The sequence below is a fragment of the Pseudomonas mandelii genome (genome assembly GCF_006438925.1).
Classification (GTDB): domain Bacteria; phylum Pseudomonadota; class Gammaproteobacteria; order Pseudomonadales; family Pseudomonadaceae; genus Aquipseudomonas; species Aquipseudomonas mandelii_C.
Genome location: NZ_RCZA01000008.1, coordinates 115,343 through 226,961, shown reverse-complemented (window position 1 = coordinate 226,961; position 111,619 = coordinate 115,343). Strand labels below are relative to the sequence as shown.

Sequence of the window (111,619 nt, the reverse complement as noted above, 5' to 3'; positions counted from 1 at the left end):
GGTAACACCGATCCTGGCCAACGGCGCCACGATGCTGCTGCTGGAAGTTCACCCCCGTGACCGCTTGCTGCGGATCACCAAGGAAGAGGCGCAACTGTCGAAACAGGAAACCAGCAAGATGCTGGTGCGCGGCCTCGCTCACGAGATCAAGAATCCTCTCGGCGGGATACGCGGCGCGGCGCAATTGCTCGCCCGCGAATTGCCGGAAGAAAGCCTGCGCGACTACACCAACGTGATCATTGAAGAGGCCGACCGCCTGCGCAATCTGGTCGATCGCATGCTCGGCTCCAACAAACTGCCGTCGCTGGCGATGTGCAACGTCCACGAAGTTCTGGAACGCGTTTGTCATCTGGTGGAGGCCGAAAGCCAGGGCTGCATCACTTTGGTGCGCGACTACGACCCAAGCATTCCCGACGTGTTGATCGACCGCGAACAGATGATTCAGGCTGTGCTGAACATCGTGCGCAATGCGATGCAGGCCATCAGCAGCCAGAACGAGCTGCGCCTTGGCCGCATCAGCCTGCGCACCCGCGCCATGCGCCAGTTCACCATCGGCCACGTGCGCCATCGTCTGGTGACCAAGATCGAAATCATCGACAACGGCCCGGGCATTCCCGCGGAGTTGCAGGAAACCATCTTCTTTCCCATGGTCAGTGGCCGCCCGGACGGTACCGGGCTGGGCCTGGCCATTACCCAGAACATCATCAGCCAGCACCAGGGCCTGATCGAATGTGACAGCCATCCAGGCCACACCACCTTCTCGATCTTTCTGCCACTGGAACAAGGAGCCACATCGACATGAGCCGTAGTGAAACCGTGTGGATCGTCGATGACGACCGTTCTATCCGTTGGGTCCTGGAAAAAGCCTTGCAGCAAGAAGGCATGACCACGCAAAGCTTCGACAGCGCCGATGGCGTGATGAGCCGCCTGGCGCGCCAGCAGCCGGACGTGATCATCTCCGACATTCGCATGCCGGGTGCCAGCGGTCTGGACCTTCTGGCGCGGATTCGCGAACAACACCCACGGCTGCCGGTCATCATCATGACCGCTCACTCCGATCTGGACAGCGCTGTCGCGTCCTATCAGGGCGGCGCGTTTGAATACCTGCCAAAACCGTTCGACGTTGACGAGGCGGTGTCGCTGGTCAAACGCGCGAACCAGCACGCCCAGGAACAGCAAGGCCTGGAAGTCCCAGTCGCCTTGACCCGCACCCCGGAAATCATCGGTGAAGCGCCGGCGATGCAGGAAGTGTTTCGCGCCATCGGGCGCTTGAGCCACTCCAACATCACCGTGCTGATCAACGGCGAATCGGGTACCGGTAAAGAGTTGGTGGCGCACGCGCTGCACCGTCACAGTCCGCGTGCGGCTTCGCCGTTCATTGCGCTGAACATGGCGGCGATCCCGAAAGACCTGATGGAATCCGAGCTGTTCGGCCATGAAAAAGGCGCGTTCACCGGCGCGGCCAACCTGCGTCGCGGGCGTTTTGAGCAGGCTGACGGCGGCACGCTGTTCCTCGATGAAATCGGCGACATGCCGGCAGACACTCAGACTCGTTTGCTGCGGGTGTTGGCGGACGGTGAGTTCTACCGCGTCGGCGGCCATGTGCCGGTGAAGGTCGATGTGCGAATCATCGCCGCGACTCACCAAAATCTGGAAACCCTGGTGCACGCCGGGAAATTCCGTGAGGACTTGTTCCACCGCCTCAACGTGATTCGCATCCACATTCCACGGCTGTCGGACCGTCGCGAAGACATCCCGACCCTGGCCAAGCACTTCCTCAGCCGCGCCGCGCAAGAACTGGCGGTGGAGCCCAAGCTGCTGAAAAGCGAAACCGAGGAATACCTGAAGAACCTGCCGTGGGGCGGCAACGTGCGTCAGCTGGAGAACACCTGCCGCTGGATCACGGTGATGGCTTCGGGTCGCGAAGTGCACATCAGCGACCTGCCGCCGGAGCTGCTGAACCTGCCGCAGGATTCGGCACCGGTGACCAACTGGGAGCAAGCGCTGCGCCAGTGGGCCGATCAGGCGTTGGCTCGTGGCCAGTCGAGCCTGCTGGACAGCGCTGTACCGGCGTTCGAACGGATCATGATCGAAACCGCCCTCAAACACACCGCCGGCCGCCGCCGCGATGCCGCCGTTTTGCTGGGCTGGGGGCGTAATACCCTGACGCGCAAGATCAAGGAATTGGGGATGAAGGTTGATGGTGGGGATGATGATGAGGGGGATGAGGGTTAACTTTTAACCCTGTGGGAGCGAGCCTGCTCGCGAAGGGGCCATCAAATTCGACATTGATGTTGACTGAGCCACCGCTTTCGCGAGCAGGCTCGCTCCCACATTTAGAGTTCAGTGCACCGCCGCAATGCATCGTGAACCGCAATCGCGCACGGCAACAGATCCGAAATCCCGCCTGCGTTCGCAACCGAACCCCTATCGAAAAAACACGAAAGCCCCGGAATACGGGGCTTTCGACGCTTCAGCGCGACACTCTGTTTCAACTTGTTAAAACCTGGCACGCCCCCTGCAATAGTCCATTCAGTGATTCGATTCACTACCCAGTTTCGGGGACCTTGGTACAGGCAGGCCGGGGATTCCCCTCTTTACACCGGGCTCACACCGCACAAGCGACGAGCCCAAGCAGTTTTGGGGCCCTTGATACAGGCAGGTCAGGGGTTCCTTCTTTACACCGGGCTCACGGCGCAATGCGCGAGCCCTGCCGTTTTGGGGACCTTGGTACAGGCAGGCCGGGGATTCCCTCTTTTATTGCTCTCGGAGATGGATCTCCAGCCGCCAGCGGTCATCGACCTCGCTACCGGCCCACTCGCCCTGCAGTGGCCGGGCCGCCACCACCGTCAGCAACAACCCCCCATCACTCAAACGCACACGCCAGTTCACGCTCTTGTCGTTGATTTTTAGCTGACCTTTCTGTGCCTTTCCTTCAGCCTCGAACAGCAACGCGAGGCTACCGTCGACGAACTCGCCGTGAGCCTTGGGTTCGTTGTTGAACCACACCACCAGCCCATCGTTCGTGACCTCGACCTGCTGCAATTCGCTGGGGTCGGGAGTGGTCAGGCGACCGATCATCAGCCCCACCATCACCCCGACAATCGCCAGCGAAGCCATCACTCGCGGGAATAGCTTCGAACGTGGGTCAGCTTCAGGCGTAGAATGCCGCTCATCTTTACCTTCGGAGCCGTGCATGTTTCACGTCATCCTTTTCCAACCAGAAATTCCGCCGAATACCGGCAACGTTATCAGGCTGTGCGCCAACAGTGGCTGCCACCTGCATTTGATCGAACCGCTGGGCTTCGAGATGGACGACAAGCGCCTGCGCCGGGCCGGCCTCGATTACCACGAGTATGCCACCCTGCAACGCCACGCAGACCTCGCCAGCTGCCTGGAAAGCCTCGGTCATCCTCGGCTGTTCGCTTTCACCACCAAGGGCTCGCGGCCGTTCCACGACGCCAGCTTCGCCGAGGGCGATGCGTTCCTGTTCGGCCCGGAAAGTCGCGGCTTACCGGCGGAAGTGCTCGATGCACTGCCCGGCGAACAACGTTTGCGCCTGCCGATGCGTGAAGGCTGCCGCAGTCTGAACCTGTCGAACACCGTGGCGGTTGCCGTGTACGAAGGCTGGCGCCAGCTCGGTTTTAAATAACACCGCAATTCAATGTAGGAGCTGCCGAAGGCTGCGATCTTTTGATCTTCAAAACAAAATCAAAAGATCGCAGCCTTCGGCAGCTCCTACAGAGGTCGGCGAGTCAGCGCACATCCAGCCGTTTCGTTTGCCCCATGAAAAAAGCGCCTGTTACGGCGCTTTTTTCGTTACTGCATCGAAAGCTTATTGAACGGTCGGAGTCTCGCCAGCCGCCTGCATGCGTTGCAGTTCTTGTGCGTACAGCGCGTCGAAGTTCACCGGGGCCAGCATCAGCGCCGGGAACGAACCGCGGGTGACCAGGCTGTCCAGGGTTTCGCGAGCGTACGGGAACAGGATATTCGGGCAGAACGCGCCGAGGGTGTGGCTCATCGAAGCGTCGTCGAGGTTCTTGATCAGGAAGATCCCGGCCTGTTGCACTTCAGCAATGAACGCCACTTCGTCGCCGTTCTTCACGGTAACGGACAGGGTCAGTACGACTTCGTGGAAGTCGCCTTCCAGAGCCTTTTGACGGGTGTTCAGATCCAGACCGACGCTCGGTTCCCACTGCTGGCGGAAGATTGCCGGGCTTTTCGGGGCTTCGAAGGACAAGTCACGTACGTAGATGCGCTGCAAGGAGAATTGCGGTGCGGTTTCTTCTTCGCTAGCTGCAGTGTTCTGTTGGTCAGTCATCTCAGATCCTTTCTGATCTTGGGGTCTTATAGGGAAGGCATTCAGGCCTTGAGCATGGCGTCGAGCTTGCCGGCGCGCTCAAGGGCAAACAAATCATCACAACCACCCACGTGGGTGCTGCCGATCCAGATCTGCGGCACGGACGTACGTCCGGCCTTCTGAGCCATGGCGGCACGCACCTGCGGCTTGCCATCGACCTTGATCTCTTCGAAGGCCACGCCTTTGTTCTCGAGCAGGTACTTGGCTCGCGAACAGTAAGGGCAGTAATCGCTGGAATAGACGACGACGTTGCTCATATCACTTCACCAACGGCAGGTTGTCGCCTTTCCAGCTGGAAATACCGCCGGAGAGCTTGGCGGCGGTGAAGCCGGACTTCATCAGTTCGCGGGCATGAGTACCGGCAGTCTGGCCCATGGCGTCGACCAGGATGATGGTCTTGGCCTTGTGCTTATCCAGTTCGCCGACGCGAGCGGTCAGTTTGTCGTGAGGAATGTTCACCGCGCCAACAATGTGACCGGCGGCGAAATCCTTGGTCGAACGAATGTCGATCACAACGCCCGCGTCCTTGTTGACCAGCCCGGTCAGTTCACCGGTGCTCAGGCTGCGGCCGCCGCCTTGCATCTGATAGGCCAATAGCAGGGCCGCCAGTACAACGAAGATACCCACGAGAATGTAGTGGTTGGTGGCGAATTGAATCAGATGATCAACCATCGAAGGAGGTTCCAGGGCGTTAAAATGTCGGCCAGTATACACAGCCACTATGGTGGGCCAAACCCCGTCCGGCGGTGACGCCGTCGGAACTTAGCTTTAAACTGCCACTCCCTTTTCCATCGCCCTCTTTTTAACTCAGCCACGAGTGGAATCCATGACTACCACGCCTAAACCTTTGGTCCTGATTATTCTCGACGGCTTCGGTCACAGTGAGAGCCCTGAATCCAATGCCGTGTTTGCGGCGAAGAAGCCCGTACTGGACCGTCTGTGGGCCACCGTGCCGAACGGTCTGATCTCGGGCAGCGGCATGGACGTCGGCCTGCCGGATGGCCAGATGGGCAACTCCGAAGTCGGTCACATGAACCTCGGCGCCGGCCGCGTGGTGTATCAGGACTTCACACGCGTGACCAAATCGATCCGCGACGGCGAGTTCTTCGAGAACCCGACCATCTGCGCCGCTGTCGATAAAGCCGTCGCTGCCGGCAAAGCCGTGCACTTCATGGGCCTGCTGTCCGATGGCGGTGTTCACAGCCACCAGGATCACCTGGTTGCCATGGCCGAACTGGCTTTCAAGCGCGGCGCCGAAAAAATCTATCTGCACGCCTTCCTTGATGGTCGCGACACGCCGCCGAAAAGCGCTCAGTCGTCCATCGAACTGCTGGATGCGGCCTTCCAGGCCCTCGGCAAAGGCCGGATCGCCAGCATTGTCGGCCGTTACTTCGCCATGGACCGCGACAACCGTTGGGATCGCGTGTCCCAGGCTTACAACCTGATTGTCGATGGCAACGGCGAATTCAACGCCGCCACCGCTCAGGAAGGCCTGCAAGCCGCGTACGAACGTGGCGAAAGCGACGAATTCGTCAAAGCCACCAGCATCGGTGAGCCGGTGAAAGTCGAAGACGGCGACGCCGTGGTGTTCATGAACTTCCGCGCTGACCGCGCCCGCGAACTGACCCGCGTGTTCGTCGAAGACGATTTCAAGGAATTTGAACGTGCCCGCCAGCCAAAACTGGCCGGCTTCGTCATGCTGACCCAGTACGCCGCCAGCATTCCCGCCCCATCGGCCTTCGCCGCGGGCAGCCTGGAGAACGTGCTGGGCGACTACCTGGCGAAAAACGGCAAGACCCAGTTGCGCATTGCCGAAACCGAGAAGTATGCCCACGTAACCTTCTTCTTCTCCGGCGGCCGCGAAGAACCGTTCCCGGGTGAAGAGCGCATCCTGATCCCGTCGCCAAAAGTCGCCACCTATGACTTGCAGCCCGAGATGAGCGCCCCGGAAGTCACCGACCGCATCGTCGACGCCATCGAAAACCAGCGTTACGACGTGATCGTGGTCAACTACGCCAACGGCGACATGGTCGGCCACAGCGGCGTGTTCGACGCAGCCGTAAAAGCCGTTGAATGCCTCGACCTGTGCGTCGGCCGCATCGTTGACGCGCTGGAAAAAGTCGGCGGCGAAGCGCTGATCACCGCCGACCATGGCAACGTCGAGCAAATGTCCGACGCATCCACCGGCCAGGCGCATACCGCGCACACCACCGAACCGGTGCCGTTCATCTATGTCGGCAAGCGTGACTTCAAGGTTCGCGACGGCGGCGTGCTGGCGGATGTGGCACCGACCATGCTGATGTTGATGGGCCTGGAAAAACCTGCGGAAATGACCGGGACTTCGATACTGGTCTGATTAGGTCCTTCAAACGCCACCAAACCCTGTGGGAGCGAGCCTGCTCGCGATAGCAATCTGACAGCCAACATCACGGTTGAATGTTCAGGCGCCATCGCGAGCAGGCTCGCTCCCACATTGGTTTTCGGTGTTTTTCAGCCCGGTTATCACACAACCCCAATTGGGCGTTTTTTTTGCAGCGCTTGGCGGGCATACTAGGCCCGTCCCTTTCCCTGGTGTCGCCCGCCTCTATGCTTCGCGTCCTGATAGCCCTTGCTCTGACATGCCTGCTCCAACCGGCCTTTGCTGACGAGCGCGCGCAAACCCAACAACAGTTGGACGCCACGCGTCAGGACATTGCCGAGCTGAAAAAACTGCTGGGCAAACTCCAGGAAGAAAAATCCGGTGTGCAGAAAGACCTCAAAGGCACCGAGACCGAGATGGGCAAGCTCGAGAAGCAGGTCGAAGCCCTGCAAAAAGAGCTGAAGAAAAGCGAAGCCGAGCTGCAGCGACTCGATGCCGAGAAAAAAAAACTCCAGAGCGCGCGCATTGAACAGCAGCGACTGATCGCCATTCAGGCCCGCGCGGCCTATCAGAACGGCCGTCAGGAGTACTTGAAGCTGCTGCTCAACCAGCAGAACCCGGAAAAATTCGCCCGCACCCTCACCTATTACGACTACCTGAGCCAGGCCCGCCTGGAGCAGCTGAAGAATTTCAACGAAACCCTGCGCCAACTGGCCAATGTCGAAAAAGACATCGCCATGCAACAGGCGCAATTGCTGGTGCAGAAAAGCAGCCTCGACAGCCAGCGTGATGAACTCGACAAAGTCCGCAAGGAACGTCAGCAAGTCCTGGCCAAGCTCAGCGACGACGTGAAAGCCCGCGATCAGAAGCTGGCAGCCCGCGAGCAAGATCAGGCAGACCTGTCTAAAGTCCTTAAAACCATTGAAGAAACCTTGGCCCGTCAGGCCCGAGAGGCAGAAGAAGCGCGGCAAAAAGCGCTGATCGCCCAGCAGGAAGCCGAAAAAAAGCGTTTACGTGAGGCTCAGGCTGCAGCAGATGCAGACGCCACTGATGCCCCACGCAAACCCGTTAAATCGACACCCGGCGCCCTGGTATCAAGTTCAGGTGAGACCTTTGGCGGCCCCTTTGCTTCAAGCCGGGGAAAACTTCCCTGGCCCGTTGATGGTCGACTGCTTGCACGCTTTGGCGAAACCCGTGGCGACGACGCCCGCACCAAATGGGACGGCGTGATGATCAGCGCCTCCGCCGGCAGCCAGGTGCACGCCGTGCATGGCGGTCGCGTGGTGTTCGCCGACTGGTTGCGCGGCGCCGGGCTGCTGGTGATTCTCGACCACGGCAACGGTTTTTTGAGTCTTTATGGTCACAACCAGACGCTGCTCAAGTCTGCGGGTGACGTGGTAAAAGCCGGTGAGTCCATCTCCACTGTGGGTAGCAGCGGCGGGCAGGACACACCAGCGCTGTATTTCGCTATTCGTCAGCAGGGTCACCCGAGTGATCCGGCGCAATGGTGCCGCGCGCAAGGATAGGCGTTGAGTCACCTACATTAGGAGTTCGTTCGACATGCTGCATTTGTCCCGCCTTACCTCGCTGGCCCTGACGATCGCCCTGGTGATCGGCGCGCCTCTGGCGTTCGCCGCTCAACCGGCCCCGGCGGTCGCGCCTGCGGGCACGGCTGCGACCACCAAGGCGCCGTTGCCTCTGGAAGAGTTGCGCACCTTTGCCGAGGTCATGGATCGGATCAAGGCCGCGTATGTCGAACCGGTGGACGACAAGACCCTGCTGGAAAACGCCATCAAAGGCATGCTCAGCAACCTCGACCCGCACTCTGCCTATCTGGGCCCGGAAGACTTCGCTGAGTTGCAGGAAAGCACCAGCGGCGAATTCGGCGGCCTGGGCATCGAAGTTGGCGCCGAAGACGGTTTCATCAAGGTCGTTTCACCGATCGATGACACTCCGGCCTCCAAGGCTGGCATTCAGGCCGGCGACTTCATCGTCAAGATCAACGGCCAACCGACCCGCGGCCAGAGCATGACCGAAGCCGTGGACAAGATGCGCGGCAAGATCGGCCAGAAAATCACCCTGACCCTGGTGCGCGACGGCGGTACACCGTTTGACGTGACCCTGGCCCGCGCCATCATTCAAGTGAAGAGCGTGAAGAGCCAGCTGCTGGAATCCGGCTACGGCTACATCCGCATCACCCAGTTCCAGGTCAAGACCGGCGAAGAAGTCTCTAAAGCCCTGGCCAAGCTGCGCAAGGACAACGGCAAGAAGCTCAAAGGCATCGTCCTCGACCTGCGTAACAACCCGGGCGGCGTGCTGCAAGCGGCGGTGGAAGTGGTCGACCACTTCATTACCAAGGGCCTGATCGTTTACACCAAGGGCCGTATTGCCAACTCCGAACTGCGCTTCTCCGCCACCGGCAAGGACGAAAGCGAAGCCGTGCCAATGGTCGCGCTGATCAACGGCGGCAGTGCCTCGGCCTCGGAAATTGTCGCCGGTGCCTTGCAGGATCAGAAACGCGCGGTGGTCATGGGCACCACCAGTTTCGGCAAAGGTTCGGTACAAACCGTGCTGCCGCTGAACAACGAACGCGCACTGAAGATCACCACGGCGCTGTATTACACGCCGAACGGCCGCTCGATCCAGGCTCAGGGCATCGTCCCGGACATCGAAGTGCGCAAGGCCAAGATCACCAACGAGCAGGACGGGGAGTACTTCAAGGAAGCCGATTTGCAAGGTCACCTGGGGAATGGCAACGGCGGCGCCGACAAACCGACCAGCGCCAGCGGCAAAGCCAAGGCGATGCCGCAGGATGACGACTACCAATTGGCCCAGGCCCTGAGCCTGCTCAAAGGGTTGAGCATCACCTCCGGCCGCTGAGATGCGCCTGCGGTTGCTCCTCGGCCTGCTGTGCTGTCTGGTGGGTGTCGCTCACGCGGCGCCTGCCCCTCAAAAGGCTTACATCACTCTGATCATCGATGACCTGGGGCAGAACCTGCCCCGGGATCGTCGCGTGTTGGCCCTGCCCGGCCCGGTCACCACGGCGATCATGCCCGACACCCCCCACGCCACCGAATTCGCCCGCGAGGCTCACCGCGCCGGCAAGATCGTCATCCTGCACATGCCCATGGACCCGGCCACCGGGCCGTTCGCCTGGCATCCCGAGTTACCCATCGAAGAACTCGAAAAGCGTCTGAACGCGGCGTTCCAGGCTGTGCCGTATACCGCAGGCATCAACAACCATATGGGCAGCCGCATGACCGTTCAGCAACCGGCCATGGCCTGGCTGATGGCGGACTTGCAGCGTCGGCACAAGCTCTTCGTCGACAGCCGCACCAGTGCGCAAACCGTGGCGGCCGCCGAGGCGCAGAAGATTGGTCTGGCGAGCGTTTCGCGGGATGTATTCCTGGATGACGAGCCCACTGAAGCCGCGATTTTTACTCAGCTACAGACGGCTATCAGCCTGGCGCGCAAGCAGGGTTCTGCGGTGATGATCGGGCATCCGTATCCGCAGACATTAGCGGTGCTTGAACGTGAATTGCCCAAGCTCAAGGCTCAGGGCATTGACTGGATCGATATCAAACAGATGATCAGTGTGCGCGGCAATCGTGCAACGGCAGCGCACGGCAAGGATGGCCAGTACCGTCTCCCGACCGCACGGTAATTCCTCGCAGCCCACTCCATTTCGCGATAACTATTTATACCTGCCGGTACACCGCCGCGTGCCACGATAGCGCTCACCCTGAATTTCATCACCAAGGAATGGACATGAAATACCTCAGCTTCTTGTGCTTCGCCGGCCTGATTGGCCTGCTGGCTATTTCCGCAGTGCAGGCCCGCGACCTAGGCGAAGGCGCTGTCAACGACTCACCGTCAAGGGCACTGCAAAACAGCGAACATTTTTATGAAATCTGGAGCGGCGTGGGACGACTCAGTCTCCAATCGGGCGAGACTTGCAGCGCCGTTCTGCTGGACACGCGAAACAGACACGGCCAAGCCACTGGCCCTGCTTACCTGCTCACCAGCGGTCATTGCGTGCTCTTTCAGTACGGTTCGGCGCGGACCAATCTGCCTTTGGAAGCCAGCGTCACCTTCCACTACTTTCATGACATGCCACAGCGTAAGCGCCGATACGCCATCCGAACTGCCCGATGGAGCAGTCTGGTCGGGACCGATCTTGCAGTACTGGAGGTCGACGCGACATTGGCGTCGCTGATACAGGCCGGGGTCAACCCGCTCAAGCTGGCGTCCCATCAAACCTACGAGAGTCAGGATGCGCTTAACGTTGGCGCGCCGGGTGGCTTTACCGAACAAGGGCTTCGATTGAGCGCCTGCGCTGAACAAACCGCCGGAACATTCATCGATCATCCTGGGGTGTTCCCTTTAGCCATGAAAAACAGCTGCGACCTTTACGCTGGCAGCTCCGGTAGCCCGATGCTGAACCGCCGCACCAATGAAATCACCGGCATCGTCAGTAAAGTCGCTATCTCGCGCAATACCCCAGCGCCGCCCGATTGTGAGCACTCGACGTCTTGCAAGGCCGCCCGTTTCAACTACAGCTACTCCGCCAACTTTCTTCACAAGTGCTTTATTGATGGGGTCTTTACCAGTGATGGGGCGGACTGTTCATTGGAGCCGGTCGAGCTGACTGTCACGGAGCCCTGGAAGCTCAAGTCATACGTGCATAGAACGCAAAACGCAGATGGGCAGATCGTATTGCCTACGTGGGATTTCAGGTTCTCCCTCGAGGCGCCCTTCTATCGCTACAAAACGGTCCATAACGCCAGGGACTGCAAAGCTTCCGACAATTACAGCGCCGCCATCAGCGCTGAAGAGGCTTACATCAATAGTGAAATCGGGCCACAAAGCGGCGCACATGCGCTCTGTATTATCGGCGTCGCCTCAGGGGAACAGCAGCTGACAAGGGCGAGGTTGAATAACGTGTTTACAAGTGCCGTGTACTTGAGCGCGACGCCGGCCGCTCCGTCTCAGGTTGTATCGAAGTGATGGCTACAGATACTTCGCCATGATGTCGTCCACCACGCCTTCCTTGCGTAGCTGATCCAGCGCGGCTTGCAGCTTGGCGACGGTTTCATCCGGAACGTCTTTATTCAACGCCAGGTACAACTCGGCACTATTGAAGCGCAGCACGGTCTTGAGCCCTGTCACCCCGTCCTGACGCGCCAGATAGCGGCCTGCCGGGTCACCAGTGGCCCACAGGTCGATCTGGCCGTTGACCAGTTTTTTTGCGTTGTCCTGATCCCGCAGCACAACGATCGGCTTCAGTCCTTGCTTGGCTAGCGTCTCGGCAATCGCATCGCCCTTGTAGGCGCCGATCTTGTACTTGCGCGCCTGATCCAGCGTCTCGAGTGTGATCTTGCTGTCAGCCTTGGCCAGCATGATCCAGTCGTCCGGACCAATCGGGCCAACCCACTTGAACAGTTTCTCGCGGTCCGGCAACCGCGCCATCACAAATACGCCGTAACCGGGTTTCTCCAGGGCGAGCTTATAGATTCGCTCCCAAGGGAAACGCAGCGTCAGGCTATAGGTGACTTCGGCGCGCTTGAATATCTCGCGGACGATGTCCACGGCGATGCCATTGATGTTCTCGTCCTGAGCGAAGTTCTTGCCGTTCTTCGCCATGTTGTAGGGGGGGAAATTTTCAGTCAGCAACACCAGACCGGTGTCGGGATTTTCTGCGGCATGCGCTCCATTGATGAGCAATAGAGAAGCGCTGGCGAGGACAAGAAGAAGGCGTTTAAGCATGTCTGGCTACCTGAATCCATGGCGTACCCAAGAGTGCCTTGAGCCCGCCATGATGTCCACTGGCCTGTATCGGTTTGTTTACCGCATCACGATGCCGCGATGGGCCATGTAGGCCTTGGCTTCCTGCACGGTGTATTCGCCGAAGTGGAAAATACTCGCCGCCAATACCGCGCTGGCGTGGCCTTCGATAATGCCGTCGGCCAAGTGCTGCAGGTTGCCGACACCGCCGGACGCGATTACCGGAATGCCCAAGGCATCGCTGATAGCGCGAGTCACGCCCAGGTCGAAGCCGTTTTTCATGCCGTCCTGGTCCATGCTGGTCAGCAGGATTTCACCGGCACCAAGGCCTTCCATCTTCTTTGCCCACTCAACGGCGTCGAGACCGGTTGGTTTGCGACCACCGTGGGTGAAGATTTCCCAGCGTGGGGTTTCGCCCGGACCGGAAACTTTCTTCGCGTCGATGGCGACGACAATGCACTGCGAGCCGAAATGCTGAGCCGCTTCGCCGACGAATTCCGGGTTGAACACCGCAGCGGTGTTGATCGAAACCTTGTCCGCGCCGGCATTGAGCAAGTTGCGAATGTCCTGCACGGTACGCACACCGCCACCCACGGTCAGCGGGATGAACACCTGGCTGGCCATGCGTTCGACGGTATGCAGCGTGGTGTCGCGACCGTCGACGCTGGCGGTGATGTCGAGAAAGGTAATCTCGTCGGCACCTTGCTCGTCGTAGCGACGGGCGATTTCCACCGGGTCGCCGGCGTCGCGAATGTTCTCGAACTTGACGCCCTTGACCACCCGGCCGTTATCCACGTCCAGGCAAGGGATGATGCGTTTGGCCAGCGCCATGGTGAGTCCTCAGCCTTTGTACGAATCGCAGAAAGCTTGCGCTTCAGCGACATCGAGGGTGCCTTCGTAGATCGCCCGGCCGGTGATGGCGCCGATGATGCCTGGCGCCTTCGCGTCGAGCAGCGACTTGATGTCACCCAGATTGTGGATACCGCCGGAAGCGATCACCGGAATCTTCGTCGCAGCGGCCAGAGCGGCGGTGTACGAAACGTTGCAGCCCTGCATCATGCCGTCTTTGGCGATGTCGGTATAAACGATCGCGGACACGCCGTCGGCTTCGAATTGCTTGGCCAGGTCGATCACCTGAATGGTGCTGATTTCAGCCCAACCGTCAGTGGCGACAAAACCGTCTTTGGCATCCAGACCGACGATAACCTTGCCCGGGAACGCGCGGCAGGCTTCAGCAACGAAAGCTGGATCTTTCACAGCTTTGGTGCCGATGATCACGTAGCTCACGCCCGCCTTCACGTAGTGTTCGATGGTTTCCAGGGAGCGGATACCGCCGCCGATCTGAATCGGCAGGTTCGGGTAGCGCTTGGCGATGGCGGTGACCACTTCGCCGTTGACCGGCTGGCCTTCGAAGGCGCCGTTCAGGTCGACCAGATGCAGACGGCGGCAACCGCCTTCCACCCACTTGGCAGCCATGCTCACCGGGTCATCGGAGAACACCGTGGAATCTTCCATGCGGCCCTGGCGCAGACGAACACAGGCACCGTCTTTAAGATCGATAGCGGGAATAATCAGCATCTGGCAAACCTTCAAATTCGATTGTTCAGCTTCGCTCGAAAATCAGTTTTTCTCGAGCGCCCACAGGTCGCTTTCGATGCTTTCGAACCTTTCTTTAAGGTGCGTCTGCACATCGAAAATCGCCCTGTTGTAATAGTGCGGCGCAATTTCGCGGGTAAACAGCTCAAGAATTTCAGCCGCTTCGAACGAACCCAGGTCCAGTTCGAAGCGATCTTCCATAAAGCGTTTGATCTTGTGATTGGCCTCGTTCTCCTGTTCGGGAGTGAGGGTCAGGATCGGCGGCTTCTTCTTGACGGCCATTTACCAGCGACCATCCCACGCGGCGAAGTTCTGCAGCAATTGCAGGCCATGGGTATGGCTCTTCTCCGGGTGGAACTGCACGGCGAAACGCGAGCCATCGGCCAGCGCTGCGGCGAAATCGACACCGTAGTGACCGCCGCCCACCACTTGCCGCGGGTTGCCGGCAGCGATGTAGTAGCTGTGCACGAAGTAGAAACGCGCCAGGTCCGGAATGTTGTGCCACAGCGGGTGACTTACCGTCTGCTTCACTTCGTTCCAGCCCATGTGCGGGACTTTCAGGTGTTCGCCGTCTTCGTGCAGGTCTTTGCCGAAGAACTTCACCGCGCCCGGGAACAGGCCGATGCAGTCGACGCCGTCGTTCTCTTCACTGCTGTCGAGCAAGGCTTGCATGCCGACGCAGATGCCGAGGAACGGGCGGTCCTGGCTGACTTCGCGCACCAGCGAATCGAAGCCCAGGCGACGGATCTCCGCCATGCAGTCGCGAATCGCGCCGACGCCGGGGAAAACCACCCGGTCGGCTTCGCGAATCACGTCGGCATCGCTGGTGATCAAGACCTTGCCGGCACCGACGTGCTCGAGGGCCTTGGCCACCGAGTGCAGGTTGCCCATGCCGTAATCGATAACCGCGACCGTCTGCATTACAGAACGCCTTTGGTCGACGGCATCTGACCGGCCATGCGGTCATCCAGCTCTACCGCCATGCGCAGTGCGCGGCCGAATGCCTTGAACACGGTTTCGATCTGGTGGTGGGTGTTGGTGCCGCGCAGGTTGTCGATGTGCAGGCTGACAAGCGCGTGGTTGACGAAGCCCTGGAAGAATTCCTGGAACAGGTCAACGTCGAAGCCGCCAACGGTGGCGCGGGTGTAGGGAACGTGCATCTGCAGGCCAGGGCGGCCGGAGAAGTCGATCACCACACGCGACAACGCTTCATCGAGCGGCACGTAGGCGTGGCCGTAGCGACGGATGCCTTTCTTGTCGCCGATGGCTTTGGCGAAGGCCTGACCCAAAGTGATACCGACGTCTTCCACCGTGTGGTGGTCGTCGATATGCAGGTCGCCCTTGCTGACAATATCCAGGTCGATCAGCCCGTGACGGGCGATCTGGTCCAGCATGTGCTCAAGAAAAGGTACACCGATATCAAATCGGGCCTTTCCGGTGCCATCCAGGTTGATCGAGGCTTTGATCTGGGTTTCCAGAGTATCGCGCTCGACTGACGCCTTACGTTCGGCCATCACCAGCTCCGCAAAATCATTGGGCGAAAAAGGCAACCATTATAGGGGCGCGGGCGCCAAACAGAAACACGGGAGGTGATATGACTGACGGAGTGAATCCCGTGTTGTCGGGGATAGACATGTCCATACAAGCCATTTTGGGCACTGCAAAACAACTGTGGGAGCGAGCCTGCTCGCGAAAGCGGTGGTTCAGCCAACACTGATGTCGACTGACACTCCGTCTTCGCGAGCAGGCTCGCTCCCACAGGGTCGGTGTTTATTCAGGGCTGGATGTTGTCAGCCCATGAACACCTTAGTGGAACAAGACTGCCGTTTTCTGCAGGGTCACCCAAACACCCCACGCCAACGGAATACCCACCACCAGCCACGCCGCAATCGCCAGCGGCTTGCTGCCCGGCGCCGCTTTCCATTCCAGCACGGTGCTGCTGTCAGCACCTTTGTCATGGCCCAGCGCCTGTTCGGCGGCCAGTTCAGCGTCGGTCATGAAGTACTTGTCAGCCACCGGACGCACCAGCAGGTTGCAGATGAAACCCAGCACCAGCAGGCCCGCGAGGATGTACAGGGTGATGTCGTAAGCCGCGGCGCGTTCAACGCCGATGCTCAGCTGATACTCACGCAGGTAGTTCACCAACACCGGACCCAACACACCCGCCGCCGCCCAGGCCGTCAGCAGACGACCGTGGATCGCGCCGACCATTTGCGTGCCGAACAGGTCCGCGAGATACGCAGGGACAGTCGCAAAACCACCGCCGTACATCGACAGGATGATGCAGAAGGCCGCCACGAACAGCGCAACGTTGCCCAGGTGACCGAGGTTCGGGATCAGCGCGTACAGCGCAAAACCGAGAGCGAAGAACACGAAATAAGTGTTTTTGCGGCCCAGGTAATCCGAGAACGAGGCCCAGAAGAACCGGCCACCGATGTTGAACAGGCTCAGCAAACCGGTAAAACCGGCAGCAATTGCAGCGATCGAGGCCAGTTGCGAAGCGTCGAGCTGACCGAAAGTCAGACCGTTACCCAGCAATTTACCGGCAAACACTTCCTGCAACAGCGGTGAAGCCATGCCGAGGATGCCGATACCCGCCGAAACGTTCAGGCACAGCACCAGCCACACCAGACGGAATTGCGGGGTTTTCCACGCCACATTCACGTGGACGTGACGGTGGGTGATCATCGCGTTGGAAGCTTTCTTCGCCGGGGCGGTCCAGCCTTCAGGCTTCCAGCCGGTTGGCGGAACGCGGTAGGACAGTGCGCCACCGATCATGAACACGAAGTAGATCGCGGCCATCACCAGGAAGCTCTGCCACACGCCGACGCTGGTTGGCGAAGCGAAGTGGCCCATCAAGGCTGCGGCCAGCGGAGCACCGACCATCGCGCCACCACCGAAACCCATGATTGCCATGCCGGTCGCCATGCCGCGCTTGTCCGGGAACCACTTGATCAGGGTCGATACGGGCGAGATGTAACCCAGGCCCAGGCCGATACCGCCAATGACCCCGGAGCCGATCCACATCAGCCATATCTGGTGGGTATAGACCCCCAGCGCTGAAATCAGCAGACCGCCACACCAGCACAGTGCCGATACAACGCCAGCCTTGCGTGGCCCGGCGTGTTCCAGCCAGCCGCCCCAAATGGCGGCCGAGCAACCGAGGAAAATGAAGAACAGGGTGTAGATCCAGCCGAGCATCGAGATCGGCCAGTCACATTGGGACGAGAAGACTTGCGAGATGAAGCTCATGTCCGGCGCGCAGGCCACTGCCTTGGTCACGCCCAGCGCTTTGGACAATGGCAACCAGAACACCGAAAAGCCGTAGGCCATGCCGATGCACAGGTGGATGGCCAGGGCGGCCGGTGGTACCAGCCAACGGTTGAAACCGGGCTTGGCGATGATGCGTTCCTTGGACAGGAACGCGGGCTGGTCGGCTTTGAGGCCGTCCGCCGTGATGCTCGTGGTCATTGTGTATCCCCCAATTATTAGTATGGTTCGCCAGCCACTCCTCACCCCCAGCCTTTATGCGCACGCATGACTGTTTTTTCAGGCTGAAGCTCCGTTTTGGTGCGACTTCACGTCGCAGAAGGACGGACGAACCGGCAGAGGTTACCATCTGTACGTGACAGAAAAATCAAAGTGATATCACCTTTTGTATGTCATCAGTTCTCGTACCACTGAAGGAGCCCTCATGCCGATCATTGTCGAGCCGCTAAACGAAGCCACTTATCAGGATCAGCAAGATCTGCAGAAGATCTACCGCGATGCACCGGACTGGCTGTTTGCCCCGTTTGCCGGAGATTTGCAGCTGATCGAAGCCTGCCTGCTGGACGGCTCGCTGATCGCTGGCCGCTTCAACGATCGACTGTTAGGCGCGGCACGCCTGCAACGACACCAGGATGTCTGGCACCTGTCCCAACTATGTGTACGAAAAATTACCCGTCGTCGTGGCGTGGCCGAGCGGCTGGTGAACGAAGCGCAGAAAATGGCGTCGCAAGCGGGTGCGACATTGCGTCTGTTGGCGCCTGCCGGGCATCTGGAGGCACAAGCGCTGGCGGCCAAACTGAAAATGCCGCTGGATGAGTTGCCGACGTGATCGCTGACCGGTCGTCCGCTGCGGAGCGCTATACTCCCCGGCTAAATTTCGAATTCGACTAACTACAAGGACTCGCCCATGAAAGCGTTCGGCAAAATCCTGGGTCTGGTACTTCTCGGGCTGTTGCTGATCATTGTGGCGCTGGGCTTTGCCCTGACCCACCTCTTTGATCCCAACGACTATAAAGACGAGATTCGCCAGATAGCCCGCGACAAGGCCCACATCGAGCTGACGCTCAATGGCGATATCGGCTGGAGCCTGTTCCCGTGGCTGGGCCTGGAATTGCACGAAGCCAGCGTCGCGACCCTGGCCAAACCCACCGAGCCGTTCGCTGACTTGCAGATGCTCGGCCTGTCGGTTCGCGTGCTGCCGCTGCTGCGCCGTGAAGTGCAGATGAGCGATGTACGCGTCGAGGGCCTGAACCTGCGCCTGACCCGCGACAAGGACGGCCACGGCAACTGGCAAGACATCGGCAAGACACCGGCGCCAGCCACCCCCGCTACACCGCCCGCGACCACTGGCGAACCCGCGACTGAGACCACCGTCCAAGCGGAAAAACCGGCCCAGCCGATTCGCCTGGACATCGACAGCCTGACCGTCAACAACGCCCGCGTTGAATACAGCGACGAGAAAACCGGCAAGCAATTCAGCGCCGAAAGCATCCAGCTGAGTACCGGGCCGGTGCATGACTCCACCAACATCCCGATCAAACTCACCGCGTTCCTGGGCACCAACCAGCCGGTCTTGCGTGTCCGTACCGAGCTCAACGGCGAGCTGCGTTTCGAACGCGCACTGCAGCGCTACAAATTCGAAGACATGAAACTCTCTGGCGAAGTGGCTGGCGATCCGCTGCAAGGCAAAACCATGACCTTCGCCGCCCAAGGCCAGTTGCTGCTGGATAAAGCGGCGAATGTCGCCGAATGGACCGGCATCAAGATCTCCGCCAACCAACTGCGTGCATTGGGTGAACTGAAGGTCAACGACCTCGATAAAACTCCGCAAATCAGCGGCGGCCTGTCGATCGCCCAGTTCGATCTGGCGAAATTCATCGACAGCATCGGCCAGAAGCTTCCGGCGATGGCTGAAGGCAGCCTGAGCAAAGTCGAACTGGTCAGCCGTCTTGCCGGCACACCGACCAGCGTGATCCTGGACAACATCAACCTCAAAGTCGACGACAGCACCTTCAGCGGGCGCATCGCCGTCGAGGACTTCGCCAAGCAATCGCTGCGGGCGACCCTCAAGGCCGACACCTTCAACGTCGACCGATATCTGCCACCAAAATCCGCCGAAGCCAACAGTGCGACGCAGGTGCGTCAGGCCGAAGTGGCCAGCACCGAAGCCGACGCCATGGCTGGCCCGGGCAACACCCCGCTGCCGAACGCACCCACCAAAGATGCCTGGAGCAACGAGCGCCTGCTGCCGGTGGAACGCCTGAGCAAACTCGATGTGGACGCTGACCTGACCTTCGGCCAACTGACCCTCGATAAATTGCCGATCCAGAACGCTGCGCTCAAGGCCACAGGCCAGGGCGGTCTGCTGACGCTGGAGAATCTGCGCGGCGACCTGTACGACGGCAACTTCGACGCCAAAGGTACGCTCGACGTGCGCCAACAGGTGCCAGCGCTGAACATGCAGACGAGCATCACCAAAGTACCGGTGGAAAAAATCCTTGAAAGCCAGGGAAAAAACCCACCGGTCAAAGGTCTGGTGACACTCAACAGCAACCTGACCGGCAGCGGCAACAGCCAGAAAGCGCTGATCGAAACCCTCAACGGCAACGCCAGTTTCATCATCAACAACGGCGTGCTGCTCAATGCCAACCTGGAACAACAGCTGTGCAAAGGCATCGCCACCCTGAACCGTAAATCCCTCAGCGGCGAGCCACGGGGCAAGGACACACCCTTCCAGGAGCTCAAGGGCAACCTGACCTTCCGTAACGGCGTGGCCAGCAACCCGGACCTGAAAGTGCGCATCCCGGGCATGACCGTCAACGGCGACGGCGATGTCGATCTGCGGGTGCTGGGCATGGATTACCGCGTGGGCGTTATCGTCGAAGGCGACAAGAGCGACATGCCGGACCCGGCCTGCCAGGTCGGCGAGAAGTTCGTCGGCATCGAGTGGCCGCTGCGCTGCCGTGGCCCGCTGGAACTGGGCGCCAAGGCTTGCCGTCTCGATAACGAACGCATGGGTCAGGTCGCGAGCAAACTGGCTGGCGAAAAAATCAGCGAAAAAATCGACGAGAAGCTTGGCGACAAAGTCAGCCCGGAACTGAAAAATGCTTTGAAGGGGCTGTTCAAGCGATGAGAGCCGAGCAGTTTTCATCGGCGGTGCTGGACTGGTACGACCGCCACGGCCGCCACGACTTGCCTTGGCAACAGGGCATCACACCGTATCGGGTGTGGGTTTCGGAAATCATGCTGCAACAAACCCAGGTCAGCACCGTGCTGAACTACTTCGACCGCTTCATGGCCTCGTTGCCGACGGTCGAAGCCCTGGCCGCTGCGCCGGAAGACGAAGTCCTGCACCTGTGGACCGGCCTCGGTTACTACACCCGCGCACGCAATCTGCAGAAGACCGCGAAGATTGTTGTCGCCGAATACGGCGGCGAGTTTCCGCGGGATGTCGAAAAACTCACGGAGCTGCCGGGTATCGGTTTGTCCACGGCGGGCGCCATCGCCAGCCTGAGCATGGGCCTGCGGGCGCCGATCCTCGACGGCAACGTCAAACGGGTGCTGGCGCGCTTTACTGCGCAAGAGGGTTATCCGGGCGAGCCAAAGGTCGCCAAACAGCTGTGGGCGAACGCTGAGCGCTTTACGCCGCATGATCGGGTCAACGCCTACACCCAGGCGATGATGGATCTGGGCGCCACGCTTTGCACCCGTAGCAAGCCGAGTTGCCTGCTCTGCCCGCTCGAAAAGGGCTGCGAAGCGCACATGCTTGGCCTGGAGACGCGCTACCCGATCCCCAAACCGCGCAAAGCCGTGCCACAGAAGCGCACGCTGATGCCGATGCTCGCCAACGGTGACGGCGCGATTCTGCTTTACCGTCGCCCTTCCACGGGCTTGTGGGGCGGTCTATGGAGCCTGCCGGAACTCGACGACCTCGACGACCTGCAACATCTGGCTTCGCAGCATTCGCTGGAGCTTGGCAGCCAACAGGCGCTGCCGAGCCTGGTACACACCTTCAGTCATTTTCAGTTGTCCATCGAACCCTGGCTGGTTCAGGTCCAGGAGGCCGGCCATCACGTGGCCGAGGCCGACTGGCTCTGGTATAACCTCGCCACCCCGCCGCGCCTGGGCCTTGCCGCCCCGGTCAAAACCTTGCTCGAACGCGCGGCCGCCGTATTGAACGCAGGAGAGTCGTCATGACCCGCACCATCATGTGCCGCAAGTACAAAGAAGAATTGCCCGCCCTGGAGCGCGCTCCATTTCCAGGCGCAAAAGGTCAGGACATTTTTGACCACGTCTCGGCCAAAGCCTGGGCAGACTGGCAAAAGCACCAGACTCTGCTGATCAACGAAAAACGCCTGAACATGATGAACGCCGAAGACCGCAAATATCTTCAGGGCGAGATGGACAAGTTCTTTTCCGGCGAGGAATACGCCAAGGCTGACGGCTACGTTCCGCCGGCTGAATAATCCCGCTTTTTCGAGGGTCGGAACGTAAGCGACGGTAATAATTAAAATTTTTTTGAAAACTTTCTTGACGACCCCCTGAAAAACCAGTTTAATGCGCCCCGTTGCCCAGATAGCTCAGTCGGTAGAGCAGGGGATTGAAAATCCCCGTGTCGGCGGTTCGATTCCGTCTCTGGGCACCAAATACCGAAAACCCTGAATCGCAAGATTCAGGGTTTTTTTATGTCTGCGATTTGATGAGGCACTGTTCCAGCATTATCGAAGCGCCGGACGAAGCATCAATTCCCCACCACCTGTCGACGCCAGCACGCGCCTGTAACGCTTGCCGAGACCGAATCCCGACAAGCATTACAGGCATTGGTGATCGGCCCTTCTTGATAGTCTCTCGGGCCTGTCGGAACGCTCCGTATGCTTTAACGGAAATGGATGACATACGCTGATCATCGGATTGGGCAGAATCGGAACAGGAGCTGCCGCATAACCGGGAGCAGATACATAACAGGATGTTGACAATGATTGACGCTATTAAACCGGACGTCGAAACCGCTGAGCTTACTGAACAGGAAATCAGAACGTTCAGCTTTGATCATCGGCAGTCAACATTGCTTCACTACTTCGCTGAAGCGCTGGCCGCCATCGGCGGGCCGCAGGCACCAGGAGCCAAGTCCAAAGCCTCTCTGGCAGCCACCGAATTAAAGCGCTCGTTTTCGAAAGACCAATGCGAACTGCTGGGTGCCTACTCCGATGGCCTTGTTTGCGTGTTGATCTTTGAAGGGCTGCAAAAAATCACCGATGTCAGCCCTCCAAATGAACTACCCGACCTGACATCCCTGGAAAATCGATACGACGTCCTTTGCCTGGCCGCCCGTAATCAGATCTTGTTGAAACTGGTGGATAACAGTGCCTTTGCCTATGACATGGACAACGAAGGAAAACTGGTTCGATTGGTGGCCAACTTCAAGGGTGGCGGGCTCATCAAAATCAATGCCGAGCCGGAAATCAACGAACTGAGTTCCCATTCCGGCCTCGCTCTTGGTCCGCATACCGAGGCGCCTTACTGGTGCGCCGTGAGCGCGAAAGACGGGCACTCGCCCTCTCCGTCGTCGCTCATACTTTCCGCCTTGTGGAACCCGAGCCTGGAACCTACGCGGGTCATTCCACTACCTCCCATACTCGAAAAAATTGGCGTCACCCACTGCCTCGCACTGACCACGGATAGCTTCCAGTTCACTCGTAGTGACTCCTTTGTCAGTGGCAAAGGGGAAGATGGGCGCAACGTTTCGATTCTGGAGTTCGACGACAAGGTCGGGTTCGCAGCCCGCTTTAACTCGTATCGCTTTTCGGTCAATGACAACGTCTCGACCTTTGTCAAAACGGCTTACACCGCCCTTTGCCTGGGCGTGGGCGAGGCAACCCCGATTGAATACACGCTGACCCAGGAGTCGGCCATGGCCATCAATAACATCCGGGCCTTGCACTGTCGCGATGTCATCAAAGACAACAGACGAGTCCTTGTTCGCATTTTCGGACTTTCAAAATTTTCTTCCCCTCTCGTTATTTCAGAGGACCCGTTACTGCTGCAGGGCTGATTTTTCAAGTATTCAGGCCGTTGAACGACCCGTCATTTGATGACTGGCCAATAACGAAAAAGAGGGAATGTAATGTCTTGGGATGTCATTGGCATGTTGGCGCTCGTCGCTTTTTGCGCCGGTTTTTTTGATGCGATTGCCGGTGGTGGCGGCTTGATCACCTTGCCGGCCTTGTTTCTGGCGGGCGTAGATCCGATCAGTGCAATTGCAACGAACAAATTCCAGGCCGCGTCGGCAACTATTTCGGCAACTGTAACCTTTGCTCGCAAAGGAATGATTGAGTGGCGCGAAGGCCGCTTCCTGGTTATCTGCGGATTTATTGGCGGTGCCAGTGGTGCATTGCTGGTCAGCTCTATTGATAAGCGCTATCTGGAAGTTTGCGTGCCTATCATGCTGATTCTGGTAGCCATCTATTTTTCGTTTTCTCCAAAACTGGCCAATGAAGATCGACGCAAGAGAATCGGTATTCTGCTTTTTTCGTTTACCGTGGCGCCGATCCTGGGCTTTTACGACGGCATATTTGGCCCCGGTGTGGGCTCTTTTTTTATTGTCGCGTTTGTACTTCTCTGCGGCTTGGGCATGATGCGGGCCATGAGTTTCACCAAACTTGCCAACGCCTCATGCAACCTGGGCTCTCTGGCGGTCTTCATTACCAAGGGTGTGATTATCTGGCCGATTGCCATAGCCATGGCTTTGGCGGCCTTCATCGGTGCTCAATTGGGTGCACGAGCCGCTGTCCGGGTCGGTCCACGGTTGATTAAACCCATGTTGATCGTGGTCTGCTGCGCCTTAGCCATCAAGTTGCTGAGCGTAGAGACCAATCCTTTGCGCGTTGCGGTCATCAACTCATTGGCTTCGTTATGATTACCGGTCGGCGCTGATCAGCGCTTATTGCCTTCAATTTTGATTGCAGCCGACCGGCCCCGCCCAAATACCGAAAACCCTGAATCGCAAGATTCAGGGTTTTTTTATGTCTGGGATTTAGTTGATGACGCTACGCAGTCGTCGCTAGTTCTCAGTCCCCCAGTGGAAGACCAGGTTGCGAGCGGCGCCGCTGCCTACATCCGCCGTTTCACGCCGCACCTCACCTTTATGCGTGGCGACAACTGTGTACTTGCCGGGAGGCAGCTGAACGTAGACCAGCGGACCCGCCTCACTCAGTGTCAGCACGGGCTGCCCCTCGACTTTCTGGATGATTACATCCACGTCGGGAATGTATTGGCTCGCAGGCCCGGTGGAGAAGGTCATGTGCAGGTTGTACCCAGTGGCTTGCTGGATGGCCTTTGACTCATCCTCGCCAACACCGCCGGACAAGTAAGCGATCCCGTTTTGCTCTTGCCTCTGGACTTGCACGCCCGAGCTGTCGATAGGCTCCAGGCTGGCGGTCGGTGAAATGGCTGGAAACATCAACACGCCGACTGCGGCGATGGGCAACATGAGTGAATGGACGTACTTCATGATGGCGACTCCCGGGCTCCACAGAGCCCTATCGTTACTCCTTTTAGATTTCTCGCTGAATGCTCAAGTTTTAGATTGATTAGTACTTGGGTTCACTGCGAATCGGACTACACGTTGTATTCTTCAAGCGCGGATTGCCGTCGCCGTGATCCCGCAAAACCAGTCGGACTTTCCTTCCGGTTTACCAGCCGCGCCCGGCATCGCCGACCGACCCACACCTGCAATCCTCTTCTGCCTGTTCATCCAGCCGCGGAAGATTTCATGAGCGCACTCAAACCCGATAACACCCAAGACCCGCAACTCGCCTCACTGCTTGGCAATCTTGGCGAATTGATCCGTCAGGCGCGGCAGAAGGTGCTACGTGCGGTCGATACCGTCCAGGTGCAAACCTGCTGGCAGATCGGACGGCATATTGTGGAGTTCGAGCAGGAGGGGGCCCGGCGGGGGGGCTATGGAAAGCAGCTACTGTCGACGCTGGCGAAAGTACTGACGTCGGGGTTCTGGAAAGGTTTTGACGAACGCAACCTCCGATACATGCGGGACTTTTATCAGACCTTTCCAATTTGGAACGCAGTGCGTTCCGAATTGAGCTGGACCCACTACCGCAGACTGCTACGAGTCGACAACGACAATGCTCGCCATTGGTACATGAACGAATCAGCCCTGCAGAACTGGTCAAGTCGCGCCCTCGAGCGCCAGATCAATACCCTCTATTACGAACGCTTGCTGGCGAGCCGCGACCGGGCCGCCGTCAAACAGGAAGCCGCCACCAATATCCAGCAAATGAACGCCAGCCCTCGGGATTTCATCCGGGACCCAGTGCTACTGGAGTTTCTCGGCCTGCCCAATGCGGGCTTGATCCAGGAAAGCGAACTTGAACAAGCCTTGATCAATCAACTCCAGGGCTTCCTGCTCGAACTGGGCAAAGGCTTCGCCTTCATCGCTCGCCAGCAACGTATCAGTACCGAGAGTAAAGACTTCTACATCGATCTGGTGTTCTACAACTACCTGCTCAAGTGCTTCGTCATCTTCGACCTCAAGCGCGGCGTACTGACCCACCAGGATGTCGGCCAGATGGACATGTACGTGCGCATGTACGACGACCTCAAGCGCGGACCGGAGGATGGTCCCACCGTCGGCCTCATTCTCTGCGCGCAAAAAGATGAATCGGTGGTTCGCTATTCAGTGCTGCAAGGCAACGAACAACTGTTCGCCAGTACCTACAGACTGGTACTGCCGAGCGAGGAGGAACTTCGCACAGAACTGGATCGGGAATGGGCGGTGCTTGAGGAGCGATTACTCAAGCAGATGCCCCGATAAGCACGGGTGGATTGTTCATAAACGACGTGAAGACTATGGTGATTGGCTAACCGTAAAGGTCCAAAGCCGATGAATTTGCAGGACATGCCTTCACTGGCCCCGACACAACTTGAACTGCCGTTACCCACCGGCACACCCGGTGACTCTTTCAAGGAGCCCGCCGCAGACGGCTTCATCCTTGGCGGCTTTACCTGGAGGCACCCCCGTCAGGACGCTACCCGCCCGGTCGTCATCATCAACGCCGCCACCTCAGTCCGCTGTCGCCACTACTCACGCTTCGCCGATTACCTGTACGCCAACGGCTTCGACGTGATCACTTACGACTACCGTGGCATCGGCGAATCGCGACCCGCGTCGCTGAAAGGGCTTCGGGCTTCATGGTCAGATTGGGGCGCGCTGGACTTTGAGGCGATGCTCAAGCGCGCTCAGCGTGAATTTCCCGGGCAACCCATCGATGTTGTAGGCCACAGCTTTGGAGGCTGTGCAGCGGGCCTGGGAGCTTCCGGGCATATGATTCGACGTCTGGTGACCGTCGGTGCGCAATTCGCTTACTGGCGCGATTACGCGCCCGCCCATCGCTGGCGGATGTTCGGCAAGTGGCATCTGGTGATGCCGTTGATGACATTGCTTTGCGGTTACTTCCCCGGCAAACGTCTCGGCTGGCTAGAAGACACCCCCGCTGGCGTGGTTCGCGACTGGAGCATGCCCACCGCGCACTACGAGAAACGCCCCAGCGGTCGCGTCCTTCACGCAAAATCCGGGCGACTGCCCTTCTCATCCGTCACCGCACAAAACCTGGCCATCAGCATCAGCGACGATCCTTACGGCACGATTCCAGCCATCGAACGGCTGCTGGGTTACTTCACCAACAGCACGAACGCCCACTTGCGGATCACCCCCGAAGACATCGGCGAAAAAGAAGTCGGACATTTCGCCTTTTTTCGTAGCCCATACCAAGCCACACTATGGCCCATTGCATTGTCCTGGTTGCAGACCGGCAAACTGGCCCCCGACACACCTGGGCGGCTAGTGCCACGCAACTGACTGATGCGCCCACTCAACGGAATACGGAACGACGCCCATGGCATCCGCCAACAAGCAGAACAAACGCGCCACACGCGCTAAAGCCAAGGCCAAGCAAAACCGCACCCAACGGGCCGCCGCGCCGGTCGAGCTGGACCCGAACGACGACCGCATCGACTTCGAATCGGTGGACCTTACCGACCTGTTCAAAGAAATGATCGACGCGCAAAAGATCAGCCAACAAGCCATGTGCGCGGCGTTTCTTGAACACCCGCTGCTCGCGCTGGTGCTGGAGCAGGAAGGCGAAGAAACAGCGACAGACTTTATCGTCGCAGCGCTGATCGAATATCGCCAATGGTCCACCGAAGTCGACGAAGCCGGCGCATTGGCGTGGATCGAATCACCGGCCTTCCAGGCCGACTACGTGGCGGCGTCCGACGCCATCGCGGCTCAAACCCAACAGAAAGCAAACTGAGTTCCCATGGCCTCCCTGAACAAGCAACAGAAACGCGCCAAACGCGCCAAGATCAAAGCCAAGCAAATCAATATCCACGGTAGAAAACCCGTCGCACTGGACGATGATCTGGGTGAAATCGGCGAGCAGGTCCCGGAATACACCCTGGCAATGTTCAGCAAAATGCGCGACGCAGAAGCCACCAGCCGCAACGACATGTTGCTGACCTTGCTGTCGAACCTCGCCAGCATCATCAGCGACCATCCAGAACTGCTGGACATGGAAAACGCCGACAACGAAGCCATGGCCGCCACTCACCTGGCCGCCGACATGCTGATCGATTACCGCATGTGGGCCGACGGCATGGACCGCGACACCGCCCAGGCCTGGCTGACGGATCCGCAGTTCATCACTGACTTCGGCACGGCGCTCGACAGCTATCGCGAGTCGCTGGATGCTCTGGAAGAAAAGGCTGAGTAAACACCGGTCAAGCCATAACGCAATCTGTAGCAGCTGGCGAAGCCTGCGTTCGGCTGCGAAGCAGTCGTGAAGTCAGACAATGCGGTCCTTCAGAATTACCTCGTGCGCAGGTTTTACGACTGCTTCGCAGCCGAACGCAGGCTTCGCCAGCTGCTACAAGGTGTGCGCTACCAGGAAGAAACAAAAACGGCCGCTTGTCATCACTGACAGCGGCCGTTTTGCGTTATGCGGTACGAATTAGTTCAGCACCACCGCACCCATCTTCTGCAGCTTGCGACGACGAGCCACAAACAAACCGGCAGCCACCACCAGCAAACTCAGCAAACCGGTCGCGAGGATCTCCACGCGATGCGCTTCCTGGAACAGCATGATGGTCAGGGCCGCAACGATGAAGATGATCACCGCGTAGGTCAGGACCGGGAACAGCCACATGCTGAAGGCGATTTTTTCACCGCGTGCCACGCGCTGCTTGCGCATACGCAATTGCGAGATGGCGATCACCAGGTACACCAGCAGCGCGATAGCGCCGGAGCTGGCCAGCAGGAATTCGAACACGGCGGCCGGGGCCACGTAGTTGGCGAAAACCGCGATGAACGCAGCACCAGTGGACAGCATGACGGCCCAGTACGGCGTGCCGCTCTTGTTGGTGCGCTGGGAAACGGCCGGTGCATCACCGCGCTTGCCCAGGGAGAACATCATGCGTGAGGCCGTGTACAGCGCCGAGTTCAGGCAGCTGGTCACAGCAACCAGCACCACGATGTCGACGATCAGCTTGGCATTCGGGATGCCCATGCGTTCAAGCACGGTCTGGTAGGAGCCGACGGCGGCCAGTACCGGGTCGTTCCATGGCACCAGGGCCACAACGATGAAGATCGATACGAGGTAGAACAAGCCAATCCGCCAGATCACCGAGTTGGTGGCCTTGGAGATTTGCTGGCCAGGGTTCTTCGATTCCGCGGCTGCGATGGTCACGATCTCGGTGCCCATGAAGGAAAACATGGTGGTCAGGATCGCGCCCAACACTGCGCCCATGCCGTTTGGCAGGAAGCCCTGGGTATCAAACAGGTGCGAAACGCCGCTGACCTGGCTGTTCGGCAGGAAGCCGAAGATCGCCAGAATGCCGAGACCGATGAAACCGATAATTGCGATGACTTTGACCAGGGCGAACCAGAATTCGAACTCACCGTAGTTCTTCACGCTGAACAGGTTGGTCACCGTCAGCAGCAAGGTGATGATCAAGGTGAAGGCCCAGATCGCCACATTCGGGAACCAGGCGTGCAGGATGGTCGCGGCGGCGTTGGCTTCCAGCGGAATCACCAACACCCAGAACCACCAGTAGAGCCAACCGATGGTGAAACCGGCCCAGTGACCGATCGCGCGATCGGCGTACGTCGAGAAGGAGCCTGTGTCCGGCGAAGCCACGGCCATTTCGCCGAGCATGCGCATCACCAGCACCACCAGCATACCGGCGGCAGCGTAGGCCAACAGCACGGCCGGGCCTGCAGCGGCGATGGCGTGGCCGGAGCCCACGAACAGGCCGGCGCCGATAACCCCGGCGATCGACAACATGGTCACATGACGCGGTTTGAGCCCCTGTTCGAGGCCATTGGAGCTTGGGGTACTGCTCATTGAAACTACCTTTGTAAGGGAAAGCGATTTGCATCCATCCCGTCTGGCGTTCCTTCTCGTAAAAAGAAACCAACGGGGCGTTCCGGATTCTGCACGCAATAATTGCGCCAAAATGTTTCAAAACGCCCAAGCATGGGGCTCTCCGCTTGACCGGACAGTCATCGCAACTCATTGAGATTAATGGCAATTCGCCAGAGCGTTACCCTGCGACCCACTTTAAGAACGAAACAGCGCACCAGAAACACGGCCAAAAATATAGCGACGCACAATAAAAGTGCGGTTCAGGAACGTTTGGCCGGTTAGCGCTTCCAACCCCCCGTCAAAGCTGGCAACATCGCGCCCTTTTTTACGGGACAGCCGCGGGGCGTCTGGTTCAAACGGCTGTTCGGTTGATAGCAGCGCGACAGTCTGCTGTACCGATGCGACAACCTGCCACAGGTCACCCGTTTACCGCCCGTAGCGCTGTTGGCTGGCATTCAGACGCTATGCTAGCTTGGCCGCCTCGCCAGGAAGGCCGCCAACAGCAGGAGCGAAATACTTATGAGGAACGCACATGGCTGAGGCCACGCCCGCGCTTGAAATCCGCAACTTGCACAAACGCTACGGACAGCTTGAGGTGCTCAAAGGCATCTCGCTGACCGCCCGCGACGGCGACGTGATCTCGATCCTGGGTTCTTCCGGTTCCGGCAAGTCCACCTTCCTTCGTTGCATCAACCTGTTGGAAAACCCGCATCAGGGACAAATCCTGGTGGCCGGCGAAGAACTCAAGCTCAAAGCCGCCAAGAACGGCGAATTGGTTGCTGCCGATGGCAAGCAGATCAATCGCCTGCGCAGCGAGATCGGTTTTGTGTTTCAAAACTTTAACCTCTGGCCGCACATGAGCGTGCTCGACAACATCATCGAAGCGCCGCGCCGCGTCCTCGGTCAGAGCAAGGCTGAAGCCATCGAAGTCGCCGAAGCCTTGCTGGCCAAGGTCGGCATCGCTGACAAACGCCACGCCTACCCGGCGCAACTCTCCGGCGGCCAGCAACAACGCGCGGCCATCGCCCGCACGCTGGCCATGCAGCCCAAGGTGATCCTGTTCGACGAGCCCACCTCTGCCCTTGACCCGGAAATGGTCCAGGAAGTACTTAATGTCATCCGCGCATTGGCCGAAGAAGGCCGCACCATGCTGCTGGTCACCCATGAAATGGGCTTCGCCCGTCAGGTGTCCAGCGAGGTGGTGTTCCTCCACCAGGGCCTGGTAGAAGAGCAAGGATCGCCACAGCAGGTGTTCGAAAACCCGCTTTCGGCGCGCTGCAAACAATTCATGTCCAGCAACCGCTAACGGAGCTACCCGCATGCAGAACTACAAAAAAATCTTCCTGGCTGCTGCCGTCACTCTGGCCTTCAGCGCCGGTGCTGCCGCCGAGACCTTGAAGATGGGCATCGAAGCGGCCTACCCGCCGTTCAACAACAAAGATGCCAGTGGCAATGTCGTCGGCTTCGACAAAGAAATCGGCGACGCTCTGTGCGCCAAGATGAAAGTCGAATGCACCGTGGTCACGTCTGACTGGGACGGCATCATTCCGGCCCTGAACGCCAAGAAATTCGATTTCCTGATCTCCTCGATGTCGATCACCGACGAGCGCAAGCAAGCGGTGGACTTCACCGACCCGTACTACTCCAACAAGCTGCAGTTCATCGCCAAAAAAGACGTCGACTTCAAAACCGACAAGGATTCCCTGCAAGGCAAAGTGATCGGCGCACAACGTGCGACCCTCGCCGGCACCTGGATGGAAGACAACATGGAAGGCGTTGAAGTCAAACTCTACGACACCCAGGAAAACGCCTACCTCGACCTGACCTCAGGTCGTCTGGACGGCATCCTGGCGGACAAGTACGTCAACTACGAGTGGCTGAAAAGCGACGCCGGCCGACCTTACGAATTCAAAGGCGACCCGGTGGAAGAAAGCGACAAGATCGGTATCGCTGTACGTAAAGGCGATGAGATTCGTACGAAGCTGAACACCGCACTGAAAGAAATCGTCGCTGATGGCACCTACAAAAAGATCAACGACAAGTACTTCCCGTTCAGCATCTATTGATTCTGACCTGCCGGGCCGGCGCCGTTATTTGACGGCGCCAGTCCCTGGCATTGCCTGCCGCGATTTGAAAAGAAATCCATGACTATCGATCTCTACGGATTCGGCCCGGCGCTTGCCGCTGGCGCGCTGATGACTGTGAAACTGGCACTCTCGGCCTTGTGCCTGGGGCTGGTGCTCGGTCTGCTCGGCGCCTTGGCCAAGACTTCCCCGTACAAGCCGCTGCAATGGCTTGGCGGCACTTATTCAACCCTGGTTCGCGGCATCCCTGAATTGCTCTGGGTGCTGTTGATCTACTTCGGCACGGTCAACTTGATGCGTGCCCTGGGCGAGTTCTTCGGCAACCCCGACCTCGAACTCAATGCCTTCGCCGCTGGCGTGATTGCGCTGGGACTGTGCTTCGGCGCCTACGCCACGGAAGTATTTCGTGGTGCGATTCTGGCTATCCCCAAAGGTCACCGCGAAGCGGGTGTGGCGTTGGGTCTGTCGAAATTCCGTATCTTCACCAAACTGATCATGCCGCAGATGTGGCGCATCGCCCTGCCCGGGCTGGGCAACCTGTTCATGATCCTGATGAAAGACACCGCGCTGGTGTCGGTCATCGGCCTGGAAGAAATCATGCGCCATGCACAAATCGGCGTGACCGTGTCCAAACAGCCGTTCACCTTTTATATGGTGGCCGCGTTCATGTACCTGGGCCTGACGATTCTCGCCATGACCGGCATGTACTTCATGGAAAAACGCGCCGCTCGCGGCTTCGCGAGGAGCACCCAATGAACTGGGAAGTCATCATCAAGTGGCTGCCGAAACTGGCTCAGGGCGCGACGCTGACCCTGGAACTGGTGGCCATCGCCGTGATCGCCGGTTTGCTGCTGGCAATTCCGCTGGGCATCGCCCGCTCATCACGACTTTGGTACGTGCGGGCCATTCCCTACGGCTACATCTTCTTTTTCCGTGGTACGCCGTTGCTGGTTCAACTGTTCCTGGTCTACTACGGGCTGGCGCAGTTCGACGCGATCCGTAACAGCTCGATGTGGCCGTACCTGCGCGATCCGTTCTGGTGCGCCACGGCGACCATGACATTACACACCGCGGCCTACATCGCCGAGATCCTGCGTGGCGCGATTCAGGCGATTCCGCCAGGCGAGATCGAAGCGGCGCGCGCCTTGGGCATGTCCCGGGCAAAAGCGCTGGTCTACATCATCCTGCCCCGTGCCACACGCATCGGTCTGCCAGCCTACAGCAACGAAGTCATCCTGATGCTCAAGGCCAGCGCCTTGGCCAGCACCGTGACCCTGCTGGAACTGACCGGCATGGCCCGCACCATCATTGCCCGGACCTACCTGCCGGTGGAGATCTTCTTCGCCGCTGGCATGTTCTATCTGCTGATGGCTTACGTGCTGGTACGCGGCTTCAAGCTGCTGGAGCGCTGGCTGCGCGTCGATGCCTGCCAAGGGCGTTGATTGCTGCGTGCTGACGGGCGAGGCGTTACTCGCCCGCTTCACGGCGCTGGATGCTTTTCTGATTGAGCATGAGGCGCTGTGGAAGCCTCGGCCGTTTACTCATCTGCAGCTTCCCTGGGAGGCGTCCTACCCCGAGTTGTCTGTATGGCTACGCGGCAGGTCGTTGGAGGATGCGGAAAATGCTCATAACCAACCTGCTCTTCTGGATGCGCCGGAGCCCTTCGCTTCACTGGCGGCGTTTTCCCTTGAACTGAGCGCTGTAGGTGGATTGCCGGCTCATGCACTCGAAGCAGCTGGCCATCGGCTGAATGTCGATGTGCCGGGGCGCAAGTGGCAGCAGATCGAGGCGTTTGCCAGTCGGCTGAAATTTTCTGACGCGCCGAAGCATTGGCTGGATTGGTGTTCGGGCAAGGGCCATTTGGGGCGACGACTGTTGCAAACCGGTCAGCAGCTCACTTGCGTGGAATACGACCCGGCGCTGGTCGTCAGCGGCCAGGCCCTCAGCCAGCGTCATCATTTGCATGCGCTTCATGTCGAGCAAGACGTGCTCGCGCCCGGTGCTGCCTCTTTATTGAATGCTGACCACACACCAGTAGCGCTGCACGCCTGCGGTGATCTTCATGTGCGGCTAATGCAACTCGCGAGCGCCACCGGTTGCAAGCAGCTGGCCATCGCCCCTTGCTGCTACAACCGGATCAGTGTGAGCGAGTATCAGACGCTTTACGCTGCGGGCATGCGATCCAACCTACAACTGTCGCTCGAAGATCTCTCGCTGCCGATGAGCGAAACCGTCACCGCTGGCGCTCGCGTCCGACGCCAACGCGATACTTCCATGGCCCGGCGCCTGGGTTTCGACCTGCTGCAACGGCAACTGCGCGGCGTTGACGAATACCTGCCCACCCCTTCCCTACCGAGCGCCTGGCTGGATAAATCCTTCGCCGATTACTGCCATCATTTTGCCTCGCTAAAGGAGTTATCCACAATCGGACCGCAAGATTGGCCAGCGCTCGAAGCTACCGGTTGGCAGCGACTGGCCGAAGTGCGCAATCTCGAGCTGCTGCGCGGACTTTTCCGACGCCCGCTGGAGCTGTGGCTGGTACTCGATCGAGCCCTTTTCCTCTCCGAGCAAGGGTATGCGGTTCGCCTCGGCACCTTCTGCGAAAGCGCGCTCACCCCGCGTAACTTCCTGATCCTCGCTGAGCGCCCTAAAAGCGCCTCAACCTGTGGATAACTCTGTTGATGAAATTATCGTGGATCCAATATATACGGCTGTTTAGGGGCTGAAACACAACTGTTCAATTTTCGTACACCTGTAAAAAAAGCGGAAAAACAGGCATTTGCGAGCAAATGAGAACGGGTCCGCAAATTTGCCTCTAAGTAGATGCGGAACAGATCCCGTTGTGCATAAGCATTCAGCCAAAACAACATAACAACCTGCGAAACCTCAACTATCTTTGCCAAACGCCAGAATTGCCTGGCGTTCAAACAGCAAGGAGCTGGGAAAAACATGAGCACATTGAACAGTGCGCAGGAAGCCGTAGATGCCGTCGCCAACCAAGCCATTGATGCTGCGCTGCAGCAAACTTTCGCGGTGGGTGGTGCCATCATCAACAACGCAACTGGCGAAGTCATCGCCGCGCTGCACAACAACGTGCTGATGCCTTTCCCCGGCAGTGGCACCACGTACTTCCTACCTCATGACCCGACCGCCCACGGCGAGCGGCAATTGGTGGACTGGTACTACGAAAACGTCGCGCCATTGAACCTGCCACCGCCCAATCAGTTGACTGTCGTTACCACGCTTGACCCGTGCGCCATGTGCGCCGGTTCACTGCTGACTGCAGGATTTAACGTCGCCGTCAGTGCGATCGATGACTACGCAGGCATCAACTACAACAGCCAGTTCACCTTTCCATCGCTGCCGCCGCAGATCCGCCAACAGGCGCAGGACACTTGGGGTTATTACGCGATTGCGGCACCTGTCAGCCGGACCTATCAGGGCTCGACCAGTCCGGTGTTTGCTGGCCAGACCATCGACTCAGCGGCTTACTTCCTCACCAGCTCGATCTTCTCCGCCAGCGTCAACACCGTGCGCGAGGCCAGCAATAACAGCGGTCTGCCGCCGGATCAACTGCAAAACCCGGCAAACCTACCGGCCAACAGCAAAGTCCGCCAAGCGCTGACTGCGCTCAGCCCGTTTGCGTTGACCGTGCAATCGGCGAACCCGCGCGACCCCGGCGCAGAACTCGCCCCGCCACTGTTACAAACCGCACAGCACAGCCCGGTGTTCAACTCGGTGGCCCTCATCGATCCATTCGGCAACCTGCTGGTGTGTCTGGGAGGCGTCGAGAACCAGTCGCCCATTCGTACAGCGTTCATGGAAACCACCCGCAACTACGCGGTCATGCGCTGGACCCTGATGAACGACCCCGACCCGGCGGTTCGCGCCCAGGCCGAGCAATACCTGACGCATCCGAAGTACGGCACCTTCGTCTTCCTCTACGCCCCCGACCCCACCACCCCGCAGGCCGTGATGACCTTCGGCGCATACGGTTCGACCATGGAAGGCCCGGTGCCGCAGAGCTATCCGTCCAACCTTCAATACGTGCTGCTGCCGGGCAACACCACCGCCCAAGCGTTGTCGACACTGGCCCAAAACCTGCCGCCGTTTTACACGCAAAGCGTGCAAGTAGCGCCCGCGCAGGTGCTGAGTCAGGACTTGATTCAAGCGGTTAAAAACGGCGTGTAATGCTTTAAAGCAATCGCATTGGCCGGCCCCGCAGAAGCCTCCGCGGGGCCGGCCTGACGCCTATGCAAAAATAGTCTGAATTCAGGGGTTTACAGAACCAACCCAATCGCTATAATCGTCGCCCAACACGCCGGTATAGCTCAGTTGGTAGAGCAACTGACTTGTAATCAGTAGGTCCCGGGTTCGACTCCTGGTGCCGGCACCATACAAAACAAAGCCCTCGTAGAAATACGAGGGCTTTGTTGTTTCCGGGGTTTGAGTTTCTATGCCCCAAGGGTTTCGATCAGTCGAACTCCGTCGACTCCGAAAGGTGCTCCCAAGCGTCAATTTCCGCCTGAAGCTGCGCAATCTTTTCGCGCACCAGCCTCACTGCATCCTTACCCAGTAACAAATGAACCGGCGGCTTTTCAGCAGCCACCAGGGTCAACAACGCCTGCGCCGCTTTGTGCGGATCGCCGGCCTGCTTGCCGCTCTTTTCTTCACGCGCCTTGCGGACCGGATCGAACACCGCGTCGTACTCACTCAATGTGCGACCCGAACGGATCATCGAGCGGCCTGCCCATTCGGTACGAAACGAGCCGGGCGCCATGGCGGTCACGTGGATGCCCAGACTTTCCACTTCTTTGGCCAACGCTTCACTCACGCCTTCGAGGGCGAATTTACTACCGCTGTAATAGGCGATGCCCGGCAACGTGATGAAGCCGGCCATGGAGGTAATGTTGACGATATGCCCGCTGCGCCGCTCACGCATACCGGGCAGAACTGCCTTGATCATTGCCACCGCGCCAAACACATTGACGTCGAACTGGCGCTGCATCTCCGTCAGCGGTGACTCCTCGAGGATGCCCTCATGACCATAACCGGCGTTGTTCACCAACACGTCGATCTGGCCCACCTCGCGCAGGATGTCGGCCACCAGCGGCTCGATCGCCGGAAAATCGGTGACATCGAGCACGAACGCTTTGGCGCGATGGGCGTCCAGTGCTTCGAACGCCGCACGCTCGGATTCGCGCCGCACCGTACCCACCACCGTGTGCCCCGCCGCCAGCGCTGCTTGCGAAAAAGCCAGGCCGAAGCCTGAACTGACCCCAGTGATCAGGAAAACCTTGTGAACATGGGTGGTCATCGTGCGCTCTCCAATGAAAACGCCGTCGACATTGATCGACGGCGCTGTGGACAGATCAGGTCAGGTCTTAGTGACCCGCGCTCTGACCACCATCAACGTGCAGGATCTCGCCGGTGACAAAGTTGGCGCCGTCCAGATACACAACCGCCTGAGCAATGTCGCTGATCTCGCCCATGTGCCCGACCGGGTGCAGATTGCCCAGCGCTTCATGGGTTTCTTCGCCGTGCATTGGCGTCTTGATGATGCCGGGGCTGACCGCGTTCACACGAATACCGCGTTTGGCGTATTCAATGGCCAGGGATTTGGTCGCCGAGTTCAAGCCACCTTTGGTCAGCGAAGCCAGTACCGATGGCACACCGTCAATTGCGTGGTCCGTCAGGCTGGTGGTGATGTTGACGACGTGGCCTTTGCCCTGTTTTTCCATCTCGGTGATCGCGAGTTGGGTGATGTAGAAGAAACCGTTCAGGTTCACCGACAGCACGGTGGCGTAGTCTTCAGCGGTGTACGCGGTGAACGGCTTGGCAACGAAGATCCCGGCGTTGTTGACCAGGGTGTCGATGCGGCCAAAGCGTGCGATGGCTTCACGGATGACTTGCTGGGCGACTTCCGGGTTGCCGATGTCGCCCGCCACGGTGAGGATGTCCGGGTCGGTGGACGGTTTGATCGAGCGCGAAGTGGCGACAACCTTGTAATCCAGATCACGGAACGCCTTGACCATGCCTGCGCCGAGACCTTGGGAGGCGCCAGTAATAACGATGACTTTCTTCGAATTGCTCATGATGAACCTCTACTAATAAATGATGGTTTGAAAAAGTAAGTAATCAGGCTTCGGCGGGGGCCTTCGCCATTTGTCTCAACATCTGTTCGTAGTACTCGACCGACTGCGAACCGGACACCAGGTGACGACCGTTCAGCACCATGGCCGGAACCGAATTGATGCCGCGCTGGCGGTAAAACTCTTCCAGCTCACGCACTTCTTTGGCGAACGCACCGGACGCCAACACCTCTTGAGCAGCCGCCGCATCCAGTCCCGCTTCAGCAGCCAGACCCACCAGCGTCTCGCGATCGCTCGGGTTCCGGCCGTCGGTGAAATAAGCGCGCAGCAGGATCTTCTTCAGTGCGACCTGCCGCCCTTCCTGCAACGCCCACATCAACAACCGGTGAGCATCAAACGTGTTGTAGAAGTGGCTGCGCTTCTCCAGATCGAACTTGAAACCGATGGCCGCGCCACGTTCGATCTGCATCGCCTTGCCGGCGGCGACGTCTTCGGCGGTTCGTCCATATTTGCGCATCAAATGCTCAACCGCTTTTTCGCCGACTGCCGGCATGTCCGGGTTCAACTCGAAGGGCTTGTAGGTCAGTTCCACCGAAACCTCACCGGCCACGTTCTCGATCGCCTGCTCCAGCGCCGTCGCACCCAAGGCGCACCACGGGCACACCACGTCGGAGATGAAATCGATGGAGACGGACGCGGTCATGACTTGTCCTCCGCCTCTGCCAGCTGCCTGCGGTACTGGGTGGTGGTGATCCCGGCATAGCCCCAGTTATCGGTGTCGACTTCTTCGATCACGATGTGGGTCAGGTGCGGATCCTTCTTGAGAACGCGTTCCAGGGTTTCAGTGATTTCGGCGATCACCTGAGCTTTCTGCTCAGAGGTAACGCCATCGCGGGTGATGCGAACGCTTACGAAAGGCATGAGGAATCTCCAGTGACCTTCCCTTCGGAATGAATGGGTAGGCGTTGGAGTTCAATGTAGGGAGTTAGCTGGAGGGGATAAAGGTGGGGGCGGGAACATCATTAGTTACTTGGTGTAATGAGTTATGTCTCGCAGACACAATACGTTTTCATCAAAAACGATCAATCGACTAGCCTGCGTTTATCGCAAATTTTAGATAACTCAAAGGAGGGAGGCATTCATGGCAGTTCAATTTTTCGACAGCCCATTCCATGTCACGCATGACAGCGAAGTCGCTAGCAAAAAAGCGTTGAAGATGGAGCTATCGATATTCATCACTGACTACATCAAAACCCTGGGCCTCAAACAAAGTGAGGCTGCAGCCAGGTTGAACGTGACCCAATCACGCGTTTCAGAGCTCACCACTGGCAAGATCGAGAAATTTACGATCGATGCAATGATGGACATGCTGGATAAACTCGGCTTTCGAACGACTTTTACGTTGCCATCCAACGATGCCGGGGCTTTGCCTCAGATCGTCATTTCACAAGCTAACGCCTGCTAGACGTTGTGCGATTTTGCAGTAGGACTCAGTCCCTTCTGATGTAGTCCGTCTTGTTACGTGTCGCTTTTTTTCACTTTCAGCGACACGTTATTAGAACGTGTCGCTGGAGACGACATAGGCGAGTCGATGCGTTTCTTCGTTAACGGCCTCCCATCAACGATTGGAAGCGTTTGGCTCTCATTCATTTCGCGTACAGATTCCAGCAAATCCTTTTGAAACTTATCCAATTCGATATCCATTCCTGATGCCTTCTTCAGCAAGTCGACAAGGCCTCAACAAGCCTTTTTCAAATTATGAAAATTATGGCTGGGCAATAATTATTGCCCAGCCATAAAAACCACTAAAACCTTCAACCCACGCCACCACCTAGCCACGATTGTGCATTCTTTCCCCTCCAGCTACCTTCAACCCGTCGCTGCCAATTCAGCGACCGGGCCTGAGAACTCGAATTCGATGCAGGAACCAACCGGAGTTCTCCTTATGCATGCCCGCAATCCATTCAAAATTTTCGCTACTGCCACACTGGGTCACCCGCCACCACCGCCCAAAAACCGGAGGTGCCCAATGACCAACCCCCAAGATCTGAAAACCATCGGCCTCACCCCTTTCTCCTTCCACGGCAACCAACCACTGTTCCGCATCAACGCCGGTGTCCCGGTGATCAAAGCCCTCTCCCACGCTTCCGATCTGCTCCACATCGCCAAACTTCTCGCATCTGACGCCGCCATGGTTCGTGACACTGACCGGCATGCCTGGGCGTCGCACTTTTTGCAGGATATGAGTAAGGCGATCATCGATGACGTAGCGAAGGTGCTCGATGCACCGGGTAACAACCGAGCCAGTAACGTCGCGCCATAAACAAATCGCACACAAGAAAAAGCCCCGAATCAATCGGGGCTTTTTAGTTTCCGGCTCACACCTCGCTGACTTCAAACACAAACGAAATCTTCCGACTGCTCGCACTCCACACATAACGAATGTGCTTGCCTTGCTTCGGAATAGACACGGCCGGCGGACGAAACGCAGCGACACATTCATGCCCAGGCAGCCGGACGCTGTTGTATAGCAGCCCCCACGACAAGGTTTCACGCAGTTGCCGGGCAAAGGCTTGTGACGGCCCGTAAGCGTCAGGATTCGGGTGGTGCAGGTCCGGATAGTTTTGGCGGATGTCGTGCATCGGTTTGACGACTTTGTTGACGTAGGTGCGCAGGGTCAACTCGATGTCGGGTTCGTTGGTCGCGGCGAGGAAGCGTTCCTGGTGATAGCTCGTTTCGGCGATGGCGGCGGCCTGGCTGCTGGCGGCGTAGTAGACGCCATAGGTGCCGTCGGTGAAGCGGCTGGTTTTGCCGATGTGGGTGAACGCGGCCATGACCGGTGATGAGCCGGGGCCGGAGATTCGGTCTTCGGGCAGCACGCGGGAGAGCACGCCGGCTTCTTGCACCAACCGGTCGTTGGTCAGGGCTTCCAGGGCGTAGGCGGTTTGCAGGTCTTCGGGGTCGAGTACGTCCTCAAACAGGGTGATCGGGGGGAACGCGCTATTGATCATCCGGTAGGCACGGTTCCACTCGGGGAGCACGACTTCCGGGGCCATCAGCCGCGGACGCCATCGAGGTAGCGACGCACGTCAGCGATGTCCACCACCCGGCCGGCCAGCATATAGCTCAACGCGGATTGACCATTGAACGGCGCAGCGGTGTTCGGACTGCTGACCCATTTGTAGGCGCGGTCGCGGTTGTTGCTGAAGATGATGCTCAGGGCTTTGTGGATGCCCATCAAGTAGGAGATGCGCTCCAGGGTGTCGTGAGGGAGACGCACATTGGGCGGCAAGTGTTTGTATTTATAGAAGGTGGTGTTGCCGACCTTGCCCAGTAGCGTGCGCTGTTCTTCGGCGGTGCAGCCCCAACGCTCCATCAGGTTGAAGAAGAACTTGAGCGCCACACGGCCGGCTTCCGGGGTGTCGAGCTCTTGGGGAGCGGTGCGGACGGAGGATGAAGTGGCCATTGGAAGGACTCCTTCGGGCAAAGGGATGTGCCTTCAGAGTAGTACAGATCCGAACATGTTTTAAATTTTTGTTCGTTTACGGATTTTCTAAGGCTTTTCGACGATCACGGTTTCCACGGTGATTTGCTTATTTGTGCGTACTTTGGGCAGCTCAGCGCGCTTTTGCTTTTTTTCCGATTTCACCATCAGCGTCCCTCAGCATGTCGTCTATCGAGTCGAACCGCTGGCGAATATCTCGTGCTTCCATCATGGCGCGGGCCGTCTTCTCCGAAGGGACGTGTACCTCAAACGGGAGGCCCTGAGTTGCTACAACCTGACGAAGAAAAAGACGCATGGCATCACTGATGCTCAGGCCGCAAGTACCCAAGACCTCAGTAGCCCGCGCCTTCAAATCCTCATCAATGCGGCAACGCACTGTAGTTTTCAGCAATATGCCCATGGTAGTAACCAAAGTCAGCTGGATTTCTCGCCCAATATTTCAACCGTTTGAGCGCGCGATGAATATCAGCCTGATCCCTTTCCTACTCAAGAACCGTCCCGGTTCAACGCAGGAAATAGCTGAGCGCGTTGAGCTCTAAATCGCGCCCACAAAAAAGCCCCGAACCAGTCGGGGCTTTTCCTTTCTCAGCCTTGCATCAGGCCTCGATAGCGCAACCGATCATCAGAAAATGTTGATCGGGTAATCCACGAACACACGCACTTCATTACCGCTGGAGTTGTACTCACTCGATTTCTGCGACACACGCAGGATCGAGCTGCGCAGTTTCACGCTCAGGTCTTTGGCCGGGCCACTTTGCACGACGTACTTGAACTGGTTGAAGATTTCGCGCTCGGTGCCGCCTTCGCTGGTGGAGGTGGTGATGTTGTCGCCGCGCACGTAGGCAAAGTTGTAACTCAGGCCTGGAATACCGAAGGTGCTGAAGTCGAGGCCGTAGCCCAGCTGCCAGCTGCGTTCGTCTTCGGCGTTGAAGTCAGACCAGTAGGAGTTCGCCAGGTAGATGGTGTTGCCGCCGTCGCCGACGCGACCTTGATCCTTCTGGTAGCCGCCGTAGGGGTAGCCCAGGTTGCTGTCGCCGGTGCTGCGCTGGTGGGCGAGCGTGAACGAGTGCGCGCCGGTGGCGAATGTGGCGGCCAGGCTCCAGATCTTGTTGTCGTCGCCGGTCGCACCGCTTTCGCGAACGTAGGAATCGTCCAGCTTGGTCCGGTAGCCGTTGAAGTCCAGGGTCAGGGACTGATCCTTGTCGATCGGGAACACGTAGTTGGCGTTCACGTATTGCTTCTTCAACACGTCTTCGACGTCGGAGGCGTACAGCGCAGCCTTGAACTGTTCGGTGAACTGGTAGCTACCGCCCAGCACGTTGATCGACTTCAGGCCAGCGCTGTCACGGCCTTCAGCGCTTTTGCGCGATTCGGCGGTGAAGCGACCGGCGTTCAGCTCCAGGCCTTTGATCTCCTTGGAGGTGATCAGGGTGCCGGTGTAGCTTTCCGGCAGCAGACGCCCGTTGTCGTAGCTCAACACCGGCAGGACCGGCATCTGGTCGCCATAAGTCAGAACGGTGCTGGATACGCGGAATTTTACCGCGCCACCGGCTTTGGCCAGGTCGCCGGCGGGGTTACCGCTGTCGCCTTCCTTGAAGAAGTCGATGCCTTGGCCACCGCTGTGGCTACCACGGTCCAGACGCAAGCCGTATAGACCGAAGGCATCAACGCCCACGCCGACGGTACCTTGGGTGAAGCCCGAGGTGTAGGTGCCGATGGCAGCCTGACCCCATTCACGCTGGTCATCGTTACCGTCTTTTTTGTCGCGATTGATGTAGGCATTGCGCAGCAGCACTTTGAGGCTGCTGTCTTCAACAAAACCCTTGGATTCGGCCTGGTCGTTAGCCATGACCTGTGTAGCGCTCAACATCCCCAGAGCGATCAGGCTGATTCGCTTGTTCAACATTTTGTTCTTTTCCTTATGACCGGTTGATACGCGCTGTGTCGAACGGCTGAAACGGCGCTATCGCACTCTTTTTTCACCCCAAACAAAAAGGCCCGCGCACGAAGAAATCGTGGCGGGCCTTTTTGTTATTTTAGGATCATGGCGGTTAGCCACAGGCGTGGGGCGAATCCTAGCCGCGCCCTTAACGATGTGTCAATTTCATGAATCGTCTGTAAATATGTGGAAACGTCTAAGAAATCACTTGTCGACGTCAGTGGGCGCAGCCGTTCAGGCCACAGGCTTGAAGCTCCAAAGATGACGCTTGTCCGGGAAGCGACTGACTCAGCCATGCCACGAAGGCTTGCGGCTTGCCGAGCCACGGGCTGATATCGATCAGGTTGAATTGGCCGTTGTGTTCCAGGGCGAAGGTCGGGAAACCCTGACCGCCCACCTCGGCCAGGAATGCTCGACTGTCCTTGATGTGGCGATCGGTTTCAGCTTTGTTGAAAGCAGCCTGGAACGCCTGGGGTTCCAGACCGATGTCTTGTGCGAGTTCAAACAGGACCGCTTCATCGGCAATGCGTCGACCTTCCTCGTAGTGAGCACACTGCAAACGCCCCAGCAACGCCAGTCCTCGGCCGGCGATCTGCTCGGCTGCCAGCACCGCGGCAATCGGCGGTGCGGAATCGAACACCGCTGTCTCATCGCGCAGCAATCCTTCGAAATACGCCTCGCCGAACGGCTGGCCGGTGTACTCGGCAATGCGTCGGTCGTGGGGTATCACGTAGTTGCGCAGTTGTGGCGAAACGGTCTGGCGGTTGGCGCCGGTCATCATGCCGCCGCCGTGGGCGATCACTGGCAACACAGCCTGAGCGGCTTGCACCAACGGTTTTGCGCCATAGCACCAGCCGCATAACGGGTCGTAAATGTAGTGAAGGATCATGAGAAGACTCCGGCAAAAGCGTAGGAAAAACAGATGCCGGCAGATTAGTCCTCCTCCCGTTTCTGAAAAACGCTGCAATGGCTTTCAGTCTGTTTCAGGAATCGGTCGAATGGCCTCACGGCTCCACTGTAGCCATCTCGACACAATTCGAAATAATCAAACAGCGAAACCTTTCAAGAATAATTAACGGAAGTAAATAACAAGCATTACCATTCGCACCCTCGAGTTTCTCCACCCTTTCGGATGCGCTTCAGATGCCCGCCCCCTTTCGCCTCACGCCCGTCACCCTTGGGCTTTCTGCATTTCTCTCTGCCGGTTTTACCTGCGCCGCCACCACTGTTTTACCCGAGACGTCGATCAGCGCCGAAGTTGAAGCCGATGACACGCGCGTGAAGGAAACCAGCACCGCGACCCGCACCGCCACGCCGGTGCGCTACGTTCCACAAGCCATCGACTCGATCAAAACCGCGAACGTCGTGGATTACGGCACCAACGATCTGGGCACCGCGCTGAGCGGCATCCCCAACGTCAGCAGCGGCGCCGACACTCGCTTCGACAGCCTGCGCATCCGCGGTTTCGACGCCAGCAACGACTTCTACCTCGACGGCATCCGTGACGACAGCCAATACGTGCGCGATTTGCACAACATCGAACGCATCGAAGTCCTCAAAGGTCCGGCCGCTGTTTTGTATGGCCGTGGCAGTCAGGGCGGGATCGTCAATCGGGTCAGCAAACTGCCCGAATTCGGTCGCCGCTCGACCCTCGAGGCCCAGGGCGGCAGCGATGATCTGCGCAGCCTCTACGCCGACCTCAGCACCGACCCGAGCGAGAACATCAGCCTGCGCCTGAACATGGGCAACATGGATCAAAACAGCTTCCGCGACGGCGTGAGCGGCAATCGCCAACTGTTCGCTCCGTCGATGAGCTGGCAACTGACGCCGGACCTGAACTGGCTGGTGCAGTACGAATACAGCCGCTACAACCGTACGCCGGATCGCGGCATCCCCGGTGTAAACGGACGCCCTGCGGACGTAGGACGGGATACGACCTACGGTAGCGAACACGATTTCATCGACGACAAGTCACAATCCCTGCGCTCGAAGCTCAGTTATGAGCTCAGCGATAACTGGCAGCTGCGCCACACATTGGGCGTGTTCAAGCTCAACAGCGATTTCGACAACACCTACCTGACTGGCTACACCCCGACGACCAACAAGGTGACGCGCCAGCACTGGCAACAGGACCTGACCACACGCAACGTCTACAACAACGTCGAACTGGAAGGCGGTTTCGACACGTTCGGCCTTGAGCATCGCTTGCTGACCGGCATTGAAATCGGCAGCCAGCGGCGCGACCCTACGTTGTACAACGCGGCCACCGGACGCGGGACTCAGCCTGTACCGGCACTGGACCTGTACAATCCCGACCGCAATTTGCGCCACACCGGGCGGATGCAAGTGTCCAGCAGCACTCACACCGAAGTCGAAAGCCGTGCAGTGTACGTGCAGGATCAACTGCGCCTGAATGATCAATGGCAACTGTTGGCCGGCTTGCGTTACGACACCTTCGACATCGAGTCGACCAACAAGCTGCGGGACATTTCCGAAGATCGCGACAGCCATAGCACCAGCCCGCGTGTAGGACTGGTATGGACGCCGCTGCAGAATCATTCCTTCTACGCCTCCTGGACCAAGACCTTTTCCCCGGTCGGCGGTGGTTTGATCGGTATCACCCCCGGCGCCACCGGCAACAGCAACGACCTGAGTCCCGAGCTGACCAAGCAAAAAGAAATCGGGGTGAAGAGCGATTGGCTCGATGATCGCCTGAGCACCACGCTGGCGATCTACGAACTGGAACTCTACAACCGCCGTACCAGCGATCCCAACGATCCGACCGTCACCTTGATGACCGGCGTGCAACGTTCCCGCGGGATTGAGCTGACCGGTACCGGCAAGATCGCTGGCAACTGGTACGTGCGCGGTGGCGTGGGTGTGCAGGACGCGACGGTCGAAAAGGACAACAACGGCTTTGAAGGCAAACGCATCAGCAACGTGGCCAAGCATAACGGCAGCCTGTTCCTGACCTGGAAACCGGAAATGGGCTGGTACGCCGAAACCGGTCTGACCCTGGTCGGCCAGCGTTATGCCGACAACCTCAACACCACCGTGCTGCCGGGTTATGGCCGTTGGGATGCACTGGCCGGGTTCCGGCAGAAGGATTGGGATTTACGCGCGGCGCTGAACAACATCAGCGACAAGACTTATTACTCGTCGGCCACCAGTGCGGCGCAGATTCAACCGGGCGAACCGCGTAGCCTGGTCGTGACCGGGACCTACAGCTTCTAAACACCGCAAAACCCTGTGGGAGCGAGCTTGCTCGCGATGGCGGCTGGGCAGTCAACATCGATGTCGACTGATCCACCGCCATCGCGAGCAAGCTCGCTCCCACATTGGGTCTGCAGTGATCACAAAAAACCTACAGGCATAAAAAAGCGCCGCCATCCCGGCAGCGCTTTTATCAATCCGTTGTTTTTCTTCTTATCCTTCCATCACATCCCACAACGCTTCCAGCTCCGCTTCGCTGAATAAACCAGCGGGGTAGCGTTCGATCATCATCCGGCGCGGATCAGGTTCTCTGATCTGACGCGTTCCATTGGACTTCAACCAGTGCGCCAGGACCTGGAGCGATTCGCTGTTTACTGCCAGGGGATGCAACGCCCGCTCGCTCACCACATTCATTTCGGCGTTCATTTCCGCGCTCTCTCCTGGTTTGTGAGCGGCTAACTTATCCAAGGTTTATGACAGAACATCGCAGTTCTCCCCTCCCTGTTTTGCACCATGAGAGATACAAGAGCTGTGCCAAGGTTTCGCAACTGTCGACAAGCGGATACAAAAAAGCCCGCAGTCCTGTAGGGCTGCGGGCTTTCTGCTAGACCGTGAGTGAAAACGTTTGCCTGAATTATTTTGCAATCAACTCAAGCTGTTACAACCCCACTCACTCCTTGTGCGGTGCTGGCTGTTGTTGGGTAAGGCAGTGGATATTTCCGCCTCCCAGTAACAGTTCGCGGCCGGGCACCATCACCACTTCGTGCTGCGGGAACAGCGCCTGCAAAATCTCTTTAGCCGGACCGTCCAGCGGATCGTCAAAGCTCGGCGCGATGATGCCGCCGTTAACGATCAGAAAGTTCACGTAGGAACCGGCCAGACGCACGGTCGGATTACGTTCCTGAGTCCCGTCCACCGGATCAACACCCGCGCACTCTTCTTCGGTCGCATACAGCGGCCCCGGAATCGGCATCTTGTGCACCGTAAATGGGCGACCCTTGGCGTCGGTGCTGCTTTCCAGCACTTTCATCGCCGCCTGGCAGCGCGGGTAGTTCGGGTCCTGCGGGTCATCGGTCCAGGCCAGCAACACTTCGCCCGGACGCACGTAGCAGCAGAAGTTATCCACATGGCCGTCGGTTTCGTCGTTGAACAAACCGTCCGGCAGCCAGATGATTTTATCCACAGCCAGATTCGCGCTGAGCACCGCTTCGATCTCTGCACGGTTCATGTGCGGATTGCGATTGCGGTTAAGCAGGCATTCTTCGGTGGTGATCAGCGTGCCTTCACCATCGACGTGAATCGAACCGCCTTCAAGCACAAAGCCCTCGGTGCGGTAGCGCTGGCTGCGCTCGATCTCGAGGATTTTGCCGCCCACCTGCGAATCGCGATTCCACGGCGAGTACAGCCCCCCGTCGAAACCGCCCCACGCGTTGAAGTCCCAATTCACACCACGGACTTCGCCACCGTTATTGATGACAAACGTCGGGCCAGTGTCGCGAACCCAGGCGTCGTCGCTGGACATTTCCACCACACGAATATTCGGCACGTCCAGACGGGCACGGGCGTTTTCGTATTGGCCGGCGGAAACCGCCACGGTCACCGGTTCAAAACGCGCAATGGCTTTGGCTACCGCGACGTGCGCGGCTTGCGCCGGTTTGCCACCCAGACGCCAGTTGTCCGGGCGCTCGGGCCAGATCATCCAGGTTTGGGTTTGTGGCGCCCATTCGGCGGGCATGTAAAAGCCGTCGGCGCGAGGCGTACTGTGCAAAGTGGTCATACGATCAGGACTCCAGGGAACCGTCGAGGGTTTTGATGGCGCCGTACAGGTTCGGGCGACGATCACGGAACGAACCCCACGCGCTACGGATGTGCTCCAGCTCGTCGAGGTCGAAACTGTGAACCAGTATGCCTTCTTCGGTTTCGTTGAGTTCTTGAACCTTCTCGCCGAACTGGTTGGCGATGAACGACGAGCCGTAGAACGTAATGTCGTAACCGTCCTGCTCTTCGTTGCCGATGCGGTTGCTGGCGATCAGCGGCATCAGGTTGGCGCCGGCATGGCCTTGTTGCACGCGCTGCCAGTGATCACGGGACGAAATGGTCTTGTCGTGTGGCTCGCTGCCGATCGCGGTTGGGTAGAACAGGATTTCTGCACCGAGCAACGCCATGCTGCGGGCGCATTCCGGGAACCACTGGTCCCAGCAGATACCCACGCCGATTTTCGCGTAACGGGTGTTCCAGACTTTGAAACCGGTATCGCCCGGATTGAAGTAATACTTTTCGTGGTAGCCAGGGCCGTCCGGGATATGGCTTTTACGATAAATCCCGAGGTTGCTGCCGTCGGCATCGATAATCGCGATGCTGTTGAAACGCGCGCGGCCCGCCAGTTCGTAGAAGCTGATCGGCAGAACCACTTGCAGCTCTTTGGCGACTTTCTGGAAGTGCTTGATGGCGACGTTGTCTTCAACGGTCGTGGCCAGCTGCAGGTAATCCGGGTTCGGCTTCTGGCAAAAGTACGGAGCCTCGAACAGTTCCTGAATCAGGATGATCTGCGCGCCTTTCGCCGCGGCCTCACGGACCAGCTTCTCAGCGGTCTCGATGTTGGCTTCAAGGTCCCAGGAACAGGCCATCTGGGTGGCGGCGACGGTAACGATACGGCTCATGAATCATCTCCGGGGAATTGCTTGAGGGTCGAGTGTGGCATCGACCAATGACAGAAATGGGAAGCACCGGGCGTGGTGAATCCACACCGGGGCAGCGGTGACTTTATAGCCGATAAAAATCGGCTTTTAAAGCTTAAAACAATCCACCTGTCGAAATTAATTCAAGAAACCCAGATAATAATCGAACTTTACACTATCCCTGTGGGAGCGAGCTTGCTCGCGATAGCGGACTAACATTCAACATTGATGTTGACTGAAAAGGCCTCATCGCGAGCAAGCTCGCTCCCACAGTAGATAGATGTTTACAGACCCTCTGCGAGCACCCTCGACAGCATGTCGACAAAGAAATCCACGCTCTGACGCGAGGTCACCATCGGCGGTTTGATCTTGAGGATGTTCAGGTAATCGCCAGTCGGCTGCATGAAGATCCCCAGCTCGCGCAATCGATCACACAGCGCCGTTGTTTCTTCGGTTGCCGGTTCCAGGGTTTCGCGATTACGGATCAACTCGACGCCTAGATAGAAGCCGGAACCATGCACCGCGCCCACCAGCGGATGAATATCGATCAGCGCTTCAAGCCGCTCCTTGAAATAACCGCCCACGACCTGAGCGTTTTCCCAGAGCTTTTCTTCCTCCATCACATCCAGCACTGCCATGCCGATCTGGCAACTGACCGGGCTGCCGCCGGCCGACGAGAAGAAGTAACCCTCGGCCTCCAGCGCTTCGGCGATTTCCCGACGGGTGATCACCGCGCCCAATGGCTGGCCGTTGCCCATGCCTTTGGCCATGGTGATGATGTCCGGCACCACGCCCTGTTCTTCGAAACCCCAGAAAAACTTGCCCATGCGGCCGTAACCGACCTGCACTTCGTCGGCGATGCAGACACCGCCCTGAGCGCGAACCAGCGCATAAACCTGCTTCAAATACCCCGGCGGCAGCGAGATACCACCGGCGTTGCCATACACCGGTTCACAGATGAAACCGGCCAGCTGACGTTTCTGCTCGGCAATTTTCGCCAGGTTGTGTTCGACGCTGCGCACGTAGTCCGGCGCGCTATCCGGTCCACGGAATTCGCCGCGATAGGTGTTCGGCGCGGTAACCGGATGCACCCAGTCCGGACGGCTGCTCAAGGCCTTCGGGTTATCGGCAATCGAAGTCGAGACCGCGTCCGCGCCTACTGTCCAGCCGTGATAGGCCTCCAGCACGCTGAGCATGTCGCGACCGCCGCTGTAGGCCCATGCCAGACGGATTGCCAGGTCATTGGCCTCGCTGCCACTGTTGACCAGAAACACCCGGTCCATGGAATCCGGCGACAACTTCAGCAAGCGCTCGGAAAACTCAGCAACCGCTGCGTAGTTGAACCGCGAGTTGGTATTAAGCAGCGACCACTGACGGCTGGCGACAGCGGCCATGCGCGGATGACCGTGGCCAAGCACCGCAACGTTGTTGAGCATGTCGAGGTAGGAACGGCCTTGCATGTCGATCAGGTGATTGCGCCAGCCGCGTTCGATACGCGGCGGGTCGACGTAATAGTGCTTCTGGGTACGGGCAAAACTGGCGTCACGGCGCGCCAGCAACGTCTGCGAATCGAGTTCTTCTTCAGCGTCACAGGCCAACCCCAGCAGAGCAGCTGGGGACGGGCACAACGCTTGCCAGGCCGCCGCGCGGGACGGCGTGCAAAACATCGGCGCCGTGAACGAAGCGCCGCGGCACAACTGTACGATCAACGGCCCGCTGGCGGAACCCAGCACCTGGCCTTTGACCAGCGCCGCGCCCGTGTGCAGCGACGGCGTCACGCCCCATAGGCGCACGCTCAGTTGCGGGCCGTCCAGTTGCAGCACACCCGCCGCTGGCTGATGCACCACCCCGGCAAACGGTGATTCGACCGCCGTGCCGTGGGGCACGCGCAATTCGACGTGCAATGGACACGTGTCCGGCTCAGTGGCGCTGTCCGGCCGGGTGCGGGACAAGCGATATTGCCCATAACGACTGGCCGCCAAACCGTGAGCCGCGGCGGCTTCGGTCAACAGACGTTGATCGATCCCTTCTTGTTCCCAGTTGCCGGCCTCAAAATGCGGACTGAGCACGCCCAAATCGATCAACGCAAACTCACGCCCCACCAGACTCGGCAGTAGCGGCGCGAAGCCTTCGCTGCCGATGCTCGGCAGACTCTGACCGACCGAGGTCAGGATCGCCGCTTCCATCAACGCCAACGGCACCGATGTAGCGACGCGGAAAATCTCCCACTCGTGGATGAGATTGTCGCGGCTGTAGTCGTTGCCAGGATCGATGCTGACCTGCTGTTCGCCGCTGAGCACCAACACCGCCGCACGGGCGACGATCAGTGGCCAGAGCGCCAGTAGCTCTTCATCCGTGAGCGGATTGACAGCGTGATAGGCCTGAACCGCCGGCAAAATGTAGAACGGATCGCCATCAGCGTGGTGCAGCAGCGCCGCGCAGGTCACCGACAGATCAGTGATGCGCCAGGTACGAACCAGGTCGCCGAAATCGATCACACCCTGCAATTGCCACTGGCGTTGCGAATCTCGCTGCCACACCACGTTGTCGTCGGTGATATCCATGTGAATCGCTTGCACCGGCAACTTATCCACCAGCGGCTGCAGATGGCGTTCGGCCTGTTCAGCCGCATCGGCGATCAGTCGGCGTTGCTGCTCGTCCTTGATGACCGGCAGCAAATGCGCGATCAGCGCGTTGGCGTGGCGGGCGTCCCATTGAAGGGTGCGCTCAAGGCCCGGATGGTCGAAACCAGCCAGCGCCAGGTCCATTTCACCGCAGAGTCGACCAAAACCGGCCACCACTGAACCGGGCAGATGATCCAGGTGTGTGAGCGACTGGCCTTCGATGTAATCGAGCAGGCGCACATGCACCGTTTGGCCGCCGACTTCCAGGGAGAGAAGGTCTGCACCGTTTTTGGCGGGAATCACTCGTGGTACATGCACATCGGGGTGTTCACCCAAATGTTTGAGCCCGGCGTGCTGGGCGTGCAGCTCCTGCGCCGAGTAATCGCCACGGCAGATTTTCAGGACAAAACGCCCCTGGTCGCTGTCGACCCGATAGTTAAGATCCTGCTGGCTGCCGAGGGCCTGCAATTTTCCACTCAGCCCGTAATGTGCTATCAGCAGCTCAAGCGCTTGCTCCGCAGACACTTGCGGGCTGGGCAAACTGGCGCGATGAATCAACGTGGCGAGCGGCATACAACGACCCCTGAAATTTTATTAGGCGCTTATATCGCCACTGCTTGGGGCGATACGCAACCCCCTTTCAAGCCAGCGACCTCTCTATTGAATTTTCCTACGCCCATCCCGGATTACCTTCCGCTGAAGGGGGGGAACAAACTACAGCGGCTGTACTCAAAGAATGCGCCCAGCAGAAGATCCACGTAGCCCTTCTGACAAGGCCTTTTTTCATCGTGGATGAAGAAATTTTTGTTCACGTCAATAAAGAAAGAGGGACAGTGTCTATAGTCCAAGTACCGGTACTTCGGTGAGGTGAATGTAGCGAACGATGGCTCGTATTAAGACCATTGGAGATACAAAACCTTCAGCGCCTTGCGCGTCGAAAACCTCAAACTTTCAGGACTGCACCCAGAGTTTGATTACCGTGAACCACGGTTCACTCGCGCCCGCCGCTACTTTGCGCAAGAATGACGCTCATCAACGCCTATTGCTGGAGAAAGACCATGAAAGTAGTCACCACCGACCTTCCCGGTGTTCTGATCATCGAACCCAGGGTATTTGGTGACGAGCGCGGTTTCTTCTATGAAAGCTTCAATGCCAAGGCTTTCAAAGAAGCGACTGGCCTGGAGACGAACTTCGTTCAAGACAACCACTCGCGCTCGCAAAAAGGCGTATTGCGCGGCCTGCATTACCAATTGGAAAACACTCAGGGCAAACTGGTTCGCGTCACAGCCGGTGAAGTACTCGACGTGGTGGTGGACATTCGCCGCAGTTCGCCACATTTCGGCAAGTGGGTGGCCGTGCGTCTGTCTGCCGAGAACCATCGTCAAATGTGGGTCCCGGAGGGTTTCGCCCACGGTTTCGTGGTGCTGAGCGAGTTCGCCGAATTCCTCTACAAAACCACCGACTACTACACCCCGTCCGCCGAGCGCAGCATTCGCTGGGACGATCCGGACCTGGCCATTGATTGGCAACTGGACGAAGCGCCACAACTGTCCGGCAAAGATCAGGCCGCCGCGTTCTTCAAGGATGCTGACGTCTTTTCCTGAAACACCGTCTGAATCTTCACCGCGCAAGCGTGCCTGACCCACGGCGCGCAGACTGCGCACGCAAGCCTAGGCATAATGCGCCTGTACCCACAGGCGCTCGATGCTCATGACTCCGACCCTCCCCCGCAGACCCCGCTGGCGCAGCCTGGCCCTGCTCGCGCTGTGCCTGGCTCCGTTGCTGTGGCCGCTGCAGCATCTGGCCGAGCGGTACTACCGCAGCGAACTGGCCGGGCAGAACCGTCAGACCCTCGATCTTTACGTCGCCAACCTGCTGGGCACCCTGCACCGTTATGAAGTGTTGCCGCAGATCCTCGGCGATCTGCCGGCCCTGCGAGCCGTCCTCGGCGCGCCCGACGATGGCGTCACCCAGGGCAACGCCAATCGCTTGTTGAAAAATATCAGTGCCCAGACCGGCGCCGAAGTCATGTACCTGATGGACACCACGGGCAAGACCCTGGCCGCGTCCAACTGGGACAAACACGACAGTTTCGTCGGGCGTAATTTTTCCTTTCGTCCGTACTTCAGCGAAGCCATGGCCGGGCGGCTCGGGCGTTTTTTCGGTTTGGGCACGACATCGGCCAAGCGCGGCTATTTCTTCGCCGCGGCCGTGCGTAACGGCGAAAAGATCATCGGCGTGCTGGTGGTCAAGGTTGACCTGGACCACACCGAAAGCCTCTGGGGCAAAACCCCGGAACAACTGCTGCTGACCGACCATAACGGCGTGGTCATTCTCACGTCGCGGCCCGAGTGGCGATTCCGCTCGACCCGCCCGTTGGGCGAAGAGGAAAGTAAAGCGATCACCGCGATTCAACCTTATCCGACCCGTGATCCCAAACCATTGCGGCTCAACCCCAACGCCTGGCTGACACAAACCCAGTCCATCGCAGAAACCGGTTGGAACGTCAGCATTCTCGCCCCACGCACTTTGATCGATCGCCCGGTACGCACGGTCGTCGCCATTGGCGGCGCGACGTTGTTGGTGTTGATGCTGCTGCTGGGTCTGATGATGCAGCGCCGCCGCCATTACCTTGATCGAATCGCCTTCGAAGCCAAGGCCCGTCGCGAGCTGGAAGGCCGGGTAGCCGAGCGGACCAGCGACCTCGAAGGCCTCAACCGTCGACTGAAACAGGAAGTGCTGGAACGCGAACAGGCCCAGCAAGAGCTGGTTCGTGCTCAGGATGATCTGGTGCAGGCCGGCAAACTGTCGGCCCTTGGCACCATGTCGGCAAGTATCAGCCACGAATTGAATCAACCGCTGGCGGCGATCCGCAGCTACGCAGAAAACGCCGAGGTGCTGCTCGATCATCAGCGCACCGACGATGCGCGCGGCAACCTCAAGTTGATCAGCGAACTGACCGGGCGCATGGCGTCGATCATCGCCCACCTGCGCGCCTTCGCCCGGCGCGATCGCCACGCCCCGGAAAGCGTCGGCTTGCAACCGGCGCTGGACGATGCGCTGGCGCTGCTGGCCAAGCGTCGACGCAGCATGGAAGTCGAGCTGATCCGCGACTTGCCGGCCGCCACCCTGTGGGTCGAGGCCGGGGAAACCCGTCTGCGCCAGGTGCTCGGCAATCTGCTGGCCAACGCCTTGGACGCCCTGACGGAGAAAGGCCCACCGCGTAAGCTCTGGTTGAGTGCCCAATCCACTGCCGACGGCGTCAATCTGTACATTCGCGACAATGGCCCCGGGTTCTGCCTGGAGGCACTTGGCCGCGCCAGCGAGCCCTTCTACACCACCAAAACCCGCACTCAGGGGCTTGGGTTAGGGCTGGCGATTTGCGAAACCCTGATGCGCGCCTTCGGTGGTGAACTGTCGTTCGCCAACCATAAGGAAGGTGGCGCCCTGATTACCCTGAAGTTGCGTGCAGGCGCACCGGGTGTGAGCCTGCAACCGTCCGAGGACCGAAGTGCATGACCATCGACAACCGCATCCAGGTCGTGCTGATCGACGACGATCCGCACCTGCGTCAGGCGCTGAGCCAGACCCTGGACCTCGCCGGCCTGAAAATCCTGCCGCTCGCTGAAGCCAAGGGCCTGGCCGCGCAACTGGAACGCGACTGGCCCGGCGTGGTGGTCAGTGACATCCGCATGCCGGGCATGGACGGTCTCGAACTGCTGACTGAACTGCATGCCCAGGACCCGGAGCTGCCAGTGCTGCTGATCACCGGTCACGGCGATGTGCCGCTGGCGGTGCAAGCCATGCGCGCCGGGGCTTATGATTTTCTGGAAAAACCCTTTGCCAGCGACGCCTTGCTCGACAGCGTGCGCCGCGCCCTGGCCCTGCGCCGGCTGGTGCTGGACAATCGCAGCCTGCGTCTGGCCCTGAGCGATCGCAATGAACTGAGCACCCGACTGGTCGGGCAATCGGCGCCGATGCTGCGCCTGCGCGAGCAGATCGGTGCATTGGCGGCGACCAAGGCCGATGTGCTGATCCTTGGCGAAACCGGCGCCGGTAAAGAAGTTGTCGCACGTGCATTGCACGATCTGTCTAGCCGTCGTAATGGTCCATTCGTAGCGATCAATGCCGGCGCCCTGGCCGAGTCGGTAGTAGAAAGCGAGCTGTTCGGTCACGAGCCCGGCGCCTTTACCGGTGCGCAAAAGCGTCGCATCGGCAAGTTCGAATTCGCCAATGGCGGCACGTTATTTCTTGATGAAATCGAAAGCATGAGCCTGGATGTGCAGGTGAAATTGCTGCGTTTGCTGCAAGAGCGGGTCGTCGAGCGCTTGGGCGGTAATCAACTGATCCCGTTGGACATCCGCATCATCGCTGCGACCAAGGAAGACCTGCGTCAATCCGCCGATCAGGGCCGCTTCCGTGCCGACTTGTATTACCGCCTGAACGTCGCACCACTGCGTATTCCGCCGCTGCGTGAGCGCGGCGAAGATGCGCTGATGCTGTTCCAGCATTTCGCCGATGAAGCCAGCGCTCGTCACGGTCTGCCACCCCACGAGTTGCAACCGGGACAACGCGCCCTGCTGCTGCGCCACACCTGGCCGGGCAACGTGCGGGAATTGCAGAACGCGGCCGAACGCTTTGCTCTGGGCCTGGAGCTGGCCCTGGACAATAACGCAGCGGATGGCGCTGTCGGCATGACAGTCGAAGTGGTCAGCGGCGGTCTCAGCGAACAAGTTGAAAACTTCGAGAAGAGCTTGATCGCCGCCGAACTGGCGCGTTCTCACAGCTCGGTGCGCAGCCTCGCCGAAGCCCTTGGCATCCCACGCAAGACCTTGCACGACAAACTGCGCAAACACGGGCTGAACTTCGCCGACGGTGGCAGCAGCCACACCGACGAACTCGATTGAGCTACCGTCAATTCATCATCTTCAAACAAGAGATCCGTGCATGAGCCGCGACAGCCGTCATCTGGAATCAGTCCTCCATCGCGACATTCCCCTTACTCGGGACATGGGCCTCAAAGTGCTCGATTGGCACGACCAGCAACTGCGCCTGCACTTGCCGCTGGAGGCCAACGTCAATCATAAAAGCACCATGTTCGGCGGTAGCCTGTATTGCGGCGCCGTGCTGGCCGGTTGGGGCTGGCTGCATTTGCGGTTGCGTGAAGAAGGGGTTGAAGGCGGGCACATCGTGATCCAGGAAGGACAGATCAGTTATCCGCTGCCGGTGACCATGGACGCGACGGCGATTTGCCATGCGCCGAGTGCGGTGGTGTGGAAGAAGTTTTTGGCGATGTATAAGCGGTATGGACGGGCGCGGTTGACGTTGCATTCGCGGATCGTCAATGCCGACAGTGATGACGATGCGGTGAAGTTTACGGGGCAGTACGTACTCCACCGCTAAAGCAGAAGATCGCAGCCTCGTTTCACTCGACAGCTCCTACAGGGGCGCGCGTGTCTCTGTAGGAGCTGTCGAGTGAAACGAGGCTGCGATCTTTTAACCTTTACGCCCGCGCCAACGCCAACAGTTTTTCGCGCCAAGCCGCCTTCGCCGGCAGCGCCAGGAAAAACTCATTCAACAACGATTCCCGCGCCGGATAACTGAACGGCGCACCGCTCAAATCCAGCACCTCACCGCCCGCTCCTTCCAGCACGCCTTGCGCCGCCGCCGTGTCCCACTGCGAAGTCGGCGCCAACCGCGGATAACAATCCGCCGCCCCCTCCGCCAACAAACAGAACTTCAACGAACTGCCGATGTTAGCCAATTGCAGTTCACCCAGACTGTCGCTCAACCCGGCCAGCAGGCGCTCCTGCTCAGGGCTCGAATGCCGACGACTGGCGACCACGGTAAACGCTTCACCCTCAGCAGGAACCTCGCGAACCTGAATCGGCAAAGGCTGCGCGTCTTGATCGCCACGCCACGCGCCCAGACCCGCACCACCGACGTAGAAGCGCCCGTTGGTCGGCATCGACACCACGCCAAACACCACTCGGCCTTGTTCGATCAGCGCGATATTGACGGTAAATTCTTCGCTACCGGAGATGAACTCCTTGGTTCCGTCCAGTGGGTCCACCAGCCACCAACGCTGCCACCCGGCGCGCACGCTCTGGGGAATGTTGGCGTCTTCTTCGGACAGCACCGGGATGCTCGGGTCCAGCGCCGTCAGCCCGGCCAGGATCAAATGGTGAGCGGCCATGTCGGCGGCAGTCACCGGGGAATCATCGGATTTTGCAGTCACGGCAACGTTGGCACGCCAAAACGGCAGAATCGCTTCACCGGCTTTCAGCGCCAGTTCAACCACAGGCGCCATCAACGGATGGGGGAAAATCATGGCTGGAACACTCCACGCTGAGTCAGTAGATCACGGGCCAGATACAGTGCTGCCAATGCACGGCCCTCAGTGAATCGCGGGTTCTGGGCCAGGGCCGACAACTCTCGCAGGTTGATTTTGTCCACGCCCATCGGCTCGGGCTCATCGCCTTCAAGGCTTTCTTCGTACAGATCAGTGGCCAACACCACCTGGATCTTCTGGCTCATGTAACCGGGCGACAACGACAACTCAGTCAAATGCTCCAGTTGCCGCGCGCCGTACCCGGCCTCTTCCTTGAGCTCCCGCTCGGCCGCCGCCAGCACGTCCTCGCCCGGCTCGATCAAGCCTTTGGGCAAGGACAGCTCGTATTCATCGGTGCCGCCGCAATACTCTTCAACCAGCACCGCGTGGTCCGCATCCAGCATCGCCACGATCATCACCGCGCCATAACCGGCGCCCTTGCCCACCAGTCGCTCATACGTGCGCTCCACGCCATTGGAAAAGCGCAACTTCAGCTCTTCGACGCAGAACAAACGGCTGGTGGCGACGATCTCGCGGGCGAGGATGGTGGGTTTCTGGCGCATGAGCGGCTCCTTGGCGATAGCGCGTTACTATACCCGGCCTATCCTGATTGTTTACGTCGGATATCTTTTTTACCGCTGGAGAAGTTTTTATGTCCCTGCTGCCCTGGCGCGACATCGACACCGTTCTGCTGGATATGGACGGCACGCTGCTGGACCTGCATTACGACAACCATTTCTGGATGGAACACCTGCCCCAGCGTTACGCCGAGTTGCACGGGGTGAGTCGGGCCATGGCCGAGATGGAATTGCAGCCGTTATTCGAACGCAACGCCGGCCAGTTGCAATGGTATTGCCTGGACTTCTGGAGCGCCGAGCTCAAATTGCCGGTGCGCGAACTGAAACTGGAAACCGCGCACCTGATCGCCTTGCGACCGGATGCGGACACCTTCCTGGCCGCCATCAAACAAGCCGGCAAGCGCGTGGTGCTGATCACCAATGCACACCGCGATTCGCTGTCATTGAAACTGGAAAGAATCGAACTGGCGCCGTACTTCGAGCGGTTGATCAGCTCACATGATTACGGTTTCGCCAAGGAGAATCCGCAGTTCTGGGAGGCGTTGCAGGCGGACATCGGTTTCGACCCGGCGCGCAGTCTGTTTATCGACGATACGTTGCCGATTCTGCGTAGCGCGCGGAATTTTGGCGTGGCGCATCTGTTGGCCGTGAGTGAGCCGGACAGCCGTAAAGGTCCGAAGGACACGGCCGAGTTTGCGGCGGTGGGGGATTATCGAGAGCTCATCGAAGGCCTTTAATCCACTGTAGGAGCTGCCGCAGGCTGCGATCTTTTGATCTTGGCGGTTTCGAAGCTGCCGAAGATCAAGATCAAAAGATCGCAGCCTTCGGCAGCTCCTACGGACCTCACATTATTCGGGAATCCGCAACGACTGCCCCGGATAGATCTTGTTCACGTCCTTGAGCATCGGTTTGTTGGCCTCAAAGATTTTTTGATATTTGTTGGCATCGCCATAAACGCGCAAGGAAATCGCGCTGAGGGTGTCGCCTTTCACAACCGTTACAAACTTCGCGGCCACAGCCACTGGCCCGGTCACGGTGATCTGGTCATCCACACTACCGACACCGGCAATATTGCCCACCGCCAGCAGGATTTTTTCCTTCTCTTCCTGACTGCCGACTTCGCCGGTCACGGTGACCTTGTCGCCATCCACCGTCGCCTGCACATTCGGGCTACCCAGGCCGACCTTGCTGATATGTTCCTTCAACTGCTCGCTGGCATTGGCGTTGCCTGGCGTCAGCAGATCGATAAGTTTTTCGCCTGCTTCTTTCACAAAGCTAAAAATACTCATGGTGCGCTCTCCTTGGGTTTTGGGTTTTGGGTTCCAGACGCAAAAGACTAGACCAAGGTTGCAATACACGGTTCCAACCCGACCAATGACGCCGCTTCCCCCCAAGCGCTAGAATCCGAGCCTTCCCGCGCCCTGGAGCGAAGATGGACATCAAGCAACTGAAATTCCTCATCGCCCTCGACGAAACCCGGCATTTCGGCCAGGCCGCTGCGCGTTGTCACATCACCCAGCCGACCCTGTCCATGCGCCTGCGCAGCCTCGAAGAAGAACTCGAGTTGCCGCTGGTCAATCGCGGTCAGCGCTTCGAAGGATTCACCGCACCGGGTGAACGGGTGCTGGCCTGGGCGCGCACCGTGTTGGCGGCCTACGACGGTTTGCAGGCCGAGGCGGCTGCCTGTCGCGGTAATCTGGTCGGTACGTTGCGTCTGGGCGTGGTGCCACTGTCGAGCTTCGATCCGCTGCCGCTGATGCAACGCTTGCACGCCGAACACCCAAACCTGCGCTTCGAACTTTCGGCCCTGAGTTCTGAACAGATCCTCGAACAACTGGCGAACAATCGTCTGGATCTGGGCGTGTCGTACCTGGAGCGACTGGACGGCGAACGCTTCGATTCCCTGGCGTTCAGCGAAACCCGCATGGGCCTGCTCTATGATCAGCGTTTCTTCAGTTTCGGCGAGGCGCCGCTGAGTTGGGAGTCCCTGATCGAACTGCCGCTGGGCATGCTCACCAGCGGCATGCATTTTCGGCAGTCCATCGACCACAACTTCCACAGTCGTGGCCTCACTCCGCAGCCGTTGCTGCAAACCGATGCCGTCCACCAATTGTTACAAGCGGTGCACGGTGGATTCTGCTGCGCCGTGATGCCGCTGGACGGAGGCCTGGAAAAACTCACCGATCATTTGCGCCTGCAACCCATCGAAAATGCCCAGACCGTCGCCCGGCTGGGGCTGATCATGCGTCGCAGCGCCCCACGTTCGGCGCTCGCGGAAGCCTGTTTCGCGATTCTTCAGCAATCGCCGCCGAGCTCTTGATCGACGCCATCTATCGGTAGATCAGTATTAGCGATTAGACGCGACAAGTTGACGCGCCTAGGCTTAAAGCAGCCCAAACCGTCGGTGATACCTCATGAACGCCAAGCGCCCTGCCTGCGCGGCGCCAGCCCTCGAAACGCCAGCGCCCGCCGCAAGCCAGACGTACAGTTACTGCGACCTTCAAGACACCGAATCAGCCAGCACCGCGCTGGCCGAAGAAGTCGCGTTGGCGATCGCCTATAACGGCATCAGTCAGGCGGTCATGTTGGTGACGCCGACCGACCTTGAAGACTTCATCGTCGGCTTCAGCCTCGGCAGCGGCATCATCGAAGACGCTTCCGACATTTATGACCTGCAACTCAGCGGCTCGGGTTCAGCGCAATATGCGCAAGTGACCATCGCCAACCGCGCCTTCTGGAACCTCAAGCAACAGCGTCGGCAAATGGCCGGCACCAGCGGTTGCGGGCTCTGCGGCGTGGAAGCGGTGGAACAGGCACTGCCAGATCTCAAGGTGTTGCCCGGCGCACCCTTGCCGCCCGCCGAATGGCTCGATGGTTTGCGTCAGCGCATCGGGGCGTTTCAGCCTCTTGGCCAGTACTCCGGTGCGGTGCACGCCGCCGTGTTTATGAACAGTCAGGGCCAATTGCTGCTGGGTCGCGAAGACATCGGCCGCCACAATGCCCTCGACAAGCTGATCGGCGGGCTGATTCGCCAGAAGATCCCGACCACCGGCGGGCTGGTGATTGTCACCAGCCGTTGCAGCCTCGAATTGATCCAGAAAGTGTTGCGCGCAGGTATCCAGACCCTGGTCAGCCTGTCGTCGCCCACGGGCCTTGCCGTGCAATGGGCCCGTCGCCACAACCTCAATCTCATCCACCTGCCGCAGAAAAATGCGCCGCGGGTCTACAGCCCTGCGACGGAGAACCAAGCGTGAGTCAACACCAACAAGCCGACCAGAAACCCGTTCCGCGCTATAAGCCCTACAAAGGCCCGGCCGGTGGCTGGGGCGCGCTGGCCAGCGTTGCCCGGGCCTGGTTGACCAGCGACAACGCGCTGAAAAACCTGCGCATGATGCTCAAAACCAACAAGAACGGCGGGTTCGACTGCCCCGGTTGTGCCTGGGGCGACTCCAAGGAAGCCGGCATGGTGGCGTTCTGCGAGAACGGCGCCAAAGCAGTGAACTGGGAAGCGACCAAACGCCGTGTCGACGGTGCGTTCTTTGCCAAGCACAGCGTCAGTTCGTTGCTGGAACAAAGTGACTATTGGCTGGAGTATCAGGGTCGTCTGACCGAGCCATTGAGCTATGACGCCGAAACCGATCGCTACAAGCCGATCAGCTGGGAAGCTGCGTTCTCCTTGATCGCCAAACATTTGCAGGGCCTGTCGAGCCCGGATCAGGCCGAGTTCTACACCTCTGGCCGCGCCAGCAACGAAGCGGCGTACCTGTATCAATTGTTCGTGCGTGCCTACGGCACCAATAACTTCCCCGATTGCTCGAACATGTGCCACGAGGCCAGCGGTGTGGCCATGGCGCAAAGTATCGGCGTCGGCAAAGGCACCGTCACCTTCGACGACTTCGAACACGCCGACGCGATTTTTGTCTGGGGGCAGAACCCTGGCACCAACCACCCACGGATGCTCGAACCGTTGCGCGAAGCGGTGAAACGCGGCGCTCAGGTGGTATGCATCAACCCTTTGAAGGAGCGCGGCCTGGAACGCTTCCAGCACCCGCAACACCCGATCGAAATGCTCACCAACAGCGACAAGCCGACCAACACCGCGTACTTCCGTCCGGCATTGGGCGGCGACATGGCGATCATGCGCGGCATGGCCAAGTTCCTGCTGCAGTGGGAGCGTGACGCACAGAAGGCGGGTGAGCCTGCCGTATTCGACCACGACTTCCTCAATGAACACAGTGTCAACGTGCTGGAATACCTGGGCATCGTCGACGATACCTCGTGGGAGCAGATCGTCGAACAATCCGGACTGACGCTGGTTGAAATCGAGCAAGCGGCGCAGATGTACGCCAAAGGCAAGAACGTGATCATGTGCTGGGCGATGGGCATCACACAGCATCGCCATTCGGTGGCGACCATCCAGGAAATCGCCAACCTGATGTTGCTGCGCGGCAACATCGGCCGGCCCGGCGCCGGTCTGTGCCCGGTGCGCGGCCACAGTAACGTGCAGGGCGACCGGACCATGGGCATTAACGAGCGTCCGCCGGTGGCGTTCCTCGACGCCCTGGAGCGTCGCTTCAAGTTCAAGGCGCCACGTGAAAACGGTCACAACGTGGTCGAGGCAATCCATGCCATGGCCGACGGCCGCGCGAAAGTCTTTATCGGTCTGGGCGGCAACTTCGCCCAAGCCACTCCGGACAGCTCACGGACCTTCCAGGCCCTGAGCAACTGCGACCTGACCGTACAAATCAGTACCAAGCTCAACCGCAGTCATTTGGCACACGGTAAAGAGGCGCTGATCCTGCCGTGCCTGGGCCGCACCGACATCGATATCCAGACTGAAGGCCCGCAAGCGGTGACCGTCGAAGACTCGTTCAGCATGGTTCACGCCTCCAACGGCCAGTTACAGCCGCTGTCGAACCAGATGCGCTCTGAGCCATCGATCATTGCCGGCATCGCCGCCGCGACACTGGGCAGCAAACCGGTGGACTGGAACTGGCTGGTGGCCGATTACCGGCGCATCCGCGACCTGATCGCCGACACCATTGTGGGTTTCAAGGACTTCAACGAGAAGATCCAGAACCCGGGCGGGTTCTACCTCGGCAACAGCGCCGGTGCTCGCCGCTGGAATACCGCGTCGGGGCGCGCCAATTTCCGTCCGAACGTCCTGCCTAAAGATCTGGTGCACGAACGCACTCGCGCCACCGGCGTATTGCCGGACCTGATCATGCAGTCGATGCGCTCTCACGATCAGTACAACACCACGATTTATGGGCTTGATGACCGCTATCGCGGCGTGAAAGGTCAGCGTGATGTGTTGTTCGTCAACGAAGCCGACATCATTCGCCTGGGGTTCAAGCCGGGGCAGAAGGCTGACATCGTTTCGATCTGGGATGATGGCCGTGTGCGTCGGGTGAAGGGCTTTACGCTGCTGGCGTTTGATATCCCTGCCGGGCAAGCGGCGGCTTACTACCCGGAAGTGAATCCGCTGGTGCCGCTGGAAAGCATCGGGGATGGCAGCCATACGCCGACATCGAAGTTTGTGGCGATCCGGTTGGAAGCGGCGAGTGAAACCGGGTTGATTATGGCGAAGTCGGCTTGACGCGGTAGCAGGTTTGGCCCCTTCGCGAGCAGGCTCGCTCCCACATTTGATCTGCGTTGAACACAAATCCACTGTGGGAGCGAGCCTGCTCGCGATAGCGGTGGAACATTCAACGAATCTTCCGGATCAGTCACTTTCCAAACGCCCACAAAAAAGGCCGTTTTGCATGAAAACGGCCTATCCGAAGTAGCTAAAGACCGGCGAAAAACACTTAAGTTCCAGCTAAAAAACAGTAACTTATAGAAATGTGCTCAAGTCGTGTTACTCGTCGGATTTCGATTGTCACAACCATGACACAGCCTCAGGATCGCGCCGTCATCCCCTTGAGGTTCCTCTATGAAGTTCTCCTCGATTCTCTTGTTGTCCCTTGGCCTGGTCAGTGGCTTCGCTTCTGCTGGCGGCACCACCGAAGCTGGTGTGGGCGGCGCATTGGGCGGGGTTCTGGGCTCGGTCGTCGGTCAGTCATTAGGCGGCAGTACAGGTTCCACCATTGGCGCAGCCCTGGGCGGCGCGGGTGGTAGCGCAGTTGGCGCAGACAAACACAGCCGTGGCGAAGCCGCCATTGGCGGTGCGTTGGGCGCAGCAGGAGGTAACGTGGTCGGCCGCAGCATGGGCGGCACCACCGGCAGCCTGATCGGTTCCGCAGCAGGCGGCGGCGTCGGTGGCGCGCTGGGTAATCACATGGGCAACAGTAGCAATGACGATGATGATGATCGTCGTTCCTATCGTGGTGACCGTGGTGATCGTCGTTACTACCGTGACGACCATCCGGGGCGTGGTCATGCCTATGGCCACCGCAAGCATCACCATCGCTATCGCGACTGAGGCTTGAATCGCCTCGTTTACCGGTAGATCAAAAAATCGCAGCCCAAGGGCTGCGATTTTTTTTGCCCGTCAAACCACCAACCGCTCCAGCGCCCCGCGCAACCCGGCAGGAATCGCCACCGGCTGATTCGACGCCCGGTCTACAAACACATGCACAAAGCGCCCTGCCGCGCAGGCTTCGTCTTCCCCGGCCTTGAACACCGCCAGTTCGTATTGCACCGAGCTGTTGCCCAACTTGCCCACCCGCAAACCGATTTCTATCCGGTCAGGGAAGGCAATGGAAGCGAAGTAATCGCAAGCCGAACTCACCACAAAACCCACCACCTCGCCGTCATGAATATCCAGGCCGCCGACTTCGATCAGGTAGGTGTTCACCGCCGTGTCGAAGAAGCTGTAGTAGGTCACGTTGTTGACGTGACCGTAGGCGTCGTTGTCGTGCCAGCGGGTGGTGATGGGTTGGAAGTGGGGATAGTCGGTGCGTTGAGTCATGGGTTCTCGCCTTGAGGATCGTTTCCACGCTCTGCGTGGGAATGCAGCCTGGGACGCTCCGCGTCCCAACAGCGGACGCAGAGCGTCCATAGAGGCGTTCCCACGCGGACGGTTCGACGCCTCGACATGGGAACGATCGAACAGGTGAAGTCTACCGATCCGCAAACCCTTTACCCACCGCCGCCAACTCCCCGATCAACCGCGCCGGGTTCCATTGATCACCCTGCTTCGTCTCAAGCGCCAGCAACCGTTGGTGAATATCCGCCAGCCCTTGCTGATCCGCCCAGGCCATCGGCCCTCCCTTGTCCGCCGGGAAGCCGTAACCGTTGAGGTACACCAGATCGATATCGTGCGCCGACTCGGCGATGCCTTCCTGAAGAATCTTCGCACCCTCGTTGACCAGTGCCAGCAAGCAGCGCTCCAGAATCTCCTCGGGGCCGATCTCGCGACGCTGGAAGCCCAACCCTTCGCTAACCTTCAGCACCAGCGCATCGACTTCAACATCGTGCTCAGCCTGGCGACTACCCGGCTCATAGTGGTAATAGCCATTGCCACTCTTTTGACCGAAACGACCCAACTCGCACAGACGATTGTCCACCTGAACTTCAGGCGCATCCTGCCCTTCGCCGGCCAACTGCCGAGCGCGCCACTCCAGATCGATGCCGACCACGTCGTACATGCGGAACGGCCCCATGGCGAAACCAAAACCTTGCAGTGCCGCATCGACCTGATAGGGATAAGCGCCTTCGAGCAACATCTTGCGCGCTTCGAGCACATACGGATGCAGCATGCGATTGCCGATGAAACCGTGGCAATTGCCCGACACCACGCTGACCTTGCCCATGCGCTTGCCCAGTGCCAGAGCAGCCTCAAGCACCACCGGTAAAGTCTGGGCACCGCGAACGACTTCCAGCAGCTTCATGATGTGCGCCGGGCTGAAGAAGTGCAGGCCCAAGACCTGTTGCGGACGGCGAGTAGCCGCAGCGATGGCATCGATATCCAGCGCCGAGGTATTGCTGGCCAGAATGGCTTCGGGTTTGAGCAGACCGTCCAGTTCACGGAAGATTTTCTGCTTGAGCTCGAGGTTTTCGTACACCGCTTCAATGACCAGATCGACATCGCAGATCGCCGCGTAGTCAGCAGCCGCCATTACCCGCGCAATGCGAGCGTCCGCCTCGGCCTGATCGATTCGACCCTGACTCACGTTGTGGGCGTAGGTGTCCGCCACGGTAGCCAGCGCCTGTTCAAGCATTTGTGGGTTGTTATCGACCCACTGCACCGGGACGCCGGCGTTGGCCAGGCACATGACAATGCCACGGCCCATGGTGCCGGCGCCAATGACGGCGGCGCGCTGAATATTGAACGGTGTCTGGCTCATAGTTGTTCTCTTGTTGGCGATCCAAAGACAGCCTTCACCATAGTCAGCCACCGCGCATTTTTGAAATTTATTCCTGTGATGAGCAACATTCAGCGGATGGATGTGCTTCGAAAACACCGACTCCCCCCCGTAGGAGCTGCCGAAGGCTGCGATCTTTTGATCTTTGGCGGTGCTGAAATTGCCGAAGATCAAAAGATCGCAGCCTTCGGCAGCTCCAGTTAGAGGTGCGACTGGGACCAGTCGCGGACTTCGCCATACGGATAATCCTCCAGCGCCGCAAACCCGGAAATCGACCGTGCCTTGAGCTTGGTGAACAGCGGCACGCCGATGCCGCATAAAAACCGCGTCACGCGTTCCGCCGACGGAACGTTACCGGTGTGCTGCTCATGCCTGTGGATAAAATCACCGCACAACGCCTCGAAGTTTTTATCCACAAGCGCCGGTAATTCCGGTGGCGCCGGCAATCGCGCCACATCTCCGTGACACACCGAACAATGCCCGCACTGCTGCGGCGCGTTTTCATCGCCGAAGTACTCGGCCAGGCGATAACCCAGGCAATGGTCCGTGGCGAACAGATCCAGCATGGCGTGAATCCGTGCGATCTCAGTTTGTTCGTGGCGGGTGAAGTAGGCGTGCAACTCTTCGCTCAGGGCTTGGGCATCAAAGTCCGTTTGCAGCAGGCTGTAGACCTCGGTCATCTGCTTGCTTTCAAGCTCGACCCAGCCCTTTTCCTGGAAATAATCCAGCGCCTTTACCACGCGATTACGCTCGGCCTGATGCTGTTCATACAGCGCGTCAAAATTTACCGTGGCCCAGGTCCGTGCGCGGCTCGAGGTCTGGATGATCGCTGCGACGAAGTCCTTGCGCTCACCCTCGAAGCGGGCCAGCAAGGCCTCGGGCTCCTGCAAGTATTTGAAGCGGTATTCGGCGTAATAGGCGTAGCGCGGGGCGATGATCCCGCGCAGTTCCAACTGCACCAGTAAGGTCTTGAGCGGCAATTGGCGGATGTTGCTTTGGTCCGCCAGTGGTCCCAACAGAAACTCCCACTGCCCCTCGGGCGCGGCGGCTTGCAACTCGTCGAGCACATAGCGGATGCCATCCAGCTCAGGCGTGTCGCCGTAGACGAAGTTTTCCAGCACATTGAGGCTGTCGCGGTTGGCCAATACCAGGCAGTCGGACGGCTGCCCGTCACGCCCGGCGCGGCCGATTTCCTGGCTGTAGTTTTCGATGGATTTGGGCAGGTCAAAATGCACTACGTTGCGGATGTCGCTCTTGTCGATGCCCATGCCGAACGCGATGGTGGCGACGATGCAATTGGACTGCCCACCCATGAATCGGCGCTGGATTGCTTCGCGTTGTTCGTGGGGCAGACCGGCGTGATAGGCCTCGGCCTGAATACCGTTGCGGGCCAGATGTTCGGCAATGTGCTCGGCGGTTTTCTGCAGGGTGACGTAGACAATGCTCGGCTGGTCGGGACGCTGGCTCATCCATTCGACAAGGCGTCGTCGCTTGTCCTGCCCGCGCACCGGCTCCACCAACAGATTGAGGTTCGGCCGATAGAAACCGGTGGTCACCACATCGTCGGGGGCAATGGCGAACTTGGCCTCCATGTCGGCGATCACTTTGGGTGTCGCGGTGGCGGTCAGCAGCAGCGCCTGAGGGATGTTGAACTGTCGCTGATAGTCGGGGAGCTTGAGGTAGTCAGGGCGAAAATTGTGGCCCCATTCCGAAATGCAGTGCGCCTCGTCCACCACCAGCAGCGAGATCGGCACCTGCTGCAAGAAATTACGGAAACGCTCGTTCTTCAAGCGTTCCACGGAGATCATCAAAATCTTCAGCTCGCCAGACTTGGCCCGAGCCATCACATCGCTGGCGTCATCGCGGCTCTGGGCCGAATCGATACTGCCTGCTGCGATGCCGTGGCGCTGAAGGAACGCCAGTTGATCCTGCATCAACGCCAGCAGCGGCGAGACCACCAGCGTAAGGTGCGGCAGCAGCAAGGCTGGCAATTGATAACAAAGGGACTTGCCCGAGCCGGTGGGGAAAATCGCCGCCGCCGAGCGCCCGGCCAACACCGCGCTGACCGTCGCCTCCTGGCCGGGCCGAAACTGTGGAAAACCGAAAACCTGTTCCAGGGTGTTGTGCATAAGCTGTCACTCCGTTGACCGCTGCGAAGCCCAAAGCCTAGCCGGCAAACGCAGCGAGTCGAGAAAAGGTCGGGGACCAAAACGATACGGGATGATACAGCTTCGAACGATCGTCAGCAGACGATGAGGCTACGGCACCAGCACCGCCACCCGCAGCTGCTCATTCAGCGCCTGTTCATGAAACACCTGGCTCTTGCTCGCCCAAATGGCATGGGCCGGGCTGATTTCGCCGGTGAACGCCGCCGCCAGCTGACGCAAATCAGCGACGCTTCGCACGCGGGGGCAGAAGGGTTCACCGTCGCAGTTCTGGCTGGCGCTGCGATAGGCGGTCAGCAGCCGGTCCCACAGCCCGTCACGCACTTGCCTGACCGACTTGAGCTTCACATCCTGCACGCCCAGTCGTTGTTTCAGGCTCTGTTCGTCCAGCGCTTCGCTGGCCAGCAATGCCTTGCCGAACATCAGCACTTCAGCACGCAAAGCGGTGTCCATGCTCGCCTGACTGGTCAGCGCATCTGGCCAACCAGTGCGGTCCATGTTGGCCAGGGCCATCGAGTTACCGGCGTCAGCAGCATCTGCGGCGCGACAAATCCCGGCCCACAGCAACAAAATCGAGGCCATACGTAGCCATTGCATACTTAATTCCCTTTAAGCGTTGGACGGACGTTTCGAAACGTCCTACTGATTCTGGCGCGCACCATACAGTGGTTTGATGCGTTGCGCCTGACAAACCCGTAGGAAATTTGCCGTCTAAGGGTTTAGGCGTAAAAAACCTCGGGAAACGCGTAGGTTCGGTCCGAAAAGGCAGGTAAAAACCCTACAAAACCTGTCCATTGCGGCCGTATTGCCGCGCGGCGCCGTGCCCTTCTATAGTCTGCGGCGCGGCTGAAAACAGTGTCTCGGCCTGCCGGGAGCACCTCCCGATTTCGCACAGGACGAACCTCGATGTTTACAGAACGCTATCGCCCGCTCAAATCCCGCTACAGCGACACCCCCGTGCTGGTCATCGATACAGAAGCCGACCCTCACGAAATCCTCGACGCCGCCCGCCAACGCATCCGCGCCGCCAGCGAACTGCTCGAAACGCTGTATTGCCTGTGCTTCAAACAGGCGGATGCGAGCGATATTCCCAACATCGTCAATGCGCTGTACCTGCTGACGCAGGATGGTAGCGAATTGCTCGACATCGCCCGGCAACGACTGCCGAAAATCACCGCAACCTGATGCCATAAACCAATCCACCCCAGACCACATTCCCCTGTGGGAGCGAGCCTGCTCGCGAAGAACGATGACACGGTGTACCTGATGAAAAACGAATCGCCCGACACTCAACACCAACTTGGTAAAGCAACCTACGACGCATGGTTCAAAGCTCAAGTACAAACCAGTCTCGACGACCCTCGCCCAAGCATTCCAAATGAAGAAGCCAAACACCTGATGGCAATCAAACGCCAGAAATTGCGGAAGGCATAAGTCCGTAGGCAACGCCCTATCAAAGCTTCATCCCGGTCCTACAACCGAAGACACCTTGTCGCCTATCGCCGGCCGGCGACTTTTTTCTATAGTCCTTACTGTCGCTGCCAAATCAGCGACTCGGGCTTGGTCACCTGAAAAGAGAACTCATTCCGCTTCCGTTGTATGCTGCGGCACTTCAAGTGCCTGCACGCTATATGGTGGCTGTGTTCGGGACGCCTTCGGGCGTACCGGCAAAGTGAGTTCTCACCGGTTTGACCAACCCGAACACAGTCCGCCTCCCATCGCTTGGTCACGATGGTGGTGGTTTCTCCTGATGCACTTGAGAATTCTCACTATGAATAAATTGAACCCGTTCCCCGATCGCTACCGCCCCCTCCAAACGAACCTCACCGATTCCCCACCCCTGATCATCGACACAGAAGCCAATCCGCAAGACATCCTCGAAGCCGCCCTCCAGCGCATCCGAGCCTCCGGCGACCTGCTCAAAACCCTACATTGCCAATGCTTCAAAAACGGTGACGTGGAAGACATCCCGCATATCACCCACGCCCTCTACCTGTTGACTCAGGACGGCTGCGACCTACTGAAAGTCGCGCAACAACGCATGATGGGCTGGAAAGCACCAACCTGACGCTGAGCGAAGATCGTTCCCACGCTGCGTGGGAACGATCAAAACCCTGGGATAACCTTGAGCAAATTTTTTGATGAGCTGATGGAAAGCGTGCAACAAATGAACGAGATCGTACGGAGTGAGCGCCAGCCTTCCCGCGACCTCCATGCTTGCAGCTCTGATCGACATCCAACACATCGCAAAATCAGGCTTAATCCGTCTCACGAAATGGCCCTGACAGAAGACGCCCCATGAATCTCGCCTCCAACTTCCCCGACGACCACACCATGCACCTGCTCATGCAGCTGCTGCACGAAGAGCTCGGCCTGCCTGAACGCAAAACGCTCAGCCTCACCACTTCGATCAACTTTGACCTGGGCTGCAACGGTGCTGATGCACGGCATTTGATGGAAGCACTGGAAGAACAGTTCGGGATCGACCTCGTGGACTACGACGCCTATCGCTACTTTCAGCCGGAAGGGTTTGACGTGCATCTCAAGCGAAGAGCAAAGGGTCGCGGCGACAAAGTCCTGCTGACCATCGGCATGCTTTATCAAGCGGTCAAGGTGCAACGGTGGGATACAAAAGCTCTGGAAGGGATCTCGCAAACCACTTAAGTGGCAATATTCTGGCTGTTTTTATCGATTTAAGTTGGAATAATGGCAGTTTCAATAATCCGCCTCCCACGTATATCTGGAGCGGCCGGACTGGCAGAGAGAGTCTTACCCCACGTTGGGGTAGCCCAGCAAACAATCACATAAGTGCTATTATTCTGGCTGTTAAAGCCAAAAAACGAAGGAATAATGGCACATGGCTAAAAAAACAGCCCCCCTGCTGCCGGCTGCATCCAGGTTGCTCGCCGAGTTTGGCGAACGACTCAAACTCGCTCGGCTACGTCGCAAGCTGACAGCCAAGCAGGTTGCCGAAAGGGCTGGCATGTCACTGACAACACTGCGCTCTCTAGAGTCAGGCGGATCAGGCGTGACAATGGGGGCTTATTTGTCAGTGATGCAGGTGCTGGGCTTGGAGAAAGACTTGAGCAAACTCGCCGCAGTGGATGAGCTGGGGCGCCAACTGCAAGACGCTCAATTAACCCCAAGAGCAAACATCGCAGCCAGTAAACGCCAACGAGTACGCGGCGTAACGCCAGCGAAGGTATCGTCACCGATTCGCGACAGGGAGACGGGGGCATATGAAAGCCCCAGCTCTAAATCGGAGCTTGCGGCTGATTTCCCATTGAACACGCATTCTTTATCTAATTTGTTAACCAAGAAAAACCCCAAGCCTACGACGGGTAAAAAATGACATTGATCTCGGTGTATGCGGATTGGGAATCCTTGAACGGACCAAGGCGTCTTGGGTTCCTCCATGCCAGAAAGGCTCGTGCCACCAACGTGTTCGAGTTTGAGTACGACGCGGCGGCGTTGGCCGATCCCGAGTTGAGCTTCACATCCCTGGACCCCCGAATCGGCCTTTTTGAGGGTCGGCAGTTCCCTGGCCAACATCAGACCCGGTTTGGCGTTTTTGCCGATTCAAGCCCGGATCGATGGGGCCAAATGCTGATGAAGCGGCGGCTGGAACGAGACATCCGTGACGGGCTGACCCCTAAAGGCACCAAGCTGTACGAGTCAGATTTCCTTTTAGGTGTTCATGACCTCTTTCGGGTTGGAGCTATCCGCTACAAGCTCAATGACGAAGGCAATTTTCTGGATGATCGCGATGGGTTGGCCGCCCCACCCTTTGTTGAGTTACGCGCGTTGGAGCAGGCAAGCCGAGCCTTGGAAAACGATCCAGACAATACGTCACTCGACGGGCGCGAGTGGCTGAGGATGCTGATAGCGCCTGGTGGCTCACTAGGTGGCGCCAGACCAAAAGCCAGCGTTGCTGACGAGCATGGTCATTTATGGATCGCCAAGTTCCCGAGCACTCGCGATGACTATGACGTCGGTGGCTGGGAAATGGTGGTGAATGCCTTGGCGAATCATTGTGGCTTGCGGGTCGCGACCGGTACGGCGCGCCGTTTCGCGAGCGATCATCACTGTTTCATGGTCAAGCGCTTCGACCGCACCGAACAGGGTGCCCGACTGCATTTTGCTTCAGCCATGACCATGACCGACCGTGTTGACGGTGACGATGCATCGGTAGGCGCCAGCTACCTTGAGTTAGCAGAAGTGCTCATGGAACACGGCTCGGAAGCCAACGCAGATCTTCGGGAGTTATGGTCTCGTATCGTGTTCAACATCTTGGTCTCCAATACCGATGACCACCTACGCAACCATGGTTTTATCCTCGACTCCGGCCGGGGATGGCGCCTGTCTGATGCCTACGACATGAACCCGGTAGCACACGCCGATGGATTGAAGCTCAACATCACCGATGCCGACAACGCTTTGGATCTCGAACTTGCTCGCGAAGTGGCGGAATACTTTCGGGTCAGTCGTGCAGATGCGGAAGAAATTATTGAAAGCTTCCAAGGAGTCGTCAGCCAATGGCCAACGCTGGCTGGGGCTTTGGGGTTGTCGAGGCGTGAACAAGACAAAATGGCGCCGGCGTTTTGGCTCTCAGGCAAATAGCTGAGCGGAGATAGGAAGTCATTTCCCCTAATCATCGAATAGGACGCCTATCACTTCCAAGAGCTCCGATGCGGTTCTTCAAACGAAGAGTCAAAGGTCGTAGCGGCAAAGTCCCGCTAACCTCAGCACCGATGCACAAACGCCTCTCGTTAGCGACTAAAGTCCGAATCTCATTAGGCCTCCGTACTGGCAACGTGATGCCATACAGTCTAATCTCAAGCAAATTGAGAAACCCAAAAGCTCCGCAGCAAACACGAGAGGAGTAAAGAATGGATACTGCAACAAATCTAATACAACACACTCATTCTTGTTCAAGCCTAAAAAATACGAGCAAGAAAAATATAAAAGTATCGCAATACGAGAAAAGCCAGTTTCCGAAATCAATCACGCACGTAAAAATAATCGGAAACTAATCCCCCCCAAAAAACCATAAATTCGCGACTAAACATAAAAATATAAAAGCCAAATAGAGCAAACCATGACAAGCATTGAATTACTTGAAGAAGAGATGGCGATAAATTCAACCTCTACAGTAGAGCGCATTATATTTCACATAGTGGGGCCAAAGCTTAAGACGCCTTTGCTACTTACGGAAGTCGATGATCCAAGCACCCACTCAGATTTTTTTATCGACCGACTTATAGAAACAGCGAAGGGCACAGCCTACACTTTCAATGTCGCGTCTGGCGTTAGAGATCAGGTTTCCTTAGCAATTAACAGCGAACATGCATTCGTCGACTGCTCCGAGATTCTCGCACTAAGATTCCAGGAATTATATGAAAACGATAAGCGTCTTATTCCTGGTGTATTAATGTTTCTAAAAATAAAAAGTGGAAATAAACACTACGCAGCAATTATAAAATATGACGACATAAAAGTTATCTCCTACAAAACACAAGCAACTTTAGATGGAAAAGTAAAACCTATTCTTGACTTAATTCTAAACACATTCGTCCAAGACAAGAAAGCGTTACAAAAATCCGCCCTTATCAATATAAATAACGGAGCAGGACAACTTGTCTGCATTGATCGAAGCGGTAAAAACGGCGACATAACTGACATGTTTAAGAAATATTTGGACGCCAGCAGGAAGTTCACTCATGAAGTATTGGTGGAGCGTTTGCTGCTTGCACTGACTGAGACTGCAACCGCTAATAAAGACATCGTTCCAACGGAAATTTTCAGAAGAATAAAGACTGCGGCAAAAGATGCAATATCAACCATAGAAAACTTCAATCCAAAATCTCCCAGTGCTTTATTAAACGCTCTTTTTGGCCCACTTCATACTAATGAAAAGATAAAATCCATTTTCGAAAAAGCGCTAAAAAAGCAAAAAATAGCCAATGAAACTATTAAAATCCCCACCGAATATTTCAAAAAGGCCGCAAGAAAAGTAAGAGAAACTCAGGAAGGTGTTCGCGTTATTTATACCCAAGAACACGTCGACGCAGGTGCAATTGAGTTCACAGACGAAAACGGCTATAAAACGTTTAAGGCTACGACTATTGAGTATCGAATCGACGACGAATACCATGGAAAAATTTAACTCATTACTTAAGTCCTCAAAACTAACAAACGAAAATCTTGAACAGGCATTATTTTCTATAGGCCAACTATCCCTGGCAGACAGCGAAGCTTTAAACAAATTTTCTATTGAAAACTCGAACAAATTTTTACTAACACTAAAAACCGATTACGGTGACGAATTCATACTACCTTGCGTAGACAGAGAACAATTAGAAAAACCAATAGATCTGCTAATAAAAAAACACAACTCACCGCATTCTGTATATTTTTTCTCATTGCAAGGCTTTGAAAACGGACTAGCTCATACAACAATAGATACTCGGAAAACCATTTTCATAAACGACGAATTCGAAGAATTCTGCTCACGAACCTGCGAATTCAAACGATGGCAAGACGACAAAGATACGTATCTTGCTGAAGAAAAAAACATCGATGTTAGGAAGCTTGTTAAAGATGCAAGCGCTGGCGAACTGACTAAAAATATTGAATTCTGGATAACCAATAAAGCACCACCAGTCAAAAGTGATGTTTACGCCGTATGGCTTAGAAAATCCGTATCAAAATCATCTCTAATTTTTTGCTCCGAAATATGGAAAGAAGATTCCACACTTAAGTTAATAGTCAGCGGCACTAAAAAACTTGAAACGACCTTTAACGTAAAGGACAACCCACCAGCGTCTATAAACGAAACCAACATATATGAAGCCGCAAACTGGGTACTGGATCTTGATAGAGAAGTAGAAATCAGACACCAACTTCTAAGTGCAAGACTATCAAGTCAGCAGCTTAAAAAAAATGAAGGATGGTTGTCCTTTTTAAGTCGAACCTTATCAAAATGTCTTGAAAATTCTAAAAACGACTATAAAGCTCATGTACACAGTAAAACCTCTGACACACTCAAAGCTATTGCAGACATTCGAAAAATAATTGCTGAAGAATCATCAAAAGTAATCGATCGAACTCACGCGCTTTCTGCAGTTCTTTTCCGAGATATAGCCATAGCATTTAGCGCTATAGGCATACGGATAATATCTATACCCGGGCAGAACAGCCTAGAAAATGAAAAAATAATACTTCTTATTCTTTCCGCATGCTGGCTCGCAACAAGCCTAAAGATTACAACAAAAACAAACTATCTTTATATAAAATCACTCACAAAATCTAGATTTTCCTGGAGCAGAAAAGTCAACACCACTATCCCCATATCCGAGTTCAAAGAACTCTCCGAAAAGCCTTTTAAAGATGCCGTAAACGCATACAACCAAATACGGAAACTAGCTGAACATACTTATTTCCTATCAATTTTTTTACTTCTATTTTTTGCATTTTACAAACCGATTTTCAACTTCATTGCATTGGTATTTTCAGCAACCTGCTAACCAATAAAATGTTTGGTGTAAGAAAATCAATTTATTTTCACCTAGACTGGTTTTTCAATAAAAAAGCCGCCCCAAAGGGCGGCTTTTTCATTCGCTAAATCCAAGCCTTACAGCTTAGGCCCAGCAGCCTTGATCGCGTCGCTCACTTCAAATTTCTTGAAGTTCTCAACAAACAACCCAGCCAGTGCTTTAGCGGCTTCATCGTAAGCAGCCTTGTCAGCCCAGGTGTTACGTGGGTTCAACAGGCCAGTTTCAACGCCCGGTACGGCCAGTGGCACGTCGAGGTTGATGGTGTCGAGGTGTTCGGTTTCAGCACCGATCAACGCGCCGCTCTGGATCGCTGCGATCACGCCGCGAGTGGTCGGGATGTTGAAGCGTTTGCCGACGCCGTAGCCACCGCCGGTCCAGCCGGTGTTGACCAGGTAGACCTTGGAGCCGAAGCCGCGGATGCGCTTGATCAGCAGTTCTGCGTATTCGCCAGCCGGACGCGGGAAGAACGGTGCGCCGAAGCAGGTGGAGAAAGTCGACTTGATGCCGCTGCCGGAACCCATTTCGGTCGAGCCCACCAGTGCGGTGTAGCCGGACAGGAAGTGGTAGGCCGCTTGTTCTTCGCTGAGGATCGACACTGGCGGCAGCACGCCGGTCAGGTCGCAGGTCAGGAAGATCACAGCGTTTGGCTCACCACCGAGGTTCTTCTCGGAACGCTTGGCGACGTGCTCCAGCGGGTAGGCGGCGCGGCTGTTCTGAGTCAGGCTGACATCGGCGTAATCGGCGTGCTTGGCGTCATCGATAACGACGTTTTCCAGGACTGCGCCGTGCTTGATGGCTTTCCAGATGACCGGCTCGTTCTTCTCGGACAGGTCGATGCACTTGGCGTAGCAGCCGCCTTCGATGTTGAAGACAACGCCTTCGCCCCAGCCGTGCTCGTCGTCACCGATCAGGTAACGGCTTTCATCGGCGGACAGGGTGGTTTTGCCGGTGCCGGACAGACCGAAGAACAGGGTCACATCGCCCGCTTCGCCGATGTTGGCGGCGCAGTGCATTGGCAGCACGTCGGCAGCCGGCAGCAGGAAGTTCTGCACCGAGAACATGGCTTTCTTCATTTCACCGGCGTAACGCATGCCGGCGATCAGCACTTTCTTCTGAGCGAAGTTAAGGATCACGCAACCGTCGGAGTTGGTGCCGTCACGCTCTGGCACGCACTCGAAGTTGGCAACGTTGAGCACTTGCCACTCATCACGGCCAGCCGGGTTGTACTTTTCCGGGTTGATGAACAGGCAACGGCCGAACAGGTTCTGCCAGGCAGTCTGGGTGGTCATCTTCACGGCCAGGTAGTGGTCTTCAGACGCACCTACATGCACGTGGGAAACGAAATGCTCTTGTGCATTGTTGAACGCTTCAACGCGGTCCCACAGGGCATCGAACTTGTCGGCCGGGAACTTGCGGTTGATCGGGCCCCAGGCGATGGAAGCCGAAGTGGACGGCTCGTCAACGATGAAACGATCGACTGGCGAGCGGCCAGTGCGGTGACCGGTGCGAACAGTCAGCGCGCCGGTATCGGCAAGCTCGCCCTCACCGCGACTCAGAGCTTCTTTTACCAGATCATCAACACTCAGATCGGTGTACACGGCGTTATTGGCTTGCGTCATGAGATTCCCCGTCGGCCAGTGGCCGAGTGTGCTCCAAACGTTTTGTAGTAGAAAGTCGTGCACTACTACCGCGACAAAAAGTGGGCCGGATTATGCCAGAAAAGCCCAAAAATAGTAGGGCCCTCCCGTCAGAACGGCGTTATTCCGGCACAAACCAGTGAATTTACCTGCGCTGAACCGTTTTAGTGACGGGTATCTGACGGCGTATCGACACCCGCTCCAGCGAATAATTGAGCGATATCGGCAGCGTCAAACAGGTAGCGTTCGTTGCAGAACTGACAGTCAATCTCAATATTGCCACCGTGTTCGATCACGAGTGACTGAGCATCTTCCAGACCCAAACTGACCAGCGCATTGGCAGAACGTTCGCGAGAGCAGCTGCAACGGAAGCGCAGTTTCTGCACATCGAACAGACGAACCTGCTCTTCGTGGTAGAGACGATGGAGGACGGTTTCGTTGTCCAGGCTCAGCAATTCATCAGCGGTCAGGGTGCTGCCCAGCGCGGTGATGTGCTGCCAGCTGGCGGCGCGTTCTTCTTCGTCTTTCAAACGATCAGCAGGCAGTTGTTGCAACAACAGGCCACGGGCGCGACGGCCATCGGCGTACAACCAGAAACGCGTACCGACTTGTTGGGACATCACGAAGTAATTAGTGAAGCACTCCGACAGGGTTTCGCCATCGAGGTCGACGATGCCCTGGTAACGCTGGCCTTGGGTCGGGTCGACGGTCAGCGCCAATACGCCGTTGGGCATCAGGTCGGCGAGGGTCGCGTCGGGGGCGATCTGGTCGGCTTCGTATCGGGCCAGGCCACGGATTTCGCGCTCGCTGGAACACTCGATCATCAGCAGCGGGATCGGGCCTTCGGAACGGGCCTGGAGAATCAGCAAGCCATCGAACTTCAAGGTGCCGACCAACAACGACGCCGCCGCCATCAGCTCGCCGAGCAGTTGTGCAACCGGCTCCGGGTACGGGTGTTTAGCGAGGACTTCGGCGTAGCTACGCTCCAACGCAACCAGCTCGCCGCGGGTGTCGCTGTCATCGAAGATGAAGCGTTGGGTGTAGTCGGTATCCGGTAAATCGGTCATAGGTCTGGGTATCTGAAGTAATGACAAAATGATTTGAAACAGCGAGAAATTGCGCCTCTGCAGCACCATTTGTGTGCACGATGTTCGGCCATGGGAGGCATTTTATGAACAATCCGGGTTTGTTCCAAGCAAGGTGGAACCTCCGCCGGTTGGCTGATGCAATTTCTTACCTCTGACGCTGCTGGCCTTCTGGTTATGGCCTACGGGTCAGAGGCTGTGTGTGGTTTTCGACGAGTGGCGCTTTCACCCATCCAACGCGCTGCTGGCGATTAACCCGATATGGCTACACGTTTGGGCAATTGCAAGCTCGCGCCCAAAAGGACTGCGCAATACCTGTGGGAGCGAGCGTGCTCCGGGCGGCGATTCGACGAAGGCTGCTTCACAGGCAACACAGAAGCAACGGACTACTCGTCGTTGCTGCTTCCACGAAACTTGAACAAATCCCGTCGCTGCTTCTTGCTCGGTTTGCCATCGGTGCTCACGCCCAGCGCACCGGCCTTACGCATGGCCGCAGCCGCCTCGCGCTTGGCGATGCTGGCGTCGGTTTCGGCGTAGAGCGCCTGAGCCTCTGGCGCACCACGGCGTACGATCGACAACGCCTGAACCACCACCGTGCGCTCCTCGAACCCTGCGCGAATCTGAAACTCGTCGCCGATCCTCGGCTCCTTGCCCGGTTTGCAGCGCTCGCCCCGGCAATGCACCTTGCCGCTTTCAATCGCCGCCTTGGCCAAGGCACGTGTTTTATAAAAACGCGCGGCCCACAACCATTTATCGAGACGGACTTTGTCGTCCTCTTCCTGTTTTTGTGCCACTTGAATTCCTCTCTCAGCCAATAGTCGGAACTGTACTACCGTTTCTGTCGGGCGCAATAACTCGGACCTCCAGCTAGAATGCGAACTTGGCCGGATCACCGGCATGGAGTGATCGAGTGACTACATTTCCGTCATCATTGACCTCGCCTCAGGGCGGGTGCCAGGGTTGTCAGCAAAGCGAGCCACTGGGCTTCGATTTTGCCTTCGCCTACCAACCGATCGTTGATTTGCGAGACCAGTCGATTTTTGCCCACGAAGCATTGGTACGCGGCCTGGCCGGTGAAGGTGCGCTGTCGGTGCTCGATCAGATCACCGAGGACAACCGCTACCGTTTCGACCAGCTCTGCCGGACGCGAGCCATTGAAGGGGCGGCGAATCTAGGGATGCAGACACTCCTGTCGATCAACTTCATGCCCAACGCCGTGTACCGCCCGGAACTGTGTATTCGCAGCACGCTGGAAGCAGCGAAAAAACACAACTTCCCCATCGACCGGTTGATTTTCGAAACCCTGGAAAGCCAGCACGTAGATAACTATCGCCATTTGACCAATATTCTGCGTGAATACCGCGAATTCGGCTTCAAGACTGCCATCGACGATTTCGGCGCGGGCTACTCGGGGCTCAATCTGCTCGCCGACTTCCAACCGGACCTGATCAAACTCGACATGGCACTGATCCGCGATGTCGACCGTGATCGTGTCCGTCAGGCTATCGTTCGAGGGATTGTCACAATCTGTGCGGAGCTGAACGTTACAGTCATTGCCGAAGGGATCGAAAGCGCCGGAGAACGGGACTTCCTGGCGGACTGTGGAATTTTTCTGATGCAAGGTTACTGGTTCGCCAAACCTGCATTCAAAGCGTTGGCTCAGGTAACGCCTGAGGCCTGGACGCGTTAATCGCTGGTTTATTCCTATTGAAGACATTTGACCATTTGACCGTTGTCGGTCTGCGCGAGTGGGTGGCGCTCCCGGATTTGGGAGTCGCGGGCCTGCGCGCAAAAATCGACACCGGCGCCAGCACCTCCAGCCTGCATGCCACCGATATCCAACCGTTCGAGCGCGACGGGGAACAATGGGTGCGCTTTACTGCTCACTTGGGCACGGTGGTGCAACTGCGTCACCGGCGCTGCGAAGCACCCCTGGTGACGATGAAAACCATCAAAAGCTCCAATGGCCACGCGCAGATGCGTTACGTGGTCAGCACCACCCTGGCCCTCGGTGATCGGGTCTGGCGGGTCGAGTTCACCCTCGCCTGCCGCAAGTCCATGCGTTATCGCCTGTTACTCGGTTCCAAAGCCTTGATCGACGGCCAGTTGGTGGTCAATCCAGGCATTAAGTACGTACAAGACAAGCCGGTGTTCCCGGTATCTACCTCCTCCACAGGTGTTGCATGAAGATCGCTGTGCTGTCGCGGAACCCGCGTCTGTATTCCACTCGTCGTCTGGTCGAAGCCGGTACCGAGCGTGGCCATGAAATGGTGGTGATCGACACACTGCGCGCCTACATGAACATCGCCAGCCACAAGCCGCAGATCCACTACCGCGGCAAGCCGCTGGAGGGTTTCGATGCGGTGATCCCGCGGATTGGCGCGTCGGTAACGTTTTATGGCTGCGCGGTGTTGCGTCAGTTCGAAATGATGGGCGTTTTCCCACTCAATGAATCGGTGGCCATCGCACGCTCGCGGGACAAACTACGCTCGCTGCAATTGCTGTCACGCCGTGGGATCGGTTTGCCGGTCACCGGGTTTGCGCACTCCCCGGATGACATTCCCGACTTGATCGAGATGGTCAACGGTGCGCCGCTGGTGATCAAGGTGCTGGAAGGCACTCAGGGCATCGGCGTCGTGCTGTGTGAAACGGCGACGGCGGCGGAGTCGGTGATCGAGGCGTTCATGGGCCTGAAGCAGAACATCATGGTTCAGGAATACATCAAGGAGGCCGGCGGGGCGGACATTCGCTGCTTCGTGGTGGGCGACAAAGTGATCGCGGCGATGAAACGCCAGGCGAAGCCTGGGGAGTTTCGCTCCAACCTGCATCGCGGCGGCAGTGCCAGCCTGATCAAGATCACACCGGAAGAACGCATGACGGCGTTGCGCGCGGCGAAAGTCATGGGGTTGTCGGTGGCAGGTGTGGATATCCTGCGCTCCAATCACGGGCCGTTGGTGATGGAAGTGAACTCGTCGCCTGGGCTTGAAGGGATTGAAACCACCACCAGCAAGAACGTGGCGGGGATCATCATTGAGCATCTGGAGAAGAATGGTGGGCCGAATATGACGCGCACCAAAGGGAAAGGTTAAACCCTGAAAAGATCGCAGCCTCGCTTCGCTCGACAGCTCCTACAGGAAAATGCGATCCCCCGTAGGAGCTGTCGAGCGAAGCGAGGCTGCGATCTTTTCAGCCGTTAAACCGCATCCCTTGGCAGCATCAATCCAAGCGGCAACCGCACCCGCGCTTCCAGCCCGCCACCAGATCGGTTACGCAGTTCAACATTCCCGCCATGCATCGAAGCAATCCGCTTCACGATCGCCAAGCCCAACCCGGTCCCCTTCCCGCCCCGGGCTCGATCACCCCGAGTAAACGGGTTGAAGATCGCCTCCAGCTCCGATGGATCAATCCCCGCCCCACGGTCCATGACACTCAGCACCACATACGGCGCGCTGGTGTCCCCGGACACATAAGCCGCCACCTCAACCCCGCTGCCCGCGTGATGCAAGGCGTTGCCAATCAGGTTGTTCAGCAGCCGCTTCATCGACACCCGACGCAATGGAAACGGCTGAATCGGCTCCAGGCGCAGGCGCACTTTCTCTTCGTTCTGGTTGTACGGCGCCGCGACTTCGCGCACCAGATCGCTCAGGTCCACCTCTTCCACCGACTCGTCGCGACCATCGCGAATGAACGCCAGGAACTGGTCGAGAATCGCGTCCATGTCTTCGATATCGCGGACCATGTCGTCGGTCAGGTCGCTGTGGTCGCCCATGAGTTCCAGAGATAGCCGTAACCGGGTCAACGGTGTGCGCAGGTCATGGGACACCCCGGCCAGCATCAACTCGCGCTCACGCCCCGCCTGTTCGACGTCTTCAGCCATCTGGTTGAAGGCGCGATAGACCTCAGTCATTTCACTCGGCGTGTCGCTGATCGGCAGGCGCACACTGCGGCCCTGGCCAAGTTGTCTCGCGGCATAGACCAGACGTTTCAACGGTTGATTGAGCTGGCTGACGAAGATCCACGCCGAGGCAGTGGACAGCAGACCGATAGCGAGGAACCAGCCGAGTACGTTCCAGATTTTCTGGCCGCGCAATGGATGCGGGTAAAGCGGCACTTTCAACCAGCCATCACCCAGGCTTGGCGCCCGAACCCACAGGGCCGGCGGCGAGTGCATACGTAATCGGACTTCAGTGTCGGCACCCAGCTCCGCCTGCATCTGCCGCTGATAGATCTCGCTGTAAGGCCAGTGTTGCTCACCTTCCGGCACGCCAGCACCCACTACCCGGATCAGGGTCGCGGCATCGGCAATCTTTGTGCGGTTTTCTTCATCGGCCGCCCAATAGGCGCGTAGCGTCAGGGCGACGCCGTGGCTGTATTGGCGATCTACCAGCACGTCTTCGTTCATCAACAGATAAACCAGGGTCAGCGCCTTGGAGAACAAGACGACGATCAGCACCAGCCAAAGGGTGCGGGAGAAGAAACTCTGGGGGAACCAAACGGGGGTTTTCATGGATAACCGCTACACACTTGCAGGAGCGAGCGATGCTCGCATATTGCGGATCGCGAGTCTGCGAACAAGGTCATCTGACCCGTTGTTCGCAAGACCCGCTCCTACAAATCACCGATCACTTGGTGGCGGCGCCATCCGGAACGAACACGTAACCTACGCCCCAGACTGTCTGGATGTAACGCGGCTTGGATGGATCGGGCTCGATCATCCGGCGCAGACGGGAAATCTGCACGTCGATGGAGCGCTCCAGGGCGTCCCACTCGCGGCCACGGGCCAGATTCATCAGCTTGTCGCGGGTCAGTGGCTGACGGGCGTTCATGACCAACGCCTTGAGCACCGCAAACTCACCGGTGGTGAGCATGTGCACTTCGTCGCCGCGTTTGAGCTCGCGGGTCGCCAGGGACAGTTCGTAGTCACCGAAGGTCACGCTTTCGTCTTCGCTGCCCGGAGCGCCCGGTACTGGAGCCAACTGGCGACGCAGGACTGCTTTGACGCGAGCCATCAGCTCGTCCGGGTTGAACGGTTTGGCCAGGTAATCGTCGGCGCCCAGCTCCAGTCCCTTGATGCGGCTCAGCTCATCGCCCTTGGCGGTCAGCATGATAATTGGAATCTGGTTGTTCGCGGTGCGCAGGCGGCGGCAAGCGGTCAAGCCATCTTCGCCGGGCAGCATCAGGTCGAGGACGACCAGGTTGAACACTTCACGCGCCAGCAGGCGATCCATTTGTTCAGTGTTCGGCACGGCGCGGGCGCGGTAGCCCTTGCTGACGAAAAAACGTTCCAGCAGGCTGCTCAGCCCTGGATCGTCGTCAACAATAAGAATTTTTTCGCCTTCAGCAATGTTTGCAGTGCTGCTCATTAGATGCTCCTTTGATCTCGGCGCGCATTATGGCGTAGCTGCCGTTATACGCACCGTGTGCATTGTTAGCAGATTTTTCCTTGATCGCCAGAAATCCGGCCTTTATGCCTACAACCTGCGATGCCCCCCGAATGACAGAACGCTGGTTATAATGCGCGGCCTTTTGTGTCAGGCAACGTCTGATCATTACTGTAGGTGGCCGTTTTTTATTTTCATGGCGCAGGCAGTAATTGTTCGATTTCACGGGTCAACGGGATACCTGTTGATCCAGGTAGCGGCGCAGGCCAGGCCGCTCAACCAGACTCGCCGAGCCCTTATCTCTGCGCCTGCGAGCCTGCTTTCACAATTTGTCAGGTGGTTTTATGGACAGCATCAACAGCCGCATCGCCGAGGAACTCGGCGTACGCCCACAACAGGTCGAAGCGGCCGTCGCGCTACTCGATGAAGGCTCCACGGTGCCCTTCATCGCCCGCTACCGGAAAGAAGTGACCGGCAGCCTCGATGACATCCAGTTGCGGCACCTGGAAGAGCGTCTGCGCTACCTGCGAGAACTCGACGAACGGCGCATCAGCATCCTTGCCAGCATCCAGGAACAAGGCAAGCTGACCCCGCAACTTGAACGCGACATTAAACTCGCCGACACCAAAACCCGCCTCGAAGACTTGTACCTGCCGTACAAGCAGAAGCGCCGCACCAAGGGCCAGATCGCTCTGGAAGCCGGCCTCGGCGAGCTGGCCGACGGCCTGTTCAACGACCCGACCCTGACGCCAGACGCCGAAGCCGCGCGCTTCGTCGATGCCGAAAAAGGCGTCGCCGATGTGAAGGCGGCTCTCGAAGGCGCCAAGTACATCCTGATGGAACGCTTCGCCGAAAACGCCGGCCTGCTGGACAAATTGCGCAGCTACCTCAAGCAGGAAGCCACCCTCAGCGCCCGCGTGATCGCCGGCAAAGAAGAGGAAGGCGCCAAGTTCCGCGACTACTTCGAACACGATGAACCGCTGAAAAGCATGCCGTCGCACCGCGCGCTGGCGATTTTCCGTGGCCGCAACGAAGGCATTCTGAGTTCGGCGCTGAAAGTCGGCGATGAACTGCCGGGCACCATGCACCCTTGCGAAGGCATGATCGGCCAGCAATTCGGCATCCAGAACCAGAACCGCGCCGCCGACAAATGGCTGGGCGAAGTGGTGCGCTGGACCTGGAAGGTCAAACTCTACACCCACCTCGAGACCGACCTGCTGGGCGAACTGCGCGACGGCGCAGAAACCGAAGCAATCAACGTGTTTGCCCATAACTTGCACGACTTGCTGCTGTCGGCGCCGGCTGGCCCGCGCGCCACATTGGGTCTCGACCCGGGCCTGCGCACCGGTTGCAAGGTGGCCGTGGTCGATTCCACCGGCAAGCTGCTGGATCACGCCACGGTTTACCCGCACGTGCCGCACAACAAATGGGACCAGACCATCGCGATTCTGGCCGCCCTGTGCGCCAAGCATGCCGTGGACCTGATCGCCATCGGCAACGGCACCGCCAGCCGTGAAACCGACAAGCTGGCCGCTGAACTGATCAAAAAATACCCAGCCATGAAGATGACCAAAGTCATGGTCTCCGAAGCCGGCGCATCGGTTTACTCGGCATCGGAACTGGCTTCCAAGGAATTTCCGGACCTCGACGTGTCGATCCGTGGCGCGGTGTCGATTGCCCGTCGCCTGCAAGATCCACTGGCTGAGCTGGTGAAGATCGATCCGAAATCCATCGGCGTCGGCCAGTACCAGCACGACGTGTCGCAGCTGAAACTGGCGCGCGGCCTGGACGCGGTGGTCGAAGACTGCGTGAACGCCGTGGGCGTCGACGTGAACACCGCTTCCGTGGCGCTGCTGGCACGGATCTCCGGCCTCAACGCGACCCTCGCGCAAAACATCGTCAGCCACCGCGACGAACACGGCGCGTTCAAAACCCGTGCTGCGTTGAAGAAAGTCGCTCGTCTGGGCGAGAAAACTTTCGAACAGGCCGCTGGCTTCCTGCGCGTGATGAACGGTGACAACCCGCTGGATTCGTCTGCGGTTCACCCGGAAGCCTATCCGCTGGTCCAGCGCATTGCTGCTGAGACCGACCGTGATATTCGCTCGCTGATCGGCGACGCCAGCTTCCTCAAGCGTCTTGATCCGAAAAAGTACACCGACGAAACCTTCGGTCTGCCAACGGTCACCGACATTCTGCAAGAGCTGGAAAAACCTGGCCGCGACCCGCGTCCCGAGTTCAAGACTGCCGAGTTCCAGGAAGGCGTCGAAGACCTCAAGGACCTGCAGCTGGGGATGATCCTCGAAGGCGTGGTGACCAACGTGACCAACTTCGGTGCTTTCGTCGATATCGGCGTGCATCAGGACGGTTTGGTGCACATCTCTGCGCTTTCGGAGAAGTTCATCAAGGATCCGCGTGAAGCGGTGAAGGCTGGTGATGTGGTAAAAGTGAAGGTCATGGAAGTCGACATCCCGCGCAAACGCGTTGGCCTGTCGATGCGCATGAGCGACACCCCGGGCGAGAAAATCGACGGTGCCCGTGGCGCGCGTCCAGGTTCGTCTTCGCGCCAATCGCAGAACACTGCACCGCGCAAGGAAACCACAGCGCCAGCCCCGGCCAACAACGCCATGGCGTCGCTGTTCGCCAACGCCAAGCAGTTGAAGAAACGCTGATGGAAATCCCTGCCGGGCTGACCGAAAGCGCGTTTTTCAAGTTGCTGGGGTGTCGCTTGCACAGTCTGGAGACCGGGGTGGCGCAAGTCGCCCTCGGGCTTGCGCCAGAACTGCGCAATCGCGGCGGCAAGCTGCACGGCGGGGCCTTGTTCAGTCTGGTGGACATTGCCATGGGGCTGGCCTGTTCCAGCACCCACGGCTTTGACCAGCAGAGCGCGACCATCGAGTGCAAGATCAATTACATTCGCGCCGTCGCAGACGGTGAAGTGATGTGCACGGCGCGGGTGATCCACCCGGGCCGGCGCACGCTGGTGGTTGAAGCCGACGTGATGCAAGGCGACAAACTCGTCGCAAAAGCACAAGGCACGTTCGCTGTCCTGTAGCTACCTCCCCTCGATTTGAGTTAATTTCAGCGCAAAGCAACCTGTGGGAGCGAGCTTGCTCGCGATGGCGGTGTGTCAGACGACGTTAATGTTGACTGACACGCCCTCATCGCGAGCAAGCTCGCTCCCACAAGGTTTGTGCAATTCCTGACTGACCGGCATTAGGCCTGTGCGGCTCAAAAACCAGGCGACAACGCCAGTTTCAACTTCACCCTTGTAGACCGTCTTGCCCACCCCCATATTGGGGCGACTGACGCGTGAAGGAATCCAACTTGAGCGAACTTCTCAACCGCCGCCTGGCTCTGCTCGGCGAGCGCGCTAACCTCTCTCTGCTCGAACAGTGCCTTCACGGCATCGAACGTGAATGCCTGCGCGTGACCGGCGAAGGTCGCCTGGCGCAAACGCCGCACCCGGAAGAATTGGGTTCCGCGCTGACCAACGAACAAATCACCACCGACTATTCCGAGTCGCTGCTGGAGTTCATCACGCCCGCCCTGCCCGACCCGGCGGACACGCTGGCGAGCCTGGACAAGATCCACCGTTTTGCCTACAGCAAGCTCGGCAACGAGTACCTGTGGAGTCCATCGATGCCGTGCCCGTTGCCGGCCGAGGAAGACATCCCGATTGCCTATTACGGCACCTCCAACATCGGTCAGCTCAAGTACGTCTACCGCAAGGGCCTGGCCCTGCGCTACGGCAAGACCATGCAGTGCATCGCCGGGATTCACTACAACTTTTCCCTGCCGGAAAAGCTCTGGCCGCTGCTCAAGGAAGCAGAAGGTTTTGTCGGCACCGACCGTGACTATCAGTCATCAGCCTACATCGCGCTGATCCGTAACTTCCGCCGCTACAGCTGGCTGCTGATGTACCTGTTCGGTGCTTCGCCTGCGCTGGACGCCGGTTTCCTGCGTGGTCGCTCGCATCAACTGGAGCAACTGGACCCGGACACCTTGTACCTGCCGTACGCCACCAGCCTGCGCATGAGTGACCTGGGTTACCAGAGCAACGCCCAGGCCGGTTTGACGCCGTGCTACAACGATCTGGCCAGCTACACCGACAGCCTGCGCAAAGCGGTCGCCACACCGTATGCGCCGTATGTCGAAATCGGCACGCATCAGGACGGCGAGTGGGTTCAGCTCAACACCAACATCCTGCAGATCGAAAACGAGTACTACTCCAACATCCGCCCGAAACGCGTGACCTACACCGGCGAACGGCCGATCCAGGCGCTGGTGGCTCGCGGCATTCAGTACGTCGAAGTGCGCTGCCTGGACATCAACCCGTTCCTGCCGATGGGCATCGACCTGCCGGAATCGCGGTTCCTCGACGCGTTCCTGCTGTATTGCGCGTTGAACGACAGCCCGCTGCTGACCAATACCTCGTGCGGCAACGCGACCTCGAACTTCCTCAGCGTGGTCAAGGAAGGTCGCCGTCCGGGCCTGCAACTGCAACGCGACGGTCATCCGGTGGACCTGAAAGAGTGGGCCAGCGAGTTGCTGGAGAAGATTGCACCACTGGCGGCGATGCTGGATCAGAGTCATGGCGGCGATGCGCATAGCAAGGCGCTGGATGCGCAATTGGCCAAGGTCAAGGATCCATCGCTGACGCCATCGGCCCAGGTGCTGGCGGCGATGGCTGAGCACAAGGAGAGCTTTGCTCAGTTCTCCCTGCGCCAGAGCCAGGCGCATGCGGAGTTTTTCCGCAGCGAGCCGCTTTCAAGCGAAGACCAAGCGAAATTTGAAGAGCGGGCGCGTTCGTCGCTGGCCGAGCAGATTGAGCTGGAGCAGAACGAAGTCGGCGATTTCGATGTGTTTGTCGGGTCGTATCAGGCGAGCATTCTGGCAATTAGCAACTAAGCTTCTGAAGGTCCTGCGGACCTTAATCGCGAGCAGGCTCGCTCCCACAGTGGATTTTTGGTGTGATTACAATTGTGTAAACACCCTAAAATCCACTGTGGGAGCGAGCCTGCTCGCGAAAGCCGCACTGCGGTCTCCCTTAGAATTTTCCGCTCATAAGCTCATTCGAAAAAGTTATTTATTTTCGGATTCTTAGATCATTTAGTCTCCTTTCACGCCGACTCTTCTCGGTCGCCTGACAAGGAGCTTCTCAATGAAACTGACTTTCCCCCTTCGCCTCCTGGCGGCCGCGTCTCTGGCTGCGGTGAGTTTCTTTGCCCAGGCGGCTGACGTCACCGTCGCCTACCAGACCACCGTAGACCCGGCGAAGGTTGCCCAGGCCGACGGCGCGTACGAAAAAGCCACCAACGCCAAAATCGACTGGCGCAAATTCGACAACGGCGCCGATATCATCGCCGCCATCGCTTCCGGCGACGTGCAGATCGGTTACCTCGGTTCCAGCCCCCTGACGGCAGCAATCACCCGAAAAGTCCCGGTAGAAACATTCCTCATCGCCACGCAGATCGGCGCCGCTGAAGCCCTGGTTGCCCGCGACGGTTCCGGGATCAAAACCCCGCAGGACCTGATCGGCAAGAAAATCGCCGTGCCGTTCGTTTCCACCGGCCACTACAGCCTGCTGGCCGCGCTGAAGCACTGGAACATCGACCCGTCGAAAGTCACCGTCCTCAACCTTGCCCCGCCAGCCATCATTGCTGCGTGGAAACGCGGTGACATCGACGCCACCTACGTGTGGGACCCAGCCCTCGGCGTGGCCAAGGAAAACGGCAAAGTACTGATCACCTCCGGTGAACTGGCCAAGTTCGGCGCGCCGACCTTCGATGCCTGGATCGTGCGTAAAGACTTCGCCGAGAAGCATCCGGAAATCGTCACCGCGTTCGCCAAAGTGACCCTCGATGCCTACGCCGATTACCGCAAAGACCCGAAAGCCTGGCTCGCCAACCAATCCAATGTCGACAAGCTGGTGAAACTCTCCGGCGCCAAGGCCAGCGACATTCCATTGCTGCTGCAAGGCAACGTCTTCCCGCTGGCGGCTGATCAGGTGATCACCCTCGGCGCACCGACCACCAAGGCCATCACCGACACCGCCGCGTTCCTGAAAGAACAAGGCAAGGTTGAAGCCGTACTGCCGGATTACGCCCCGTACGTCAGCGCCAAATACATCACCAACTGATCGGAGTTAACCGCGATGGCTTTGCTTCAGCTGGAGCGCATCAGCGCACAGTACCCAGGCAGCCCCGAACCGGTGCTGGCGGATATTTCCCTGAGCCTTGGGCCCCAGCAGTTGCTGGTCGCCCTCGGCCCGTCCGGCAGTGGCAAGACCTCGCTGTTGAACCTGATTGCCGGTTTCGTCGAGCCCAGCGCCGGGCGCATCACCCTCGATGGCGTGCCGGTCAAAGGCCCGAGCGCCGAACGCGGCGTGGTGTTCCAGGACGACGCCCTGCTGCCCTGGCAGGACGTGCTGGCCAACGTCGGTTTCGGTCTGGAACTGGCCGGCGTTTCCCGAGACAAGCGCGAAATCCGCGCTCGGGAAATGCTCGCTTTGGTGGACCTTTCCGGTTTCGAAAACCGTCGGATTTGGCAACTCTCGGGCGGCCAGAAGCAACGTGTCGGCCTGGCCCGTGCCCTTGCTGCTGATCCTCGCGTTTTGCTGATGGACGAACCCTTCGGCGCCCTCGACGCCTTCACCCGCGAACAGATGCAGGAACTGCTGCTGCAAGTCTGGCAGCGCACCGCAAAACCGGTATTTCTGATCACTCATGACATCGAAGAAGCGGTGTTTCTCGCCACGGACCTGATTCTGCTGGCGCCGAATCCAGGGCAAATCGTCGAACGCCTGAGCCTGGATTTCGGTCAGCGTTATGCCGCCGGTGAGTCCGCCCGATCAATCAAATCCGACCCGCGCTTTATCGAAACCCGCGAACACGTGCTCGCCAAAGTGTTCTCCCAACGCAGCGCCGCCCAGCGGCAGGAGACCGTATGAGCAGCTATGAGATTCCGGCCGTCACGGTCAAACCGCACTCGACCGTGATTCCTGTTCGACGCAGGCTCAGTACTCGCTGGATCAGTCTGCTGACGCTCGTCGCACTCGTGGTTATCTGGTGGGCCGTCACCGCCACTGGAATGATCGAACCGCTGTTCCTGCCGCCACCCTCCGCGGTGCTGCAAAAAGGCTGGCTGCTGGTGACCACCGGCTACATGGATTCAACGTTGTGGCAGCACCTTGGCGCGAGCCTCAGCCGAATCGGTCTGGGCCTGGGCTTCGCAGTGCTGACCGCCGTGCCCGTTGGAATCGCCATCGGCCACAACCGCATTGCTCGCGGCATTCTCGATCCGCTGATCGAGTTCTACCGCCCTATTCCACCGCTAGCTTATCTGCCGCTGATCGTGATCTGGTGCGGCATCGGTGAGCTGTCGAAAGTCTTGCTGATCTACCTCGCGATCTTCGCCCCGATCGCCATCGCTACCGCGACCGGCGTGCGTAACGTCGACCCGGCCAAATTGCGCGCCGCGCAATCGTTGGGCGCGACTCGGGCGCAGTTGATTCGCCATGTGATTCTGCCGAGCGCGTTGCCGGACATTTTGACCGGAGTGCGCATTGGCTTGGGTGTGGGTTGGTCGACGCTGGTCGCCGCCGAATTGATCGCCGCCACCAGTGGTTTGGGGTTCATGGTGCAGTCGGCCGCGCAGTTCCTGGTCACCGATGTGGTGGTGCTGGGGATTCTGGTGATCGCCCTGATCGCCTTCGCCATGGAGATGGGCTTGCGCGCCCTGCAACGCAAACTGGTGCCGTGGCATGGCCAGGCTCACTGAAGCATTTGAATGTGGAGCAACTGCCTTGATACCCCCTTTTTTTGGATCAACCCTGTAGGAGCTGTCGAGTGAAACGAGGCTGCGATCTTTTGATCTTGCTCTCTAAAAACAACATCAAAAGATCGTCCGAACGCGGCCCGAGCCTTCGGCAGCTCCTACAGGTGCGGTGTCCCCCCCCAGAATTGAAGAGAACACCATGAGCAACCTGACCATCGTCCCCTTAAGCTACGCCCTCGGCGCGCAAATCAGCGGCGTCGACATCAGCCAACCGCTGAACCTGGAGCAGCGCGACGCCATCGAGCAAGCGCTGCTCAAACATCAAGTGTTGTTCTTTCGCGATCAGCCGATCACACCGCAGCAACAGGCGCGGTTCGCCGCCAATTTCGGCGACCTGCACATTCACCCGATTTACCCGAATGTGCCGGAACAGCCCGAAGTGCTGATCCTCGACACCGCCGTCACCGACGTGCGCGACAACGCGATCTGGCACACCGACGTGACCTTCCTGCCGACCCCGGCCCTGGGCGCGGTGCTCAGCGCCAAGTTGTTACCGGAGTTTGGTGGCGACACGCTGTGGGCCAGCGGTATCGCGGCGTATGAAGCGCTGTCCGCGCCGATGAAGTCCTTACTCGAAGGGCTGACCGCCACCCACGATTTCACTCGTTCGTTCCCGCTGGAGCGCTATGGCAACACACCTGAAGCGTTGGCTCAGTGGGAAGAAGCGCGCAGGAAAAACCCGCCGCTGTCACACCCGGTGATCCGCACTCATCCGGTGAGCGGACGCCGGTCGTTGTTCGTCAATGAAGGCTTCACGTCGAAGATCAATGAGCTGTCGGAAACCGAAAGCGAGGTGATTCTGAAGTTTCTGTTTGCCCACGCGACACGGCCGGAATTTACCATTCGCTGGCGTTGGCAGAAGGACGACGTGGCGTTTTGGGATAACCGCGTGACACAGCATTACGCCGTGGATGATTACCGGCCGGCGCGGCGGGTGATGCAACGGGCGACGGTATTGGGGGATGTGCCGTTTTTCCGGTAACCCCTGGGAGTGTCTACTGACATTGATGGCCCCCTTCGCGAGCAGGCTCGCTCCCACAGGTGACCGAGGTCTAATGTGGGAGCGAGCCTGCTCGCGAAGGGGCCGGAACAGACGCTAGGTCACACGGCGCCGAACACTTACTCAGCCGTCGAAGGCTTCTCCCAAAGATTAACCCCACCCTCTTGGGCAAACCGGTCAATTTCCGCCAATTCCTCCGAGCTAAAGCTCAGATTCTTCAACGCCCCGACGTTCTCGATAATCTGCTCCGGCCGGCTCGCACCGATCAGCGCCGACGTCACGCGCGGATCGCGTAACGTCCACGCCAATGCCAGCTGCGCCAGACTCTGACCGCGACGCTTGGCGATCTCATTCAGCGCACGCACATGAGCGATGTTGGCTTCGGACAGGTGCGCCGCCTGCAACGAACCACCCCCCGGACGATTGACCCGCGCGTCGGCCGGCACACCGTTGAGGTACTTGTCGGTCAACAACCCCTGAGCCAACGGCGTAAACGCAATCACGCCCGTACCGAGTTCGTCTGTGGTATCCAACAGGTCTTTTTCCACCCATCGATTGAGCAGGTTGTAAGCCGGCTGATGAATCAGCAACGGGACTTTCCACTCTTTCAGCAGCGCGGCCATTTCACGGGTTTTAACGCCCGAGTACGAGGAGATACCGATGTACAACGCCTTGCCCTGTTGCACGGCGGTGGCCAGTGCGCTGGCGGTTTCTTCCAGCGGTGTGTCCGGGTCGAAGCGGTGGGAATAGAAGATGTCCACATAGTCCAGGCCCAGGCGCTGCAGGCTCTGATCAAGGCTGGCCAGCACGTATTTGCGCGAACCGCCGCCCTGACCATAAGGGCCGGCCCACATGTCCCAACCGGCCTTGCTGGAGATGATCAGCTCGTCGCGATACTGCTTGAAGTCTTCACGCAGCAAACGACCGAAATTGATCTCGGCGCTGCCATACGGCGGGCCGTAGTTGTTGGCCAGGTCGAAATGGTTGATGCCAAGATCAAACGCGGTATGTAGCAACGAACGCTGGGTGTCGATCGGCGTGCTGTCGCCGAAGTTGTGCCACAAGCCCAGAGACAGTGCCGGCAGCACCAGCCCGCTGCGACCCACGCGGCGGTAAGGGATGGAGTCGTAGCGGTTTTCGGCAGCGGTGTAGGTCATCGAATCCTCTCTTGTCTGTCTTGAAGTTGGTATCGACTGTTTCGCAAGTTGCCCAGCATACGCCCAGACAAACGCCGATAAACCTCGGACTCGAGAAAATGCTGAAACGTTTCACATATTTACGCCGACAACTCACGCAGGGCAGCGGCAGCCAAAAAGCCGGACCTAGAGCTGTACCGCTGATCCCGCCTGACTGTTTGATCGATACGCTCAAGCAACTGCTCGGGCAGTGTGGCATTGAAGCGCACCGACTTTCCGAAGTAAGGCGTGATATCAAATTCGACCACCCCCCACACGCCGCCCGCGTAGTCAGGGTTATCTAGATGAGCGTCGATCTCATGCACCTGCGGCAGTGGATCGCCATCGGCCACCAAGCCTTCGTAGTGCAACGACAGCGCTTCCTTCACGTTTTCAAATGCCTGCGCCACAGTACCGCCTGCGGAGAAGCAACCCGGCACATCCGGGATAATTACTCCGTATTCTGAGTCGGCATCCTTGTGTAGAACGACCGGGAATTTCATTTCGGTAAGTCCTTCCTGTGATGTGGCCCGTTCGGGGCTTTCGTATCCGGTGTCGGGTCTCATTTCAGACCCGCCTGTTTCAATATGCTGTTGATCGTTCCTTTTGGAAGATCCGAATCCGGGTGCTTTACTGTCACCCTCCCTGGTTTGCACGGATGCTTGTACTGATGATGGCTGCCTTTCACGGCCACCAGATACCAACCATCCTCCTCGATCATCCTGATCATTTCCCGACTTCGCATCACCTTCGTCCTTGCGGGCAGCATCTGCTGCGCACACTACGCGACGAAGCTTCATGCCAATACACACCATACACACCCGGATAAATATTAGCCTATCGTGCAGAGACCTGATTTCCCTATAGACCACCGGCTACTGCGCCCCAGCAAACACTTCCCCCAGCCAATCCACAAACACCCGAACCCGTGGCGACATGTGTCGGTTGTGCGGATACAACACCGAAACCGGCATCGGCGGTGTGAAGCCGTCACCCGCCTGAACGCTGGCGGGCGGATCATCAACTTCTCCAGCAGCATGGTTTAACTATGCTCACTTGACACCGCAGCGCCCCTATCGCGAGCAGGCTCGCTCCCACAGGATTGCGACGACCTTGTGGGAGCGAGCCTGCTCGCGAAGGCGGCACCAAAAGCAACACACATTTGAAGGGCGGAACACACCATGCACACCACGATCATCATCACCTTTGGCCTGATCCTGCTGGCGCTGATGCTGTTCATCGGCGAAAAAATCGGCTTTAGCCAACAGACACTGACCTACAGCTTCGTGGTCTTGTGGCTGGCGCTGACGATGATCAACGGCGCCGTTGGCATGGTCACGGCCGGCCAGCCACTGAGTTCGGAACTGATGATTGGCACGGTGGTGTTCAGTGTGCCGGTGGCGGCGCTGGTGCTGTTCATGGTGTTGAGCGCCGAGACCTGAAAAGGCCCGGCGCCATCGGCTCTCGATCAACGCACCAAATGCAAGAACTGCAGGTGCCGCTCGTACTGATCAAGAATGTCGTTGATGATCTGCTCCTTGGTGTAACCCACCAGATCGTAGTCCTGACTGCCCTCGCTCAAATGCACTTCGGCCCGGTAATAGCGACGGTTATTGAGTTCCTTGGAACCCATGCCGCCACGGGCAAACGACGGTGTGAAGTAGCCGCGCATCTGCACCTGATAAATAAACGGATGCTCCTCGCCATGACCGATTTCCAGGCTGACGCTGTCGTTGGTCGGGTCCGGCTGAGTGACCACGTTCAAGCCCTTCTCGACGAACACCGCCGAGACTTCTTCAATCCCCGGACGCACTGTCGTATCGAGGAAGCGATAGACCTCATCCCGTGACGGGAAATGCACGGCCTGACTCAGGCGTTGACGCCAGCCGCCACGCCGCGAGCCGGACACCGGTGCCAGCGAATGCAGTTGCGCGATCTGCTTCTGCGACTCCAGGTAAAACGCCTTGTGCAGCCCCCACATCATCAGCAGCAAGATCATCGAGAACGGCAACGAGGTCAGCACCACCGCGGACTTCAGCGCATCGATACTGCCGGAGAACAACAGCGCGCTGGTCACCAACGCGGTCATTGCGCCCCAAAACACTCGCAGCCATTTCGGCCCGTCCTCGTCGGGATTGCCGCCCTTGGCGGACAACGTCGACAGCACCACGGTGCCGGAGTCGGCAGACGTCACGAAGAACACGAAGCTGATGAACACCGTGACCGCGATGACGGTTTTGCTCCACGGGTAGGTTTCCAGCAGCAGGTAGAGGGTCATCGACGGGTTATCGACGGCCGACATGCCGAGGGCGCTCATGCCATGGTTGAGGACTTGATCGATGGCGCTGTTGCCAAAAATCGACATCCACGCGAGGGTGAAGCCGAGCGGAATCAACAGCACGCCGAAGACGAATTCGCGGATGGTCCGGCCACGGGAAATCCGTGCGATGAACAGGCCCACGAATGGCGACCATGCGATCCACCAGGCCCAATAGAACACCGTCCAACCGCCCAGCCAGTCACTGGGTTTGTCATAGGCGTACAGGTCGAAACTCTTCATCGGCAACGCACCGAGGTAGTCGCCGATGTTCTGGATCAGAGTGTTGAGCAAATGCTGAGTGGGGCCGGCGAACAACACGAACAGCAGCAGCGCGCAGGCCAGCAGCATGTTGATGTCGGACATCACGCGCACGCCTTTATCGACACCGGACACCGCGACGATGATCGCCGCGCCCATCATCAGCGTGATCAGGCCGACCTGAATCCACTGGGTGTGAGCGATGCCGAACAGGTAGTCCAGACCCGAGTTGAGGTGCAGCACGCCAAAGCCCATGTCGGCACCGAGGCCGAACACCGTGGCGATGATGCCGAAGCCGTCCACCGCGTAACCGATCGGGCCATTGATGCGCTTGCCGATCAGCGGATAGAGCGCCGAACGCAGGGCCAGCGGCAGGTTATGTCGATAAGCGAAGTAGGCCAGTGCCATGCCGACAAAGGCGAACACGCCCCAGCCGTGCAGGCCCCAGTGCAGAAACAGAATCTGCATCGCCTGACGCGCTGCATCCGCCGTGCCGGCTTCGCCTTGCGGCGGTTGCGCCAAATGGGTCAGCGGTTCGGACACGCAAAAGAAGAACAGCGTGATGCTGATCCCGGCGGCGAACAGCATGCCGGCCCAGGACAGGTAACTGAATTCGGGTTCGTCGTGGTCGGCACCGAGCTTGATCTTGCCGTAGCCGGACAAGGCGGTGACCACCACGAAGACCAGATACAGGGTCATCGCGAGCATGTAATACCAGCCGACCGTGTTGGCCGCCCAGTTTTGCGCCGCCAGAAGCCAGGCGCCGGCCTGTTCAGGCATGGCGATGACGATGATGCCGAACAGCAAAATGAACGTCGCCGAGAAGTAAAACACCGGCGGATTCATGCGGACCTGACCGCTGGCGGGGGTGGGCGATGCACTCATGAAAGGTGCACCTCGAGGGGGTGAAACAGGGCAATCAATAACGGACTCGGCAAAGGCAAGCCTCCTGTTGTGAGCGGGCAGCAAACCGGCGGTTTAACTTGAATGAGCGTTCAAGTTAAACATGAATAGGGTGCTAAGGACTAATCGCAAGGCTCGGCGGTACTGTTCGCACGCTAGCTCAAGGAAGGGTATGACGCGGGGTTTGGGGGATTTTGTAGGAGCTGTCCGTAGGAGCTGTCGAGTGAAACGAGGCTGCGATCTTTTCAAAAACACCACAAAAACCAAAGTCAAAAGATCGCAGCCTCGTTTCACTCGACAGCTCCTACAGTCAGCGAAGACAGTTTATCTGTCACCAAAAAGCCGGGGGGCTTACTTCTGCGTCCCGTCATCATGCTGCAGATTCGCCTGAGTCAGGTTGCTCCCCGCCGGCACGCTGCGGGTCAGCCAGACATTGCCGCCAATGGTCGAGCCCTTGCCGATAGTGATTCGCCCCAGAATCGTCGCTCCGGCATAGATCACCACGTCATCCTCGACAATCGGATGTCGCGGCTGCCCTTTCTGCAGCTGACCGTCTTCATCCGCCGGGAAGCGCTTGGCGCCCAACGTCACGGCCTGATAAATCCGCACACGCTCGCCAATAATGGCGGTCTCGCCGATCACCACACCCGTCCCGTGATCGATGAAGAAGCTGCGACCAATCTGCGCGCCAGGGTGAATGTCGATGCCGGTGGCCGAGTGCGCGATTTCCGCGCTGATCCGTGCCAGCAGGGGCAATCCGGCGCGGTACAAATGATGGGCCAGGCGATGGTGAATCACCGCCAGAATCCCCGGATAGCACAACAACACTTCATCGACGCTGCGAGCCGCCGGATCGCCGTGATAGGCCGCCAGCACATCGGTGTCGAGCAGACTGCGCAGCCCCGGCAATGCGAGGGCGAAGTCCTGAATGATCTGAATCGTTTTGGCCTCGACTTCAGTGTCGGCCTGGGCACTGTGGCGAGCGGCGTAGCGCAATTCGAGTCGCGCCTGAGCCAGCAACGCGTTCAATGCAACGTCCAGCGTGTGGCCGACGTAGAAGTCTTCACTCTCCTCGCGCAAATCCACCGGTCCCAGGCGCATCGGGAACAACGCGCCACAGAGGGCCTCAAGAATCTCTGCCATGGCCGCTCGGGAAGGCAACTCGCGACCGCCCTGTTCGGTGCTGGCGCGGCCATTTTGTAGGCGCCACTGGTCACGCGCCGTGCGCAGTTGGCTGACGATGGTCTGCAGTTGCCAATGACTGGAACGCTCGCTCACGGTAAAAACTCCTCACGGGCGGCCGGACTGTCTGGCCGCGTTAACCGCGATTACTTTACGGCATGGTCTGGAAGCCGAATTAAGAACCGATTGTGCTGTGCTCAGCACTTTTTGGCATAAGGCCGATTGGCAGTTGCCCCGCTAAATAGGCGTGCCTATAGTCCTGTCATCTCCCTCCGCCAGTACGGACCCCATGATCAAACAACAGCTTGCCCGCTTTAACCGCCTCGACCTGCTCGGTCATCCTACCGCCCTGGAAAAACTCGAACGTCTGTCGACCTGGCTGGGCCGCGATGTGTACGTCAAGCGTGATGACCTGACGCCGCTGGCGATGGGCGGCAACAAGCTGCGCAAACTCGAATACCTGGCGGCCGATGCGTTGGCACAAGGCGCCGACACCTTGATCACCGCTGGCGCGCTTCAGTCCAACCACGTGCGCCAGACCGCCGCCATTGCGGCCAAGCTTGGTCTGGGCTGCGTTGCGTTGCTGGAAAACCCTCTCGGCACCGACGACGCTAACTATGTCGGTAACGGCAATCGACTGTTGCTGGACTTGTTCGACGCCAAGGTCGAACTGGTGGAAAACCTCGACAACGCCGACGAACAATTGCACGCCTTGGCCGAGCGTCTTCGCAACAACGGCAAGAAGCCGTATCTGGTGCCGATTGGTGGCTCCAATGCATTGGGCGCTTTGGGTTATGTGCGCGCCGGGCTGGAATTGGCCGAGCAGATCAAGGACACCGGGCTGACATTCGCGGCCGTGGTTCTGGCTTCGGGCAGCGCCGGGACCCATAGCGGTCTGGCGTTGGCGTTGAGTGAAGCACTGCCGGATTTGCCAGTGATTGGTGTCACGGTTTCTCGCAGCGACGAAGACCAGCGCCCGAAAGTCCAGGGCCTCGCCGAACGCACTGCCGAGCTGCTGGGCGTAAGCCTGCCAGCGAGTTTCAAGGTCGAGTTGTGGGACGAGTATTTCGCCCCGCGCTACGGCGAACCGAATGCCGGGACGTTGGCTGCCGTGAAGCTGGTGGCGAGTCAGGAAGGTTTGCTGCTGGACCCGGTTTATACCGGCAAGGCCATGGCGGGTTTGCTCGATGGCATCGGCCGCCAGCGCTTCAATGACGGCCCGATCATCTTCCTGCACACCGGCGGGGCGCCGGCACTGTTTGCCTATACGAATTTTCTGTAAGTATCGAAGATCAAGAGATCGCAGCCTTCGGCAGCTCCTACATTGATCGGCGTTACCCGGAATTTACGCCGGGCATGATCCATGTAGGAGCTGCCGCAGGCTGCGATCTTTTCGAAGGCAACTTATATTCTAAAAAAGAATATCAAACTTTATATTTATTATTTTCCAATCTAAAAGCACCGTCATATAGTCGCGCCGCAGGCGAATTTGCAGCGAGACGCATACGCTGCTTTAGGGCAGGATATCGCAGTCGTCCAAATCCCGATTTTGCCAACATTCCTAAAAGCGTCTTCATAAGAAAACACAGGGGCTTGTCATGAATTTTTCCGCACTACGTCGAAACCTGCTGGTTGGTTCGCTGGGCCTGGCGCTGAGCGCCGGTCTGCTGGGGCAAGCGGTTGCCGGTGAGCAGCTGCAAAAAATCAAAGACGCTGGCGTGATCAACGTCGGTCTGGAAGGCACTTACCCACCGTTCAGCTTCGTCGATGCCGACGGCAAACTGACCGGCTTCGAAGTCGAGTTTTCCGAAGCCCTGGCCAAAGAGCTGGGCGTGAAGGTCAAACTGCAGCCGACCAAATGGGACGGCATCCTTGCGGCGCTGGAATCCAAACGTCTGGACGCGGTGATCAACCAGGTGACTATCTCCGAAGAGCGCAAGAAGAAGTATGACTTCTCCGAGCCGTACACCGTTTCCGGGATTCAGGCGCTGGTGCTGACCAAGAAGGCTGCGGAGCTGAACATCAAGTCTGCCGCCGATCTGGCCGGCAAAAAAGTCGGTGTAGGCCTGGGCACCAACTACGAGCAGTGGCTCAAGGACAATCAGCCAAAAGCCATCATCAAGACCTATGACGATGATCCGACCAAGTTCCAGGATCTGCGTGTCGGCCGCATCGACGCCATTCTGATCGACCGTCTGGCCGCGCTGGAATACGCCAAGAAGGCCAAGGACACCACCGCCGCCGGCGAAGCGTTCTCCCGCCAGGAAGCCGGCATCGCCCTGCGCAAAGGCGAGCCTGAGCTGCTGGCCGCGGTGAACAAAGCCATCGACAAGCTGCGTGCCGACGGTACGCTGAAAAAGCTTTCGGAAAAATACTTCAGCGCTGACGTCACTAAATAATGGAAGAAGCTTTCCAACTCGCGCTGGACTCCGCGCCCTTCCTGCTGAAGGGCGCGTACTACACGGTCATTCTGAGCCTGGGCGGGATGTTCTTCGGCCTGGTGATGGGCTTCGGCCTGGCATTGATGCGCCTGTCGCGCTTCAAACTGGTGAGCTGGATCGCCCGCATCTACGTGTCGTTCTTTCGCGGCACGCCGTTGCTGGTGCAACTGTTCGTGATCTATTACGGTTTGCCGCAATTGGGCATCGAACTTGATCCGCTGCCGGCGGCCCTGATCGGCTTCTCGCTGAACATGGCGGCCTATGCCTGCGAAATCCTGCGAGCCGCGATCAGCTCCATCGAGCGCGGTCAGTGGGAAGCTGCCGCGAGTATCGGCATGACCCGCGCGCAGACGCTGCGCCGGGCCATTCTGCCGCAAGCGATGCGCACGGCTCTGCCACCGCTGGGCAACAGTTTCATTTCGCTTGTGAAGGACACCGCACTGGCAGCCACCATTCAGGTGCCGGAACTGTTCCGTCAGGCGCAACTGATTACTGCCCGTACCTTTGAAATTTTCACCATGTACCTTGCCGCCGCGCTGATCTACTGGATTCTGGCCACGGTGCTGTCGCACCTGCAGAACCAGTTGGAAGCACGGGTCAATCGGCACGATCTGGAGTCCTGACCCAATGATTGTCGTGGAAAAACTGACAAAGCAGTTCAAGGGTCAAGTGGTGCTCAACGGCATCGATCTGGAGGTGAAGGAAGGCGAGGTGGTGGCGATCATCGGGCCTAGCGGCTCGGGCAAAACCACGTTCCTGCGTTGCCTGAATTTTCTGGAAGAACCCACCAGCGGCCGGATCAAGGTCGGTGACATCGAGATCGATGGCAGCCGTCCGCTGAACCAGCAGCAGAGCCTGGTGCGACGTTTGCGCCAACACGTGGGCTTCGTGTTCCAGAACTTCAACCTGTTCCCTCATCGCACCGCCCTGGAAAACGTTATCGAAGGCCCGATCATCGTAAAGAAGATCCCGCACGCCGAAGCCGTTGCCCTGGGCAAAAAGCTGTTGGCCCGGGTTGGCCTGGCGGGCAAGGAAGACGCGTACCCGCGACGCCTTTCCGGTGGCCAGCAACAGCGTGTGGCGATTGCCCGCGCGCTGGCGATGGAGCCGGAAGTGATTCTGTTCGACGAACCCACCTCAGCCCTCGACCCGGAGCTGGTGGGTGAAGTGCTGGCGACCATCCGCAGCCTCGCCGAAGAGCGACGCACCATGGTCATCGTCACCCACGAAATGGGCTTTGCCCGGGACGTGGCGAACCGCGTGGTGTTTTTCGACAAAGGTGTGATCGTCGAACAAGGCGAAGCCAAGGCGCTGTTTGCCAATCCTAAAGAAGAGCGGACGAAGCAGTTTCTCAGCAAGTTCCTGAATAACGCTCACCCCTGAAACATCGCCTCACTACTTGTCAACTTCCATGGATGGAAGTGACAACTACCCCTACTAAGAAAATCCCTCGCCACGTTCTCTTCGTTTATTCACCCACCTGAACAATAGATAATTTTTCATGGCTGCGTGCGGTACATATATATGTCCTGCAACAGAATAACCCCGCCTAAAATTCGCCAAACCCAGCGCCCTCAACAAACCGGTCTTCGCCGTCAGTAACGCACTGAAAGCCCATAAAACAAGGTCAAGTTCGACAGAGCGGTGCAGCTTATTAACTTCAACGCGTAGGATTTTTCTGAATAACACTAGATCCCATACTTAACTATCCATCTCTATTGACACCTATTCAAGCGCACTCTTATCTAGTCTCAACAGGCGTTTAACCTTGCACTCATTCATTATTTAATTTCACACATAGTGAACAGTTTTGTTGCTCGGTAATTCACGCCTTTCGAACTTTCAGGAACGGACTTTCGCTGCAAGGCCTCAAGGAGAAACCCCATGACAAGCACTTCGAACAAACCCGAACTTGCGGCCCCGACTCTGGCGCAATCTCACAAGACCTGCATCAACATCACCTCGGCGGCGCGCCTGCTGATCGATGTGGCGCCCTACTCCGGCATGGACGAAGGCGACCTGATCGAACTGTTCTGGGATAACTGCTACGTGGCCTCCAGAGTGCTGACGGCCGACGATGTCGGCCAGCCGGTCCAACTGCGCGTGCCCGAGAGCTTCATCGCCAATGGCACCTCGCGCGTTCACTACCGGATCATGCAGATCGGGCAAGGACCCACCCTGTCAGCCACCAGACGGGTGCAGATCAAACTCGACTGCCCCGGCGGCCAACCGTCGGCGCTGTGCGGCGATGAAAACCAGAGTCTGGAGCCCGTGAATATCCCCGAGATCATTCGCCGTCAGGGCGTCAATCCGAACCAGATCAAGCGCGGCGTTCCGTTGACCATCGAGCCTTACCTGAACATGGCCGCCGACGACGAAATCACCCTGCGCTGGGGCGATGTGCGCATGGATCTGCCACGACTCAAGGCCAGCGATGTCGGCCAGCCGATCCAGGTCTGGGTGCCGCCGGCGATCATTCTCGAAGCCGGCGAAGACCTGCGGCTGGAAGTGACTTACTGCATCCTCGACCGGGTGGGTAACAACTCCCGCTGGGCGCCACCGCGCTGGCTGAAGATCGGTTGCGCCAATCCCTATTTGAAGGCCCGGCCGAAGGAAATGCTCATGGCCGCCGAACCCCGCAAACGCTGAGATCCCTGTAGCAGCGTGCGAAGCCCTGTGGGAGCGAGCTTGCTCGCGATAGCTGAGTGTCAGCCAACATTGGTGTCGATTGAAGCGCCGCAATCGCGGGCAAGCTCGCTCCCACAGGGCTTCGCCAGCGGCTACACGAATCTGTGGCACCCCCCCTTCTATGCATATTCCTAAAAGTTAGTTTATTAATTTTTTATACACGCTTAGGGTATATGCACCGGACCACCGGACATTCTTGATTTCGTTCGCCGCAACCCTCGCGGCGTTTCCATGAGATGTGAGGTAGGTATGGTCCGGAACACAATCACCCCAGTGCAGATCGCCAGGGCATTGCGTGCAGCCAAGGAGCGGCACTGATGTCCAGTCTGGCAGAAGCAACCCTCCAGAGTGATCTGGACATCGCGCCGTTGTTGTTGCCCGCGCAGGTCTTGCGTAACGACGCACAAGCCATCAAGGCCGCCCATGAGCTGGCGCAAGTCGCCCGTCTGCAAGCAGCCAAACGCGACCAGCAGCGCAAGCTGCCGTGGTCGGAAATCGAACAGTTCACCCGCAGCGGTTTAGGCAGCATTGCTATCCCTCGTGAGTACGGTGGCCCGCAGGTTTCGTTCGTCACAGTTGCCGAAGTCTTCGCGATCATTTCCGCGGCCGACCCGGCACTGGGACAGATCCCGCAGAACCAGTTCGGCATTCTCAACCTGGTGCTCGGCAGCGCCACTGAATCGCAAAAAAAACAGCTGTTCAAAAGCGTGCTCGACGGTTGGCGAATCGGTAACGCGGGACCTGAACGCGGCACCAAAAACACCCTTGAACTCAAGGCGCGAATCACCGCCAGCGGCGACGGCTTCGTCCTCAACGGGCAGAAGTTCTATTCCACCGGCGCCCTGTTCGCCCACTGGGTCGCGGTCAAGGCGCTGAACGACGACGGCAAGCAGGTGCTGGCCTTCGTTCGTCGCGGCACTCTTGGCCTGCGCATCGTGGATGACTGGTCGGGCTTCGGCCAACGCACCACCGCCAGCGGCACCATTTTGCTCAACAACGTGCAGGTCGACGCCGAGCTGGTGGTGGACAACTGGAAGATCAACGACAGCCCGAACATTCAGGGTGCCGTGTCGCAGCTGATTCAAGCAGCCATTGACGCCGGCATCGCCCGGGGCGCCATCGACGATGCGATCGAATTCGTGAAAACCCGTGCACGGCCGTGGATCGACGCCAAGGTCGAAAGGGCCAGCGACGACCTCTATGTAATCGCCGACATTGGCAAACTGAAGATCGAACTGCACGCCGCCGAAGCGCTGCTGCGCAAGGCCGGGCAAGTGCTCGATCAAGTCAATGCCGCGCCGCTCACCGCCGAGTCCGCCGCCCGCGCCTCGATTGCAGTGGCCGAAGCCAAAGTGCTGACCACCGAGATCTCGCTACTCGCCAGCGAAAAGCTCTTCGAACTGGCCGGCAGCCGCGCCACCCTCGCCGAATTCAACCTCGACCGTCACTGGCGCAACGCCCGCGTGCACACGCTGCACGACCCGGTGCGCTGGAAGTATCACGCGGTCGGGACGTATCACCTGAACGGCACTTTACCCGCTCGCCACTCCTGGATTTAACGACCAGATCTCTGGAGAAACACATGACTCTTTCTCACCACGTCGCGGTCATAACCAGCGATGAGCAAGCCCTGATCGTCGCCAGTGACCTGGCCGAAGATTTCAAACGCGACAGCGCCCTGCGCGATCGCGAACGCCGTTTGCCACACCCGGAACTGGAAGTGTTTTCCCGCTCGGGTCTCTGGGGCATCAGCGTGCCAAAAGAATACGGCGGCGCCGGGGTTTCCAACGTCACCCTGGCCAAGGTGATCGCGCTGATCGCCCAGGCTGACGGTTCCCTCGGCCAGATCCCGCAGAACCATTTCTACGCGCTCGAAGTGTTGCGGGTGAATGGCAGCGAAGAGCAGAAAAAACGCCTGTATGCAGAAGTGCTGGCCGGCCAACGATTCGGCAATGCCCTCGCGGAACTGGGCACCAAAACCGCCCATGACCGCGTCACCAGCCTGACCCCTGATCTGCATGGAGAACGTGACGGCTATCGCATCAACGGCCGCAAGTTTTACGCCACGGGTGCTATTTATGCCCAGCGCATTCCGACGTCGGTCGTGGATGAACACGGCGTTCAGCAACTCGCTTTCGTCCCTCGTAATGCCAAGGGTCTGACGGTAATCGACGACTGGTGCGGTTTCGGCCAACGCACCACCGGCAGCGGCTCGGTGGTGTTTGAAGATGTCTACGTCGCCGCCGAAGACGTGATCCCGTTTCAAAGTGCGTTCGAGCGCCCGAACCCCGTCGGCCCGCTGGCGCAGATTCTTCACGCTGCTATCGACACCGGTATCGCCCGCGCCGCCTATGAAGATGCGCTGCATTTCGTGCGCACCAAGACCCGACCGTGGATCGATTCCGGCAACGACAAAGCCACCGAGGACCCGCTGACCATCAAGAGCTTCGGTCACTTGAGCATTCGTCTGCACGCCGCCGAAGCCTTGCTGGAACGCTCCGGCGAATTTCTCGACAAGGCCCAGGCCAACACCAACGCCGAGACCGTCGCCGCCGCGTCGATTGCCGTCGCCGAAGCTCGCGCCCTCAGCACCGAGATTTCCCTCGCCGCTGGCAGCACGCTGTTTGAACTGGCCGGCAGCCAGGCAACCCTGATCGAACATGGTCTGGATCGCCACTGGCGCAACGCCCGGGTTCATACGTTGCATGACCCGGTGCGCTGGAAATATCACGCGGTCGGCAATTACTACCTCAACGATGAAAACCCTCCATTGCGAGGGACCATCTGATGGCCGATGCCAAAAAGAAAATCCTGCTCAATGCGTTCAACATGAACTGCATCGGGCACATCAACCATGGTCTGTGGACGCATCCACGGGACAACTCCACTCAGTACAAGACGCTTGAATACTGGACCGAACTGGCGCAGTTGCTGGAGCGCGGACTATTCGACGGTCTGTTCATCGCTGACATCGTCGGCGTGTACGACGTCTATCAAAACTCGGTAGACGTGCCGCTCAAAGAGTCAATCCAGTTACCGGTCAACGACCCGCTACTGCTGGTTTCGGCCATGGCCGCGGTCACCAAAAACCTTGGCTTCGGCCTCACCGCCAACCTGACTTACGAACCGCCGTATCTGTTCGCCCGACGCATGTCCACGCTCGATCACCTGAGCCGTGGCCGGGTCGGCTGGAACATCGTCACCGGCTACCTCGACAGCGCCGCCAAGGCCATGGGTCTGAGCGAACAGGTGGAACACGACCGTCGTTACGACCAGGCCGATGAATACCTGCAAGTGCTCTACAAACTCTGGGAAGGCAGTTGGGAAAACGGGGCGGTGCTTAATGATCCGCAGCAGCGGATCTACGCGCAGCCCGAGAAAGTGCACAAGGTCGAGCACAAGGGTGAGTTCTATCAGGTCGAGGGTTATCACCTCTGCGAACCCTCGCCGCAGCGCACACCTGTGCTGTTCCAGGCGGGCAGTTCGGATCGTGGATTGCTGTTCGCCGGGCGACATGCCGAGTGCGTGTTCATCAGCGGCCAGAACAAACCGTCGACCAAGGTTCAAGTGGACAAGGTGCGCGCCAGTGCCGTCGAGGCCGGGCGCAACCCCGAGGACATCAAGGTGTTCATGGGGCTGAACGTGATTGTCGGCGCCACCGAAGAGCTGGCCTGGGCCAAGCACGCCGAGTACTTGAGCTACGCCAGTGCCGAGGCCGGCGTGGCGCATTTCTCGGCCTCCACCGGGATCGATTTTTCCGAGTACGAAATCGACGAACCGATCCAGTACGTGAAGAGCAACGCCATCCAGTCCGCCACCAGGAATCTGCAAAACAACGACTGGACCCGCCGCAAATTACTCGAGCAACACGCCCTCGGTGGTCGCTACATCACCGTGGTGGGGTCGCCTGAGCAGATCGCCGACGAGCTGGAATCATGGATCACGGAAACCGGGCTGGATGGCTTCAACCTGACGCGAATAGTCACGCCGGAGAGCTATGTGGATTTCATCGATTGGGTGATCCCGGAGTTGCAACGGCGCGGGTCGTACAAGACCGCTTACGACAGCGGCAGCCTGCGAGAAAAACTGTTTCACGGCGAGGCGCATTTGCCTGAGCAACACACTGGCTCCGCGTTCCGCCGCTAAAAGCATCGCGAGCAGGTCGAATCGTCGCACCGTCGCTCCCACAGTGGATTTTTGGTGTTCACACAATCCCTGTGGGAGCGACGGTGCGACGATTCGACCTGCTCGCGATGAGGCCCTACCAAACACCAAAAATTCAATGCCCTGACTGGAAGACTCATCATGACCAAAAAACTGTTCAACCACCCAGTCAAAGCACTGGCCCTGGCCCTCGGCCTTTTCAGCTCCATCACTTTCGCCGCCGACGCGCCGCTGAAAGTCGGCACCACCGCCGCTTTCGCCATTCCCCTGGAAGCCGCCGTCGAAGAAGCCAAAAAGCAAGGCCTGCAAGTCGACCTGGTGGAGTTCAGCGACTGGATCGCGCCCAACGTCAGCCTCGCTGCCGGGGACATCGACGTGAACTACTTCCAGCACGTCCCGTTCCTGGAAAACGCCAAGGCCGCCGCTGGTTTTGACCTCGTGCCATTCGCTCCGGGGATCATCAACAACGTCGGCCTCTACTCGAAGAAATACAAAAGCTTCGACGAGCTGCCTGAAGGCGCCAGCGTGGCGATCGCCAATGACCCGATCAACAGCGGTCGTGGTCTGCAACTGCTGGCCAAGGCCGGGCTGATCACACTCAAACCGGGCGTCGGCTACAAGGCCACCGAAGAAGACATCATTGCCAATCCGAAGAAAATCAAAATCCTTCAGGTCGAAGCCGTGCAATTGGTACGCGCCTATGACGACGCCGATCTGGTCCAGGGTTACCCAGCCTACATCCGCTTGTCGAAGACCTTCGATGCCGGCTCCGCCCTGCTGTTCGACGGCCTCGATCACAAGGAATACGTGATTCAGTTCGTGATCCAGCCGAAAAGCAAAACCGACCCGCGCCTGATCAAATTCGTCGACATCTACCAGCATTCGCCGGCCGTGCGCGCGGCCCTGGATAAAGCCCACGGCAAGCTCTATCAAGCCGGTTGGGAAAGCTGAATATGACGGCAGCCACTCAACTGCGACTGGAGATTCCAGAGCCACATAAAGCCGAACAAACCGAACTGCATCCGGATTTGAACCGCGCTCACGTGCGCTTCATCGGTCTGGGCAAAACCTACAACGGTCAGCAGGGTCCGGTCGCCGCGCTGCACGGCATCGACCTGGCGATCCAGCGCGGTGAAGTGTTCGGCATCATCGGCCGCAGCGGCGCCGGCAAGTCGTCGCTGATCCGCACCATCAACCGCCTGGAACAACCGAGCACGGGGCGCGTGCTGATCGATCAGGTCGACATCGGCGAGTTCGATGAAGACCGCCTGGTGGTGCTGCGTCGGCGCATTGGCATGATCTTCCAGCACTTCAACCTGATGTCGGCCAAGACGGTTTGGCAGAACGTCGAGTTGCCGCTGAAAGTCGCCGGTGTGCCGAAGGAAAAACGCGAGCAGAAAGTCCGCGAATTGCTGGAACTGGTAGGCCTGCAAGAGAAACACAAGGCCTACCCTGCGCAGCTGTCCGGTGGTCAGAAACAGCGCGTCGGCATCGCTCGGGCACTGGTGCATGACCCGGCGATTCTGCTGTGCGACGAAGCCACTTCGGCACTGGACCCGGAAACCACGCAATCAATCCTCGGCCTGCTGCGCGAGATCAATCAGCGCCTGGGCCTGACCATCGTGCTGATCACCCACGAGATGGCGGTGATTCGCGATATCTGTGATCGAGTCGTCGTGCTGGAACACGGACGAATCGTCGAGCAAGGCCCGGTCTGGGAAGTCTTTGGCGACCCGCAGCACGATGTCAGCAAAACCTTGCTGGCGCCGATCCAACACGGTTTGCCGGAAGAATTGCAAAGCCGCTTGCAGCCACACCCACAATCCTCGGACGCCGCAGTTGTGCTGCGTTTGCAGTTCACCGGCAGCGCAAGCGATGAACCGGATCTGGCCGCACTGTTCACCGCCCTCGGCGGACGTGTGCGCTTGCTGCAAGGTGGCGTGGAACGGATTCAGGGCCATGCCCTCGGGCATTTGCTGCTGGCGGTGACCGGCTCGTCCCTCGGCGCAGAGGAATTGCGTCAACGCGCCGGCAACTGGGCGCAACAGGTGGAGGTGCTGGGTTATGTGGTTTGATCGCTTGCTGCAAGGTTTCATCGACACCTTCCTGATGGTCGGCGTGTCGTCATTGATCGCGCTGCTGGCGGGCATTCCGCTGGCGGTGATTCTGGTCACCAGCTCCAAGGGCGGAATCTATGAAGCACCGGCGCTGAATCGTGCGTTGGGCGCGTTCGTGAACCTGTTTCGCTCGATTCCGTTTCTGATTTTGATGGTGGCGCTGATTCCATTTACCCGATTGATCGTCGGCACCACCTACGGCGTTTGGGCGGCCGTGGTGCCGCTGACCATCGCCGCTACACCGTTCTTTGCGCGCATTGCCGAAGTCAGTTTGCGTGAGGTTGATCATGGGTTGATCGAAGCGGCGCAGGCGATGGGTTGCCGGCGCTGGCATATCGTTTGGCATGTGTTGTTGCCCGAGGCGTTGCCGGGGATTGTCGGTGGTTTCACGATTACGTTGGTGACGATGATCAACTCATCGGCAATGGCGGGAGCGATTGGTGCCGGTGGGTTGGGCGATATCGCCTATCGGTACGGGTATCAGCGGTTTGATAGTCAGATCATGTTGACGGTGATTGTGTTGCTGGTGGTGTTGGTGGCGGCGATTCAGTT

111 protein-coding genes, 2 tRNA genes and 3 pseudogenes (2 of these 116 cut by a window edge) are annotated in these 111,619 nt (G+C 58.4%); 70 read left to right on the top strand and 46 right to left on the bottom strand.

The genetic code is table 11. The features are described from left to right. Positions 1-802 carry the 3' portion of a nitrogen regulation protein NR(II) gene (glnL, locus tag EAH74_RS19990; protein ID WP_008024908.1) on the top strand. 284 nt of this gene lie to the left of the window's left edge, so 802 of the gene's 1,086 nt are visible here — the last part of the coding sequence; the start codon falls outside the window, past its left edge; the stop codon is at positions 800-802. Then, positions 799-2,235 (top strand): nitrogen regulation protein NR(I), encoded by a 1,437-nt coding sequence (gene ntrC / locus EAH74_RS19985; protein WP_008149434.1) that lies wholly within the window; start codon positions 799-801, stop codon positions 2,233-2,235. Before glnL ends, ntrC begins: the two co-directional genes overlap by 4 nt. A 522-nt stretch (positions 2,236-2,757) precedes the next feature. On the opposite strand, the gene EAH74_RS19980 is transcribed toward ntrC, so the two are convergent. Beyond that, entirely contained in the window at positions 2,758-3,198 is a 441-nt protein-coding gene (locus tag EAH74_RS19980) for a hypothetical protein (RefSeq protein ID WP_046052179.1), read from the bottom strand. Here EAH74_RS19980 and EAH74_RS19975 point away from each other — a divergent pair. After that, positions 3,197-3,652, top strand: a complete 456-nt coding sequence (locus EAH74_RS19975; RefSeq protein WP_007949025.1) for a tRNA (cytidine(34)-2'-O)-methyltransferase — start codon at positions 3,197-3,199, stop codon at positions 3,650-3,652. The two genes, EAH74_RS19980 and EAH74_RS19975, sit on opposite strands and share 2 nt — an antisense overlap. 183 nt (positions 3,653-3,835) lie before the next feature. Here EAH74_RS19975 and secB read toward each other — a convergent pair whose 3' ends face one another. From secB to EAH74_RS19960, 3 genes are read right to left on the bottom strand one after another with little or no spacing between them, the layout of a single operon-like run. Further along, the gene (gene secB / locus EAH74_RS19970) at positions 3,836-4,321 is read right to left on the bottom strand and encodes a protein-export chaperone SecB (RefSeq protein ID WP_007949026.1); all 486 of its coding nucleotides are present in this window, start codon (positions 4,319-4,321) and stop codon (positions 3,836-3,838) included. Positions 4,322-4,362: 41 nt separating this feature from the next. Then, positions 4,363-4,617, bottom strand: coding sequence for a glutaredoxin 3 (gene grxC, locus EAH74_RS19965; RefSeq protein WP_008149430.1), 255 nt, complete (start codon positions 4,615-4,617; stop codon positions 4,363-4,365). 1 nt (position 4,618) lies between these two features. Beyond that, on the bottom strand, positions 4,619-5,032 hold the full coding sequence (locus EAH74_RS19960) for a rhodanese-like domain-containing protein (RefSeq protein ID WP_140680572.1): 414 nt from the start codon (positions 5,030-5,032) through the stop codon (positions 4,619-4,621). 154 nt (positions 5,033-5,186) lie between these two features. Between EAH74_RS19960 and gpmI the strand changes: the two genes are divergently transcribed. The 5 genes from gpmI (at position 5,187) to EAH74_RS19930 (ending at position 11,726) form a co-directional block, all read left to right on the top strand. After that, positions 5,187-6,716, top strand: coding sequence for a 2,3-bisphosphoglycerate-independent phosphoglycerate mutase (gene gpmI / locus EAH74_RS19955; protein WP_140680570.1), 1,530 nt, complete (start codon positions 5,187-5,189; stop codon positions 6,714-6,716). A 230-nt stretch (positions 6,717-6,946) separates the two neighbouring features. After that, positions 6,947-8,245 (top strand): murein hydrolase activator EnvC family protein, encoded by a 1,299-nt coding sequence (locus EAH74_RS19945; RefSeq protein WP_140680568.1) that lies wholly within the window; start codon positions 6,947-6,949, stop codon positions 8,243-8,245. Between the two features lie 34 nt (positions 8,246-8,279). Beyond that, positions 8,280-9,599, top strand: a complete 1,320-nt coding sequence (locus EAH74_RS19940; RefSeq protein WP_140680566.1) for a S41 family peptidase — start codon at positions 8,280-8,282, stop codon at positions 9,597-9,599. Position 9,600: 1 nt separating this feature from the next. After that, positions 9,601-10,383: a divergent polysaccharide deacetylase family protein gene (locus EAH74_RS19935; RefSeq protein ID WP_140680564.1), complete on the top strand. Its 783-nt coding sequence runs from the start codon at positions 9,601-9,603 to the stop codon at positions 10,381-10,383. Positions 10,384-10,487: 104 nt separating this feature from the next. Then, positions 10,488-11,726: a trypsin-like serine peptidase gene (locus EAH74_RS19930; protein WP_140680563.1), complete on the top strand. Its 1,239-nt coding sequence runs from the start codon at positions 10,488-10,490 to the stop codon at positions 11,724-11,726. Between the two features lie 3 nt (positions 11,727-11,729). Here the strand turns inward: EAH74_RS19930 and EAH74_RS19925 are convergent, their stop codons facing one another. From EAH74_RS19925 to EAH74_RS19895, 7 genes are all read right to left on the bottom strand, one after another. Beyond that, the gene (locus EAH74_RS19925) at positions 11,730-12,485 is read right to left on the bottom strand and encodes a substrate-binding periplasmic protein (RefSeq protein ID WP_140680561.1); all 756 of its coding nucleotides are present in this window, start codon (positions 12,483-12,485) and stop codon (positions 11,730-11,732) included. 78 nt (positions 12,486-12,563) lie between these two features. Next, positions 12,564-13,334 (bottom strand): imidazole glycerol phosphate synthase subunit HisF, encoded by a 771-nt coding sequence (gene hisF, locus EAH74_RS19920; protein WP_007972752.1) that lies wholly within the window; start codon positions 13,332-13,334, stop codon positions 12,564-12,566. Between the two features lie 9 nt (positions 13,335-13,343). Continuing rightward, entirely contained in the window at positions 13,344-14,081 is a 738-nt protein-coding gene (gene hisA, locus EAH74_RS19915; RefSeq protein ID WP_007897434.1) for a 1-(5-phosphoribosyl)-5-[(5-phosphoribosylamino)methylideneamino]imidazole-4-carboxamide isomerase, read from the bottom strand. A 42-nt stretch (positions 14,082-14,123) separates the two neighbouring features. Further along, complete coding sequence (locus EAH74_RS19910) at positions 14,124-14,381, bottom strand: DUF2164 domain-containing protein (protein ID WP_008024930.1); 258 nt, start codon at positions 14,379-14,381, stop codon at positions 14,124-14,126. Beyond that, complete coding sequence (hisH, locus tag EAH74_RS19905; RefSeq protein ID WP_033058292.1) at positions 14,382-15,020, bottom strand: imidazole glycerol phosphate synthase subunit HisH; 639 nt, start codon at positions 15,018-15,020, stop codon at positions 14,382-14,384. It abuts the gene before it with no gap. Further along, complete coding sequence (gene hisB, locus EAH74_RS19900; protein ID WP_003218037.1) at positions 15,020-15,613, bottom strand: imidazoleglycerol-phosphate dehydratase HisB; 594 nt, start codon at positions 15,611-15,613, stop codon at positions 15,020-15,022. The genes hisH and hisB overlap by 1 nt, the downstream gene beginning before the upstream one ends. A gap of 292 nt (positions 15,614-15,905) precedes the next feature. Next, positions 15,906-17,570, bottom strand: a complete 1,665-nt coding sequence (locus EAH74_RS19895; RefSeq protein WP_140680559.1) for an OFA family MFS transporter — start codon at positions 17,568-17,570, stop codon at positions 15,906-15,908. A 223-nt stretch (positions 17,571-17,793) separates the two neighbouring features. Here EAH74_RS19895 and EAH74_RS19890 point away from each other — a divergent pair, with 223 nt between their 5' ends. The 7 genes from EAH74_RS19890 (at position 17,794) to EAH74_RS19860 (ending at position 24,285) form a co-directional block, all read left to right on the top strand. Next, positions 17,794-18,198, top strand: coding sequence for an acetyl-CoA sensor PanZ family protein (locus tag EAH74_RS19890; RefSeq protein WP_140680557.1), 405 nt, complete (start codon positions 17,794-17,796; stop codon positions 18,196-18,198). A 78-nt stretch (positions 18,199-18,276) separates the two neighbouring features. Beyond that, positions 18,277-20,502 (top strand): AsmA family protein, encoded by a 2,226-nt coding sequence (locus EAH74_RS19885; protein ID WP_140680555.1) that lies wholly within the window; start codon positions 18,277-18,279, stop codon positions 20,500-20,502. Further along, positions 20,499-21,566 carry an A/G-specific adenine glycosylase gene (mutY, locus tag EAH74_RS19880; RefSeq protein ID WP_140680553.1) on the top strand — a complete coding sequence of 356 codons (1,068 nt, stop codon included), beginning with the start codon at positions 20,499-20,501 and terminating at the stop codon, positions 21,564-21,566. The genes EAH74_RS19885 and mutY overlap by 4 nt, the downstream gene beginning before the upstream one ends. Beyond that, positions 21,563-21,835: an oxidative damage protection protein gene (locus tag EAH74_RS19875; RefSeq protein WP_008149405.1), complete on the top strand. Its 273-nt coding sequence runs from the start codon at positions 21,563-21,565 to the stop codon at positions 21,833-21,835. The genes mutY and EAH74_RS19875 overlap by 4 nt, the downstream gene beginning before the upstream one ends. A gap of 103 nt (positions 21,836-21,938) precedes the next feature. Next, positions 21,939-22,014: transfer RNA gene (locus EAH74_RS19870), tRNA-Phe, on the top strand. A 330-nt stretch (positions 22,015-22,344) separates the two neighbouring features. After that, entirely contained in the window at positions 22,345-23,421 is a 1,077-nt protein-coding gene (locus EAH74_RS19865; protein ID WP_140680551.1) for a hypothetical protein, read from the top strand. A 72-nt stretch (positions 23,422-23,493) separates the two neighbouring features. Continuing rightward, positions 23,494-24,285, top strand: a complete 792-nt coding sequence (locus tag EAH74_RS19860; protein ID WP_140680549.1) for a TSUP family transporter — start codon at positions 23,494-23,496, stop codon at positions 24,283-24,285. A gap of 144 nt (positions 24,286-24,429) precedes the next feature. On the opposite strand, the gene EAH74_RS19855 is transcribed toward EAH74_RS19860, so the two are convergent. Then, positions 24,430-24,879 carry a carboxypeptidase regulatory-like domain-containing protein gene (locus EAH74_RS19855; RefSeq protein WP_140680547.1) on the bottom strand — a complete coding sequence of 150 codons (450 nt, stop codon included), beginning with the start codon at positions 24,877-24,879 and terminating at the stop codon, positions 24,430-24,432. Between the two features lie 261 nt (positions 24,880-25,140). Between EAH74_RS19855 and EAH74_RS19850 the strand changes: the two genes are divergently transcribed. From EAH74_RS19850 to EAH74_RS19835, 4 genes are all read left to right on the top strand, one after another. After that, entirely contained in the window at positions 25,141-26,199 is a 1,059-nt protein-coding gene (locus EAH74_RS19850; protein ID WP_140680545.1) for a PDDEXK nuclease domain-containing protein, read from the top strand. Between the two features lie 69 nt (positions 26,200-26,268). Next, a complete protein-coding gene (locus EAH74_RS19845; RefSeq protein ID WP_140680544.1) occupies positions 26,269-27,243 on the top strand; it encodes an alpha/beta hydrolase family protein in 975 nt (324 codons plus the stop codon). Between the two features lie 37 nt (positions 27,244-27,280). After that, the gene (locus tag EAH74_RS19840; RefSeq protein ID WP_140680542.1) at positions 27,281-27,697 is read left to right on the top strand and encodes a hypothetical protein; all 417 of its coding nucleotides are present in this window, start codon (positions 27,281-27,283) and stop codon (positions 27,695-27,697) included. A 6-nt stretch (positions 27,698-27,703) separates the two neighbouring features. After that, entirely contained in the window at positions 27,704-28,156 is a 453-nt protein-coding gene (locus tag EAH74_RS19835) for a hypothetical protein (protein ID WP_140680540.1), read from the top strand. Positions 28,157-28,393: 237 nt separating this feature from the next. Here EAH74_RS19835 and gabP read toward each other — a convergent pair whose 3' ends face one another. Then, a complete protein-coding gene (gene gabP / locus EAH74_RS19830; protein WP_140680538.1) occupies positions 28,394-29,785 on the bottom strand; it encodes a GABA permease in 1,392 nt (463 codons plus the stop codon). 553 nt (positions 29,786-30,338) lie between these two features. On the opposite strand from gabP, the gene EAH74_RS19825 reads away from it, so the two are divergent. The 7 genes from EAH74_RS19825 to EAH74_RS19795 all read left to right on the top strand — a co-directional run bounded on the left by EAH74_RS19825 (position 30,339) and on the right by EAH74_RS19795 (position 36,286). Further along, positions 30,339-31,112 (top strand): ABC transporter ATP-binding protein, encoded by a 774-nt coding sequence (locus tag EAH74_RS19825; RefSeq protein ID WP_007897462.1) that lies wholly within the window; start codon positions 30,339-30,341, stop codon positions 31,110-31,112. A 13-nt stretch (positions 31,113-31,125) separates the two neighbouring features. After that, entirely contained in the window at positions 31,126-31,872 is a 747-nt protein-coding gene (locus EAH74_RS19820) for an ABC transporter substrate-binding protein (RefSeq protein WP_140680536.1), read from the top strand. Between the two features lie 78 nt (positions 31,873-31,950). Beyond that, positions 31,951-32,646, top strand: coding sequence for an ABC transporter permease (locus tag EAH74_RS19815; RefSeq protein WP_134419580.1), 696 nt, complete (start codon positions 31,951-31,953; stop codon positions 32,644-32,646). Next, complete coding sequence (locus tag EAH74_RS19810; RefSeq protein ID WP_140680534.1) at positions 32,643-33,332, top strand: ABC transporter permease; 690 nt, start codon at positions 32,643-32,645, stop codon at positions 33,330-33,332. Before EAH74_RS19815 ends, EAH74_RS19810 begins: the two co-directional genes overlap by 4 nt. After that, positions 33,313-34,563, top strand: coding sequence for a methyltransferase (locus EAH74_RS19805; RefSeq protein WP_140680532.1), 1,251 nt, complete (start codon positions 33,313-33,315; stop codon positions 34,561-34,563). Before EAH74_RS19810 ends, EAH74_RS19805 begins: the two co-directional genes overlap by 20 nt. Before the next feature lie 276 nt (positions 34,564-34,839). Then, complete coding sequence (locus EAH74_RS19800) at positions 34,840-36,081, top strand: nucleoside deaminase (protein WP_140680530.1); 1,242 nt, start codon at positions 34,840-34,842, stop codon at positions 36,079-36,081. Between the two features lie 129 nt (positions 36,082-36,210). Further along, positions 36,211-36,286, top strand: a tRNA-Thr gene (locus EAH74_RS19795). Between the two features lie 78 nt (positions 36,287-36,364). On the opposite strand, the gene EAH74_RS19790 is transcribed toward EAH74_RS19795, so the two are convergent. The 4 genes from EAH74_RS19790 to EAH74_RS19775 form a co-directional block, all read right to left on the bottom strand. After that, a complete protein-coding gene (locus EAH74_RS19790; protein ID WP_140680528.1) occupies positions 36,365-37,207 on the bottom strand; it encodes an oxidoreductase in 843 nt (280 codons plus the stop codon). 67 nt (positions 37,208-37,274) lie between these two features. Continuing rightward, positions 37,275-37,985: an SDR family NAD(P)-dependent oxidoreductase gene (locus EAH74_RS19785; RefSeq protein WP_140680526.1), complete on the bottom strand. Its 711-nt coding sequence runs from the start codon at positions 37,983-37,985 to the stop codon at positions 37,275-37,277. Between the two features lie 43 nt (positions 37,986-38,028). Next, a complete protein-coding gene (locus tag EAH74_RS19780; RefSeq protein WP_140680524.1) occupies positions 38,029-38,685 on the bottom strand; it encodes a DsbA family oxidoreductase in 657 nt (218 codons plus the stop codon). After that, positions 38,682-38,903: a tautomerase family protein gene (locus EAH74_RS19775; protein WP_033058337.1), complete on the bottom strand. Its 222-nt coding sequence runs from the start codon at positions 38,901-38,903 to the stop codon at positions 38,682-38,684. The genes EAH74_RS19780 and EAH74_RS19775 overlap by 4 nt, the downstream gene beginning before the upstream one ends. Before the next feature lie 220 nt (positions 38,904-39,123). Here EAH74_RS19775 and EAH74_RS19770 point away from each other — a divergent pair, with 220 nt between their 5' ends. Then, complete coding sequence (locus EAH74_RS19770) at positions 39,124-39,447, top strand: helix-turn-helix domain-containing protein (protein ID WP_140680522.1); 324 nt, start codon at positions 39,124-39,126, stop codon at positions 39,445-39,447. A 53-nt stretch (positions 39,448-39,500) separates the two neighbouring features. Here the strand turns inward: EAH74_RS19770 and EAH74_RS19765 are convergent, their stop codons facing one another. Continuing rightward, on the bottom strand, positions 39,501-39,686 hold the full coding sequence (locus EAH74_RS19765) for a hypothetical protein (RefSeq protein ID WP_140680520.1): 186 nt from the start codon (positions 39,684-39,686) through the stop codon (positions 39,501-39,503). A 325-nt stretch (positions 39,687-40,011) separates the two neighbouring features. Here EAH74_RS19765 and EAH74_RS19760 point away from each other — a divergent pair, with 325 nt between their 5' ends. After that, positions 40,012-40,305 (top strand): DUF3077 domain-containing protein, encoded by a 294-nt coding sequence (locus EAH74_RS19760; RefSeq protein WP_140680518.1) that lies wholly within the window; start codon positions 40,012-40,014, stop codon positions 40,303-40,305. A gap of 55 nt (positions 40,306-40,360) precedes the next feature. On the opposite strand, the gene EAH74_RS19755 is transcribed toward EAH74_RS19760, so the two are convergent. The 5 genes from EAH74_RS19755 to EAH74_RS19735 all read right to left on the bottom strand — a co-directional run bounded on the left by EAH74_RS19755 (position 40,361) and on the right by EAH74_RS19735 (position 44,315). Further along, the gene (locus EAH74_RS19755) at positions 40,361-41,038 is read right to left on the bottom strand and encodes an RES family NAD+ phosphorylase (RefSeq protein ID WP_140680516.1); all 678 of its coding nucleotides are present in this window, start codon (positions 41,036-41,038) and stop codon (positions 40,361-40,363) included. Continuing rightward, a complete protein-coding gene (locus tag EAH74_RS19750; RefSeq protein ID WP_140680514.1) occupies positions 41,038-41,448 on the bottom strand; it encodes an MbcA/ParS/Xre antitoxin family protein in 411 nt (136 codons plus the stop codon). Before EAH74_RS19750 ends, EAH74_RS19755 begins: the two co-directional genes overlap by 1 nt. A gap of 151 nt (positions 41,449-41,599) precedes the next feature. Further along, positions 41,600-41,887, bottom strand: coding sequence for a type II toxin-antitoxin system RelB/DinJ family antitoxin (locus EAH74_RS19745; protein WP_140680512.1), 288 nt, complete (start codon positions 41,885-41,887; stop codon positions 41,600-41,602). Positions 41,888-42,109: 222 nt separating this feature from the next. Then, positions 42,110-43,393 (bottom strand): OprD family porin, encoded by a 1,284-nt coding sequence (locus EAH74_RS19740; protein WP_140680510.1) that lies wholly within the window; start codon positions 43,391-43,393, stop codon positions 42,110-42,112. A 250-nt stretch (positions 43,394-43,643) separates the two neighbouring features. Continuing rightward, positions 43,644-44,315: a DsbA family protein gene (locus EAH74_RS19735; RefSeq protein ID WP_140680508.1), complete on the bottom strand. Its 672-nt coding sequence runs from the start codon at positions 44,313-44,315 to the stop codon at positions 43,644-43,646. Positions 44,316-44,569: 254 nt separating this feature from the next. On the opposite strand from EAH74_RS19735, the gene EAH74_RS19730 reads away from it, so the two are divergent. Continuing rightward, positions 44,570-46,660, top strand: coding sequence for a TonB-dependent receptor (locus tag EAH74_RS19730; RefSeq protein WP_140680506.1), 2,091 nt, complete (start codon positions 44,570-44,572; stop codon positions 46,658-46,660). A 192-nt stretch (positions 46,661-46,852) separates the two neighbouring features. Here the strand turns inward: EAH74_RS19730 and EAH74_RS19720 are convergent, their stop codons facing one another. The 4 genes from EAH74_RS19720 to EAH74_RS19705 all read right to left on the bottom strand — a co-directional run bounded on the left by EAH74_RS19720 (position 46,853) and on the right by EAH74_RS19705 (position 52,514). Continuing rightward, positions 46,853-47,065: a hypothetical protein gene (locus EAH74_RS19720; RefSeq protein WP_046045525.1), complete on the bottom strand. Its 213-nt coding sequence runs from the start codon at positions 47,063-47,065 to the stop codon at positions 46,853-46,855. Positions 47,066-47,309: 244 nt separating this feature from the next. Next, positions 47,310-48,416: an agmatine deiminase gene (gene aguA, locus EAH74_RS19715; RefSeq protein ID WP_140680502.1), complete on the bottom strand. Its 1,107-nt coding sequence runs from the start codon at positions 48,414-48,416 to the stop codon at positions 47,310-47,312. Between the two features lie 4 nt (positions 48,417-48,420). Next, positions 48,421-49,299 (bottom strand): N-carbamoylputrescine amidase, encoded by an 879-nt coding sequence (gene aguB, locus EAH74_RS19710; RefSeq protein WP_140680500.1) that lies wholly within the window; start codon positions 49,297-49,299, stop codon positions 48,421-48,423. Positions 49,300-49,601: 302 nt separating this feature from the next. Further along, positions 49,602-52,514: an aminotransferase gene (locus EAH74_RS19705; protein WP_140680498.1), complete on the bottom strand. Its 2,913-nt coding sequence runs from the start codon at positions 52,512-52,514 to the stop codon at positions 49,602-49,604. 485 nt (positions 52,515-52,999) lie between these two features. Here EAH74_RS19705 and rfbC point away from each other — a divergent pair, with 485 nt between their 5' ends. The 4 genes from rfbC to EAH74_RS19685 all read left to right on the top strand — a co-directional run bounded on the left by rfbC (position 53,000) and on the right by EAH74_RS19685 (position 57,344). Continuing rightward, positions 53,000-53,545 (top strand): dTDP-4-dehydrorhamnose 3,5-epimerase, encoded by a 546-nt coding sequence (rfbC, locus tag EAH74_RS19700; RefSeq protein ID WP_140680496.1) that lies wholly within the window; start codon positions 53,000-53,002, stop codon positions 53,543-53,545. A gap of 106 nt (positions 53,546-53,651) precedes the next feature. Beyond that, on the top strand, positions 53,652-55,460 hold the full coding sequence (locus EAH74_RS19695; protein WP_140680494.1) for a sensor histidine kinase: 1,809 nt from the start codon (positions 53,652-53,654) through the stop codon (positions 55,458-55,460). Next, positions 55,457-56,848, top strand: coding sequence for a sigma-54-dependent transcriptional regulator (locus EAH74_RS19690; RefSeq protein WP_140680492.1), 1,392 nt, complete (start codon positions 55,457-55,459; stop codon positions 56,846-56,848). The genes EAH74_RS19695 and EAH74_RS19690 overlap by 4 nt, the downstream gene beginning before the upstream one ends. Before the next feature lie 40 nt (positions 56,849-56,888). Then, positions 56,889-57,344 carry a YiiD C-terminal domain-containing protein gene (locus tag EAH74_RS19685; RefSeq protein ID WP_140680490.1) on the top strand — a complete coding sequence of 152 codons (456 nt, stop codon included), beginning with the start codon at positions 56,889-56,891 and terminating at the stop codon, positions 57,342-57,344. Positions 57,345-57,444: 100 nt separating this feature from the next. Here EAH74_RS19685 and cysQ read toward each other — a convergent pair whose 3' ends face one another. Continuing rightward, entirely contained in the window at positions 57,445-58,272 is an 828-nt protein-coding gene (gene cysQ, locus EAH74_RS19680) for a 3'(2'),5'-bisphosphate nucleotidase CysQ (protein ID WP_140680488.1), read from the bottom strand. Continuing rightward, positions 58,269-58,835 (bottom strand): ADP compounds hydrolase NudE, encoded by a 567-nt coding sequence (gene nudE, locus EAH74_RS19675; RefSeq protein WP_033058385.1) that lies wholly within the window; start codon positions 58,833-58,835, stop codon positions 58,269-58,271. The genes cysQ and nudE overlap by 4 nt, the downstream gene beginning before the upstream one ends. Before the next feature lie 89 nt (positions 58,836-58,924). Between nudE and yrfG the strand changes: the two genes are divergently transcribed. Next, complete coding sequence (yrfG, locus tag EAH74_RS19670; protein WP_140680486.1) at positions 58,925-59,587, top strand: GMP/IMP nucleotidase; 663 nt, start codon at positions 58,925-58,927, stop codon at positions 59,585-59,587. A gap of 111 nt (positions 59,588-59,698) precedes the next feature. On the opposite strand, the gene lysM is transcribed toward yrfG, so the two are convergent. Beyond that, on the bottom strand, positions 59,699-60,139 hold the full coding sequence (gene lysM / locus EAH74_RS19665) for a peptidoglycan-binding protein LysM (protein WP_140680484.1): 441 nt from the start codon (positions 60,137-60,139) through the stop codon (positions 59,699-59,701). A gap of 143 nt (positions 60,140-60,282) precedes the next feature. On the opposite strand from lysM, the gene EAH74_RS19660 reads away from it, so the two are divergent. From EAH74_RS19660 to EAH74_RS19645, 4 genes are all read left to right on the top strand, one after another. Next, positions 60,283-61,170 carry a LysR family transcriptional regulator gene (locus EAH74_RS19660; protein WP_140680482.1) on the top strand — a complete coding sequence of 296 codons (888 nt, stop codon included), beginning with the start codon at positions 60,283-60,285 and terminating at the stop codon, positions 61,168-61,170. A 94-nt stretch (positions 61,171-61,264) separates the two neighbouring features. Then, on the top strand, positions 61,265-62,104 hold the full coding sequence (gene fdhD, locus EAH74_RS19655) for a formate dehydrogenase accessory sulfurtransferase FdhD (RefSeq protein ID WP_140680480.1): 840 nt from the start codon (positions 61,265-61,267) through the stop codon (positions 62,102-62,104). Next, a complete protein-coding gene (locus tag EAH74_RS19650) occupies positions 62,101-64,449 on the top strand; it encodes an FdhF/YdeP family oxidoreductase (protein WP_140680478.1) in 2,349 nt (782 codons plus the stop codon). Before fdhD ends, EAH74_RS19650 begins: the two co-directional genes overlap by 4 nt. 336 nt (positions 64,450-64,785) lie before the next feature. Continuing rightward, entirely contained in the window at positions 64,786-65,274 is a 489-nt protein-coding gene (locus EAH74_RS19645; RefSeq protein ID WP_123367048.1) for a glycine zipper domain-containing protein, read from the top strand. A 69-nt stretch (positions 65,275-65,343) separates the two neighbouring features. Here the strand turns inward: EAH74_RS19645 and EAH74_RS19640 are convergent, their stop codons facing one another. The 4 genes from EAH74_RS19640 to EAH74_RS19625 all read right to left on the bottom strand — a co-directional run bounded on the left by EAH74_RS19640 (position 65,344) and on the right by EAH74_RS19625 (position 69,921). Beyond that, complete coding sequence (locus tag EAH74_RS19640) at positions 65,344-65,763, bottom strand: acyl-CoA thioesterase (RefSeq protein WP_123367049.1); 420 nt, start codon at positions 65,761-65,763, stop codon at positions 65,344-65,346. Between the two features lie 151 nt (positions 65,764-65,914). Next, on the bottom strand, positions 65,915-67,141 hold the full coding sequence (locus EAH74_RS19635) for a 3-hydroxyacyl-CoA dehydrogenase (RefSeq protein WP_140680476.1): 1,227 nt from the start codon (positions 67,139-67,141) through the stop codon (positions 65,915-65,917). Positions 67,142-67,359: 218 nt separating this feature from the next. Beyond that, positions 67,360-69,288, bottom strand: coding sequence for a RecQ family ATP-dependent DNA helicase (locus EAH74_RS19630; RefSeq protein WP_140680474.1), 1,929 nt, complete (start codon positions 69,286-69,288; stop codon positions 67,360-67,362). 129 nt (positions 69,289-69,417) lie between these two features. Further along, on the bottom strand, positions 69,418-69,921 hold the full coding sequence (locus EAH74_RS19625; RefSeq protein WP_140680472.1) for a polysaccharide deacetylase: 504 nt from the start codon (positions 69,919-69,921) through the stop codon (positions 69,418-69,420). Positions 69,922-70,230: 309 nt separating this feature from the next. On the opposite strand from EAH74_RS19625, the gene EAH74_RS19620 reads away from it, so the two are divergent. The 9 genes and pseudogenes from EAH74_RS19620 to EAH74_RS19585 all read left to right on the top strand — a co-directional run bounded on the left by EAH74_RS19620 (position 70,231) and on the right by EAH74_RS19585 (position 76,850). After that, complete coding sequence (locus EAH74_RS19620; RefSeq protein ID WP_140680470.1) at positions 70,231-70,509, top strand: hypothetical protein; 279 nt, start codon at positions 70,231-70,233, stop codon at positions 70,507-70,509. Positions 70,510-70,590: 81 nt separating this feature from the next. Next, on the top strand, positions 70,591-70,758 hold the full coding sequence (locus EAH74_RS19615) for a hypothetical protein (RefSeq protein WP_240050536.1): 168 nt from the start codon (positions 70,591-70,593) through the stop codon (positions 70,756-70,758). Positions 70,759-71,095: 337 nt separating this feature from the next. Further along, positions 71,096-71,392: a hypothetical protein gene (locus EAH74_RS19610; RefSeq protein ID WP_123367054.1), complete on the top strand. Its 297-nt coding sequence runs from the start codon at positions 71,096-71,098 to the stop codon at positions 71,390-71,392. Positions 71,393-71,449: 57 nt separating this feature from the next. After that, positions 71,450-71,533, top strand: a pseudogene (locus tag EAH74_RS33410) (transcriptional regulator); the annotation flags it as partial. An 89-nt stretch (positions 71,534-71,622) separates the two neighbouring features. Then, complete coding sequence (locus EAH74_RS19605; RefSeq protein ID WP_140680468.1) at positions 71,623-71,988, top strand: DUF1493 family protein; 366 nt, start codon at positions 71,623-71,625, stop codon at positions 71,986-71,988. A 193-nt stretch (positions 71,989-72,181) separates the two neighbouring features. After that, entirely contained in the window at positions 72,182-72,676 is a 495-nt protein-coding gene (locus EAH74_RS19600) for a helix-turn-helix domain-containing protein (protein ID WP_140680466.1), read from the top strand. Further along, complete coding sequence (locus EAH74_RS19595; protein ID WP_140680464.1) at positions 72,673-73,944, top strand: type II toxin-antitoxin system HipA family toxin; 1,272 nt, start codon at positions 72,673-72,675, stop codon at positions 73,942-73,944. The genes EAH74_RS19600 and EAH74_RS19595 overlap by 4 nt, the downstream gene beginning before the upstream one ends. A 478-nt stretch (positions 73,945-74,422) precedes the next feature. Beyond that, the gene (locus EAH74_RS19590) at positions 74,423-75,490 is read left to right on the top strand and encodes a nucleoid-associated protein (protein WP_140680462.1); all 1,068 of its coding nucleotides are present in this window, start codon (positions 74,423-74,425) and stop codon (positions 75,488-75,490) included. After that, positions 75,477-76,850 carry a hypothetical protein gene (locus EAH74_RS19585; protein ID WP_140680460.1) on the top strand — a complete coding sequence of 458 codons (1,374 nt, stop codon included), beginning with the start codon at positions 75,477-75,479 and terminating at the stop codon, positions 76,848-76,850. The genes EAH74_RS19590 and EAH74_RS19585 overlap by 14 nt, the downstream gene beginning before the upstream one ends. 107 nt (positions 76,851-76,957) lie before the next feature. Here the strand turns inward: EAH74_RS19585 and EAH74_RS19580 are convergent, their stop codons facing one another. Continuing rightward, the gene (locus EAH74_RS19580; RefSeq protein WP_140680458.1) at positions 76,958-78,499 is read right to left on the bottom strand and encodes a phosphoenolpyruvate carboxykinase; all 1,542 of its coding nucleotides are present in this window, start codon (positions 78,497-78,499) and stop codon (positions 76,958-76,960) included. A gap of 182 nt (positions 78,500-78,681) precedes the next feature. Beyond that, positions 78,682-79,584, bottom strand: a complete 903-nt coding sequence (hslO, locus tag EAH74_RS19575; protein WP_140680456.1) for an Hsp33 family molecular chaperone HslO — start codon at positions 79,582-79,584, stop codon at positions 78,682-78,684. Between the two features lie 104 nt (positions 79,585-79,688). Here hslO and EAH74_RS33405 point away from each other — a divergent pair. Further along, positions 79,689-79,900: pseudogene (locus EAH74_RS33405) on the top strand (phosphatase PAP2 family protein); the annotation flags it as partial. Between the two features lie 88 nt (positions 79,901-79,988). Here EAH74_RS33405 and EAH74_RS19565 read toward each other — a convergent pair. Continuing rightward, a complete protein-coding gene (locus tag EAH74_RS19565) occupies positions 79,989-80,396 on the bottom strand; it encodes an RNA-binding S4 domain-containing protein (RefSeq protein WP_140680455.1) in 408 nt (135 codons plus the stop codon). Between the two features lie 116 nt (positions 80,397-80,512). Here EAH74_RS19565 and EAH74_RS19560 point away from each other — a divergent pair, with 116 nt between their 5' ends. From EAH74_RS19560 to rimK, 3 genes are all read left to right on the top strand, one after another. Beyond that, a complete protein-coding gene (locus EAH74_RS19560) occupies positions 80,513-81,292 on the top strand; it encodes an EAL domain-containing protein (RefSeq protein WP_140680453.1) in 780 nt (259 codons plus the stop codon). A 77-nt stretch (positions 81,293-81,369) separates the two neighbouring features. After that, a complete protein-coding gene (locus EAH74_RS19555) occupies positions 81,370-81,789 on the top strand; it encodes an ATP-dependent zinc protease family protein (protein WP_240050538.1) in 420 nt (139 codons plus the stop codon). After that, positions 81,786-82,691 (top strand): 30S ribosomal protein S6--L-glutamate ligase, encoded by a 906-nt coding sequence (gene rimK, locus EAH74_RS19550; RefSeq protein WP_095127616.1) that lies wholly within the window; start codon positions 81,786-81,788, stop codon positions 82,689-82,691. The genes EAH74_RS19555 and rimK overlap by 4 nt, the downstream gene beginning before the upstream one ends. A 104-nt stretch (positions 82,692-82,795) precedes the next feature. Here the strand turns inward: rimK and EAH74_RS19545 are convergent, their stop codons facing one another. The 3 genes from EAH74_RS19545 to EAH74_RS19535 form a co-directional block, all read right to left on the bottom strand. Continuing rightward, entirely contained in the window at positions 82,796-84,109 is a 1,314-nt protein-coding gene (locus EAH74_RS19545; protein WP_008149285.1) for an ATP-binding protein, read from the bottom strand. A 115-nt stretch (positions 84,110-84,224) separates the two neighbouring features. Then, positions 84,225-84,965 (bottom strand): two-component system response regulator OmpR, encoded by a 741-nt coding sequence (ompR, locus tag EAH74_RS19540; RefSeq protein ID WP_123367064.1) that lies wholly within the window; start codon positions 84,963-84,965, stop codon positions 84,225-84,227. Then, entirely contained in the window at positions 84,940-85,209 is a 270-nt protein-coding gene (locus EAH74_RS19535; protein WP_140680451.1) for a hypothetical protein, read from the bottom strand. The genes ompR and EAH74_RS19535 overlap by 26 nt, the downstream gene beginning before the upstream one ends. A gap of 118 nt (positions 85,210-85,327) precedes the next feature. On the opposite strand from EAH74_RS19535, the gene EAH74_RS19530 reads away from it, so the two are divergent. The 7 genes from EAH74_RS19530 (at position 85,328) to tauD (ending at position 93,801) form a co-directional block, all read left to right on the top strand. Continuing rightward, complete coding sequence (locus EAH74_RS19530) at positions 85,328-87,652, top strand: Tex family protein (RefSeq protein ID WP_140680449.1); 2,325 nt, start codon at positions 85,328-85,330, stop codon at positions 87,650-87,652. Next, positions 87,652-88,035 carry a PaaI family thioesterase gene (locus EAH74_RS19525; RefSeq protein WP_007903088.1) on the top strand — a complete coding sequence of 128 codons (384 nt, stop codon included), beginning with the start codon at positions 87,652-87,654 and terminating at the stop codon, positions 88,033-88,035. The genes EAH74_RS19530 and EAH74_RS19525 overlap by 1 nt, the downstream gene beginning before the upstream one ends. A gap of 272 nt (positions 88,036-88,307) precedes the next feature. Continuing rightward, positions 88,308-89,891 carry a glutamate--cysteine ligase gene (gshA, locus tag EAH74_RS19520; RefSeq protein ID WP_140680447.1) on the top strand — a complete coding sequence of 528 codons (1,584 nt, stop codon included), beginning with the start codon at positions 88,308-88,310 and terminating at the stop codon, positions 89,889-89,891. 253 nt (positions 89,892-90,144) lie between these two features. Further along, positions 90,145-91,122: a taurine ABC transporter substrate-binding protein gene (gene tauA / locus EAH74_RS19515; RefSeq protein ID WP_008149275.1), complete on the top strand. Its 978-nt coding sequence runs from the start codon at positions 90,145-90,147 to the stop codon at positions 91,120-91,122. A 15-nt stretch (positions 91,123-91,137) separates the two neighbouring features. Then, the gene (gene tauB / locus EAH74_RS19510; RefSeq protein ID WP_140680445.1) at positions 91,138-91,932 is read left to right on the top strand and encodes a taurine ABC transporter ATP-binding subunit; all 795 of its coding nucleotides are present in this window, start codon (positions 91,138-91,140) and stop codon (positions 91,930-91,932) included. Beyond that, on the top strand, positions 91,929-92,762 hold the full coding sequence (tauC, locus tag EAH74_RS19505) for a taurine ABC transporter permease TauC (protein ID WP_140680443.1): 834 nt from the start codon (positions 91,929-91,931) through the stop codon (positions 92,760-92,762). Before tauB ends, tauC begins: the two co-directional genes overlap by 4 nt. A gap of 196 nt (positions 92,763-92,958) precedes the next feature. Further along, positions 92,959-93,801, top strand: a complete 843-nt coding sequence (gene tauD / locus EAH74_RS19500; RefSeq protein WP_140680441.1) for a taurine dioxygenase — start codon at positions 92,959-92,961, stop codon at positions 93,799-93,801. 137 nt (positions 93,802-93,938) lie between these two features. Here the strand turns inward: tauD and mgrA are convergent, their stop codons facing one another. From mgrA to EAH74_RS19480, 4 genes and pseudogenes are all read right to left on the bottom strand, one after another. Further along, positions 93,939-94,976, bottom strand: a complete 1,038-nt coding sequence (mgrA, locus tag EAH74_RS19495; protein ID WP_140680439.1) for an L-glyceraldehyde 3-phosphate reductase — start codon at positions 94,974-94,976, stop codon at positions 93,939-93,941. A 119-nt stretch (positions 94,977-95,095) separates the two neighbouring features. Next, positions 95,096-95,560 (bottom strand): type II toxin-antitoxin system HicB family antitoxin, encoded by a 465-nt coding sequence (locus EAH74_RS19490; protein WP_192409809.1) that lies wholly within the window; start codon positions 95,558-95,560, stop codon positions 95,096-95,098. Continuing rightward, the gene (locus tag EAH74_RS19485; protein WP_140680437.1) at positions 95,557-95,739 is read right to left on the bottom strand and encodes a type II toxin-antitoxin system HicA family toxin; all 183 of its coding nucleotides are present in this window, start codon (positions 95,737-95,739) and stop codon (positions 95,557-95,559) included. The genes EAH74_RS19490 and EAH74_RS19485 overlap by 4 nt, the downstream gene beginning before the upstream one ends. 130 nt (positions 95,740-95,869) lie before the next feature. Continuing rightward, positions 95,870-95,974, bottom strand: a pseudogene (locus EAH74_RS19480) (LysR family transcriptional regulator); the annotation flags it as partial. Between the two features lie 201 nt (positions 95,975-96,175). Here EAH74_RS19480 and EAH74_RS19475 point away from each other — a divergent pair. Then, on the top strand, positions 96,176-96,436 hold the full coding sequence (locus tag EAH74_RS19475) for a hypothetical protein (RefSeq protein ID WP_140680435.1): 261 nt from the start codon (positions 96,176-96,178) through the stop codon (positions 96,434-96,436). Between the two features lie 26 nt (positions 96,437-96,462). Here EAH74_RS19475 and betT read toward each other — a convergent pair whose 3' ends face one another. Together betT and epsC are read right to left on the bottom strand one after the other, a co-directional pair. After that, entirely contained in the window at positions 96,463-98,418 is a 1,956-nt protein-coding gene (gene betT / locus EAH74_RS19470; RefSeq protein ID WP_170206632.1) for a choline transporter BetT, read from the bottom strand. Positions 98,419-98,826: 408 nt separating this feature from the next. Next, the gene (epsC, locus tag EAH74_RS19465) at positions 98,827-99,753 is read right to left on the bottom strand and encodes a serine O-acetyltransferase EpsC (RefSeq protein WP_033058482.1); all 927 of its coding nucleotides are present in this window, start codon (positions 99,751-99,753) and stop codon (positions 98,827-98,829) included. A 193-nt stretch (positions 99,754-99,946) separates the two neighbouring features. On the opposite strand from epsC, the gene EAH74_RS19460 reads away from it, so the two are divergent. The 11 genes from EAH74_RS19460 to EAH74_RS19410 form a co-directional block, all read left to right on the top strand. Then, a complete protein-coding gene (locus EAH74_RS19460) occupies positions 99,947-100,939 on the top strand; it encodes a D-cysteine desulfhydrase (protein WP_140680431.1) in 993 nt (330 codons plus the stop codon). Between the two features lie 316 nt (positions 100,940-101,255). Then, positions 101,256-102,056 carry a cystine ABC transporter substrate-binding protein gene (tcyJ, locus tag EAH74_RS19455; RefSeq protein WP_123367077.1) on the top strand — a complete coding sequence of 267 codons (801 nt, stop codon included), beginning with the start codon at positions 101,256-101,258 and terminating at the stop codon, positions 102,054-102,056. Next, positions 102,056-102,721, top strand: coding sequence for a cystine ABC transporter permease (gene tcyL, locus EAH74_RS19450; protein WP_033058489.1), 666 nt, complete (start codon positions 102,056-102,058; stop codon positions 102,719-102,721). The genes tcyJ and tcyL overlap by 1 nt, the downstream gene beginning before the upstream one ends. A 4-nt stretch (positions 102,722-102,725) precedes the next feature. Further along, positions 102,726-103,481, top strand: a complete 756-nt coding sequence (tcyN, locus tag EAH74_RS19445) for an L-cystine ABC transporter ATP-binding protein TcyN (protein ID WP_140680429.1) — start codon at positions 102,726-102,728, stop codon at positions 103,479-103,481. A 501-nt stretch (positions 103,482-103,982) separates the two neighbouring features. Next, positions 103,983-104,747 (top strand): hypothetical protein, encoded by a 765-nt coding sequence (locus tag EAH74_RS19440; protein ID WP_140680427.1) that lies wholly within the window; start codon positions 103,983-103,985, stop codon positions 104,745-104,747. 356 nt (positions 104,748-105,103) lie between these two features. Then, positions 105,104-106,345 (top strand): SfnB family sulfur acquisition oxidoreductase, encoded by a 1,242-nt coding sequence (locus EAH74_RS19435; protein ID WP_140680425.1) that lies wholly within the window; start codon positions 105,104-105,106, stop codon positions 106,343-106,345. A gap of 23 nt (positions 106,346-106,368) precedes the next feature. Next, a complete protein-coding gene (locus tag EAH74_RS19430; RefSeq protein ID WP_140680423.1) occupies positions 106,369-107,574 on the top strand; it encodes an SfnB family sulfur acquisition oxidoreductase in 1,206 nt (401 codons plus the stop codon). Continuing rightward, positions 107,574-108,932 (top strand): LLM class flavin-dependent oxidoreductase, encoded by a 1,359-nt coding sequence (locus tag EAH74_RS19425; protein WP_140680421.1) that lies wholly within the window; start codon positions 107,574-107,576, stop codon positions 108,930-108,932. Before EAH74_RS19430 ends, EAH74_RS19425 begins: the two co-directional genes overlap by 1 nt. A 159-nt stretch (positions 108,933-109,091) precedes the next feature. Beyond that, entirely contained in the window at positions 109,092-109,901 is an 810-nt protein-coding gene (locus tag EAH74_RS19420; RefSeq protein ID WP_140680419.1) for a MetQ/NlpA family ABC transporter substrate-binding protein, read from the top strand. 2 nt (positions 109,902-109,903) lie between these two features. Further along, positions 109,904-111,025 carry a methionine ABC transporter ATP-binding protein gene (locus EAH74_RS19415; protein WP_140680417.1) on the top strand — a complete coding sequence of 374 codons (1,122 nt, stop codon included), beginning with the start codon at positions 109,904-109,906 and terminating at the stop codon, positions 111,023-111,025. Further along, positions 111,015-111,619 carry the 5' portion of a methionine ABC transporter permease gene (locus EAH74_RS19410; RefSeq protein WP_033058513.1) on the top strand. 40 nt of this gene lie beyond the right edge of the window, so the window shows 605 of its 645 coding nt (coding positions 1-605); it begins with the start codon at positions 111,015-111,017; the stop codon falls past the right edge of the window. Before EAH74_RS19415 ends, EAH74_RS19410 begins: the two co-directional genes overlap by 11 nt.

Excerpts from the sequence above, each read along its gene's own strand:
- ntrC (WP_008149434.1), top strand. The coding sequence starts at position 799 with ATGAGCCGTAGTGAAACCGTGTGGATCGTCGATGACGACCGTTCTATC.
- EAH74_RS19975 (WP_007949025.1), top strand. The coding sequence starts at position 3,197 with ATGTTTCACGTCATCCTTTTCCAACCAGAAATTCCGCCGAATACCGGC.
- EAH74_RS19980 (WP_046052179.1), bottom strand. The coding sequence starts at position 3,198 with ATGCACGGCTCCGAAGGTAAAGATGAGCGGCATTCTACGCCTGAAGCT.
- secB (WP_007949026.1), bottom strand. The coding sequence starts at position 4,321 with ATGACTGACCAACAGAACACTGCAGCTAGCGAAGAAGAAACCGCACCG.
- grxC (WP_008149430.1), bottom strand. The coding sequence starts at position 4,617 with ATGAGCAACGTCGTCGTCTATTCCAGCGATTACTGCCCTTACTGTTCG.
- EAH74_RS19960 (WP_140680572.1), bottom strand. The coding sequence starts at position 5,032 with ATGGTTGATCATCTGATTCAATTCGCCACCAACCACTACATTCTCGTG.
- gpmI (WP_140680570.1), top strand. The coding sequence starts at position 5,187 with ATGACTACCACGCCTAAACCTTTGGTCCTGATTATTCTCGACGGCTTC.
- EAH74_RS19945 (WP_140680568.1), top strand. The coding sequence starts at position 6,947 with ATGCTTCGCGTCCTGATAGCCCTTGCTCTGACATGCCTGCTCCAACCG.
- EAH74_RS19940 (WP_140680566.1), top strand. The coding sequence starts at position 8,280 with ATGCTGCATTTGTCCCGCCTTACCTCGCTGGCCCTGACGATCGCCCTG.
- EAH74_RS19935 (WP_140680564.1), top strand. The coding sequence starts at position 9,601 with ATGCGCCTGCGGTTGCTCCTCGGCCTGCTGTGCTGTCTGGTGGGTGTC.
- EAH74_RS19930 (WP_140680563.1), top strand. The coding sequence starts at position 10,488 with ATGAAATACCTCAGCTTCTTGTGCTTCGCCGGCCTGATTGGCCTGCTG.
- EAH74_RS19925 (WP_140680561.1), bottom strand. The coding sequence starts at position 12,485 with ATGCTTAAACGCCTTCTTCTTGTCCTCGCCAGCGCTTCTCTATTGCTC.
- hisF (WP_007972752.1), bottom strand. The coding sequence starts at position 13,334 with ATGGCGCTGGCCAAACGCATCATCCCTTGCCTGGACGTGGATAACGGC.
- hisA (WP_007897434.1), bottom strand. The coding sequence starts at position 14,081 with ATGCTGATTATTCCCGCTATCGATCTTAAAGACGGTGCCTGTGTTCGT.
- EAH74_RS19910 (WP_008024930.1), bottom strand. The coding sequence starts at position 14,381 with ATGGCCGTCAAGAAGAAGCCGCCGATCCTGACCCTCACTCCCGAACAG.
- hisH (WP_033058292.1), bottom strand. The coding sequence starts at position 15,020 with ATGCAGACGGTCGCGGTTATCGATTACGGCATGGGCAACCTGCACTCG.
- hisB (WP_003218037.1), bottom strand. The coding sequence starts at position 15,613 with ATGGCCGAACGTAAGGCGTCAGTCGAGCGCGATACTCTGGAAACCCAG.
- EAH74_RS19895 (WP_140680559.1), bottom strand. The coding sequence starts at position 17,570 with ATGACCACGAGCATCACGGCGGACGGCCTCAAAGCCGACCAGCCCGCG.
- EAH74_RS19890 (WP_140680557.1), top strand. The coding sequence starts at position 17,794 with ATGCCGATCATTGTCGAGCCGCTAAACGAAGCCACTTATCAGGATCAG.
- EAH74_RS19885 (WP_140680555.1), top strand. The coding sequence starts at position 18,277 with ATGAAAGCGTTCGGCAAAATCCTGGGTCTGGTACTTCTCGGGCTGTTG.
- mutY (WP_140680553.1), top strand. The coding sequence starts at position 20,499 with ATGAGAGCCGAGCAGTTTTCATCGGCGGTGCTGGACTGGTACGACCGC.
- EAH74_RS19875 (WP_008149405.1), top strand. The coding sequence starts at position 21,563 with ATGACCCGCACCATCATGTGCCGCAAGTACAAAGAAGAATTGCCCGCC.
- EAH74_RS19865 (WP_140680551.1), top strand. The coding sequence starts at position 22,345 with ATGATTGACGCTATTAAACCGGACGTCGAAACCGCTGAGCTTACTGAA.
- EAH74_RS19860 (WP_140680549.1), top strand. The coding sequence starts at position 23,494 with ATGTCTTGGGATGTCATTGGCATGTTGGCGCTCGTCGCTTTTTGCGCC.
- EAH74_RS19855 (WP_140680547.1), bottom strand. The coding sequence starts at position 24,879 with ATGAAGTACGTCCATTCACTCATGTTGCCCATCGCCGCAGTCGGCGTG.
- EAH74_RS19850 (WP_140680545.1), top strand. The coding sequence starts at position 25,141 with ATGAGCGCACTCAAACCCGATAACACCCAAGACCCGCAACTCGCCTCA.
- EAH74_RS19845 (WP_140680544.1), top strand. The coding sequence starts at position 26,269 with ATGAATTTGCAGGACATGCCTTCACTGGCCCCGACACAACTTGAACTG.
- EAH74_RS19840 (WP_140680542.1), top strand. The coding sequence starts at position 27,281 with ATGGCATCCGCCAACAAGCAGAACAAACGCGCCACACGCGCTAAAGCC.
- EAH74_RS19835 (WP_140680540.1), top strand. The coding sequence starts at position 27,704 with ATGGCCTCCCTGAACAAGCAACAGAAACGCGCCAAACGCGCCAAGATC.
- gabP (WP_140680538.1), bottom strand. The coding sequence starts at position 29,785 with ATGAGCAGTACCCCAAGCTCCAATGGCCTCGAACAGGGGCTCAAACCG.
- EAH74_RS19825 (WP_007897462.1), top strand. The coding sequence starts at position 30,339 with ATGGCTGAGGCCACGCCCGCGCTTGAAATCCGCAACTTGCACAAACGC.
- EAH74_RS19820 (WP_140680536.1), top strand. The coding sequence starts at position 31,126 with ATGCAGAACTACAAAAAAATCTTCCTGGCTGCTGCCGTCACTCTGGCC.
- EAH74_RS19815 (WP_134419580.1), top strand. The coding sequence starts at position 31,951 with ATGACTATCGATCTCTACGGATTCGGCCCGGCGCTTGCCGCTGGCGCG.
- EAH74_RS19810 (WP_140680534.1), top strand. The coding sequence starts at position 32,643 with ATGAACTGGGAAGTCATCATCAAGTGGCTGCCGAAACTGGCTCAGGGC.
- EAH74_RS19805 (WP_140680532.1), top strand. The coding sequence starts at position 33,313 with ATGCCTGCCAAGGGCGTTGATTGCTGCGTGCTGACGGGCGAGGCGTTA.
- EAH74_RS19800 (WP_140680530.1), top strand. The coding sequence starts at position 34,840 with ATGAGCACATTGAACAGTGCGCAGGAAGCCGTAGATGCCGTCGCCAAC.
- EAH74_RS19790 (WP_140680528.1), bottom strand. The coding sequence starts at position 37,207 with ATGACCACCCATGTTCACAAGGTTTTCCTGATCACTGGGGTCAGTTCA.
- EAH74_RS19785 (WP_140680526.1), bottom strand. The coding sequence starts at position 37,985 with ATGAGCAATTCGAAGAAAGTCATCGTTATTACTGGCGCCTCCCAAGGT.
- EAH74_RS19780 (WP_140680524.1), bottom strand. The coding sequence starts at position 38,685 with ATGACCGCGTCCGTCTCCATCGATTTCATCTCCGACGTGGTGTGCCCG.
- EAH74_RS19775 (WP_033058337.1), bottom strand. The coding sequence starts at position 38,903 with ATGCCTTTCGTAAGCGTTCGCATCACCCGCGATGGCGTTACCTCTGAG.
- EAH74_RS19770 (WP_140680522.1), top strand. The coding sequence starts at position 39,124 with ATGGCAGTTCAATTTTTCGACAGCCCATTCCATGTCACGCATGACAGC.
- EAH74_RS19765 (WP_140680520.1), bottom strand. The coding sequence starts at position 39,686 with ATGGATATCGAATTGGATAAGTTTCAAAAGGATTTGCTGGAATCTGTA.
- EAH74_RS19760 (WP_140680518.1), top strand. The coding sequence starts at position 40,012 with ATGACCAACCCCCAAGATCTGAAAACCATCGGCCTCACCCCTTTCTCC.
- EAH74_RS19755 (WP_140680516.1), bottom strand. The coding sequence starts at position 41,038 with ATGGCCCCGGAAGTCGTGCTCCCCGAGTGGAACCGTGCCTACCGGATG.
- EAH74_RS19750 (WP_140680514.1), bottom strand. The coding sequence starts at position 41,448 with ATGGCCACTTCATCCTCCGTCCGCACCGCTCCCCAAGAGCTCGACACC.
- EAH74_RS19745 (WP_140680512.1), bottom strand. The coding sequence starts at position 41,887 with ATGGGCATATTGCTGAAAACTACAGTGCGTTGCCGCATTGATGAGGAT.
- EAH74_RS19740 (WP_140680510.1), bottom strand. The coding sequence starts at position 43,393 with ATGTTGAACAAGCGAATCAGCCTGATCGCTCTGGGGATGTTGAGCGCT.
- EAH74_RS19735 (WP_140680508.1), bottom strand. The coding sequence starts at position 44,315 with ATGATCCTTCACTACATTTACGACCCGTTATGCGGCTGGTGCTATGGC.
- EAH74_RS19730 (WP_140680506.1), top strand. The coding sequence starts at position 44,570 with ATGCCCGCCCCCTTTCGCCTCACGCCCGTCACCCTTGGGCTTTCTGCA.
- EAH74_RS19720 (WP_046045525.1), bottom strand. The coding sequence starts at position 47,065 with ATGAACGCCGAAATGAATGTGGTGAGCGAGCGGGCGTTGCATCCCCTG.
- aguA (WP_140680502.1), bottom strand. The coding sequence starts at position 48,416 with ATGACCACTTTGCACAGTACGCCTCGCGCCGACGGCTTTTACATGCCC.
- aguB (WP_140680500.1), bottom strand. The coding sequence starts at position 49,299 with ATGAGCCGTATCGTTACCGTCGCCGCCACCCAGATGGCCTGTTCCTGG.
- EAH74_RS19705 (WP_140680498.1), bottom strand. The coding sequence starts at position 52,514 with ATGCCGCTCGCCACGTTGATTCATCGCGCCAGTTTGCCCAGCCCGCAA.
- rfbC (WP_140680496.1), top strand. The coding sequence starts at position 53,000 with ATGAAAGTAGTCACCACCGACCTTCCCGGTGTTCTGATCATCGAACCC.
- EAH74_RS19695 (WP_140680494.1), top strand. The coding sequence starts at position 53,652 with ATGACTCCGACCCTCCCCCGCAGACCCCGCTGGCGCAGCCTGGCCCTG.
- EAH74_RS19690 (WP_140680492.1), top strand. The coding sequence starts at position 55,457 with ATGACCATCGACAACCGCATCCAGGTCGTGCTGATCGACGACGATCCG.
- EAH74_RS19685 (WP_140680490.1), top strand. The coding sequence starts at position 56,889 with ATGAGCCGCGACAGCCGTCATCTGGAATCAGTCCTCCATCGCGACATT.
- cysQ (WP_140680488.1), bottom strand. The coding sequence starts at position 58,272 with ATGATTTTCCCCCATCCGTTGATGGCGCCTGTGGTTGAACTGGCGCTG.
- nudE (WP_033058385.1), bottom strand. The coding sequence starts at position 58,835 with ATGCGCCAGAAACCCACCATCCTCGCCCGCGAGATCGTCGCCACCAGC.
- yrfG (WP_140680486.1), top strand. The coding sequence starts at position 58,925 with ATGTCCCTGCTGCCCTGGCGCGACATCGACACCGTTCTGCTGGATATG.
- lysM (WP_140680484.1), bottom strand. The coding sequence starts at position 60,139 with ATGAGTATTTTTAGCTTTGTGAAAGAAGCAGGCGAAAAACTTATCGAT.
- EAH74_RS19660 (WP_140680482.1), top strand. The coding sequence starts at position 60,283 with ATGGACATCAAGCAACTGAAATTCCTCATCGCCCTCGACGAAACCCGG.
- fdhD (WP_140680480.1), top strand. The coding sequence starts at position 61,265 with ATGAACGCCAAGCGCCCTGCCTGCGCGGCGCCAGCCCTCGAAACGCCA.
- EAH74_RS19645 (WP_123367048.1), top strand. The coding sequence starts at position 64,786 with ATGAAGTTCTCCTCGATTCTCTTGTTGTCCCTTGGCCTGGTCAGTGGC.
- EAH74_RS19640 (WP_123367049.1), bottom strand. The coding sequence starts at position 65,763 with ATGACTCAACGCACCGACTATCCCCACTTCCAACCCATCACCACCCGC.
- EAH74_RS19635 (WP_140680476.1), bottom strand. The coding sequence starts at position 67,141 with ATGAGCCAGACACCGTTCAATATTCAGCGCGCCGCCGTCATTGGCGCC.
- EAH74_RS19630 (WP_140680474.1), bottom strand. The coding sequence starts at position 69,288 with ATGCACAACACCCTGGAACAGGTTTTCGGTTTTCCACAGTTTCGGCCC.
- EAH74_RS19625 (WP_140680472.1), bottom strand. The coding sequence starts at position 69,921 with ATGCAATGGCTACGTATGGCCTCGATTTTGTTGCTGTGGGCCGGGATT.
- EAH74_RS19620 (WP_140680470.1), top strand. The coding sequence starts at position 70,231 with ATGTTTACAGAACGCTATCGCCCGCTCAAATCCCGCTACAGCGACACC.
- EAH74_RS19615 (WP_240050536.1), top strand. The coding sequence starts at position 70,591 with ATGAAAAACGAATCGCCCGACACTCAACACCAACTTGGTAAAGCAACC.
- EAH74_RS19610 (WP_123367054.1), top strand. The coding sequence starts at position 71,096 with ATGAATAAATTGAACCCGTTCCCCGATCGCTACCGCCCCCTCCAAACG.
- EAH74_RS19605 (WP_140680468.1), top strand. The coding sequence starts at position 71,623 with ATGAATCTCGCCTCCAACTTCCCCGACGACCACACCATGCACCTGCTC.
- EAH74_RS19600 (WP_140680466.1), top strand. The coding sequence starts at position 72,182 with ATGGCTAAAAAAACAGCCCCCCTGCTGCCGGCTGCATCCAGGTTGCTC.
- EAH74_RS19595 (WP_140680464.1), top strand. The coding sequence starts at position 72,673 with ATGACATTGATCTCGGTGTATGCGGATTGGGAATCCTTGAACGGACCA.
- EAH74_RS19590 (WP_140680462.1), top strand. The coding sequence starts at position 74,423 with ATGACAAGCATTGAATTACTTGAAGAAGAGATGGCGATAAATTCAACC.
- EAH74_RS19585 (WP_140680460.1), top strand. The coding sequence starts at position 75,477 with ATGGAAAAATTTAACTCATTACTTAAGTCCTCAAAACTAACAAACGAA.
- EAH74_RS19580 (WP_140680458.1), bottom strand. The coding sequence starts at position 78,499 with ATGACGCAAGCCAATAACGCCGTGTACACCGATCTGAGTGTTGATGAT.
- hslO (WP_140680456.1), bottom strand. The coding sequence starts at position 79,584 with ATGACCGATTTACCGGATACCGACTACACCCAACGCTTCATCTTCGAT.
- rimK (WP_095127616.1), top strand. The coding sequence starts at position 81,786 with ATGAAGATCGCTGTGCTGTCGCGGAACCCGCGTCTGTATTCCACTCGT.
- EAH74_RS19545 (WP_008149285.1), bottom strand. The coding sequence starts at position 84,109 with ATGAAAACCCCCGTTTGGTTCCCCCAGAGTTTCTTCTCCCGCACCCTT.
- ompR (WP_123367064.1), bottom strand. The coding sequence starts at position 84,965 with ATGAGCAGCACTGCAAACATTGCTGAAGGCGAAAAAATTCTTATTGTT.
- EAH74_RS19530 (WP_140680449.1), top strand. The coding sequence starts at position 85,328 with ATGGACAGCATCAACAGCCGCATCGCCGAGGAACTCGGCGTACGCCCA.
- EAH74_RS19525 (WP_007903088.1), top strand. The coding sequence starts at position 87,652 with ATGGAAATCCCTGCCGGGCTGACCGAAAGCGCGTTTTTCAAGTTGCTG.
- tauA (WP_008149275.1), top strand. The coding sequence starts at position 90,145 with ATGAAACTGACTTTCCCCCTTCGCCTCCTGGCGGCCGCGTCTCTGGCT.
- tauB (WP_140680445.1), top strand. The coding sequence starts at position 91,138 with ATGGCTTTGCTTCAGCTGGAGCGCATCAGCGCACAGTACCCAGGCAGC.
- tauC (WP_140680443.1), top strand. The coding sequence starts at position 91,929 with ATGAGCAGCTATGAGATTCCGGCCGTCACGGTCAAACCGCACTCGACC.
- tauD (WP_140680441.1), top strand. The coding sequence starts at position 92,959 with ATGAGCAACCTGACCATCGTCCCCTTAAGCTACGCCCTCGGCGCGCAA.
- mgrA (WP_140680439.1), bottom strand. The coding sequence starts at position 94,976 with ATGACCTACACCGCTGCCGAAAACCGCTACGACTCCATCCCTTACCGC.
- EAH74_RS19490 (WP_192409809.1), bottom strand. The coding sequence starts at position 95,560 with ATGAGACCCGACACCGGATACGAAAGCCCCGAACGGGCCACATCACAG.
- EAH74_RS19485 (WP_140680437.1), bottom strand. The coding sequence starts at position 95,739 with ATGCGAAGTCGGGAAATGATCAGGATGATCGAGGAGGATGGTTGGTAT.
- EAH74_RS19475 (WP_140680435.1), top strand. The coding sequence starts at position 96,176 with ATGCACACCACGATCATCATCACCTTTGGCCTGATCCTGCTGGCGCTG.
- betT (WP_170206632.1), bottom strand. The coding sequence starts at position 98,418 with ATGAATCCGCCGGTGTTTTACTTCTCGGCGACGTTCATTTTGCTGTTC.
- EAH74_RS19460 (WP_140680431.1), top strand. The coding sequence starts at position 99,947 with ATGATCAAACAACAGCTTGCCCGCTTTAACCGCCTCGACCTGCTCGGT.
- tcyJ (WP_123367077.1), top strand. The coding sequence starts at position 101,256 with ATGAATTTTTCCGCACTACGTCGAAACCTGCTGGTTGGTTCGCTGGGC.
- tcyL (WP_033058489.1), top strand. The coding sequence starts at position 102,056 with ATGGAAGAAGCTTTCCAACTCGCGCTGGACTCCGCGCCCTTCCTGCTG.
- tcyN (WP_140680429.1), top strand. The coding sequence starts at position 102,726 with ATGATTGTCGTGGAAAAACTGACAAAGCAGTTCAAGGGTCAAGTGGTG.
- EAH74_RS19440 (WP_140680427.1), top strand. The coding sequence starts at position 103,983 with ATGACAAGCACTTCGAACAAACCCGAACTTGCGGCCCCGACTCTGGCG.
- EAH74_RS19435 (WP_140680425.1), top strand. The coding sequence starts at position 105,104 with ATGTCCAGTCTGGCAGAAGCAACCCTCCAGAGTGATCTGGACATCGCG.
- EAH74_RS19430 (WP_140680423.1), top strand. The coding sequence starts at position 106,369 with ATGACTCTTTCTCACCACGTCGCGGTCATAACCAGCGATGAGCAAGCC.
- EAH74_RS19425 (WP_140680421.1), top strand. The coding sequence starts at position 107,574 with ATGGCCGATGCCAAAAAGAAAATCCTGCTCAATGCGTTCAACATGAAC.
- EAH74_RS19420 (WP_140680419.1), top strand. The coding sequence starts at position 109,092 with ATGACCAAAAAACTGTTCAACCACCCAGTCAAAGCACTGGCCCTGGCC.
- EAH74_RS19415 (WP_140680417.1), top strand. The coding sequence starts at position 109,904 with ATGACGGCAGCCACTCAACTGCGACTGGAGATTCCAGAGCCACATAAA.